Origin of the sequence: Polynucleobacter sp. UB-Piko-W3 (assembly GCF_018881635.1) — a bacterium.
GTDB lineage: Bacteria > Pseudomonadota > Gammaproteobacteria > Burkholderiales > Burkholderiaceae > Polynucleobacter.
On record NZ_JACVPY010000002.1, the window covers coordinates 1136525 to 1250404 of the forward strand.

A 113880-nucleotide genomic window follows, 5' to 3' on the forward strand; every position below is an offset into this window, starting at 1 on the left:
CTAAAGTTCTCATGGAGTTTACAAAACGCTTCCCAAAGGTACGCGTCAGTATTGCGCAAGGTAATCCTGGGCAAATTGCTGAACTCCTCACTCATGATCGGGCTGATATCGCGATTGCCACTGAAGGGATCGCCAATACACCTGGAGTCCTTGCTCTACCTGGGTATCAATGGCAACACGTGGTGATGGTGCCATTAAGTCACCCACTTCTAAATCAAGCCACGGTGACATTAGAAGAAATTGCAAAGTATCCGATCATTACATATGACAAAGCCTTTGCAGGCCGCAGCAAAATTGATGCCGCTTTTGCCCAAAGAAATATCACGCCAGATATTATTTTGGAAGCGATCGATGCCGACGTGATTAAAACTTATGTAGAAACTGGCATGGGTATTGGGATTGTTGCAGGTCATGCCTATGACCCTGATCGGGATCGCAACCTCAAGGTAATTTCAGCAAGTCATTTGTTTGGCAATAATGTTACCCATCTTGGCGTCAAACAAGGTGCTTATTTAAGGTCTTTTGTTTATACCTTTATTGAACTCTTCTCGCCGACATTAACCAAGAAAATCGTTGAGCAAGCAATGAATAACGAATCTGATTCGTATGAGATTTAGAATTTAGTGGAACTCAAAGACAAAATCGTCATTTGAGTGGTGCCTCGGGGCGGACTCGAACCGCCACGCCTTGCGGCACCGGATTTTGAGTCCGGCACGTCTACCAATTCCATCACCGAGGCAGGTGTTTGCAGTGGAAATTCTGCTAACTAGGATGCTTTATTACTGCTAAGACATGAGAGTGTAACAAAAAACGGCTCTCAATCGTCTATCTTTGGTCTAGAACCCTTTAAAATGAGGTCCTCTAGCCAAATTATTACAAGGAATTACCCGTATGGCCGGCCACTCGAAATGGGCCAATATTCAGCACCGCAAAGGTCGTCAAGACGAAAAGCGCGGCAAGATTTGGACAAAACTCATTAAAGAAATTACTGTTGCTGCCAAATTAGGTGGTGGCGATGTTGCCACTAATCCTCGCTTGCGCTTAGCGATTGATAAAGCCAAAGACTCCAATATGCCCAACGACAATGTGCAAAGAGCTATTGCCCGTGGTACCGGCTCACTGGAAGGTGTGAACTACGAAGAGATTCGTTATGAAGGCTATGGAATGAATGGTGCTGCCATCATTGTCGATTGCTTAACCGATAATCGCACTCGCACTGTTGCTGAAGTTCGCCATGCTTTCAATAAAAATGGTGGCAATATGGGCGCTGAAGGATCGGTTGCGTTTCTCTTCAAACATTGCGGCCAAATGTTATTTGCACCAGGCACTAGTGAAGACCATTTGATGGAAGTCGCCTTAGATGCTGGCGCAGAAGATGTGATTACGCATGAAGACGGCTCACTTGAAGTGCTCTCACCAGTTCCTGATTTCTCAAAAGTACAAGACGCTATGAGTAAAGCGGGTCTCAAGCCTGAATTAGCTACTGTAGCAATGCGTCCCGAAACCGAGATTACTCTCGAAGGTGATCAAGCAGAAAGTATGCAAAAACTATTAGACGCTCTTGAAAATCTGGATGATGTTCAAGAAGTATTTACAAACGCCGCTCTTTAAATAGAACTTTTACTCACTATGAAAATTCTTCTCATTGGATCTGGTGGACGCGAACATGCTCTAGCGTGGAAGCTTGCCCAATCGCCTCAAGTACAAACTGTCTATGTAGCGCCCGGAAATGGCGGCACTGCTACCGCTAAACAAACTGGCGCTGGTATTGAGAACTTACCAATTACAGACTTACAAGAACTGGCAGACTTTGCCAAGCGTGAGAAGATTCATCTCACTGTAGTTGGACCAGAAGCGCCCTTAGCCGCCGGTATTGTGGATGTCTTTCGCAGTAACGGTTTACGTATTTTTGGTCCAACGCAATTAGCAGCACAACTAGAATCCTCTAAGGATTTTTCTAAAGCATTTATGAAGCGTCACGGCATTCCGACGGCTGATTACCAAACATTTAGTAGCGCCCTTGAGGCACATGCCTATATTGATGCCAAAGGTGCACCGATTGTGATTAAGGCTGATGGGCTTGCCGCTGGTAAAGGTGTTGTTGTTGCCATGAACTTAGAGGAAGCACATGGAGCAGTAGATATGATGCTAGCTGATAACAAATTAGGTAATGCGGGTGCACGTGTTGTGATTGAAGAATTCCTGACTGGTGAAGAAGCCAGTTTTATTGTGCTCGTTGATGGCAAGAATGTTCTCGCACTAGCAACTAGCCAAGATCACAAACGCTTGCTTGATGCTGACCAGGGACCTAATACTGGCGGGATGGGTGCTTACTCCCCCGCTCCCGTTGTTACACCAGAAATCCATGCACGTGCTTTGCGTGAAGTCATCATGCCAACAGTCAAAGGCATGGAAGCAGATGGCATTCCCTATACGGGTTTCTTGTATGCTGGCTTAATGATTGCACCAAATGGCAAGATCAAAACCTTAGAGTTCAATTGCCGCATGGGCGACCCAGAAACACAGCCGATCATGGCTCGCCTGCGCAGTGATCTAGTAAATGCCTTAGATCATGCTGTTGATGGCAAGCTCAATGAGGTAGATCTAGAGTGGGATCGTCGGACGGCCTTAGGGGTGGTGCTAGCAGCTCATAACTATCCAGATACCCCACGCAATGGCGATGTCATTAGCGGCATTCCGGCTGATACTGAAGATCAGATTACTTTCCATGCAGGTACTAAATTGGAAGATGGCAAGATACTCACTTCAGGCGGTAGGGTAATGTGCGTAGTAGGCCTTGCGGATACTGTTCGTGGTGCGCAACAAAAAGCCTATGATGTCATTGATCAGATTCAGTTTGATGGCATGCAATATCGCAAAGATATTGGTTATCGCGCAATCAAGTAAATAGGTAGACTCACTTGACAACACAACACACCCAAATTGACATAACAGCGCTAAGAGATTATTTCTTAGGCTTGCAAGATCGCATTACGAGTGCAGTTAGTGCTCTTGATGGTAAAGCCTTTGTTGCTGATGAATGGCATAAACCTGAAGACAGCAAACTCAAGGGCTATGGTCGCACTTCCACTTTAGATGGCGGCAACATCTTAGAAAAAGGTGGCGTGGGTTTCTCGCATGTCCGTGGCGATCAAATGCCGCCTTCCGCTTCCCATCATCGCCCTGAAATGGCCGGCCGCAGCTTTGAAGCATTAGGCATGTCATTGGTATTTCATCCAAACAATCCTAAAGCCCCTACTACCCATATGAATGTACGTTGCTTTATTGCGCAAGCTGTGGATAAAGAACCGGTTTGGTGGTTTGGTGGCGGCTTTGATCTCACACCCTATTACGGTGTTGACGAAGACTGTAAACACTTTCATCAAACTGCTAAAGATGCTCTAGACCCATTTGGTGAAGAGCTCTACCCTCGCTTTAAAAAATGGTGTGACGAATATTTTTATTTAAAGCATCGTGATGAGCCCCGCGGTATTGGTGGAGTGTTCTTTGATGACTTTAATGAGCTAGGCTTTGAGCAGAGTTTTGCAATGACCCGCGCAGTGGGCGATGCTTTTATCAACGCCTATCTGCCGATCTTAAAACGCCGCTATCAAGATCCTTTCACACCAGAAGAAAAATCTTTCCAAGAATATCGTCGTGGTCGTTACGTGGAATACAACCTGATCTTTGACCGGGGCACTATCTTTGGACTGCACTCTGGCGGAAGAACAGAATCAATCCTCATGTCGATGCCCCCAGTGGTGCAGTGGTGGTACAACTGGCAGCCTAAGCTAGGCACGCCCGAGGCTAAGCTCTATGACTATTACCTCAAACCACGCGATTGGTTAGCTTGAGCAGCATTCAGAAAATTGGCATTCTGGGTGGAACTTTTGATCCGCCGCATATTGGCCACTTAAAGCTAGCAAGTCATTTTGCAAAGATATTGCAATTAGATCAATTACTTCTCATACCTAGCGGTGAGCCTTGGCAAAAAGGTGCCGATATCACTCCTGCAGAAATTCGGTTTCAGTTGACGGAAGGGGCAGGTATAGATTTAGCTAGAGCGTTCTTGTATCTAAAAATTCCAACCCAAATTGGAGTTGATCGAATTGAAATTGAACGAGCAGGTCCAAGCTATAGCATTGATACTGCCAAGTCCCTCAGAGAGCGCTTTGGCCCTAAGGCCAGTCTAACTTGGCTAACAGGTGCAGACTCCCTAATTCATCTTCCAAGCTGGAATTCTTGGCGTGATTTATTTAAATATATGAACTTTGCAGTTGCGAGTCGGCCGCACTACGATCTAGATACTGAGATGAGCCCTGAAATCAAGGAAATATTGAAAGTACGCCAAGTATTTGATCCAGCAGCGCTGATCAATGAGCCATCTGGACTCATCTATGTAGATGAAAGCTTGTCAGTCGATCTCTCCTCTACTGATCTGCGCAATCGCCTCAAAACACCTGCCCACGAACAGATTGCTTCAGAGCAAATCCCCACTCATACCTTAGAAATCATTACAAAGCTGGGCTTGTATCAGTAATCAAGCTAAGATCACCCTAAATACTAAAAAATATCATTGAGAAACCATGGACTTACGTAAATTACAACGCGTCATTATTGATGCCCTAGAAGATGTTAAAGCGCAAGATATACGCGTATACGACACCACTAAACTCAGTGAGCTATTTGATCGCGTGATCATTGCCACTGGTTCAAGCAACCGTCAAACACGATCACTAGCGATGTCAGTTAAAGAAGATGTCAATGCTAAGGGTGGTGAGGTGATCTCCATCGAAGGGCTAGAAACTGGTGAATGGGTATTGGTAGATTGCGGCGATATCGTTGTTCATATCCTACAACCGATGCTGCGTTCTTACTACCAACTAGAAGGCATGTGGGGTGCAAAACCTGTACGCGTTAAATTGGCTGGTAGTAAGGGACTTGTAAAAGCCAGTGATTTAGAAGACGACGAAGAATAAGTTCGTCTCGCTTTTTTCCCTGCCCCATTCTTTGCCTGATTATTCGTCTTACTCATGCGCTTAACCATCGTTTCTGTTGGTCACAAAATGCCCGATTGGGTTGCTACAGCAACCCAAGACTATGTCAAACGGATGCCAGCGGACTGCAGTATTGAAATTAAAGAAATCAAACCTGATCTTACGCCTGCCAAAGAAGCGATCAAGATTGCTGCTGCTATTCCAAAAGGCTCAAGAGTGATTGCCTTAGATGAACGCGGCAAAGATCAGACAACACAAAATCTAGCAACTCAACTGGCCTCATGGCGCCAAGAGGGCTTTGATATCACCTTTTTAATTGGTGGCGCTGATGGCCTAGACCCTAGTCTGAAATCCAATGCGCAAGCAATGTGGCGACTCTCTAGCTTAACCCTGCCACACGCTATGGCTAGAGTATTACTCGTTGAACAACTGTATCGCGCTTGGACTATCTTGCAGGGTCACCCCTACCATCGTGAGTAATCCTGTGTACTCTTTCATCTATCTCGCCTCACAAAGTCCACGACGCCAAGAGTTATTAAAACAAATGGGCATCCGCTATGAGATGTTAGCACCCAGCCCCGGTGAAGATAGTGAAAGCATTGAAACCCCCCTTCTTCATGAAAAAGCTCGCGCCTATGTTGAGCGTGTTACCTTAGCGAAAAGCACCACTGCCTTGGCACGCTGGCAAAAAAGTGGTCTTACGTGGGCGCCGATCTTATGCGCTGATACCACTGTGAGTCTGCCCGGTAATAGTGAAGGTGAGATTTTAGGAAAGCCTACGGATGAAACTGACGCTGCCCGCATCTTAAATATGCTCAGTGGTAACACTCACGAAGTTCTGACAGCTGTTGCCCTGACTATTGACCCAAGTCAGAGCCCGCTTTGCTTGGTGCAGACATCAAAGGTTCATTTTGCCAAGCTATCGCCAGAGCAGATAGCTGCTTATATTGCCGGCGGCGAGCCTTTCGGAAAAGCGGGTGCCTACGGTATTCAAGGGCTTGGGGGTGCTTTCATCCCTTCGATTGAGGGGAGTTATAGCGGTATCATGGGATTACCCATTTTTGAAACTGCACAACTTCTAGAGCGCGCTCAGGTGACATGCCTATGAACGAAGAAATCCTCATCAATATCACCCCGCAAGAAACGCGGGTGGCCTTGATTCAGCAAGGTGCCGTTCAAGAACTGCAAATTGAACGCACACGTCAACGCGGTATTGTTGGCAATATCTATCTTGCTAAAGTCGTTCGCGTACTGCCTGGTATGCAATCTGCTTTTATTGAAATTGGTCTTGAGCGCACGGCTTTTATGCACGTAGCTGACATTGTCCAAAATAATCCGCTAGCCCAAATTGAAAAGCTATTGTTCGAAGGTCAAACGATCTTGGTGCAAGTACTAAAAGATCCTCTTGGGACTAAGGGCGCTCGTTTGACAGCGCAACTGAGTATTGCTGGTCGCAACTTGGTATATCTGCCTCCAGCAGGCAGCGATCCTGCTACAGAAAAATATATCGGTGTATCTCAACGCATTGATCAAGCAGAAGAGCGTGAAGCAATTAAAGTCAGGCTAGCTGGCCTGATGGCTGCCGATGAAAAAGGCGGCATCATTGTACGCACTAGCGCTCAAGAGGCTTCCGATACCGAGCTTTTACATGACATGCATTACCTACGCACTACCTGGGAAAATATTCAGGAGGCAAAAAAACATCAAGCGGCACCAAGCCTGCTATATCAGGATCTGAGCCTAGCTGAACGCGTTTTGCGAGATATCGCCGGTGAAGAGACTACCCAGATTCGGGTGGACTCTGCTGAGAACTTTGAAAAGCTCAAAGTATTTTCGAATCTGTATATGCCCAATCTATTAGGTAAGCTAACGCTTCATCGTGGTGAGCGCGCCCTCTTCGACTTATTTGATGTCGATGCTGAAATCAATAAAGCTTTGGGTCGTAGAGTAGATCTGAAGTCTGGGGGCTACCTCATGATTGACCAGACAGAGTCCATGACAACAATTGACGTGAACACGGGCAGTTATGTCGGTGCCCGCAATCTAGATGACACTGTCTTTAAAACCAATTTAGAAGCAGCTCAAGCTATTGCTCGGCAATTACGTTTACGTAACCTCGGTGGCATCATCATTATTGACTTTATTGATATGCTCGGCAAAGATCATCAAGAATCTGTTCTCTATGAACTCAAGCGCAATCTTGAGCGCGATCATGCTCGCACATCAGTGAGTGAATTTTCTGCATTAGGCTTAGTAGAGATGACACGCAAACGAACTCGTGAGTCCTTAGCTCACATCACCTGCGAGCCATGCGCTACCTGCATGGGTAAGGGCGAAGTAAAAACCGCTCAAACCATTTGCTATGAAATCTTGCGTGAGATTGTGCGGGAGCATCGCCAGTTCAATCCACGCGAATTTAGAATCGTTGCAGCCCCTGATGTCATTGACTTATTTCTAGAAGAAGAAAATCAATTCCTGGCTCAACTGGGTGACTTTATTGCTAAGCCGATCACTCTTCAAGCTGAAGGCAGCTTTCGCCAAGAACAATACGATATTGTTCTGAGTTGATTTATTTAAGCGTTTGAAAACTGAATGCGGTGAAGGTTGGCATACAGGCCATCTTTTTTGATTAAGTCTTCGTGTGAGCCATTCTCAACAATTTGGCCATGTTCTAGAACCACAATACGGTCAGCATGCTCAATCGTCGATAAGCGATGGGCAATGACTAAGGTTGTTCTGCCAGCCATCAGGCGGTCTAGGGCATCTTGCACTTGTCGCTCCGACTCGGAATCTAAAGCAGAAGTAGCTTCGTCCAAAATTAAGATAGGGGCATCCTTATAGATTGCCCGAGCGATTGCCAGACGCTGACGTTGACCCCCAGATAGGCGATTGCCGTTATCACCAACCATTGAATCAATACCTTCTGGTAGTTCTTTAATGAGAGCGCCCAGGTTAGCCGCCTCTAAAGCCTCGATTACTCTTCCCCGATCTATCCCTTCTTGACCGCTAGCACCATAGGCTACGTTTGCAGCAATCGTATCGTTAAATAAGATGACATCTTGGCTCACAAAGGCAATTTGCTTTCTGATGTCAGCCAATACGATATCTTCTAAGCGAATATCATCCAAGAAAATATGTCCGCTTGTTGGTTTGAAGAAACGGGGCAGCAAATTAACTAGCGTAGATTTTCCGCCGCCAGATGGCCCAACAAAAGCGACTACCTCACCAGGCGCAATAGAAAGATTAATTCCGCGTAAGGCATCTTGTCGGCCCACCTCTTGTTCATACGAGAAACCAACATCCTCAAAGCGAATGCTACCTTTGGCTTTGTCCAAGGACTTCATATTGAGCCTGCGTTCCTCAGCCTCTTCCAAAGGTTGATCCATGAGCCCAAAAATCATCTCGGCTGCTGTAAGGCCTCGTTGCAAGGGTTGATTGATATCGGCTAGGTGCTTTAATGGAGAAATCACCAATAACATTGCCGTGATGAAGGCGGCAAAGCCGCCAACTGTCGTACCTTCTGTAGCAGACTGCAGTAAGGCGACTACTAGCACTACTGACAAGGCCATCGAGGCAATGAGCTGTGTTATTGGCTGGTTCAAGCCACCTGCTACAGCCGACTTCAATGCAAATTGGCGAAGGCGCTCAGCTTTTTCGAGAAAGCGATTCATCTCATATTGCTCAGCACCATGCACTTTAATAATCCGATAACCAGCAGCAGCCTCTTCAACGATATATGCAAGATCACTCGTCAGAGTTTGCTGCTCACGATTGAGAGATCGTAGGCGGCGGTTAATCTTACTCATGATGTAAGCAATGATTGGAAAAATAATTAGGACAATTAAAGTCAGTTTCCAGTTTAGATAAATTAAGTAGCCCATCAGACCAATCACCGTCAGGGAATCACGCACTAAACTAATTAACATCCCACCCATAATGGAAAGAACATTATTGACTTCAAATACAACCGCATTGATCACATGAGATGCTGAATTTTGTTGGAAAAAGATTGTTTTAGCGTGCAGCAGAGTTTGAAACATTTGCTCGCGTAACTTTAGAAGAACCGAATTAATCACACGCGACAACAAATAGTTGGATAAAAATTGAGCTAAGCTACGAACCATCGCTAAGCCAACCAAGAAAACAGGTACCTGCCAAAGCTGATTATTCATTTGACCTGTAAAGCCGCGATCAAGCAAAGGCTTCATCAAGGCAGGAATTGAAGTCTCTGAGGCGGCGACAAAGGCCATGGCCACCAAAGACCCAATAATCAAGCCAATATGGGGCTTAAGATAGGTAATTAAGCGATTTAGGGCAATTCGGTCTTGAGCATTCATATAATGAATTATGCCCACCTTATCAGTCATACTCATCACCCGCAATGAAGAGGCCAATTTGGACGATTGTCTAGCCTCTCTAGAGGGCATTGCCCAGCAGATCGTTGTGGTCGATACGGCCAGCACAGACCGTACCCTTGAAATAGCCCAAAAATATGGGGCGGTGATTGCCAGCCCACCCGATTGGCCCGGTTTTGGCCCCCAAAAGAATCGCGCTTTGGATCTGGCAACCGGGGATTGGGTGCTCTCTCTAGATGCAGATGAAAGACTAACCCCTGCCCTTAGAGCTGAAATTCAGGTAGCTATTCAACATAGCGCCCAGGTGAACTGTTTTGCTATCCCAAGACTATCTTGGTATTGCGGACGCTTTATTCGTCATTCTGGCTGGAGTCCGGACTATGTTGACCGCCTCTTTAAGCGGGGAACCGCCTGCTTCTCGAATGACCTAGTGCACGAGAGATTAATTCCAAATGGGCAAGTAGCTAAACTGGAAAATCCAATGTTGCATTACAGCTTCATGAACTACTCACAGGTTTTACAAAAGATCGATCGCTACTCCACCGCCTCTGCAGAGCAAGCCTTTGCCAAAGGTAAAACGAGTAGCCCTCTCAAAGCAGTACTTCATGGCTTCTGGGCGTTCTTTCGCACTTATATTATTCGCACAGGCTTCTTAGATGGTGCTCAAGGATTTGCTTTGGCAATCTCTAATGGCCAAGGCACTTACTATCGTTATATCAAGTTGTGGCATCTCAATCAGGATTCTAGAAAATGATTTCGATTTTGTTGGCCACCTACAACTGGCCACAAGCTCTCAAACTTTGCTTAGAGTCTCTTGAGACACAAACCGATCGCCATTTTGAAATCATCATTGCCGATGATGGCTCTACCGATAACACCAAGAAAGTCATTGAACAGTTCAAGACCTCTTCGTCCATTGCTATTAACCACTTATGGCAAGAGGACCAAGGCTTTCGGAAAACCATCATTCTGAATCGAGCCATCGCTGCTGCACACGGTGACTATTTAATATTTCTGGATGGGGATTGCATAGTTCAGCCTGATTTTGTTGCACGTCATCGCTCATTGGCACAAAAAGGATATTTAGTAACTGGTAGCCGAGTGCTCCTGAATGAAAAACTCACTCAAGAGCTACTGACTTGGTCTCATTGGAACTTTAAGCGCTTTAGCGCCAGTCTTTTGGGTGAAAGATTTAGTGGTGGCATTAATAAATATTGGCCTCTCAAGATGAAGTTTGGCAATGGCCCTTGGCGGGACTATCAAAAGTTTGTCTGGCGTCGTATTAAGGGTTGCAATATGGCTTGCTGGAAAGCAGATGCTGAGGCTATCAATGGCTTTGATGAAACCATGACTGGCTGGGGTCATGAGGATGCCGATTTTGTATTTCGCTTGCAACGGCACCAGATCATTCGTAAATCAGGATCATGGGCTACTGAAGTTTTACACCTCTTTCATAAAATCCATGATCAAAGTAATGCCGCTGAGAATGCCCGGCGCGTTCGAGAAAAAATTCTAGCGAAGGCCATGTAAGCAGATGAGTGCCTTCTCAGATCTAAAACCTAAAAAAGTATTATTCATCGCTACGCGACAAATTGGCGATGTGCTGGTGACGACTCCGCTCATTAGCAAGGCTAGAGAGTTGTGGCCAGATGCGCAGTTTCATTTTCTAGGCTATCGCGGCAAGCTCGATATGCTGTACGGCAACCCTGATATCGCGAAGATCATTGAGACCTCTGATCGCCCCGGCTTCGGCGAATACCTATCACTGTTCAGCACATTATTTCAGCGCTATGACTTAGCCATCGTTACTCAACCTAGCGATCGGGCCTATATTTATGGCTTAGTTGCTGCTTTTAGAAGGGTCGGAGTCCTAGGTGGTCATCCCCAAGGCAAAGAGGTGGAGGATAAATCTAAGAGAAGTAAAAGTGAAAAGCAAAACGCTTGGAAGAAATTCATCTGCATGCATACGGTAGATGTGGATTACTTTAATCAACACGTCATTGCAGAGAAACTGCGCTTACTCGAAGTCTTCTTCAGAAACCCAGCAGATCTGTTTAATAAACCGATTTCTGTAACACCACCCGTTGGTGAACCACTGACACCTGTGATTACAAATGCGCTCACCCAACCCTATGTCGTGATTCACCCAGGACCACTTACCGCATATAAGCGCTGGCCTCTAGCGCACTGGCAGCACCTGATTACTTGGATTGTTAGTAGAGGGTTTCAGGTGGTATTGAGCGCCTCGCCTGCGAAGCAAGATGTGCAACTCAATCACGACATCATCTCTCTTTTGGGTGATTCGACTGCTAGCAAAGTCATTAACACTGCAGGCAAACTCTCTATTCCACAAGCGGGCACGCTCTTACGAAGTGCCGTACTCTATATTGGTGTTGATACCTCCATTACTCATTTGGCAGCGGCTTGTAACACTCCGACGATCACCTTATTTGGGGCAACCCCCCCAACAAACTTTGGCCCATGGCCCAATGGTTTTATTGGTGAACAACCTTATCAACTTCGAGCTCGCTCACAAACTGTTGGTAATGTCACTATCTTGCAAGGTCCTGGCGAATGTGTGCCCTGCCGCAAAGCAGGCTGCCTTGATCGTGCTGATAGCAATAGTGAGTGCTTAGATTTATTAGAACCTGCTCAAGTCATCACAGCGATTGAGCAAGCGATCAAAAGTACTTAGTGGTACTGAACCTGAACTGGGTCTTTTTGTTTTGAGGCTAGCAATTGATTGAGGCTGTGTAGGCAAGCGTCATCGGGGTAAATGCGTAACTCTTCTGGGAATTGCATTAAGCAAGCCCCGCCACTCGTAGTCACAGCAGCGGTTAACATTAAACCCTTGACGCCATCATTAGAGCCGGGCATTACTGGTCGAGCAGGACTCAACTTGGGATCCCTGACACGATTGGTCATCAAATAAGGTCCGATTTGACTACGTAGCATCTTGAGATCAATTGCAGAATCAATGCAGACGTGTACATTGCGAGCAAAACGCATACGCGCGCCAGTAATATCCATCACTGCTTCTGAAACTACCCGCATACCACCCGAGAATTTATCTGGTGTGACGTTGACCTTAGCAACTAACATCTCATCTTCTTTGAGCCAGGAACGATTCGGTTCATACACTTCGCTATAAAGGGTCACCTCAATAGCGGCGCTACCATCATCAATCGTGGCAATCATCATGCGGCCGCGTTGACCTGTGAGCATCCGAGCTGAAGTAATAATGCCGGCAATCAATTGATCTTTACCTTCAGCTACCTTGGCTAAAGGTTGACGAATGAAGTGTGCAGTTTCATCACGATAGGCATCAAACATATGCCCTGTTAAACAAAGCCCTAAAGCAGTCTTTTCTTCTTGCAGGCGTTTTTTCTCAGACCAGACCGGCTCACGAACTAGTTCTGGAAGATGGCGATCTTCTTCTCCAGCAGCTTCAAACAAACTCACCTGATGAATCGAGGCTTCTGCTTGTTCTGCAGCTTCAATGGCTCTTGCTAGTGAAGCTAATAAGGTAGAGCGGATGTCATAGAGATTACCGCCCGCAGGAACTAAATCACGGTAGAGGCTATCGAATGCACCGGCACGCATGAGCGCTTCAATGGCACGGCGGTTCACTTGTCGGCGATCGACTCGGGCGCAGAAATCAAATAGGTCTTTAAATGGTCCGCCAGTCTCGCGCGCTTTGACAATCGCTTCAATCGCAGCTTCGCCTGTACCTCTGACAGCGCCTAAACCGTAGCGAATGTGGCTAACCGGTGAATCCATTGCTGCATCAGGTGCACGCAAGGGCGTGAACTCATAGACACCCGTATTGATATCGGGGGAGAACACACGAATCTGATTGGCCAAGCAATCGTCATACAAAATCTTCACCTTATCGGTGTCATCCATCGCGAGCGATAAGTTAGCCGCCATGAATTCAGCTGGGTAGTAGGCCTTGAGCCAAGCAGTTTGATAAGCTAAGAGTGCATAAGCAGCAGCATGGGATTTATTAAATCCATAGCCCGCAAAACGCTCCATCAAGTCATAGATCTCATTTGCTTTACCTTCACTAATGCCGCCTGCTTTTGCGCCATCACTGAAAATCTTGCGGTGCTGCGCCATCTCTTCTGGCTTTTTCTTGCCCATCGCACGACGCAACATATCAGCACCACCTAATGAGTAGCCGCCAATCATCTGCGCCATCTGCATCACCTGCTCTTGATAGACCATGATGCCGTAGGTCTCTCGGAGTACTGATTCAATACGCGGATCTGGATACTCTACTTTTTGACGACCATGCTTACGCTCAATAAAGTCTGGAATCAGGTCCATTGGGCCTGGTCGGTATAAAGCTACCAAGGCAATAATGTCCTCAAAGCGGTCAGGCTTGGCTTCACGTAGCATGCCTTGCATGCCACGGCTCTCTAACTGGAACACGGCAACGGTATTGGCTTTCTTGAGCACATCAAAGGCTTTTTCATCATCAAGCAACATATCGCTAATACTCCAACCCTTGCGATCAGCATGAAGTGCTTTAATCCAGCGCTCTGCGGCAGCTAAGATGGTCAGCGTGGTCAAGCCTAAGAAGTCAAACTTCACCAAGCCAATGGCTTCAACGTCATCTTTATCAAACTGACTGATCACCGAGCTGCTATCTTGATCCTTGCTCTCTTGCGTGTAGAGCGGACAGAAATCAGTCAGACGTCCGGGAGCGATCAATACACCCCCAGCATGCATACCGACGTTGCGAGTCATGCCCTCTAATTGCTGTGCAAGAGAAAGTAACTGCCGCACTTCATCTTCATTTTTCTCACGCTCGGCTAATTGCTTCTCTTCTTTCTTGGCCATTTCAATAGTCATATATTGACCTGGCTTATTGGGAACGAGTTTGGCAATACCATCTACGAAGTTATAGCCCTGCTCTAGTACGCGCCCTACATCCCGAATCGCTGCTCGCGCTGCCATCGTGCCAAAGGTAGCAATCTGACTAACTGCATCTTTACCGTATTTATCTTTAACGTACTGAATCACGCGGTCACGACCGTGTTGGCAAAAATCGATATCAAAGTCGGGCATCGAAACTCGCTCTGGATTTAAGAAACGCTCAAAGAGCAAGTTATAGCGAAGTGGGTCAAGGTCGGTAATACCCAGGGAGTAAGCCACTAAAGAGCCAGCGCCTGATCCACGGCCAGGGCCTACCGGCACGCCATTATTTTTTGCCCAGTTAATGAAATCCGCCACGATGAGGAAGTAGCCCGGAAATCCCATTTGAGAAATCGTCTTCACCTCAAACACTAAACGCTCGCGATAGCGTGGCATTTCCTTAGCGCGCTCTTCTGCATCCGGGAAATTACGCTCCATATGACGCTCAAGCCCAACTTCAGATTGGGCAAGTAAATATTCATCTAGCGTAATGCCGGGAGGTGTCGGGAAATCTGGCAAGCGTGGCTGACCCAGCACAAGTGATAAGTTACAGCGCTTGGCAATTTCCACGGAGTTTGCTATTGCAACAGGCAAATCTGCAAAACGCTGTTCCATTTCTGCTTGCGTTAAGAAGTATTGCTCATCATTAAATTTTTTCGAGCGTCGTGGATTACCTAACAACTCACCTTCAGAAATACAGACCCTTGCCTCATGGGCCGTGAAATCGCTCTTTTTCATGAACTGCACAGGGTGGGTTGCCACTACCGGTAACTTCAGCTCACTAGCAAGATGGCAGGCTAGCTGGAGCTGCTTCTCGTCTTGGTGATGGCCACCCCGTTGAACCTCAATATAAAAAGACTTGGGGAACAATTTTTCATAGCGTTTTGCAGCAATTTTGGCTTGATCTTCTTGACCCGCTAATAAAGCAGTACCAACCTCACCTTGGCGCGCTCCTGAGAGCGCAATCAATCCATAAGTCAGGGTTCTTTTAGCTTTCTTATCTTCAGCTTTTGCAGCGGGCTCACTAAACCAAGCGGAGTTCACTTCAGCGCGACCACGCGATTGGTTCTCTAAAGAAGCTCTACTGAGTAACTCACAAAGATTGAGATAGCCAGAATGGTTTTGCACTAAGAGTAATAAACGATATGGCTGATCTGGATCTTGGGGATTGCTCACCCAAACATCGGCACCCGTAATCGGTTTAATGCCAGCCGCACGGGCTGCCGTATAAAAACGCACTAATCCAAATAGATTACTGAGATCAGTCAGGGCTAAGGCACCCATTTCATCTTTGACAGCGGCGGCTACTGCATCGTCAATACGAACGACTCCATCCGTAATCGAAAACTCGGAATGAAGGCGAAGATGTACAAAACGGGGTGAAGCCATGAGATGATTTTAGCTGTGTCTACATTGAAAAACCTCTCATCCCCAGCCGACGCCTACCGCGGGCGATTTGCCCCCTCTCCCACTGGCCCACTCCATGCTGGATCCTTGCTTGCCGCCCTGGGAAGCTGGTTAGATGCCCGTAAAAATGGGGGTCAATGGCTGCTCAGAATCGAGGATTTAGATACCCCCAGGTGCATTCCTGGGGCAGACCAACAGATCCAAGCGCAACTTCTTGCCTGCGGCCTTGCTTGGGATGAAGAGCTCACCTACCAGTCTGAGCGCCAAGGACTCTACCAGGAGGCCTTAGAGCGATTTAATGAGCTCAAATTACTCTTTCCCTGCACCTGCTCGAGGCAAACCATTGCCAGTACTCTGGCTAACTTGGGAATTGAAACCCCCCGTCATCAGGAAATGGTTTACCCAGGAACATGCAGGCCAGATCAGTTACAAACCAATTCACCAGAACTATTAAAGACAAGCAAAGTCGCCTGGCGACTTGCCCTGCCCGAGAAATGTCATATTGAGTTTGAGGATGTAGCGCTGGGTCATCAAAGCCAAGACCTTAATACAGCAGTGGGCGACTTTGTTTTACGTAGAAGCGATGGTTTATTTACTTATCAACTGGCAGTAGTAGTCGATGATGCGCAGCAAGGCATCACTCATATTGTGCGTGGCGAAGATTTACTAAGCAATACCGCCCGGCAAATTCATCTGCAAAAGATATTGGGATATGAAACCCCCCAATACCTTCACCTACCTTTGGTGCTCGATGAGCATGGGGAGAAATTGAGCAAGCAAACCTTGGCAGCCCAGATTAATACCGAAGATGCAAAAGGCGCTCTTGCAGAATTACGCAAAGCAGCACAGCATTTGGGATTAAGAAATTTGCCTGATGGTGAGAACATCACCATTGCAGAGTGGCTTTTAGCAGCCACCCATGCTTGGCGCTGAACTACTTCTTTTTAAAGCCGCCCAATAAAGCGCCAACAGTTGGCTTAGCAGGCGTAATACCCACTTTCTTCTCTTCAGGCTTTGCGCCCTCTGTAGCATGTGGTGCGGCACTGGGTTCATAAGGCTTGTAGAAAAATGGGTCAGACATTTTTGCTGGTGCACTGCTAGGTGAAGATCTTGTAGATGAATGGCTACTTGAAGGGGTCCTACCTTGTGAAGGGGTGCCTTCTGGCAAAGGTTTGATATCAAGCTTACGCTTCATCAATTTTTCGATGTCATCAAGCAAACGCTTTTCGCTAGCATCTACCAGTGCAATTGCATCGCCTGTGCTACCGGCACGACCAGTGCGGCCAATACGATGAATAAAGTCTTCTGCGTTATATGGCAATTCATGGTTAATCACACAGGGCATATCCGGAATATCTAAACCACGGGCAGCAACATCAGTTGCAACCAGTGCTTCGATGGCGCCAGATTTAAATGCATCTAATGTAAGAGTACGTTCGCCCTGACTCTTATCACCATGAATCGCGCCCGCTTTAATGCCATCACGCTCCAGCGCACGAGACAATCTGGCGCAACCCAAACGACTATTCGTAAAGATGATGCATTGACGTGATAGACCCTTACGTGTGCGCTCTTCCAATACCCTTACAATGGCGCTCTGCTTATCAGCCGAGGCCACCATGTGCACTACCTGCTTGACGGTATCTGCAGCAGCATTCTGGCGTGCTACCTCTACCGTTACCGGAGTACGCAAATAACTCTGTGCCAGTTTTTTAATTTCTGGTGAAAAAGTTGCTGAGAACAGTAGGGTTTGTCTTTGCGCAGGAATCAAATTAATAATGCGCTGCAGATCGGGTAAGAAACCCATATCGAGCATACGGTCGGCTTCATCGAGCACGAGAATTTCTACTTGGGATAAGTTGGCTACTTTTGAACCAATGTGATCAAGTAAGCGGCCTGGTGTGGCAATCAAGATTTCAACGCCGTTGCGCAAAATCCCAACTTGCTCCTTCATATCTACACCGCCATAGACCACAGCAGCGCGCAAATCAGTATGTTTGGAATAGCTAGCGGCATTCTCAGCCACTTGCACTGCCAACTCTCTAGTTGGAGTCAGCACTAAAGCACGAATCGGATGACGCGCTGGTGAAGCGCTATTGCTAGCATGTCGCAAAATCTGTTGAATGATTGGCAATACAAAAGCGGCTGTCTTACCAGTTCCGGTTTGCGCTGCGCCCATCAAGTCTCTACCCGCTAAAACGTGTGGGATCGATTGCGCTTGAATCGGTGTAGGAATGGTGTAGCCCTGCTCGAGTACCGCCTTTTGAATCTTTGGATCTAAACCAAAATCAGCAAAAGTAATTGTTGCCGAAGGGGCGGTGTCAGTAACGCTAGTGGTACTAGGGGCGACTGTATCGTCAGCCCCTGTAATAGAAGTTATTTCAGTATCAGTATTTATCAAGGTAACTTACAGAATGGCGGCAATGCCGGCCTTAGCGGTCTCAGCATCCTCCGCTGATTTAACGCCGGAAACGCCGACTGCGCCGATGGTAAACCCGTTTACCTCGATATTGACGCCACCCTCCAACATACCCGATACGTGCGGGGCGGATAAGAAAGCATGACGTCCGTTATTAATAATTTCTTCGTAAACACGTGTCTCACGTTTGCCCATGGCAGCAGTGCGTGCTTTCTCTTGAGCAATGTAAGAAGATAAGGGAGCGCAACCGTCGCGACGAATTAAGCCCAACATATGGCCACCATCATCACAAACAGCAATCGTCACTGCCAAATTATGTTTAGCAGCATGTTGATCAGCTGCATTCAAAATCTTTTGAACATCAGCCTGAGTTAAATAAGGTTTAGTCGCTAACATGTTTAATCTTTCTGTCTCGAAAATGGCACATCTAATCTGTGCGCCTCTATATAAGTACTTGAATTATAAGGGGTGCAGCCCGATTGACCCTGAGGATCTAGCTCCACCCCGCTCCTAATGCTAAAAACGGATTATTTTAGGAATTCTTGAGCAGCAACTACCCCACTTGCCTTGGGTTTAAAGCCCATAGAACCCAAACTCATCTCTACGCCACTCAGAGCTGCCATGAGGTTGAGCTCATTACAGTCGCCCAAATGGCCAATACGGAATGCCTTACCTTTGATCTTGCCAAGGCCAGTACCTAAGGAGAGATTGAATTTCTCTAAAGCATGCTTACGCAGGACATCGGCATCCATGCCTTCAGGTGTTGCAATACAGGTGAGTACCGGTGAATAACAATCGGTGTCCTGACACTGAATCTCTAATCCCCAAGCTTTTACTGCTTCACGACAAGCTGCAGCTAAACGTTGGTGGCGTGCAAAAATGGTATCCAGACCTTCAGCCAACATCATGTCCATCGCTTCATGCAATCCATACATCAGATTAGTACTTGGTGTTGTAGGCCAGTAACCATTTTTATTGGATTCGAGAATTTCATCCCAGGCCCAATAGGCCTTGAGCATTTTATTGTTCTTGCTTACTTCAATTGCTCTTGGTGACAAAGCATTAAAGCCAATTCCAGGAGGCAACATCAAACCTTTTTGTGAACCAGAGATGGTCACGTCAGCGCCCCACTTATCGTGCTCATAGTCCGCAGAACCCAAGCCAGATACGCTATCCACGAGCAATAAGGCTGGATGCTTTAATGAATCAATAGCTTTACGAACTGCAGCAATGTTTGAAGTAACGCCAGTAGAAGTTTCGTTATGAACTACGCATACTGCTTTGATCTCATGTCCAGTATCTTTGCGTAAACGCTCTTCAATCACAGATGCATCTACACCCCAGCGCCAAGAGTCTTGTCCAGCTTTACCGACTACTTCAACATCAAGACCAAGACGTTTACCAAGTGCACGCCACAAGTTTGCAAATTGACCGGTCTCATAAAAGAGCACCTTATCACCAGGACTCAGGACATTCACCAATGCACCTTCCCACGCACCAGTGCCGGAGGCGGAATAAATAATGACGGGTTGATTGGTCTTAAAAATCTTTTTAATGCCTTCCAACACCTTCAAACCAAAAGCGCCAAACTCCGGACCACGATGGTCAATCGTTTGGTAGCTAATCGCACGCAACACGCGCGGAGGAACTGGACTTGGGCCAGGAATATGTAAGAAATGGCGTCCAGATGCGTGGTTATCGAGTTTGAGCATGTTTTGTCTCGCTGAGTTTTGGTTGAGTAATCTCGCTAGTGTAAGACAATTTTTGCCAATTTTCTATTTTGTATACAAATTATTTCCAAAAAACCTTAAAATAAAGCCACTATTTAGCGTTTAAAGCCTATATTTATGCTTTATGATGGCTTATTGATATTTTTGTATACAAATTTAGAGTCTAGGAAACGGATGCCATGACGGTAATAGAACAACCGAATTCGCAGAACTTGCATGAGGCCATCTTCCAAAAGCTCAGACTTCTTTTGGTGGAAGGCAAGATTGTTCCTGGCAGCAAACTCAATGAACGCGAATTGGCTGAGAGCTTAAATGTTTCTCGCACTCCAATCCGGGAAGCGATTCGTCGTTTGGCTGCAGATGGTTTAGTTGAGCTGATCGCTAACCGTGGTGCGATTGCCGTGCAACTCAGTCTTGAGGATGTGATTAACACCTTTAATGTCATTGCAGACCTAGAAGGTTTTTCTGGAGAGCTAGCTGCAAACAATATTAGCGATGCTACCCTCTCTGAACTAGAGGCCCTCCAATATGAAATGATGGCTTCGTATGCCCGCCGTGATTTATCCACTTATTACAAACTCAATCTGCGTATCCATCATCTAATCAATCAAGCGGCTAATAATCCAGTGCTGGCTCAGCTCTTCTCTCAAGTGAATGCCCGCATTGAAGCCCTGCGCTTTAGATCTAATCAAGATGGCGTCAAATGGGAAAAAGCAGTTGAAGAACATCAAGAGATGCTCGATGCTCTCAAGGCCAGAGACAGCGCCCGTATGCGCAAAATCATGATCCAGCACGTCCAAAACAAACGTGATGTTGTAGTGCAGTTACTTAAAGTTGAAGCCCAAGCCACAACTGCAGGAGAGGCACTCAAATGAATAAACCTCTCGATCTCAAAGAGCTGATGGTAGATCAAGCACAACTCGCTAAACGTTTGCGTCAGGAGACATCTGGGGAAGTGATGACTGATAGCGCAAGTCGTGGTCGTTATGCTACCGATGCTTCTATCTATCAAGCCATGCCAGTGGCAGTATTCGTGCCAAAGACTGCACAAGATATTGCAAGTAGCATTCAGATTGCATCTGAAATGGGTGTGCCTGTGCTCCCCCGTGGTGGTGGTACAAGTCAGTGCGGTCAAACCACTGGCGCAGCATTAGTTATTGATAACAGCAAATACTTCAGAAACGTTCTTGATCTCAATTTAGAAAAAGGCTATGTCGAAGTGGAGCCAGGTATAGTGCTCGATCACCTTAATGGCTCATTGAAGCAACATGGCCTTTGGTATCCAGTAGACGTTTCTACTGGTGGGCAGGCAACCATTGGCGGCATGGCAGGCAATAACTCCTGTGGAAGCCGCTCCATTGCCTACGGTAATATGGTGCATAACGTTTTAGGAATCAATGCTTGGCTTGCCAATGGCCAAGTTGGTGAATTTGCTAACTATGCAAATAGCTCCGGGGTTGCTAAAGAGCTGGGTAACTTTGTAAAAGGCTTGGCTAATACTCTGCAGCCGGAGATTGAGGCGCGTTTCCCCAAAGTTCTTAGACGTGTTGCAGGTTACAACCTCGATATCTTTCATCCCCAAAGCGAATTACCGTACACCCAAGATGGTAGCGTCAATCTGTCACATCTATTAGTGGGTAGCGAAGGTACGCTAGCCTATTTCAAATCCCTCAAACTCAAGTTAGCTCCACTGCCACAGCATAAGGTGCTGGGCATTGTGAACTTTGCGAGTTTCTACAAAGCAATGGATAGCGCTCAGCATATTGTCAAACTGGGTCCTACTGCTGTGGAGCTAGTGGATCGCACGATGATTGATTTGGCCCGCAGCAATCCGAGCTTTCAGAAAACGATTGAGACTGCACTGATCGATCACGCCGCACAAACACCAGAAGCTATTCTGTTAGTGGAGTTCTCCGGTGAGGCCCATGCCCCACTACTAGATAAACTCAAAGCCTTACAAGAACTGATGAGTGATTTAGGTTTGCCAGGCTCAGTAGTACCAATGCCTGACGCCGCTTTGCAAAAGAATCTCTGGGAAGTGCGCAAGGCAGGTTTGAACATCATGATGAGTCTTAAAGGCGATGGTAAGCCGGTGAGCTTTATTGAAGATTGCGCCGTGCCGCTTGAAAGTTTGGCTGATTACACCCAGGCATTAACCGAGGTGTTCTCTAAGCATGGATCAAGAGGTACTTGGTATGCCCACGCCTCTGTAGGAACTTTGCATGTACGCCCTATTCTGGATATGCGCAGAGATGGCGCCCAAAAGATGCGCGCTGTAGCAGAAGAAGCATCAGAGCTAGTGCGCAAGTACAAAGGTGCTTACAGCGGTGAGCATGGTGACGGCTTATGTCGTGGTGAGTGGGTCTCTTGGCAATTTGGCCCCAAGATTACCGAAGCCCTCTCTGAAATCAAGCACGCATTTGATCCTAAGGGATTATTTAATCCTGGCAAGATTGTCAATCCGCCGAAGATGGATGATGTCAGTAACTTTAGATTTCCGCCCAGCTATAAAGTCATTCCATTGCAACCCGCACTAGATTGGTCCGCTTGGAATGTCCAGAACAATCCTGTTACAGAGCAAACGACTGCGCCAGGCACTGGTGGCGATCCAGCAATGGGCTTGGCTAAAGCGGTGGAGATGTGCAATAACAATGGTCACTGCCGCAAGTTTGATGCTGAAGTGATGTGCCCTAGCTATCGGGTGACTCGCGATGAAAAGCATCTCACTAGAGGCAGAGCCAATACCTTACGCTTGGCACTATCGAATCAACTGGATATCAAGAGCAACTCCTCTCCAGAATCATCACCATTAGCAAGCGATGTGATTAAAGAAGTGATGGATCTTTGTGTCAGCTGCAAAGCTTGCCGTCGTGAGTGTCCTACTGGTGTAGATATGGCCAAGATGAAGATTGAGTTCTTATCAGCCTACAAGAAACGGGTTGGTCATTCCTTACGAGATTTAGCAGTAGCTTTTTTACCCAAATATGCAGCCACCATTAGTAATATTCCACTCCTGCCAGCACTACTGAACCTGCGCAATCACATTGAGCCAGTAGCAAAACTACAAGAATGGATCATGGGTATCTCTGCACAGAGAAGTTTGCCGATCTGGAAAAGCAAGACCTTCTGGAATCAGCAAGTAGCACTAAGTTATCAGTTCACACCCGAGCAATTGACACAAAGCACCAATGGCAAAGGCGTAGTGTTACTCGCCGATACTTTTAATGCCTATTTTGAAGATGAAAATCTCATTGCCGCACTGAGGGTTCTTAAAGCTGCGGGTTACCGTGTGCATATTCCGAATAAGAGTAATAGCAAGACAAAAGTAACAAACAATACTTGCTCAAAAGAGTTTTGCTGTGGCAGGACCTATCTTGCCGCAGGCATGGTAGATAAAGCCAAAGAAACGCTTGGTGAACTCGTTGATCATCTTGCACCCTATGCAGACAAGAACATTCCGATTATTGGTTTAGAGCCTTCGTGCCTCTTTACCCTCAAGGATGAAGCCTTAGTCATGGGCTTTGGTGATAAAGCCATCAGCGTTTCTAAGCAAGCACAACTCTTAGAAGAGTTCTTGGCATCTGAAGCTAAAGCAGGAACGCTTAAGCTGAATCTCAAAGAAGCCAGCAAACCAGTGCTCTTTCATGGTCACTGTCATCAGAAGGCTTTTGCAGCAGTAACTCCCGCTATGGAATTACTTAAACTGATTCCTAAAGCAGAGCCTAAATTGATTGAATCATCTTGCTGCGGTATGGCGGGCAGTTTTGGTTATGAAGCAGAGCATATTGAAGTGTCTAAACAAATGGCTGAACTTAGTCTCTTGCCTAGTATTCGAAAATCACCTGATAGCTGGGTAGTGGCTGATGGCACTAGCTGCCGTCATCAAATTGCGGATGGCGCACAAAGAGAAGCGGTACATATCGCCAGAATTCTGGCGGCGCATCTTTAAAGACAGTTAAAAGATTTTTAGCGTATTAATGTATTACGCCGTAACCCACCATCAGTAAGGTTCCAGTCAGTAAGCCTGCAACCAATCGCTTAGTGGGTTTTGAAATCATGACGCCAATTGCTAAGGCGCAAATCACAATGCGTATCCACAAAGGTACTGTTGCCATTAAGCCTAAGGGCATGACAATCAGACGCACTGTTAAGGCAGCAACCATTGCGTACGTAACTGCAGCTATCCAACGGAAGATTTCGCTCTCTTGATTAATGCTATTAGAGAGAAATACCCCAATCGCGCGGCAGAAGTAAGTACCTAGGCAAGCACCCGCAAGGGCGAACCACAAACCCCAGCCGGAGAGCGCATTAGCCATAGTGTTCATCATCCAATCACTCCAGCTTTTTTACGCAAGAACTGACGATCAATAAAGTAAGCCAGTGTTCCAGCCACAAGACCTGATGTGAGCAAACTAGTATCGCGATCAACGATGAAGAAAATCGGGCCAAAGATGCAACCTAACATCAGTGCGATGCGGTTAATCCAAGGCTTTACTTCAGTAAAGGTCAATAAGAAAAATAGTGGATTAATAAAAACAAGACCCAAGGTGACTGCTGGAGGCACCATACCTGCCAAGTAGAAACCCAAGATTGTTCCTGGAATGGAAATGAACCAACAGAGTAAGCCCAGACCGACAAAGTAAGCTAATCGGTGCTTAGTCTCAATCGCATGAAACTCCTTCATCGAGATTGCCCATGCAGTCATTGCTAATAAATGGACTGAAGCATACAAACTACGATTACGATCTTTTTGATGAAACTGTGGAAAGAGTGTTACGGTCATCGTAATAAAACGGGTCGAGGTTAGTGTCACCGCTAAAGCAATAGCAACAGCTGATGAACCGGTAATCGCCATCTCCAGTAAGACCACCTGCCCTGGTAGGGCGAACATGAAAAAGGAAGTAAAGGTAGTAAACCAAACATCAAAGCCATTGGTCTTACCCATGGCTCCGAAACCAACCATGCCTGCAAAGAGCACCATGGCTGGTGCACCAGCTCCATCCCGAAGGCCCGACCAGAATGCATCTTTTGGACTTTTGAAACGCTCGGCAGCCGAACCCTCTAGCGCGATTTCGCTAGGATCAATATAGGGTTGCTCGGATGATGACATGTGTCAATTGTAAGCCTTTAGGGCCCACTCAATATGCTCGGCAACTAAAGCATCAGCAGAAGACAAACTTTCGCTCAAGGCCTTCTGAATTAAATCTTTATCAGTAGCAGTAACTTTGGGACTAGCCAGCGCATTACCCATCGCCACCGCCAGATTACGGCGCCAGCGACTATAACCAATACGACGTATTGCACTCCCTTCATGGCGCTGCTCAAACTCGGCCTCGGTCCAAGACCAGAGATGCAGAAGACTAGCTTGTCCTAAGCCATGGCGTTGTGCAAAGTCTGGGAGCTGTGAACGCTTAGCAAATTTATTCCATGGGCAAATCAGTTGGCAATCATCACAGCCGTAAATACGATTACCCATCGCGCTTCTGAACTCTACTGGTATGGCCTCAGGATTTTCAATAGTGAGATAAGAAATGCAACGACGCGCATCTAATTGATAAGGTGCAGTGATGGCTTGGGTGGGGCAGATATGAATACAGGATTGGCAAGTACCACAATGCTCATCCTGCTCTTCATCAAGCGGTAGCGGAACATCTACTAAGATCTCACCCAAGAAAAAGGTTGAGCCAGATTCTCGATTGAGTAGGAGTGTATGTTTACCACGCCAACCTAAACCTGCTTTACGAGCAAGCTCTACTTCCATTAAGGGTGCTGAGTCTGTAAACACTCGATAGCCAAAGGCGCCAATCTTTTCTTCAATAGCTTTAGCAAAATCTTGCAAACGATTGCGGAGCACTTTGTGATAGTCGCGCCCGCGGGCATACATCGAGACCACCGCTTGCGAAGGATCTTCCAGTCTCTGCCACTCAGCATCAAAGTCACTTTCAGGCGGAAGGTAGTTCATCGACACGCAAATTACTCTGACTGTGCCTGGAACTAATAGCTGAGGATCAGAGCGTAAGTCTGCATGGCGCTGCATATATTCCATATGGCCATGACGCCCTTCTGCTAGCCATTCTTGGAGGCGCTCACTGGCAATACCTAAATGGGTATCGGTAATCCGTAAGTCATCAAAACCCAAGCTCTCAGCCTGCTCCCCCAGCCAAGCTCGCAGTTTTGGCTGATCTAGTGTGGAGGGGTTTGTAGATAAAGACATAGGCAATACAGAATGTAGCGCAATAATTGAATAAACTAGGGCAATGACCGCAAATCAGACGCCTCAGACATCTCCCAAAGCATCGCTCAAGCAATATTGTAGGCAGGAAGCAGAAACTGCATCCCTAGCCCAGCGTCTTGCCGCCTCTATTCAGGAGAATATGAAGCATTCTCCGAAATCCCACCTCAATATCTCTTTAGAGGGCGACCTAGGCGCAGGCAAAACGACCTTTGCCAGACATTTGATTCAGGGCTTGGGCTACGAAGGAAAAGTAAAGAGCCCTACTTATACCTTGTGTGAGCCCTACGAACTGCAAAGCAATCAACAAGCATTCACTGCCCACCACTTTGATCTGTACAGAATGCGTGATTCCTTGGAATGGCAAGAAGCAGGATTTGGAGAATACTTTGATGTGCCGGGATTTTGTTTAATTGAGTGGCCAGAAAAGGCTGAAGGCACCCTTCCTACATTTGATATTCAGATTACTCTGACAGCTGGCACAGATGACAATGAACGTGCCATTGAGCTTAATGCTTTTTCTGAGCAAGGCAAAAAAGTTGTTGAGCAGACTCAAAAAGCGCAAGCAACACAAATAAAGTCATGAGTAGTAAAAAAGTGAATTTCTCTAGAAGACAGCACCTCAAGACTTCAGCTAAGTTTTTGAGTTTTGCCTTACTCCTTACTGAAGTAGATATTGCCTGGGGTGCCAAGATATTGGGCGTGCGTATTTGGCCCTCAGAGGATTACACCCGCATTACTTTGGAGTCTGATAAACCACTACCCATTACGCAGCAGATCCTCACCAACCCAGATCGCTTGGTAGTTGATGTACAAGGTTTAGAGCTCAATCCGACGCTAAAAGATATTGTTGCTAAGGTCAAACCAAACGACCCCTATGTATCGCAAATTCGGGTGGGGCAATTTCAGCCAGGTATTGTGCGTTTAGTATTTGACTTGAAAGAACCCATCAAGCCACAACTCTTCACGCTCGATCCCGTTGGTGAATACAACTACCGCATGGTGTTTGATCTTTACCCAACAACACCATTAGATCCACTCATGGCCCTCGTGAAAAGTAGTGCCAAAAAAGAGAGTGCTCTTGAAAAAGCCAATGAAGAGATTGATCTGATTGCGCAGTTTGCAACCAAGAAAGATAAAGAGGCTGTTAAAGTACCGGCAGCCCCGGTAGCCCAAGCCATCCCAGAAACAAAGGATGTATCAGCACCTCCTAAATACAAACGATTAATTACGATTGCGATTGATCCTGGCCATGGCGGTGAAGATCCAGGCGCCATTGGTACCGCAGGATCCCGAGAAAAAAATGTCGTGCTCTCGATAGCCAAGCGACTCAAAGACAAAATTGAGAGTGAAGCCTATATGCGCTCTTACCTGACTAGAGATGGTGATTACTTTGTGCCTCTGCATGTGAGGGTACAAAAAGCCAGAAGAGTTGAAGCAGATCTATTTGTATCGATTCATGCAGATGCCTTTATTGAACCCCGAGCTAGGGGTGCTTCTGTATTTGCGCTTTCTCAAATGGGTGCTAGTAGCTCCATGGCACGTTGGATGGCGAATAAAGAAAATGCTTCAGATTTAATCGGGGGCATCAATATCAAGACGCAAGATCGTCAAGTAGCGAACTTACTTCTGGATATGTCGACAACTGCGCAAATTAAAGACTCTATGCAAGTCGGCCAATCCATTCTGAAGCAAATTGGAGGCTTTGCACCGCTTCATAAGGCCAAAGTTGAACAAGCTAGCTTTGCTGTTTTAAAGGCTCCAGACATCCCTTCTATCCTGGTAGAAACTGCTTTTATCAGCAATCCTCAAGAAGAGGCCAGATTGAATGATGAAGGCTATCAAGACCGAATTGCAGAGGCCATTTTGAGAGGAATTAAGGAGTATTTTTCCAAAAACCCGCCAGTGGCTAGGCGGGTCAACTCATAAGCTACTCGTAAGTACAAGGGCTTAGGGGCAGACTCCCCAGACCAAGGGGAAACTACAAACTTCTTGCTATAATTTCCGTTTTACCGGGTCGGTAGCTCAGTCGGTAGAGCAGCGGACTTTTAATCCGTTGGTCGCGAGTTCGAATCTCGCCCGACCCACCAATACATAAGGCGAAGCGCACGAAAGTGCGCTTTTTCTTTTGGTATATAGTAAATACACAACTTTTTTTATTACTTGTTCTAATGATGCAGACAAAAAAATGCCCTCCGAAGAGGGCAAAAGAGAGAACAGCGGGAGGTAAAATTAATCGATCACAACAGCCATCAGAGCAGTTGCTGCACCAGCACCTAATGCCGGAATGCCCCAACGCTCTAAGGTCGGCAATGACTTACCAGTGACTACTTCAACAGGAATATCGCTGATCTCTAATAACTTCGCGGTAGTCGAGTTCTCAAACAATCTACTCAATGTATTTTTCTTGGCTGATCCTATGACGATACGATTACATCCTAGGCGCATCGCCTCATCGCGCAAGGCTTCGCCTTTATCACCGCTGACATAAGTAAATGAAAAGCTCGCGCCTGACTTTTCTAGAAATTCAATAGCCGACTTTGCTACATTTTTTGCACGCTCTGCTTGCCATTCCTGAATATCGGTCTTACTAAAAAATTTACCAATGTGGCGATAAATTCTCGGCTGCACATTGCAAATGTGAAACTCATTAGCAGCATCTTTTCCATAAGTACTAACTGCATGTCTCAGGGCCAAAATAGCATTGCTTGAATCATCAACCGGAATGAGAACTTTATTCATTACTTCACCTCCTAAGGTATGAGACTGCTTTTCAGATACTGCTTCAGTTGTAGCTGGAACTACTTCAGCTGGGGCGATGATCTCTTCAAGCGCCCGCCTGCTTTTGATAAATCCTGCAAATAACACGCCAAGAATGACTATCAGTTGTATTGCATAGTCCAGAACCGGATTTTGGAATACTGCCAACTCTTTAACCATTGGCTCCGCAAGCATCATCTTTGCTGCCGTCCAAGCCAACACGCCTGCACCCAAGTAAATCACTGAGGGATAACGCTCTACTAACTTGAGAATTTGGGTTGAACCCCAGATCACAATCGGAATACTAATTAACAGGCCCAGTACGACTAAGAGGTAGCTACCATGAGAGGCGCCTGCTACGGCCAAGACGTTGTCTAGGCCCATGACAGCATCAGCAATCACGATTGTCTTCATTGCACCCCAAAAACTGGTTGATGCATGATCATGCTCTTCATCACCATCTTTACCTGGATGCAATAGCTTGTAAGCAATCCATACCAATAACAGACCACCAACTAACATCAAGCCTGGAATCTGTAATAGGTATACGACTGCAAGCGTCATCGCACTTCTGACTGCAATTGCGCCTACCGCACCCCAAATAATTGCCTTCTTTTGCAAATGGGGAGGTAAATTTCTGGCAGCCATAGCAATGACGATGGCGTTATCGCCAGCCAAAACGAGGTCAATGACGATAATGGCCAACAGGGCTGAAAAAAACTCAGGGCTAAACAGTTCCAATTTAATAACCTTTATGCGTTTACGGAGTCCATGAATGCCATGGCTCTTGATGGGGTTAATTTAGGAGCATTTGCACTTAGTTAAAAGCAGAGATATATTGATAATAATTTCGGAAAAAACTGACAATGAGCAATTCCTATAACTATCGCCACCTCTATTACTTTTGGGTAGTCGCCAAAGAAGGCAGTATGTCCAAGGCCGCAGAGCGCCTGGATATGGCCATCCAAACCATTAGCGCTCAAGTTCATGAGCTAGAAAAATCCCTTGGATACCTACTTTTTAAACCTGCTGGACGAGGCATTGCCCTGACAGAGTCTGGCTTTGCAGCTCTTGAAATTGCGGATCAAATTTTTTCTATTGGCGAGAAGCTACCTGAAGCAGTCAGAGATGCAGCTAAATCCCCAAAAACAAAAATTATTGTTGGTGTATCGGACGGCTTGCCCAAGCTCGTGACAAGGCAGTTGTTAGAGCCTATCCTCAAACACAAGGACGCACAACTCATTGCTCATGAAGGAAAGTTTGAAGACTTGTTGGCAGATTTGGCGCTGCATCGTTTGGATATTGTCTTGGCAGACCGCCCCGCCCCTAATAATAAGAATCTCAACGTTTACAGTGAAGAGCTCACTAGAACATCAATGGCTTGGTATAGCCCAAAGCAATTTGTGAAAAAAGCTAAAAAAGATTTTCCTCATTGCTTAAATGAACTGCCCATTCTGATACCAACACCTCACTCGACTGTTCGTCTTTTAATAGACCAATGGTTTAGCAAGCATGGCATCACACCTAATATTGTTGGAGAATTTGAGGATAGCGCCCTACTGAAAACCTTTGCAGCTAGCGGCCTAGGAGTCTTTCCTGCTGGGAAGCTGATAGAGAAAGATCTCAAAGAAACCTATGGGATGGAATTGCTCGGTGACTGTGATGATATCTATGAATACTTTTACGCCATCCGATCTGAGAAGAAAATTCAGAACCCACTAGTTCAGGCAATTATTAAGCAGTAGTTTTTTATAGACCCATTAAGAATGCGGATAATAATCAAAAGCTGATTACACATAGAATGTATCAATGACTAATTTCTTAGACCCTGCAATTTTATTTTTTTTATTCGGTGCATTTGCAGGTGCCGTTAAATCGAATTTAGAAATTCCCTCTCAAATCTCCAGATTTTTATCATTGTATTTATTGATGGCATTGGGATTAAAGGGTGGTTTTGCTCTCCACAAATCTGGTTTCACCAGTGAAATTGGATTCTCCCTTGGTCTAGCAATTTTCTTAGCCATCATCATTCCGATCTTTGGCTACTGGCTCTTAAGAAGAAGCTTGAATACTTTTGATGCAGCCGCTATTGCAGCTACCTATGGGTCAGTGAGTGCTGTTACCTTTATTACTGCTACTCAGTATTTAGACCAATTCAAGATTGAGTATGGTGGTCATATGGCAGCTGCAATGGCACTGATGGAATCACCAGCCATTATCTTAGCGATTATTTTGGCCAATAAAGCGAGGGCCTCTCACTCAAAAGATTTAAAAATCAAACAAGAAGCTACCAGTATCTCCAAAATACTACACGAATCTTTTACCGATGGAGCGCAACTGTTGTTGCTAGGCTCAATGCTTGTAGGTCTAGTCAGCGGCGATGCTGGTCAACAGCTAATGGCACCTTTTTCGATTGACCTTTTTAAAGGTATGCTGGCTTTCTTCTTGTTAGATATGGGTCTGATGGCAGCCAGAAATTTCGGGGGACTCAAGGGTAAGCCACCCATAACCGTTTTATACGCAATTGGCTCCCCTTTGTTTCATGCTCTATTAGCCTTACTACTTTGTAAGCTCATTGGTTTACCTCTTGGAAATACCATCTTACTCATGGTGCTCGCCTCCAGCGCTTCTTATATTGCTGTGCCAGCAGTATTGCGCCATGCCATGCCTGAAGTGAATCCAGCCTTATACATGGGGATGTCATTAGGCATCACCTTCCCCTTTAATATTATTTTAGGCATTCCCATCTATACCATCATTGCCAAGTATTTTATGTAAGGAAATAGTCAAGCAAGATGCCAATCTATTCAAAGTCCTACTCTGGACTCAAAGCAAGCTTATTGACTCAACATGGCAAAGAGTCAATCATTTGCCCGCAACTATTTGACTCCAATGACTTAGAAGTCATTCATGTATCAGACTATGACACCGACAAACTAGGATCATTTACTAGGGATATCCCAAGATACGGATCTCAACTGGATGCCGCAAGAAAGAAGGCTAGAGTTGGAATGGAGCTTTCGGGTTTAAAGCTTGGCATTGCTAGCGAAGGTGCTTTTGATAACGACCCTTACACAGGCATGTTTCCTTGGAATTATGAGTTAGTGCTTTTGATAGATGACATCCGAAATCTTGAGATTATTGGATTTTTTGGTGGCCAAGCTCAAAGCGCCAGCCAGCTAGTATCGAGCTGGGATGAATTGACTGCACTGCTTTCTGAAGCTCAATTCACTACGCATCAATTAGTAATTCGCCCTGACGATGAACATCATCCAGAATGTCGCAAAGGTATTAAAGATCTTGAATCCTTAAAAGAGGCATTTGAATGGGCAACCAAGCTTTCAAAAAAGGGGAATGTCTTTGTAGAGAATGACCTCAGAGCACATACCAACCCAACCCGCATGGCTAATATTCTGAAGGCTACGCAAGATCTCTCTAGAAAGATGAATTCTTTATGCCCAGAATGTGAGGCGCCTGGTTTTTGGGTAACAGAAAGGAAAAAGGGATTGCCATGCGCCTCTTGTGATGCACCAAGCAATTTACCCCTAGCAAATATTTGGTCATGCGTTAAATGCAATTACAAAAAAGAGGAAGTGATTGCCAATCAAGCGAAGGCAGATCCATCAAAGTGCAACTACTGTAATCCCTAAAACTGGATCAATTCCTATCCCCGACTTTGCCTTTAGAAATATCGATGATGAGGCGTGATAGTAAATACATTCTTGGGGTAATAGAACTCACCAAAATGTATTCATCGTCATTAGAGTGGGCGCCAAATCCTTGAACCCCCATACTTTCAATTACTGGATTTTGAGTATCCAGCGCAGCAAAGGCAGCATCCGTTCCGCCGCCGGCAGCTACTGTCCCCAAAATTAACTCACGGCCAAGTTCCGAATAGACTTTTTTAGCATATTCTGCCATTTGTAAAGACTGAGGGCTGGTCAATAGAGGTGGGCGACGGCGCTCAAAAGCAACATCAATTTTGGCATCAGGCATTTGCTGCGTTTTGACTCGCTCCCGCACCTTTTTCTCTACCACATCAAAATCATCTTTCTTCATCACACGAACATCAGCGGTAGCAAATGCAATAGAGGGTATGACATTGCGATTGGTACCAGCGGTTGCTAGAGTCCAATTCATTTTTATACCCTCTTTAGGATCTGATAAATCACGCATCTGTTGAATCTGAAACGAGAGCTCCTCTAGGGCATTTCTTCCCAGTTCGGGCGCAGAACCCGCATGAGATGCTTTACCAGTAATATTTAAATTAACAGCTGCAATTCCTGCTGTAGTGAGGGCAATACGATCAGATTTTGCTTGCGATGCCTCACATGAAAAGGTGGCATCATGCTCTGCACCTAGCTTTGAAAAATACGCTCGTGCTGCGGGGGAGCTAATTTCCTCATCACCATTAATGAGCACAGTAATTTTTCCATAGTCCTTAAATTTCAACTTTTTCAAGCTATCCATGGTGTGCAGAATTAATGCAATTCCTTGCTTATCATCCGAAATACCTAAGCCATAAGCACGATCGCCATCAATCCTGAACGGTTGCTTGGCAAGCATACCTTTGAGATATACCGTGTCCATGTGCGCAATTAAGAGTATTTTCTTTGTGCCTGAACCCTTAAATTCAGCCTTCACCATGCGGCCCGGCCTATCAGGCGTATCGTGCATTCGGTACATATTAGCACCAGGTTCGATAAACTCAACCTGCCCACCAAGCGCCTTAAGGCGATTAAAAATTACTTGCGATATCTTGTCTAACCCTTCGCGATCCCTACTTCCAGACTCAAGGGATACCAATTCTTTTAAGGTATTTAAAAACGGTTTTTGCTCTTTTTCTACCACCGAAAATATAGGCTCTTGAGGGGCAGCGATACTGACTGATGCAGCCCCCATTACAGCAAGAAAAAATAAAATGGATTTTTTCATTTGTCCCTCTAATGATTTTTCTATTCAGAATAAAAGAGAAGCATTAGTTATTTACTATTGGTAAGCCAAATTCGTTAGTATGGCCTGATGGGTTTAGATCAACTGATTGATCTGGTGGCAGCTCAATTTTGTAATGTCTTCTTAGAATATCTGATATCTGCTCATAACAAACACCCATACGGACAACTTGCATAGTTTCAAAGTTAATCAAAGTTGCAGACCGTCTATACATATGATACTTACGCAGGCCATAATCGATAATGACATCTGCGATGCTAGTTAATTCATCTTGAATATCTTCAACTCTGAACTTTGTTCCGGTTCCAGTTAAATTGGCAGATGATCCAAATAAGGGGTGCACCTCTTCGCGACTTAACTTAGTAATTTCAGCATGAAATGGTCCAGCATTTACCAGCATAGCCAATGTTCCACCAGCAGTACTGGCAGCAAGGGCATTTGGATCAATTTTTTTCATTAATGGATGATCGGTACGATAAGTGGCAATAGGGCCTAATGGCAAGTTGTAATCTTGCGTAATCACTTCAATCATTTCTTGGCCACGCTTATCAAGCACCTGAAGCTCTCGCTGTGTTTCCATATCGCAAATCAAAGCATTGCGTTTATGTCCACCCCTTTGCTTAGCATTAAATATTTTCTTTAGGCCTTCTCTTGAGCCGCTGATCATCGTGTAACCAACATCTACCGGGAAAATGGCTATCCCTCCAGATTTACAAATTTCAAATGTTCTACGTGCATCTGCTTTGATATCTAATCTAGACATAAAAATCTCTCTTTTAGTTTATAAATTTATTGTGGTTTGAAGTTAGCAGCTTTAAGAATCGGTGCGAATTTGTCATATTCTTTTTGTAAGATAGCAACGGTATCTTCAGAAGTGCTAAATCTAACTTCAAATCCCAAGCTCTCCATTTCACTTCGATACTGCTTATCGTTGAAGAGCTCGGAGAAAGCTCCCTCCAGTCTCTTAACAACGGCTTTAGGAGTTTTGGCTGGAACCATGATGAGATAGCGCGAGCTCACCTCCATGTTTAATATTCCACTTTCTGCAAGGGATGGAATGTCCGGAGCTAATGTTGATCTTTGAGGGCTGATTACTGCCAAGATCTTCACTTTGCCCGCTTGGGCATATGGCTGAACTTGGGATAAAGTAAACATTCCAATATCGACGTGACCAGCAATCGTATCTGTTAAAGCGGGTCCGTTACCCTTATAAGGAATCTCATTGACATCGATATTGGTTCGGTTAGTAAATAACATTGCCGCTAAGTCATGAGGACTGCCTGGTCCAGAAGTAGCTAAAGCAACCTTACCTGGATTCTTTTTTGCATAGGCAATGAGTTCCTTCACATCCTTTGCTGGAAAATTCGGATTTGCCACTAAAACAATTGGTGCACTTGCGTAAAAAGAGATTGGGGTCAAATCCTTGCGAATATCAAAATTAATCTTTGAAAAAAGTAATGGCGCTAAAACAATCGTGTCAGTGTTCGCCAAGAGCGTATAGCCATCAGGTTCAGACCGAACCACTATTTCAGTGCCAATCGTGCTACCTGCCCCACCCTTGTTCTCAATAATAATCGCCTGGTTTAAACGAGAATCAAGGTGCTTACTCATGACCCTAGTCGAGATATCTGTGCCACCACCTACTGCATAAGGTATGACTAACTTAATCGGTTTATTTGGATAAGACTGTGCATGAGCAAAACTGGCAATCCCAATAAGAACTATAGCGCTCTTTAAAAAGACTGACGTCATGAATGAAAAGAATGAGTTCATTACTGCAAGCTCCTATTGAGTACCAATTAAACCCCCAATTAAAAAAGCAATCTTCACCACACTTCTTAACACTAGGGGGATAACTCAATCTAACATGCGAACCTGTAAAGGACCCTCAGGGATAACCCGAAAATAGCATATCCATACAAGTGGTGAAGTGTAAGCACCCTAAGTAGACTTTGATTAACTTCTAGGGACTTTTTTATAGATAACTTAAGCCGCTACAGATAAACCATCGACCTGATGCTTTTGAATAAAAGATGCAATGAGGCCGGATTGCTTTGCCTCTTTTACAAATTGAGTTAAAAATTCAACCCCTTGGATATTCTCCTTGGCTGTTGCCACTCCCTGCTGCACAGCCATGAATTGCCCATCCAAGACTTTAGATCCGGGTAATCTTTTGGACTCTTTTATTAAACCCGTCTTAAGTCCTGCAAGCGCATGAAGATTTTTACTAAAGAATAGCTCGACACTTGCTTCCAAGGTATCAGCATGGACCAAGGAGGCATGCTGAATATTACGAGCTAGCCATAAATCATAGGCGCTCTTCTGAAATGAGGCAATCTGGATACCAGGAGCATCAACAGATTCAATCGTTTTGAGTGTTGAATTTGGTGGGACTAAATAAGAAGCCTCAATTTCGACATAGGCTGGTGCAAAAGTAATTTTTTGCGCGCGATCTGGGTCAGATCCAACCAAACCAATCCCGCAGATACCGCTTGCTACTGCCTCTACCAACTCACCTTGAGTATCAAAAGGCAGTAATTGAACTTTCACATTCAATGCTGCTGCAATAGCCTTGGCCAAGTCAGGTGAGACACCATCTGGATTGCCTTGATTATCTTTTCCGGTAACTAATAAAAAATTACCGAGATAAATGCCGGCTGTTAAAACCCCGTTGGGTGCAAGCTGATTCGCTATTTGATTACTCATGGGATCTGTAGATTAAATAATTCGTTCACTAAATTTTTTCATTGCCGCCTCAGATAAGGTTAAGCCCAATCCAGGCTGCTCTTTTAATGTCATCATGCCATTTTTAATAATCGGCGGATCTTCAAATAACTCTGCCTGCAAGGGATCTCTCTCTGGGTCAGTAAATGCTTCCACAATACAGCCCGCAGGACTGCCTGCCACAATATGCGCATGTATGAAGCAATCATGATGAGGCGCAACTTGAACATGGTTAAGCTCACAGAGTCCCGCCATTTTTCGGCCTTCAGTAAAGCCGCCAAACATCGTGCAATCAAATTGCAGTATCTGAATTGCCTGTTCTTCAATCATGGCACGACAACCATAACTGGTCAGCTCACTCTCGCCTCCAGATAGTGGGATGCGAGTTTTATTGGAGAGCAATTTCAAGGCTCTACGATCATCTTCCCATCTCACTGGCTCTTCAAGCCATCTTGGATTGAGAGGCTCCAATAATTGCGCGCCCTTGATAGCAGTTTCTAAATCCCATGCACGATTCACATCAATCATGAGATCCCTTTTATCGCCAATGACTTCTCTGATAAGGGCCATGCGCTCGATATCTCTTTCCAGCGGTAAGCCACCAACCTTTGACTTGAAGCCAGTATGTCCTTGGTCTACTAATTTCTGCACCTCATCGCGCAGTTCAGCATCGTCCTTACCATCGCGATAGTATCCACAGGTGACATAGGCAGGTACTTCACTACGAAAGCCGCCAAAAATTCTATACAAAGGCAAACCAGCAGTCTTGCCAACAATATCCCAAAGCGCAATATCAATTGCTGAGGATATTCTGATGACTGCCTCTCTTGACCAACCTTTTTCACTTGCTAGTCTGCTAGTAGTAAGCGCAAATAACTTCTTATAGACACGTTCAGGGGCCAAAGGATCTTCACCAATAATTAAATCACCAATGCCAGACTTAAATGCCTTAACAGCAAAATCAATTGGCGTATAGCTAGTAGCTAGACCGAAGCCGTCAATACCCTCATCGGTATAAATGCGAACTAGGATCTCATTAGCGGTAGGAACAATAAAGTGGCTAACCCAATGTGGCCTACCTGATTGTGGTGCTTTAAGAGTGAAGACTTCAAGACGTGTAATTTTCATAAATGGATTTTTAATTCAATAAAACATTATTCATCAATGGAAGCGCCAGATTCAGCGATAATTTTTTTCCAGCGCACAGATTCAACCTGAATCATTTTGGTGAAGTCCGCAGGCGATGCAGTTGGCGCAATATCCAAACCCTTTTCGCTCATGCTGTCACGAAAATCTTTGCTGTTAAGCGCCTTCTGAATATCGCTATGTAATTTGGCAACAATATCTTTGGGTGTTCCAGCAGGAGCCAAAATACCAACCCACATATCAGGATTAAAGCCTGGCACTGTATCTGCAATAGGGGGAATTTCTGGGGCTAGTGGAGATCTTGTTACTGAAGTAATTCCAAGAGCACGCAATCTTCCATCTTTTATAAGAGGTAAAGCTAAAGGCAGGCTTGAAAAGTTCATAGGAACTTGACCTGATACTGTATCCATTGCAGAGGCAGCTGCACCTTTATAGGGAACATGAACAATATTTGTTTTGGTAAGGTACTTAAACAAATCAAACAGTAGATGGTTCGGGGTGCCATTTCCAGCTGACCCATAAAACAACTCACCAGGCCTTGCCTGAGCATAAGTAATCAACTCTTTAACTGTTTTTGGTGGGAACGAAGGATTAGTAACGAGTACATACGGAGCCCTTACGATCGGCGCTACTGGCTCGAAATCTTTTTGCGCATCAAAACCTGTATTTTTATATAAATAAGGATTGATTACTATCGTATTACCCAAAGCAAGCAACAATGTATAGCCGTCCTTAGGCGACTTCGCTACATATTGGGCTGCTATATTTCCGCCGGCACCAGGGCGGTTGTCAACAATGAAGGGCACCTTCAACATATCCGTCAATTTTTGTGCGATTGCCCTACCCGTAATATCGTTAGCGCCTCCGGGAGCCTGTGTCAAAACAAAAGTAACTTGCTTGTTCGGATAGCTTGCCGATGTCTGCGCATAGGCGTTTGGACTCAATATTAAACAGCCAGATAAGCACAAGAGCACATACTTCATCATGATACGCAGCATACTGCCTCCTCATTAATCAATGTTTTACTAACTATAAGTTAGAAGTGATATTACTATTTAATACTTAATCGACTATCTCACTGCATCCTTGAGCATCAACAGATCTCTATTGACCTCCTCATAAGGCATCAAGAGATTTGGAAGCTCTAGCGAGAGGATGACATAAATCGAGATACCAATAAGCAGCGTATATAAAGAGGCTAATAACCAGTCAGTCTCATTTTTTAAGACCATCGTGTAGCCAATCAAAAAGGCGCCAATACAGAGAAGGGCGAACAAAAACTTTAATAAGAGAGATGGAGGATGGGATTTTGTATCGATGACTCCAGCTGCAAAGGCCGTAGCCAAATTGCTGACTTGAGACGTAAGTAACCCCGTTGCAAAGGCCTTATTTTCGGAGGATGTATTCAAAGTTGCCTGTGTGACGTCCTCCTGAATCTTTCTAGTTGCTGCCATAATTTTTGCTCCCCCAGCATCTATATCAGACATGGCTATGAGATTTTTATATGCCGTGAGTCGTGCATCCAACAAATCATCGAGAGATTTTTTAACGACTACTTGATCATTTTTGTTTAGATACTTTAGCGAGCCATAAACCTGTTGAAGTGTTTGCGCTTGAACTCGAATAGCATCCATACGATCCACATATCTCGATGCAGATCCAGAGAATGTAAAACCTAGAACCAAAGCAGAGAGGCCAAAAATGGCCGCCGCTAAAGAGTCTCTAATGACAGCTCCACTCTCGCCATACTTTTTTAGTCGATAGAGCCCAACAGACCAGCCAATGGCAGTGAAAATAATAATCGCAATGATTAAACCAAAAGGAACATACTGAGCTATGTGCAAATTTGATTCAAAAAATGAGTGCATAGAAATCTGCCTTTTAAAAGATACTTACATTCTAAGCATTTAGTGGGCTAAAGATGGAAAAATCTGAAGCACTGAATCAATCTCTCCAGGCGGGATGTTTATCCATGACCGAAAGAAATAGCTTGGACTCAATCTGTCGGCGTAACCATTTTTGAATATGGGGGATGGGTAATAGCTCAAACTTTTGCTGGTCAACCATGGAAAATTGTCGAATAAATGGAAAAATAGCCACATCAACCCAAGTCATTCTGCCGCCCAGTAAATATTCGCTAGATCCTAGCGCGCGCTCCATGGGCTCCAACATCAACTCCATTACATCAGCTAGAACTGCTACTTGATTTAATTGGGGGTATCGATTGGGATATTTGTATTGGTCTAATAAACCCTTAAATACTTCGTCATTTTTCTCAATCCATGTCTTGGCGATATTCTCATCAAGCATGTTCCAACCATCTGGATCGGAAACCTTTAATGCCCAGCACATGATATCTAAGCTTTGGTCTAGAACAAGTCCATCCACATATAAAACAGGAACAGTGCCTTTGGGCGATAGATCTAACATCGATTGCGGCTTATTTCGGAGTTCAATCTCTCGATACTCAAACTGAATGCCTGCATATTGCAGCGCCATCCTAGCCCTCATGGCATAGGGGCACCTCCGGTAGGTATACAAAATTGGCGTCATCGTTTGATTACTGAAAGCTAGCATTAGACGATTTCAATACAAGTATCGATTTTTTTAATCTACCCAACCGACCCTCCTCTATACTGAGATTTCTAAATAAAATGACTAGCTAAGACGGAACTAAGCGAGAATTTTCCTCGATTTAGGTGCTCACAAAGACTGATAGTGCACCAAGACTTAATTGAAGTAAATTCTGCGGAGAATTCCTAACAGCATCATAATATTCCCTATATGACACTGACAGAATTACGCTATATCGTCGCAGTTGCTCGTGAACGCCACTTTGGTAGAGCAGCGGATGCTTGCTTTGTTTCTCAGCCAACTCTATCGGTGGCAGTTAGAAAGCTAGAGGAAGAGCTTAATACACAAATTTTTGAGAGAACCAACACTGAAGTTTCGATGACCAGCCTAGGCGCGCTCATTGTTGATCAAGCTCAACGGGTGCTGGAAGAGGCAAATTCTTTAAAACATCTGGCTATGCATGGACAAGACCCTCTATCTGGTCCATTGCGACTCGGCGCAATTTATACCATTGCGCCCTACTTACTTCCAAGCTTGGTGATAATTGCAAGAAAGCGATTGCCCAATGTACCTTTATTTTTAGAGGAAAACTTTACGGTTCGTTTGCTGGAGATACTGCGCCAAGGAGCACTAGATTGCCTAGTTCTAGCAGAGCCCTTTGCAAGCGCTGGTTTAAACCAAATTGATTTATATGACGAACCATTTTTGGTTGCCGTACCTAAGGGTCATCCTTGGGAGTTCCGCACTTCGATACCGCACCGCGAGCTCAAGGAGCAAAATACTTTATTGCTGGGAACCGGTAATTGCTTTCGAGATCATGTCTTGGGAGTTTGTCCTGAATTAAACCGCTTTGGCTCAGGCGCTACTCTTGGCGAACAACGCAGCTTTGAGGGATCTTCCCTAGAAACCATTCGGCAAATGGTAGCGAGCGGCATTGGTATTTCAGTTATGCCTCGCACTTCCGTTGCAGATCCAGAAGCTGCAGATCAGCTTATTCGGTATATCCCTTTTGAGGACCCCATACCAACTAGAAGAATCTGTCTTGTCTGGCGCAAGAACTTTCCCCGTGCTGCTGCAATGGAGGAATTAGCCAAAGTCATCCGTGAATCCGCTCTACCGGGGGTTACCTACCTTTAGAGCGGACTGTACTAGCTTAAGTCAGAAACTAAAGATGCCAAGGTTTCTAGTGGCAAGGTTTCAACATGCATTGGGTATCCCTTGTGATCGCAACCTACCATTAATTGAGCGCCGGCTTTCAGAGCTCTCTTCATATCACTAGTCAGATCAAAACGCATAAAGTGCACTGCTGATGTTTTCTCAGCAGTAGAACGCTCTAAATCTTCATCGGCAATGGCATAGAGGCGCGGCTGACCTTCTACTTCAATAAAGATCTGATGCTCAATACCTACTAATTTGGCAAGTGCGACTTTACGATCAGCTTCATTAGGATATTCAATCATCATCGTTGCCTTGAAGTCAGAGCCTCCTGGAACTAAGGGGTTATAAGCATTCAACTCATCCTCAATGCCCTCTTCCTCAAAGGTCTTTTCGACGCGCAACATTTCTTGTATCTGATAACGCATTAAAAATTCATTCTCAAAAATCATCGTTACATGATCACCAAGGTGGACAGTGCGTAAACGACGCTCTTGAATTGCCTTCTCACGAAAAGCAGGACGCTCTTTGTGATAAGCCTCAAGACTCAGAAGGCTATCGCGTGTAATAGTTGCCATACTTTAATAATTCCTTTTTATATTGATAGTGTTACTTACAGACCGTATGCCTTAGCAAGCAAAGTGAGTGGATGCGCCATTTCTGATTTTGGCAATCCCAACTCTTCCATGCCTTGCTCAATATGATGACCGGCAAGCTGACAATCCGAGCTAATGTAATTGGGCTCTTCCTCAGCCATTCTTTTGAAAACAGGTTTACCAATCTTCATCGCTGTTTCATGAAATTCTTTTTTGACACCCCAAGTACCAGAGTGGCCAGAACAACGTTCGACCACATTAACTTCCGTACCAGGAATGAGCTTTAGAGTTTCAGCGGTCTTCTGTCCGACGTTTTGCACACGGGAGTGACAAGCCATGTGATAGCTAACGTGACCAAGCTCTTTACTGAAATCTTTTTTAAGCAGCCCATCAGAGTTGCGTGCCATAAAGTATTCAAATGGATCCCACATCGCATCTTTAACTAATTGTGTATCAGCGCATTCAGGGAACATCAGTGGTAGCTCTTGCTTGAACATCAAGGTACAGGAAGGAATTGGCGTCACAATCGCATATCCTTCACGCGCTAATTTAGCTAATTTAGGAATATTCTTTTCCTTATTCTCTGCCACCGACTCTAAGTCGCCGAGCTCTAGCTTTGGCATGCCGCAACATGCTTCCTTATCTACCAATTCATATGGAATTTGATTGTGATTCAGAACCTTAATGAGATCTTGACCAATTCCTGGCTCGTTGTAATTAATGTAACAAGTGGCGTAGATAGCTACCTTGCCTGGCGTCTTTGTGCCATCAACCACAGGCCATGCGTCTGACTTCTTAGCCAACTGCGGGAAAGTCTTAGGAGCATATTCAGGAATCCAAGCATTCTTATCAACTCCCAAAGCGCCTTCCATCACCAAGCGCGCAAGTCCAGTGCTATTAACTGCATTCACTGCCTGCGTAACAATCGGAATTCCAGCGAAGTGCCCAAGCTTGTCTGTAGAGGAAAGCAACTTATCGCGGAATGTTGCTTTGTCATCTTTAAAATTAACCGCCTTTGCACGCAGCATCAAATGCGGGAAATCGATATTCCAAGGATGTGGTGGTACGTAAGGGCACTTCGTCATATAGCAAACATCGCAGAGGTAGCACTGATCGACTACCTTCTGATAGTCAGCTTTATCAACCTGCTCCATCTCCAGATCTTCAGTAGCATCAACTAAGTCAAAAAGAGTCGGAAATGATCCACAAAGACTCACGCAACGACGACAGCCATGGCACAGGTCAAAGACCCGCTCCATTTCGGCCTCTAAATTGGCCTTGTCATAAAACTGGGGATTTTTCCAATCCAAGGGGTGTCTTGTTGGAGCCTCTAGACTGCCTTCACGTGTTGTCATATTCGTTCTCTAATGTTTTTTTGCATGGGCTATGCAACTCAATGGCGCTAGTGTATGACCCAAAGATTCGATAGTAAAATTGTATTAATTAACAATTTCAATAGGAAATAACTAAATACACGGAAATCTGGGGGTAAATTCGGTCTAAACCCCAAGAAAACCTCAAATGGAAGCTTCATTTGAGGATATACCCTCCAAAATCGCCTGTTTCATGTAGTTAAGGTGTTTTATTTTATTAATTGAAATATCTATATCAGTTGTTTTTAACTATCAAGACAATACAAAAATACGATTATTCAGGCCGGCAATTTTGTCCATAATGAGTCCGTGGTGATGTTTTCACCCCTATTTCAACAACCCATTCTTAGGAGTCATAAATGGCTAAAACCGTAAAAGGTACAAAGACAGAACAGTCTTTGAAAGAAGCATTTGCTGGTGAATCACAGGCAAACCGTCGCTATCTCTATTTCGCGAACCAGGCTGACATTGCTGGTGCAAACGATGTAGCAGCAGTATTTCGTTCAACAGCGGAAGGCGAAACAGGCCACGCTCACGGTCACATGGAGTATTTGATCGAAGGCGGTGCAGGCGAGCCAGGTACTGGTATGCCAGCTAAGACAGTTGCCGAAGCATTGCAAGCAGCTATCGCCGGCGAAACTCATGAGTACACAGACATGTACCCAGGCATGGCTAAGACAGCACGCGATGAAGGCTTTGACGAAATCGCTGATTGGTTTGAAACATTAGCAAAGGCTGAACGTAGCCACGCTAATAAGTTCACCAAGACTTTAGAAGCGCATTTAGCAAACGTTTAATAATTGTTTGTTGTACCAAATAAAAAAGACTGCCTAGGCAGTCTTTTTTATTTATTGAGGTCACTGAGTGAAGCAACTGAACAACTCAGCTATCTTTTAAAAGCCCCTGCAATACTTCACGTACCTTCTGCGGAATCGGTGTGGATTGATTGCTCAATCGATCTACATACACGTGCACAAAGTAACCTACTGCACAAGCAACATCCTCATGATTTTTAAAGATAGCAACCTCATATCTAGCGCTGCTATTACCTAAGTGAGTGACTTTCAATCCCACATGAATTAAATCAGGATAAACAATTGGGGCAAAGTATTGGCATTGGGTTTCAACAACCAAGCCTATTTCTTTGCTATTTTGGAGATCTAAAACATCATGCTCAATCAAATAACGATTGACTGCTGTATCGAAGAATGAGTAGTACACCGCATTATTAATATGACCATACACATCGTTGTCATTCCACCTCGAATGAACTTCTTCAAACGCTACAAAATCTGCGCGAGTTGGCGGTGGGGATTTTTGATGACTCATAAGGCCTCTCTGTAAAGAGCATTAGCATCAGTTAAGGCGATCTCACGGGGACTATTTTGCAGCAGGCGAGTCTGGAGCATGGCATCACTTGCCAATTGGTCAATATCATTCGAGGTAATCCCCACTTCTAATAATCGCTTGGGCAGCCCCAAACTACCGACGAGCCCACCTAAATAATCTGCTAGTTGAGATGCTTGCTCTGTGGTGGATCCTTGCAAGCCTGGCTTGATGATTTGTCCAAGCTGAGCGTACATAACATGCGCCTGCGCGATATTAAAGCGCATCACAGGGCCTAACATCAAAGCATTGGATAGGCCATGAGATACATGAAATCTGGCACCAATGGGGTAGGCCAAAGCATGCACTCCAGCTACTGGCGCATTCGTAAATGCCATGCCCGCAAGACAAGCACCTAAGAGCATATTTTCACGAACGACGATGTCATCACCCACATTGACCGCAGCATGAAGATTGCCAGCCAATAATCTGAGTGCTTCTTTGGCCAAACAATCAGAAACCGGATTTTTTAAACGCTTTGTTGTAAATGCCTCAATGGCATGCACCATGGCATCAATACCAGTTGCTGCTGTGATGTGTGGGGGTAAGCCTAAAGTCAGTTCAGCATCTAACAGTGCCACATCAGGCAAGAGTTTAGGGGAGACAACGCCTTTTTTCTCACTCTCGCTCACTGTGACAATAGAGATAGTGGTGACTTCAGAGCCCGTTCCTGCAGTAGTAGGAACTAAGATCAGAGGTAGTCGCGGACCTTTAGCCATGCCGATGCCATATACATCGGCTAACTTTTCTTTTCCTGGCGCCAAGAGTGCCACCAATTTAGCAACATCCATTGAACTGCCACCGCCGAATCCAACAATGAAATCTGCTTTACATTCTTGAGCAAGCTTTACAGCGCTATCAATCACAGAAACCGGTGGATCAGCCTGAACATCTGAAAATACTTTTAGAGAAAGTGCCAATTCTTTGAATTGAGACAGCGCCTTATTTAACAATCCCGCTGATAAGACGCCAGGATCAGTAACAATGAGTACTGATTTACCACCACGCTCAATAATCCGCTTGGCTAAATGAGCAGACCCACCCCGTTCTACGATGATGGACTGTGTTGAGTGGAAGTCAAATTGCATTTCTGTACCTTATAAAAATCCTGCCCAACTAATACAGAAATCATAACTCACGCAATCAAGAGTTTTAGGCCAATTTATCCTGAAAACCTAGGGCTTTTACTAATTCATTTGCCCTGTATCAGAATAGTTGTCAATATTGCCACCCCTATAATGGTCTGATAAATTACTGTGAATTATTAAGGGGACTAAAGTGAACTATCAAACTCATTTCAAAAGATTTGCAGGCATTCTACTGAGCATGACTGCCTTGACATCTTTAAGCCATGCAGCTGATGTCTTCCCATCCAAGCCCCTCAAAATTATTGTCACTGCCGCTCCTGGAGGAACGACTGATATCGCATCTAGGGCACTTGCAGATCAGCTCGGAAGAGAATTAGGGCAATCAGTGTTAGTTGAAAATAAAGCGGGGGCAGCAGGAATTATTGCTCTGCAAGCATTAATCGCTAGTCCAGCAGATGGCTACACCATGGCGATGGGCAACATTGGTACAAATGCTATTAACTACGCCCTATATAAAAGCCTGCCGTACAAATCAGAAGACATGAGGGCTATCAGCGTTGTTTTAGCAACCCCTAATGTCATGGTGGTGAACTCTGCCCTACCAGTCAAGACCGTGGCTGACTTCGTAGCATTGGCTAAAGCAAACCCAGGTAAGTATTCATTCGCATCTTCTGGCAGAGGACAGTCCATTCACATGTCAGGTGAATTATTTAAAAATATGTCTGGTATTGATATCGTCCACGTACCTTACAAAGGTGCAGGCCCTGCTCTCATTGACTTGCTAGCTGGGCAAGTGACGATGATGGTTGATAATTTGCCGAGCTCTATAGAACATATTCGCAACGGCAAACTACGCGCCTTAGCAGTCACTAGTAAAACCCGTAACCCTGATTTACCAGATGTACCCACCATGCAAGAAGCAGGCTATCCAAACTTTGAAGTGATTGCTTGGTTTGGATTATTCGTGCCAGCTAAAACGCCACAGCCAGCAGTAGATAAAATTTATGCTGCGCTGAAAAAGGTTTTAAATTCGCCTGAAACCAAAGCGAAGTGGAAAGATTTGGGTGGCTGGGGAATTGGTGATACCCCCGCGAACACTGATCTATTTGTGGCTGCTGAAAAGAAAAAATGGGAAGACGTTGCCGTTCAGGCAAAGATCCCACGCGAGTAAATCACAGAGTCATTTACTGCGCAGGTCTTAAGCCCAGCATCGCACGTGCTTCACTAGAAGAAGCTAACTCGCCGCCCATGCTTTCGATGAGCGCTTTAGCTTTGAGGACTAACTCAGCATTGGTTTTGCAAAGTACGCCTTTGCTGAGATAAATATTGTCTTCCATGCCAACGCGCACATGGCCGCCATATAACCAAGCTTGAGCAACGATTGGATACTCTGCCCGACTAATACCAAAGGCGGCCCAATTGGCGCCCTGAGGTAGTTGATCACGCATATATAACAAAGTAGCTGGATCGGTATTTAGGCCATACTTCACGCCCATCACGAAAGTGAAAAGTCCTGGGCCATCAATCGTACCGTCCTGCAATAGATCTTTTGCTAGATTAAGATCGCCAGTATCAAAGATCTCTAATTCAGGCATGACTCCTGAATCACGAATCACCTTAGCCATCTTACGAACGTTAGAGGGCGTATTCATTACAACATCAGCACCTGAATTCATAGTATTTAAATCTAAGGAGCAAATATCTGGTTTTAACTGGGCAACATGCTCTACCCTTTTCAGCGGATGGCACAAAGTAGTCCCTGGTGCAAATACCTTAGGATCATCTTCACTCGGAATATATCTACCGCCAGGCCCGGTAGTTAAGTTAATGATCAGCTCTTTATTTTTCGCCTTAATTAAACGCATCACCTCAGCGTAATGACCTATATCCATTGATGGCTTGCCCGTATCAGGATCGCGCACATGAATATGTACTACGGCGGCCCCGGCATCAGCTGCACCTAAGCAAGATTCCGCAATTTGAGCAGGAGTAATTGGCAAATAAGGCGTCATCTCAGGTTTGGTGAGATTACCTGTTACTGCACAAGTTAAGATTGTTTTATTCATGATTTACCAAAAGAAAATAAACGATAGCGGACTCTATCTTACAGTGATAGCACCCGACTCTTCTGAAGCCGGGCATTAGCTCATCTTTCTGAGAGAAGATCGCATATGCCGCCTAGTAAACCATCCTAAGGGATAACCCGAAACTTCTATTTCTAAGTAAATATTTAAGAGTAAGCTCCCAAGGAGCGAGACATTGGTTTGCTGAAATTACAGATCACATCAACTATCTGATGATCCGATTTGATCCAGACAAGGTCACGCCATTAAAGAGTGAAGCACAGTCGCTAAATTCAAAACCAGCAAGCCGTTAGGGAGCATATTGTGATAAAAATGATTCAACATGGATTCTTCATCGTATTGCTAACGCTTAGTTGCAGCGCATTTTCACAGAACCAATCGACCACCAAGGCGCCACAATATAAAGTTGATGCTTCTTGGCCAAAAGCATTACCCAATAATTGGATATTAGGTCAAGTGGCAGGGGTAGCCACCGATAAAAATGATCATATTTGGATCATTCATCGACCACTTACTATTACAGACGATGAAAAAGGTGCCACGCTAAATCCCAAAAGATCAAAATGCTGCATCCCTGCTCCACCTGTTCTTGAGTTTGATAAAAACGGGAATTTATTACAAGCATGGGGCGGTGCTGGCAATGGTTATAACTGGCCTAAAAATGAACATGGAATTTATATCGACCCTAACGGTAATGTTTGGGTTGGTGGGAACGATCAAACTGACCATATGATTCTAAAATTTACTAAACAAGGAAAATTTCTTCTGCAAATTGGGTCTCCTGGCGCAAGTCTTGGTAGCAACGATACGACTCAGCTTGGCCGTCCTGCTCACATGAATGTCGACCCTATTGCAAACGAAGTTTATATTGCCGATGGCTACTTAAATAAACGTGTCATTGTTTTTGATTCCAACACCGGAGTCTATAAGCGTCATTGGGGTGCATACGGAAATGCTCCTAGCGATGAAAAGATGCCGAATTTTAATCCGACGTCAATGCAATTTGCTAATCCAGTTCATTGTGTTCGTCTCATGAAGGACAACACCTTATTTGTTTGCGATAGAGCAAATAACCGTATTCAAGTGTTTGAAAAAAATGGAAAATTTATACGTGAAATGGCTTTTGAAACTGAAACTCGTGGTTCGGGATCGGTTTGGGATCTCATCCCTTCGGATGCAAGTGAAAAGTATATTTTGATTGCGGATGGCACTAATAATGAGGTCACCGTGCTAGTACGTGACACCGGCCAAAAAGTAGGATCTTTTGGTAGAAGCGGTAGAAATGCAGGAGACTTTCACTGGGTTCACAATATCGCAGTTGATTCTGAAGGCAGTGTATACACTACAGAAGTTGACACCGGAAAGCGGGCTCAAAAATTTATGAAATCAAAATAAATTGGTTCATCTCTTGAAATATCTTTTTGCCTACGCGCTCTTTTTAACGCTGAGTACTCCTGCAATAGCCCAACTCGAAGTCATGATCTCGGGTGGTTTTCAGGGGCCCTACACACAAATGCTACCTTCCTTTGAAAGGACGACTGGCATTAAGGTGATTACAAAATCTGGGGCATCTCAAGGCTCTGGTCCTAAGACCATCAAAGCCCAACTACTCACTGGTACAACAGCAGACGTAGTAATTCTTTCACGTGAAGGACTTACTGAGCTCATTGCAATGAATAAAATTCTTCCAAATTCAGATGTTGATTTAGCACAGGTCCCTATAGGTTTAGCCGTCCCAGCAGGAAATGCAAAACCCGATATCTTGTCTACCAAAGCTTTTGTGGATGCACTTGTCAAGGCAAAAAAAATAGTTGTTCCAGGCAGTACTAGTGGCATTTACTTAACTAAAGAAATTTTTCCTAAACTTGGTATCAGTGATCAAATTTCAGTACAAATAACTGAGCGAGGTGCACAAGCTACAACATTGCTGGCTAATCGCGAAGCGAATATTGCCCTCCAACCCAGCAGCGAACTCATCAATGTAGCGGGTATTGATTATGTGGGCCCAATACCTGATAGCCTTCAACTCATTCAAACTTTTGCTGCCGCAATCACTACAAATGCATCGAACTTAGAAGGGGCTAAAAAGTTAATTGAATATTTAAGCTCGCCCATTGCAGTAGGGCCCATCAAAAATAGTGGCATGAATGTCATACAATCAAAATAAAGGCTAGAGCTATCTATGCATAATCGCCGCTCATTTTTAAAAGAAACTGGCAAAGCGCTGGGTGGATTATTTTTCTGCGGTTGTGGATTAGCCCACTCGGCCGACCTAAAAGATGGGACGCCAAAAAGAATCACTCCGGTATTTATTAACGGGAAGCGCATTAAGACAATTGATGTACATGCCCACTGCCTTTTCCAAGACGCTATTGATTTAATGGGAGATGAGGCTAAATCGGTTCCTCCCCCAACCAAGGGACTTCCTGAGCATTTCATCAAAATCAATGAGCGCATTAAGGCCATGGAAGCCCAGGGCATTGATATGCAAGTGCTGAGTATTAATCCGTACTGGTATCGCCAAGATAAAGATACCGCTGCTGAAATATGTCGTCTCAACAATTTTCATTTGGCTGAGCTATGCGCAATGAGGCCGGATAAGTTTGCCGCCTTTGCTTCGCTAACAATGCAGCATCCAGATTTAGCTGTTGAGCAATTAGTATATGCGGTAAAAAATCAGGGGCTGCGGGGCGCTGCCATCGGTGGGAGCGTTCTAGGACAGGATTTCTCAGACCCCAAATTTCATCCGATATTGGCAAAGGCTCAAGAGCTTAATGTGCCCCTATTTATTCACCCTCAAAGTACGCCGCAACTTGCTCAGCGCTTTAAAGGTAATGGTTGGATGTCTAACGTCATTGGCAACCCCCTTGATACCACCATCGCACTACAACATCTTATTTACGAGGGTGTACTCGATAAATATCCCCGATTAAAAGTATTGGCTGCTCATGGCGGAGGCTTTCTAGGATCTTATGCTCCTCGTATGGATCACAGCTGCTTTGTCTCGCCACAAAATTGTGACCCTAAGATAGTTCTTCAGAAGAAGCCATCTGAATACCTTAAGCAACTATATTTTGACTCACTGGTTTTCACTCCAGAGGCGCTAGCTTATTTAGTCTCACAGGTTGGCGCAAGTCAAGTTGTTATAGGAACAGATCACCCCATACCTTGGGAGGAATTTCCTGTAGAGCGTGTTATGGCCACCAAAGGCTTAAGTAATGCTGATCGCATAGGTATTCTTGGAGGCAATGCTTCCAGACTGCTCAATATATGAATAATCAACTAGATAGCATCGCACCCCTGCGTGAATTTGTCATTGGAATGACGAACTTGGTCTCTCATGAGTCAGTAGAGCAAGAACTCATTACCAAGGGCTCTGAATTACTCAAAACACTGATTCAATCAGATTCATGGCTTCCAGAATTTTGTACTATTCCACACCCTGAGTTTTATCAGCAGTTTTTGCTTCACGCAGATCCCTTGGGTAGATTTTCAGTAGTGAGCTTTGTATGGGGCCCCGGTCAAAAAACGCCAATCCATGATCACTGCATCTGGGGCTTAATTGGCATGCTCAGAGGAATGGAACAAGGTCAGCACTATAAGAGACTGCCATCAGGCGAGTTAGAGATGGATGGCCCCCAAACAGTTCTTCGCCAGGGCGATATTGAGGTGGTTGGCCCTGCTGTCGGTGATATTCATGTGGTGAGCAATGCTATCCCTGATAAAACATCAATCAGTATTCATGTGTATGGCGCCAATATTGGCGCAGTCAAACGGCATACCTATGATCCCATTACTGGCAAGCCAAAGAAATTTGTTTCTGGTTACTCTTCTCAGCAAGTTCCCAATCTTTGGGATCGCTCTGCTGAGATAAGGGCGAGTCTTAACTAAGCCAAGTAGTAAATTCTTCTGAGCTGACTCTGGGCGTATGAAAGGTGTTCACAATATCCGCCTTATCGACATAGCCTAGCGCCATGCCACAGACCAACATCTCATTATCTTGCGCTCCAATCATAGGCAGAATAATTTTGGAGTAATCATTCCAGGCTGCTTGCGGACAGGTATCTAAGCCCTCACCTCTTGCTGCCACCATCAAGTTTTGCAAGAACATGCCGTAGTCGAGCATAGAGCCTTTACCCAATTCCTTATCAATGGTGAAGAACAGACATACGGGTGCCCCAAAAGCCTGAAAGTTCTTGCGATGCTGCACATGCATTTTGTCTTTATCACCCTTGGTGATACCCAGAAGACCATACAAGCTCCAGCCATTTTCGCGACGTCGATCAATGTATGGACTAAACCATTTAGTGGGATAGTAGGTGTAGCCAGCCTGATATTCTTTGGCTAATTCAGGATTAGCAGCAATGCTGTCATAAGCGTCGCATACCTTGGTACAAAGATCTTCAAGCACTTTACCCTCTAATACGTAGACTTTCCAGGGTTGGGTATTCGTGCCAGATGGTGCCCTAGAGGCAATATTTAAGAGCTTTGCAATGGTGTCTTTTGGAACCATCTCTTTGGTAAATGCTCGCACGGACTTTCGTGAGGTGATTGCTTCTTCTACAGTTAAAGACTGCATTTTTAAACTCTTCTATTCATTTGGTTTTTTTATTCCGTTACCTAAATGCCGCCCATGCAAAGGTATTTCATCTCCAGATAATCTTCAATGCCGTGCTGCGATCCTTCGCGACCTAGACCGCTTTCCTTCACGCCTCCAAAAGGAGCAGTCTCATTCGAAATAATCCCCTCATTAATACCAACCATGCCGTACTCCAGAGCTTCTGCTACGCGCCAGATACGACCGATATTTTGACTATAGAAATAAGAAGCTAAACCGAACGGAGTATCGTTAGCCATTGCAATTGCCTCAGCCTCAGTGGAGAACTTAAATATCGGCGCAAATGGACCAAAGGTTTCTTCTCTGAAAGCCAGCATATCTTTAGTAGCACCAGAAACCACCGTAGGCTCATAGAAAGAGCCGCCTAAGGCATGGCGCTTGCCGCCAATGAGTACTTTGCCACCTTTTGTCACCGCATCATTAACTTGCTCTTCCACCTTGGCAAGGGCTTTGTCATCAATCAATGGGCCGATCACAGTGTTAGCGTCAGCACCACTGCCAACCTTCAAACCGCCCACTGCTTTAGTAAATTTTTCAACAAATGTGTCATAGATAGAGTCTTGCACCATGATGCGATTGGCACAGACACAAGTTTGACCTGCATTTCTGTATTTAGAAATAATTGCGCCTTTCACAGCTGCGTCAATATCAGCATCATCAAAGACAATAAATGGCGCATTACCACCCAACTCCATCGAAACCTTCTTCACTGTTGTTGCGCATTGCGCTAATAACAACTTGCCGATTTCAGTTGAGCCAGTAAAGCTGAGTTTTTTGACAATGGGATTTGATGAAAGCTCACCGCCAATGGCTGTTGCGGAACCTGTTACACAAGAAAAGACACCCGGCGGAATGCCCGCCTCTTCTGCTAATTGGCATAACGCTAAGGCACTAAACGGCGTCTGACTTGCAGGCTTTAAAACAATTGTGCAGCCAGCTGCTAAAGCTGGCCCCGCTTTACGAGTGATCATCGCCGATGGAAAATTCCAAGGAGTAATCGCAGCACAAACACCAATCGCCTGCTTAATCACAATCAATCTTTTATCAGTAGCATGGCCAGGAATCGTTTCGCCGTACAAGCGCTTTGCTTCCTCACCAAACCATTCAATAAAAGAGCCGCCATAAGCAATCTCGCCCCTACTCTCCGCCAAGGGCTTTCCTTGCTCGGCCGTCATCAATTGAGCGAGTGCCTCTTGGTTCTTCATAATGAGCTCAAACCAATTGCGCAAGATTTTGGCACGCTCTTTCGCAGTTTTAGCCCGCCAAGCAGGTAAAGCCTTTTGCGCGGCTTCAATTGCTCTGCGGGTTTCAGCTACTCCCATATTGGGGACCGTACCAATTAATGCACCAGTAGCGGGATTGTTCACAGAAATGGTGGACTGATTATCAGCCTCAACCCATTGGCCATTAATGTAGGCTTTTTCAAACTGCAGAGCTAAATTACTCATATCTTTGTACTCAACTGTCAATTGGATTGCTGGACTCGTAATTTCGAGGGAATATGTAATCTTAACCCCTTCTAATCACCTCTTCTGGCATTGATATTAAAACCCAGAAATGGTGCATCTGATCGCCGAAATTGTGCAGCCCCGTAATTAACGCTAATTTTTGTAACTTAATATGGGGCATGCGTATCAAAATTACTAAAAACCTCGTACTCCATACTCAAATTCCGGAGACAGCAAGCGTTCCTGAAGCCCTCTTTCCGGAAGGGGAGTATCTTGCCAACCTCACCCCTGAGGGAAAGATTGAGCTAATGAATACGAAGAAGATCAAGGCACGATTTTCTTTTTCTCAATTCAGGGAAAAAGTCTCTCTCGGCGAATTTGTAGTTGTAGAAAGCTAAACGGGTTAGTGATCTAAATCTAAACTCTGAATCAAGCTGGCAAGCTTAAGCACAGACTCAAAAACGCTTGAACTACTAGCCTCTACATCCAGATTTTCCCAATTAAATTCTAATGAGAAATGGGCAGACTCAATAATCAGCTCATAGCTTGAGGTAGCTTTGTTAATAGACTTGGACTGCAGATCCTCAGTGATGGGCACTTTAATTGCTTCAATTGCATTAACCAGCATCGCCACCTCAGTCTCGGTGAGCTCCCTGCTGTGCAAGACATCGTCTGTTCTCTTAATGGAAATCTTAGAGTCGCTATCAATCACGACCTCATATTGATTTAAGCCAAGATCAAACCAAACCGTTAACTCAAGGGCAATCGGATAGTGTTTCATTGAATCGACCTTGTCGGCTTGTAATCAATATAGAAGGATTTCATCTGTAGCCTCCAGGGCGCTTACAACTGATGAAATCATCTTACACCTCAATAGCCTGAATTGACTACCCAAGGGCTGTTTTGAGGAACCCCATTAAAATGAATGATCAGAAACTCCCATGCTAACTGGAGCCCCCATGGAATTACTACCTTGTATTGAACTGGAAACTACCCCAAATCCAACGGCTGCCGTCATTTGGCTGCATGGCCTTGGGGCTGACGGCAATGATTTCGTTCCCATCATTCCTGATCTCAATCTTGCTGGTTGCCGTGGTATTCGCTTTGTCTTTCCGAGTGCACCAAGCATGCCAGTCACTTTAAATGGTGGTTATGTCATGCCTGCTTGGTATGACATCATTGGGCGCAGCTTGATGGATCAAGAAGATGCTGTTGGTATTCAAAAATCAGCTGCATCTATTGTTCAATTAATCGAGCGTGAGGCAAACCGTGGCATTGCTTATAACAATATTGTTTTGGCTGGCTTCTCACAAGGCTGTGCAATGGTCTTACAAACTGGCTTACGCTTTCCACATAAATTGGCTGGCATCATTGCACTCTCAGGATATTTACCATTAGCAGCAAGCTTGCCGATTGAAAAACACTTAGCAAACCAAAACACGCCTATCTTTATGGCTCATGGAGAATATGATCCAGTGGTTGCGCTAGACCGCGCCCAAGCCTCACATGCTTTGCTTGAAAATATGGGGTATTCAGTAGATTGGAATGAGTATCCAATGGAACACTCCGTTAACCGTGAAGAGCTTATTGATATCTCACACTTCTTGCAACGGGTTCTAAGTTCTCAATAAATACTTATATCAGGCCATCGGTGATCAACTTAATACTGGCTGCTAGCAGGAAGAACTGGACAATACGGTAATACCATTTCGTTGATATTTTTTCGGCTAGATAAAATCCGAGATAAACGCCAACCGGTACGCAAGGCAGAAGAATCACTGAGGTAGCCAGTTGTTTGAAATTGAGTAGATCCAAATAAGCATAGGGTCCCAGCTTGCCAAAATTAATAAAAGTGAAGAATATTCCCAGGGTAGAGGCATATGCCATTGGTAATAACTTCTCTCTCAACATAAAGATGGTGATCGGTGGACCGCCATTGTGGGCCAAGAAACCAGTGAATCCAGACATCAGTCCCATGAGACGGCCCAACCAAGGGTAAGGCTTAGCCTCTCTCAAATCGAAATGAGAAGTCACCAGCATCTGAATTAAAAACAGCATAATAAAGATACCTACAAACAGCGTTAAAGCTTTGGGTGTGATGATGGTAAAAAAAATCATACCTAAGAGCAAACCAAGGAATCCAGCTGGCAGAATGAGTTTTAGAATTCGCCAATTGGCATTCTTCAAGAATCGCCGTATCCCCACCAAATCAATCGCAATCAATAGTGGCAACAATATCGCTAAAGCTTCATTCAAGCCTGCCTGACTAGCCATAAGTGGCAGCGATAGTACGCCTAAGCCAGCACCAAAGCCACTTTTTGAAATCCCCACCAAAACTACACTAGCAATTGCGCAGATGAAAAATGCTAGCGAATGGGCATGAAAAGATTCAATAACTGGATTAATCAGGGTATCTAGCATGACGCAATACTTACAAGTCAAAAAAGATTAACAAAAAAGAAAGAGGGCTTTGCAGTCCTCTTCCAGTAAAGATCGACTATTCAAAGCTTCTTATTAAAACTATATTGCGCAAAAGCTTGCTCTGCCACATTGAACCATTGCGCTTCCATGTTTCTGAATACACGATAGTCATCAAAAATCTTCTTGAACTGAGGATTCTTGGCAGACTCTTCTGCATACGTTTCTTGACTGGCCTTAAAACAAGCATCCATTACTGAGGTGTTGAACTTGCGTAAGACTGCACCACTCTCCAGTAAGCGCTGTAATGCTGGCGGGTTCAAAGCGTCGTACTTAGCGCACATGTCCACATGCGTCTCAAAGCAGGCAGCCTCCCAAGCAGCTTGATATGCAGACGGCAAAGAATCCCACTGCTTCTTATTAACCAAGAAAGATAGGCCTGCAGCGCCCTCCCAAAATGCGGGGTAGTAATAGTTCTTGGCAACTTTTGCTAAGCCTAATTTTTCATCATCGTAAGGCCCGACAAATTCAGCGGCATCAATCGTGCCTTTTTCAAGGGCTGAATAAATTTCGCCCGCAGGTAATTGCTGTGGAACTACTCCCAACTTTGAAAGAACCTGACCTGCAAATCCAGCGATACGGAACTTTAAGCCTTTGAGATCTTCAGGAGATTTGATTTCTTTACGAAACCAACCACCCATCTGAGTGCCTGTTTGTCCACCCAGGAAATTCACAATGTTGTAACTGGCATATAGCTCACGCATTAGCTTCATACCATTGCCATGTAGCATCCATGCTGATTGCTGGCGAGCAGTCATGCCAAACGGCGCCGCAGTATCAAATATAAATGCGCTGTTCTTACCAAGGTAGTAATAGCTAGCCGTATGACCGCATTCAACCGTGCCATTCTGAACTGCATCTAATACTTGTAATGCAGGAACAACTTCGCCAGCTGCAAATATTTTGACATTAAATTTTCCGTCGGTAGCCTTGCGTAATGAATTGGCAAAAACCTCAGGTGCGCCATACAAAGTATCCAAGGATTTAGGAAAGCTAGATACCAAACGCCAATTGAGGGTTGGCAAGCTTTGTGCAATCGCTGGAGCGCCAATGGCGGCGACTCCAGCACCAATAGTCGCTTTCTTTAAAAATGAACGTCTTTGCATTTCTTTTTCCCTTCAGTATTTATTTACCACCAACGGTCATCGAGCCAATCAAAATTGAACCAGTTTCTTTAGTTCCCCGGATCAACGTATCGCTCCCAATCATGGCAATATCTAAAAGCATATCGCGTAAATTACCTGCGATCGTTACCTCTTCGACTGGGTACTGGATTTCACCATTCTCAACCCAATAGCCAAAAGCACCGCGTGAATAGTCACCCGTGACATAGTTCACGCCCTGCCCCATTAATTCGGTCACCAAGAGGCCTGTTCCCATTTCTTTTAATAAAGCAGGTAATCCGCCTTTGGGAGTTTTCTTGCTTTGTAGTTTTAAATGATGTGCGCCACCGGCATTGCCTGTAGTCTTCATTCCCAATTTACGCGCTGAGTATGTAGATAAAAAATATCCCTCTAAGATCCCCTTGTCCACAACGGTGCGGGGAGATGTCTTCACACCCTCCTCATCGAATGGTGCGCTACCCGTCACCGACTTCAGATGGGGATTTTCAAAGAGGCTGATATGTTTTGGAAGGACTTGTTTACCTAAACTGTCTAACAAAAAGCTCGTGCGGCGATAGAGTGCGCCGCCTGATACCGCCTGCACCAATCCGCCCAAGAGCCCTGCAGCTAATGGTGCCTCAAAAATGACAGGACAACGGCGCGTCGTCAATGATCGCGCTTTCAAACGGGATAGCGCACGCTGCGCCGCATATTGACCAATCCACGCAGGGTCGGCTAACTCTTCTGGTATGCGCGAACTGGAATACCAGTCATCACGTTGCATATTTGACTGTTTACCACCTTCACTTGCAATGGGTGCGCAAGAAATATAGTGGCGAGAAAATGGGTAGCCCCCCATAAATCCGTGACTTGTGCCCATCATGAAATGTGCATGGTGTGCAGATACAGATGCACCATCGCTATTCTGAATTTGCTTACTCATTGCAAATGCAGCGCCTTCTGCAATGCGGGCAATTTCTACTGCATGTGCGGTATCAATATTCCAGGGATGAAATAAATCTAGGTCGCGTGGATTTTTTTCTAAGAGTTCACGTTCAGCTGGTCCAGCACAAGTATCTTCAGCAGTGTGCTGAGCAATGTGATAAGCAGCATCTACTGTTGCCTTCAAAGATGCTTTAGAAAAATCACTCGTACTAGCATTACCGCGGTGATGTCCTAAAAATACCGTGACTCCGACTTGCTTATCCAAGCTTTGCTCAATCGTTTCGACCTCGCCTTTACGGACCGTTACGGAGAGGCCTTGCCCCTCAGAGACCTCGGCAACCGCATCCGAAGCCCCCCTTCTTTTGGCTTCTTTGAGCAAGAAATCGACGATTTCTTGAAACTGACTAGATGTATATGTAAACATGCCCTAATAATAGCTAGAATAGAAACATGAAGCATACCGAAGACCAAAAGCGTAGCTCCCCAAATGAAGTCAAAATCGGCCTGATTTCGATCTCCGATAGAGCCAGCAATGGGGTATATCAAGATGAGGGCATCCCTGCCCTACAGTCTTGGTTAATGAAAGCCATTAGCAACCCCTGCGACTTTCATGAGCGTCTTATTGCAGACGAATCTGAAATCATCACAGAAACCATTGTTGAATTGGTAGACGATATGGGGTGCGATCTGGTACTCACCACAGGAGGCACAGGCCCATCTCGTAGAGATGTCACCCCTGAAGCTACCCTTGAAGCCGGAACCCGTGAAATGCCGGGCTTTGGCGAGCAAATGCGGCAAATCAGCCTGAAATTTGTTCCGACGGCGATTTTGTCTAGGCAGGTAGCTGTTTTGAGAGAAATAGAGGGGCATGCTGCGCTCGTCATCAATTTACCCGGTCAACCCAAAGCGATTGCTGAAACACTAGAAGGTCTTAAGGATGAGAATGGGAAAGCGATTGTGCCCGGCATCTTTGCAGCAGTTCCTTACTGCATTGATTTAATCGGCGGGCCTTATATCGAGACCCATGAAGAGGTTATCAAAGTCTTTAGGCCAAAGAGCGCGCTCAAGAAATAAATGCTTTTTGAGTTTTCCACTTCCCCTTACTTCGGTAGTGGAATGATAAATTTATCGCGGTAGTACTTGAGCTCTTCAATCGATTCTTCAATATCTGCCAATGCAGTATGTGCCTGGTTTTTGGTAAAGCCCTTCACTAACTCTGGATGCCAGCGCTTGCACAACTCCTTGAGAGTCGAGACATCAATACTTCGATAATGAAAATAAGCTTCCAACTTTGGCATGTACTTGGCCATAAAGCGACGATCTTGGCCAATCGTATTGCCACACATCGGAGCAATACCTGCCTTGATGTATTTCTTTAAAAAGGCAATGCACTCGGCCTCAACAGTTACCTCATCCAATGAGGATGCTTTGACCTTATCGATCAGACCAGAACGCCCATGAGTGCCTTTATTCCAAGCATCCATTGCATCTAAAACGGCATCCTCTTGATGAACGACCCAGACAGGGGCGGTTGCAATGGTATTCAGGTGGGCATCAGTAACAATGATGGCGATTTCTAAAATCCGCTCAGTTTCGGGATTAAGGCCCGACATTTCCATATCCACCCAAATCAGGTGCTCATCGGCGGGGGGTGCCTTTTTCTCGGCCGTGTTCGTTTGTTCACTCATATCTATAATGATCTCATGACATTCACAATTGTTTTTCTAATCGCCTTTATTGCCAGTTTTGGCCTACGCCACTGGTTATCCCAACGCCAAATTCGCTATGTCGCCCAGCACCGCGAACAGGTTCCCGCAGAATTTACTGAAAAAGTGAGTTTGGCTGAACATCAAAAAGCGGCTGACTACACTATCGCCAAATTACGCCTTGGAATATTAGAAAATGGAGTCAGCGCCATTATTTTAATTGCCTTCACTTTATTGGGTGGATTGCAAATTCTGAATATGGCTCTACTGCAATTTCTAGGCGAAGGCATTGCCCAGCAAATTGCTCTACTAGTCTCGATTGTGCTTATCTCCGGAATCATTGATCTGCCCTTCTCCTGGTACAAGCAATTTTATCTGGAGGAGCGTTTCGGCTTTAATCGCATGGGTAAGAAATTATTCTTTAGCGACATGATGAAGGGTATAGGGGTAGGTGGCGCAATCGGCGTGCCACTACTTTGGGTGATTCTCACGCTCATGGCTCAAGCTGGCGATCTTTGGTGGCTTTGGGCATGGGGGGTATTGACCGCATTTAGTGTATTAATGCAGTGGATCTTCCCTACATTTATTGCCCCGCTCTTTAATAAGTTCCAAGCTTTAGAAGATGGTCCCTTAAAAACCCAAATTGAAGCACTACTGAAACGCTGTGATTTTGCTAGCCAAGGGTTGTTTGTAATGGACGGCAGCAAGCGTAGCGCTCATGGCAATGCATTCTTTGCTGGCATGGGCAAGGCAAAACGTATTGTCTTCTTTGATACTTTGATTGAAAAACTCAACCCTGGTGAAGTAGAGGCTGTACTTGCTCATGAGTTGGGCCACTTTAAACGTCAGCATATTCGTAAGCGCCTCTTAGTTTCTTTTGCTTTGAGCTTTGGTATGTTTGCTCTACTAGGATGGATTAGCACCAAGGTCTGGTTCTACACCGATCTGGGGGTTATGCCCAACCTCAATGGTTATAACGGCGGCCTAGCCCTGGCGCTCTTTATGCTGGTATCTCCAGTGTTCAGCTTCTTCTTCACACCACTGGGCAGCCTTGCTTCTCGTAAACATGAATATGAAGCTGACGGTTTTGCAGCTGAAAAATCTTCTGCTCAAGATTTGATCTCTGCTTTAGTCAAGCTTTACCAAGACAATGCTTCAACGCTCACCCCAGATCCGATTTACACCGCCTTCTATAGCTCACATCCACCAGCACCACTGAGAATTGCCAATCTCCAGCGTCTGAGCTAATACGAATCATCGATGGAACAATTTCACGCGCTACTGACTGCCTCTTATGGAAGGCACTATCTAGCGCAGCGTTTAGTAGCGGATGCACAAGGAAATCATTCACCTCAGGGACCATTAATTCAGGTAAGCACGCCTGCTAAGCAGCACATTGGCGCAGTGGGTGATCGCATGCTGCTCGAGATGACATCGGCAGATCAAGCGCGCATTATTCAAATTGAACCCCGCGAAAATATTCTGTATCGATCAGATGCATTTAAGAGCAAGATCATTGCTTCTAATGTCGATCAAATTTTAGTGGTACTAGCAACGCAACCTGCATTCTCACCAGATCTTTTAGGTAGAGCAGTGGTAGCTGCAGAAGCTAACCAAATTGGTTTACATATTCTCTTAAATAAATGTGACCTCAAAGATAATTTAGAGCACGCACGCAAAATCATTGCACCGTATGCACGCATGGGCTACTCAGTGAGTGAGGTATCCGCCAAGTTTGACTCTGAATCGATTAATGCACTCCAGATGGCACTCTGCGGCAAGATCTCTGTCTTTGTAGGTCAGTCAGGCATGGGTAAGTCTAGCCTCTTAAATGCCTGGGTTCCCAATGCTGCTGCACTCACACAAGAATACTCAGTGCGCTTAGATACTGGTAAGCACACCACTACCGCTTGTCGTTATTTTGAATTACCACAAGCTTGGGGTAGAGATGCTTCTGGCAAGCTTGGAGCATTAATTGATTCACCAGGTTTTCAGGAGTTTGGTTTGGCTCACATGTCAGTCAGCGAACTGCAACATGCCTTTAGAGAATTCAAAGATTTACTGGGTAAATGTCGCTTTCATAATTGCGCACATGAATCAGAGCCAGATTGCGCTGTAAGAGATGCGGTCGATAGAAACGAAATAGCGCCAGAAAGACTAGCGCTATTTAGGCAACTGCACTCTGATTCAAAAACAGCAGATACGCAAATTCAGGGGATTAGCCAAGCCAAAGAGCGATGGTCAGCATTAGCAATAAAGCCATCCAAGCGATAACTAGGCGCCATACCAAGCCTACTGCGGAGCGCATCGTCCGCTCGGTAGGCTCAAGACCTACTTCATAGATCAGCGGCTCACCAGCCTCTGCCATCCGCAATGCTTCATCACTACCAGGCTCACTCAAGGGCTCACCTAAACGCACACCTAAAGCACCACCACCGGCAGCCAAAATCACTGCTGATAAAGAGTCGGCCCATTTTTGAGTAAGGTAGCGCCACGCATAAACTGCGCCTTCAAAGTTACCAACAATTGCAAAGCCCATTGCAGTAATCCGAGATGGAATCCAATCGAGCACGTAAAAGAAATGTCGTGCCGCTTCACTCAGATTAAAGTCACCCCGCATAGACCAACGTTGCGCAGCCATATCAGCTAAACGATAGAGTACAACTCCTGCAGGGCCCATTGGCATCATGAACCAGAACAAGACACCAAATACGTGACGATGGGAACCAATGATGGCGCGTTCAAGAGCCAAAGAGATCACTTGGGTTTCTGTCAGATGAGTGGTATCTAAATCTGGGCCATACCATTGGCCAAGTGCGGTGCGGGCTGCTGGTAGATCATGGGCCTCAATCGCTTCATGCACTAGAGTGAAAGAATGGCTAAATTGACGAAAGCCAAAAAACAAATAGGCAATCACAATATTCCATACAAAACCTAAGATTGGGTAAGTCACCATACAAATGACGTAAACCAAGAATACTAAAAAGGTTGGCAAAATAAATGCAACCAAGCAGGCCATGCGAGCACCAATTGGGCTTGCCCCTTCTTCAGTCTTACCGCCGAATTCTCCGGCGACCCAATCCAACCAACGGGTGCTAGTGCGCACAATCCAATGGCTAGCAGTTACTGGGCGATATTGCTCAGCAATGAGGGCGAAGAGAATAGAAAAGAAAGTCATACTTTTAATAAATGATATAGGTTTCGTAACATTCCCGCAGTAGCACCCCAAATAAAGCGGTTCTCATAAGGCATTGAATAAAAACGACGGCCACCCTGCTCACTTTGCCACACTCTAATCTGATGATTTGCTGGGTCCAACAAAAAACTTAAAGGCACTTCAAAAATATCAGCCACCTCAAATTCATCTAAAACGTATTCTGCCTGAGCCTGTACCAATCCCACTACCGGGGTAACGCTATAGCCAGAAACAGTGAGATATTGCGGTAAATGCCCAATAATCTCTACCCGCTTGCGATCCAAACCAATTTCTTCTTCACTCTCCCGCAGTGCAGTGTCATTAGGACTTTGATCTTCAGGATCCATGCGACCCCCAGGAAAACTAATTTGTCCGGCATGGTCGCGTAAGTGATTGGTTCGTTGAGTTAGAAGTACTGATAAGCCTTCTGCCTTTAATACCAACGGTATCAACACTGCTGCCTTAGTAACCTTACCCGCTGCCTGACGCTTAGCAATAATGTCTGAAGCGATCACATGGCGGTTCTCATCAGTAATTTCTGGATGCCAATCAGGAGGCGCCTGAAAACGGGCTCTTAAGCTTGCTAGCTCGAGGCGCTCTTTGGGCACCTTGATCTGATCGCCACAAATCTCGTAGATCGGAATGGCTTGTGCATCAAACCCAGGGGGCGCAGCCACATTGATTGCGTCTTCTTCAGTCTGAGGGGTCTTGGGCATATTCATATTCTAAGGCAACAAAAAAGGCGACCTAGGCCGCCTTTTTAATTTGCATCAAAGCAGCAATTATTCAGCAGCTGGAGCAGCTACTGCCTTAGTGCGAGCTTGAAGCTTTTCTTTAATACGTGCTGACTTACCAGAACGATCGCGCAAGTAGTACAACTTTGCACGACGGACATCACCGCGACGCTTCACTTCAACGCTAGCAATCAATGGTGAGTATGTTTGGAAAGTACGCTCAACGCCTTCCCCAGAAGAGATCTTACGCACGATGAAGCTGGAATTGAGTCCGCGATTACGCTTAGCAATCACAACGCCTTCAAAAGCCTGGGCACGCTTACGTGTACCTTCAACAACGTTTACGCTAACAATCACTGTGTCGCCAGGAGCAAAGCTTGGCAATACTTTGTTAGCACTTAAGCGAGCAATTTCTTCTTGCTCAATTTTTTCGATCAAATTCATTTTTTTAATCCTTAAACATCTTGTTAACGTTTAATCCCGAGATTTAAATCAACGGACTTAACAGAGGATGCAGTTAAAACAATTTCACTAAACCAAAAATCAAACCGCTTATTCACAACTCAATTTATAGAGAGCGAAGAAATTGTTCATCTTCTCGGGTTAGCAACCCATTAGCTCTGGCCGATTCAATTAAATCTGGCCGGAGCCTGAACGTCAGCTCTAAAGACTTCTGCCGACGCCAATCCGCTATTTTAGCGTGATGTCCGCCCAAAAGCACGTCTGGCACCGATAAATTTTCATAAATCTCGGGTCTGGTGTAGTGGGGATAGTCCAAAAGACCGTTCATAAAGCTATCCTGAGTGGCAGATTCGCCATCCCCAAGAGCACCTGGAATGAGCCTAATCACCGCATCCATCATCGCCATTGCAGGAATTTCACCTCCAGAAAGCACAAAATCACCGATAGAGAGCTGCAAATCGACGTTTCGATCAATAAAACGTTGGTCGACTGCCTCATAGCGACCACAAATAAAGCTCAAATTGCCCAAATTCAGGATATCGGCTGCCATTTTCTGAGAAAACCGCTCGCCTTGGGGTGCCAATAAACAAATTGGGCCTGTTTTGATATTGGCGGCCTGATGGGCCGCTTTAATACCGGCGACGGTATCTTCCAGGGGCTTGGCCATCATGACCATTCCTGGACCGCCGCCATAGGCGCGATCGTCTACCGTCTTACGGGGATCAGTACAAAAATCTCTGGGATTCCACAGATGAACGCTAGCTAGTGATTGCTCACATGCGCGACCAGTTACACCCCACTGCGTCAGAGCAGAGAACATTTCTGGAAATAAAGTCACAACATCAAAGCGCATATCTATATTCGTCGGTTTATTTTTTATTCGTTCATCACCAATCTCTCTGCCAATCGAGAGTAATTTTTTTATTATCTAAGTCTACGTTTTGCACTACTTCTTTTACGAATGGAACTAATTGTTTAATGGCCTTGCTTGACGCATCACCAATGGCGATCACACCATGAGCACCGTTCTCAGTAACATCGATGACCTCACCAAGTACCTCGTTTTGCAAATTAACTGCACTGCAACCAATCAGGTCAACCCAATAATAAGAATCACTATCTGCTTTTGGAAATGCATCGCGTGCTACCAATATTCTGGCGCCTTTCAATGCAAGCGCTTGATCGCGATCACTGATACCCTCTAGTGCCATGACGACATTACCGCTGTGCATCTTAGCGCTCTTGACTTTGTATTGCGTGAGGGAGGCTTGCTCTACAGACACAGAAACACCTGCATCTCGTCGAGGGATTAGAGATAACCAAACAGCTTTAGAAGATAGAAGCGCTACAGGCTCTGATGAGTGAGGTCTAACCTTCACTTGACCCTGCAATCCTTGGGCCTCAGAAACGGCACCAAGCTCAATCAAATCATTTAAGGAAGGTGTACTCATTTGAAAGACACCTTATTTTCCCAAAATAAAACTACTCAAATCCTGCCGCCAAAAACTCCACCGCAAAGATGAAGTCTTTAGCAAAGTGATTTAAACAGCAGGATTGTTTTTGATCAGACGAACAACGGTTGGAGAGATTTGCGCGCCAACACCAGTCCAGTAGGTCAAGCGATCCTGGGCAATACGCATTGCTTGCTCAGTTGCAACTGCTTGTGGATTGAAATAACCAATGCGCTCGATAAAGTTCGAGTCACGACGGTTGCGCTTATCAGTAGCAACGATGCTGTAAAAAGGGCGCTTCTTAGAACCGCCGCGTGCCAGTCGAATGACGACCATACTTATTCCTTAAAAAATCTAAAATGAAAAAATCTGGGACTCCGGCCCACCAAAGCAACGTAAGGTAGAGCGGAAAACCTCATATTCTAGACGAAAACCCCTACTCCTTCCACCTATTTCAGCGTCTAAGCCAGTAGAATAGAATCATCCAGAGAATAAAAAATACATATAAAACAATAACTTAGATAAATATGCCCACAAAAATCGCATCCCAAGCCTCAAGAAAGGGCCTCTTTAGAGGCTTCTCAAATAGCCTAATTGTGGTGTTTTCATCTTTGGGCATTGTTCTTTTGACTGGGTGCGCCAATGTCATTCCGACCTGCAATGCGAAAACTAGCCCTCCTAGCAGCGAACTACGTAATACCAAGTGGGAGCTCACTCGCTGGAATTTAGCCCCCAATAGTAGTGGTGAGGTGCGCACCCGCCAAATTCCACAAGGTGAAGCCAGTAATCCTATTCACATCATTTTTGACGCCAATGGCCAGCGCATCAGCGGCTCAACTGGCTGCAATCGCTTTACTGCACAGTTAGATGAAGATGCTCGTGGCTTTACCATCACTAAAATTGTGAGCACCAAAATGGCCTGTACGCCACAACGTAATGAATTAGAAAATGACTTTCTGTATGAGCTCAACGACTATCGCAGTATCGTTCGTAATGGCGATCAATTGCTGATGATTGGAGCCGATCGAGAAGTCTTAAGCTTTACTCAGCGCCCCACAACAAATAAGTAAGTCAATCAAAAGATAAAAGATTAATGAAAAACTCCAAACTGATTTTTTGCGCTCTCGGATTTTTTTTCCCAGGCAGTGGACTCAACTGCTTTTACTTGCAAGGCATCAAATCTTTTTGGGCTTGGGCGCAATTATTTGCTCTGATTGGCGGTATTGCTGGCTGGACTATCCTAAAGAACGCCAACTTTCATTCTGCACCTGGATGGATGCTGATCACCTTTGGATTTATTGCTATAGAAGCCAGCTGGTTAACAACGATTGCCTTTGGTCTTCGCCCTGATGAGAAATGGGATGCGCAATTTAATCCCGGCATCGAAGAGCACCGTCGTACTCGCTCTGGCTGGCCAGTGATTCTGACGGTGATCTTCTCACTCGTATTGGGTGCTGCTGTCATGATGACTTTTTTGGCCATCTCTTTTGAGCAATTCTTCATCTCCCAACTTCACGAAGCCAAAAAGCTATCGCAATAACTTCAGAACTGCTCTACCTCTAATGCATTTGTTGAGTGACCGCTTTCAATAATTGAAGTTGCTAGGGCGCTAGCTTGCGGCAATAAATTCTCAGCAAAGAAACGTGCCGTAGCAATCTTAGCACCATAAAAAGTAGGGTCACTCTCACGCAAACGCTCAGCAGCTAAGAGGCTGCGAGCCATTTGCCAAGCACCGAACACTAAACCGGATAGCCTCAAATACGCAAAGCTACCGGCATAGACTGCTTTAGTTTCGCTCTTTGCATTTGCCAAAATATAAGCAAGCGCCTCTTCAAATGCAGCACGTCCTTTCGTCAACTGCTTGAGCACTGCTTGAGCATCTACTGAACTACTCGCTAGTAACTGTTTTTCTGTTTCAGTCATTTTTTGTAAAAGTACTCTCGCAGTGGCGCCACCATCACGTACTGTTTTTCTCCCAAGCAAATCATTTGCCTGAATGGCGGTAGTACCTTCATAGATGGTCAAGATACGAGCATCACGATAGTGTTGGGCCGCACCCGTCTCCTCGATAAAGCCCATACCGCCATGCACCTGGATGCCTAAGCTGGCGACCTCGATTGACATCTCTGTTGAGAAACCTTTCACAATTGGTACTAAGAATTCATAAACGGCTTGACTTGATTTGCGCTCAGTCTCATCAGGTGATGCATGTTGGGCATCATTAGCAGCAGCAGCGTAATAAGCTAATGCGCGAGAAGCTTCAGTGTAGGCGCGCATGGTCATGAGCATACGCTTGACATCTGGTTGATGAATAATCGCCACAGGCCCAGCAGAGCCATCTAAATCTCGACTTTGCACACGATCTTTAGCGTATTGCACCGCCTTTTGATAAGCACGCTCAGCCACTGCAATGCCCTGCATACCCACTGCAAAGCGAGCAGCATTCATCATCACGAACATGTATTCAAGGCCGCGATTTTCTTCGCCAACTAGATAGCCGATTGCACCACCATGATCGCCGAACTGCAACACTGCAGTTGGGCTGGCTTTGATGCCAAGCTTATGCTCAATCGATACGCAGTGAACATCGTTACGATCACCTAAAGAGCCGTCAGTTTTCGCTAAGAATTTAGGAACTACAAATAATGAAATTCCTTTAACTCCCTCTGGGGCATCTGGTGTTCTTGCCAGCACCAAATGGATAATATTCTTGGCCATATCGTGCTCACCATAGGTGATATAAATCTTGGTACCAAATATTTTGTAGGTGCCATCACCTTCAGGTACAGCTTTAGAGCGGACCATCGATAAATCAGAACCTGCTTGTGGTTCAGTTAAGCACATCGAGCCAGTCCACTCACCGGAGATCATATGCGGGACATATTGCGCTTGAATCTCTGGGCTAGCCGCCGTTAATAAAGCCTCAATCGCACCATCGGTCAGCATGGGACATAAAGCAAATGACAAGCTGGCTGAGTGAACCATTTCAAAACATGCAGCAGCAATTAACTTTGGCAAGGCTTGGCCACCAAACTCAGCTGGATGCACTACGCCCTGCCAACCAGCAGCAGCGAATTGTTCAAAGGCTTCTTTAAATCCAGGGGTAGTAGTAACTACACCATCTTTCCAGGAGCTTGGGTTTTGATCACCAGGCCAATTGAGTGGTGCAACAACATCTTGATTGAACTTGGCAGACTCTTCCAAAATCGCTGGCGCCAAATCGACATCAACCCCTGCTTGTGCATAAGAGGGATAAGCAACCACATCGGCTAGCCCAGCTAACTCATTCATGACAAACAACATGTCTTTTACTGGGGCTACGTATGGCATTGCTGCTCCTATTGAATTAAATCAAATAATGCAATCACACTTAGCTCAGTGCTTTAGTTAATTCTGGCACTGCCGTATTGAGATCGGCAACTAAACCGTAATCAGCAACACCAAAGATAGGAGCTTCTGGATCTTTATTAATCGCAACAATCACCTTGGAGTCCTTCATACCTGCTAAGTGCTGAATAGCCCCAGAAATACCAATCGCGATATAGAGCTCTGGAGCAACAATCTTGCCGGTTTGGCCAACTTGATAATCATTAGGAACATAACCCGCATCCACTGCAGCACGCGAAGCGCCTAAAGCAGCGCCTAGCTTGTCAGCTAATGGGGCGATGAGCTCCTGGTACTTATCACCAGAACCTAAACCGCGACCACCAGAAACAATGATCTTGGCAGCAGTCAGCTCTGGACGATCAGACTTCGTTAGCTGACGGCCCACAAAGGATGATGAGGATTTACTTTCTATAGCAGCTTGTTTTTCAATCGCTGCCGAGCCACCAGTAGCAGCCACAGGATCAAAACCGGTAGTGCGAACTGTGATGACTTTGATTGAATCGCTAGTTTGTACAGTAGCAATCGCATTACCCGCATAAATTGGGCGCTCAAAAGTATCGCTACTCACAACCTTGGTGATATCAGATAGCTGGGCAACATCCAACTTAGCAGCGACACGTGGCAACACATTCTTACCGTTAGCAGTTGCGGGAGCCAAAATATGACTGTACTGATTTGCAATTGACAGAATCTGTGCGGCTAAAGGCTCAGCCAATTGATCAGCTAGACTAGCAGCGTCGACCTGAATCACTTTACGGACACCTACTATTTGAGCAGCAGACTGTGCAACCACATCAGACTGGTTACCAGCAACCAATACATCTACTTCAGGAGAGCATTGCAATGCAGCTGCTACAGTATTTAAGGTAGCTGCTTTTAAAGATTGATTATCGTGTTCAGCGATCACTAGAGTAGCCATTTAAATCACCTTCGCTTCATTTTTGAGTTTGTCTACCAAGGCTGCTACATCAGCTACCATGACACCAGCACTACGTTTAGGCGGATCCTCAACCTTCAGGGTTTTAAGGCGCGGGACAATATCCACACCCAAATGCTCAGGCTTCACAATATCAATGGTCTTTTTCTTGGCCTTCATGATATTAGGCAGAGTGACATAACGTGGCTCATTCAAACGCAAGTCAGTAGTAATCACTGCCGGCAAACTCAAGGCAATAGTTTCTAGACCACCATCGACTTCGCGCGTCACAGTTACCTTACCGTCGGCTACTACCACCTTGGATGCAAAAGTTGCTTGTGGGATATCCAATAGACTGGCCAGCATTTGACCTGTTTGATTACTGTCATCATCAATCGCTTGCTTGCCAAGGATGATGATTTGAGCAGATTCTTTTTCAGAGAGCGCTTTCAGAATCTTAGCAACTGCGAGTGGCTGCAAGTCAGCATCAGACTCCACTAAGATGGCACGATCAGCGCCAATCGCCAAAGCAGTTCGCAATGTTTCCTGGCACTGCGTCACACCTGCACTAACCACGACAACTTCAGTTGCAATGCCTGCTTCTTTTAAACGTACCGCCTCTTCAACAGCAATTTCATCAAAGGGGTTCATGCTCATCTTGACGTTGGCCAGATCTACACCAGAACCATCAGATTTCACTCGAATTTTGACGTTGTAATCAACGACTCGTTTTACTGCCACTAAGATCTTCATTTGGAATTCTCAATATTGATAAAAATTTGCAAATATCTGCATAACTACTTATTTTATCCGCCCCAAGCCCGAAGAACTAGACATCAATAGCGGTGGCAGAGCCAGCTTGCTTGCGCAGTTCAAATTTCTGGATTTTTCCGGTTGAGGTCTTGGGTAGCTCCCCAAATACAATCGCCTTAGGTACCTTAAATCCAGCTAAATGTTGCTTACAGTGGGCAATGATCTCCGCTGGACTTACCTGAACTCCAGACTTAATTTCTAGGAAAGCGCAGGGGGTCTCGCCCCACTTTGGATCAGGTTTAGCAACCACTGCCGCGGCCATCACCGCAGGGTGACGGTACAAAACATCCTCCACCTCAATAGAAGAAATATTTTCCCCGCCAGAGATGATGATGTCCTTGCTGCGGTCTTTAATCTTGACGTAGCCATCTGGGTTCATCACCGCTAAGTCACCCGAATGAAACCAGCCGCCCTCAAAAGCTTCTTGAGTGGCTTTCTGATTCTTCAGATAACCCTTCATGGTGATATTCCCTTTGAACATAATTTCCCCCATCGTTTCACCATCAGCGGGAACTGGTTGCATCGTTTCTGGATTGAGCACATCAATTGCTTGTTGCAGGTGATAGCGCATGCCTTGTCGCGCATTCAAGCGAGCGCGCTCGCCGATATCCAAATCATCCCACTCATCTTGTCTCACGCAAATTGCGGCCGGGCCATAAGTCTCAGTCAAACCATATACATGGGTTAAATCAAAGCCCAGCTTTTCCATCCCTTCAATGATCGAAGCTGGCGGTGCAGCCCCGGCGATGAGTCCCTTGACACCTGAAGGCACGCCTACCTTGAGGTCGTCTGGAGCATTAACCAACAGGTTATGAACAATCGGTGCAGCGCAGTAATGGGTGACTCCATGCTCCTTAATCGCAGCAAAAATATGGGGTGCATCCACACGCCGCATACAAATATTAACGCCCGCACGCGCTGCAATAGTCCAAGGAAAGCACCAACCATTGCAATGGAACATTGGCAGGGTCCACAAATACACCGGATGCCGATTGATATCCCAGTCCAAAATATTCGATACTGCATTCATTGCTGCGCCACGATGGTGGTAGACAACACCTTTAGGATTACCGGTGGTACCCGAGGTATAGTTCAAGCAAATAGCTTGCCACTCATCTGCAGGAACCTGCCAAGCGAACTTTGGGTCCCCTTGCGCTAATAATTGTTCGTAAGTGAGTTTTCCTAAACTCTCACCCGTGATATCAAATTCTTTTTCTTCGACATCGATGACCAAAATATCCCGGCCACTTTCTTTTTGCGCGATCTCCAGTGCTTTTTTCATCACTGCTGAAAATTCTGGATCAACGATCACGACTTTGGCTTCGCCGTGATTGAGCATGAAAGCAATTGATTCTGGATCTAAGCGAGTATTCAAAGCATTCAGCACAGCCCCCGCCATCGGAATACCAAAATGCGCTTCCACCATCGGTGGTGTATTAGGCAGCATCACTGCAACCGTATCCCCTAGGCCAATGCCATGCTTTTGCAAAGCACTGGCCAGACGACGGCAACGCTCATCCGTTTGCTGCCAAGTTTGCCGTAACTTTCCATGAATGATGGCAGTCTTATTAGGATAAATAGCTGCTGAACGCTCTAAAAATAGCAGTGGGGTAATCGGGGTAAAGTTCGCTGAATTACGATCCAAACCTTGTTCATAAATATTTGCCATCATGTACTTTCAATAACGGTTTTTACTCGATTAGAGCAACTTAAATATCTGCTAAGGCCTTGACGTGAGCTACAACACTGCGTCCTAAAGCAGAGAGGTTGTAACCCCCCTCTAAGCAGCTGACTATGCGACCCTGTGCATAATCTTTCGCAATTTCCTTGAGGCGCTGAGTGATCCAAACATAATCATCCTCCACCAAACCCATTTGACCTAAGTCATCCTCACGATGCGCATCAAATCCTGCAGAAATAATAATCAGCTCTGGCTCAAAGTTACGTAAAGCCGGCAGCCAGCGCTCTTGCACAATCGAGCGCACCACATCACCTCGAGTGGATGCAGGCAAAGGCACATTGACCATATTATCCGAGGCATCTAGTCCACTATATGGGTAGAAAGGATGCTGGAAAAAGCTACACATCATCACGCTGGGATCATTAAAGAATGCTGCCTCAGTACCATTGCCATGATGTACATCAAAATCAATAATAGCGACACGCTTAATGCCATACGCTTCCTGAGCATAGCGGGCTGCAACTGCAACGTTATCGAATAGACAAAAACCCATAGAACGGGTTGGCTCGGCATGATGGCCAGGTGGCCTGACAGCACAAAATACGTTATCAACCTCACCCTTCATCACCGCATCAACACCCGCTATTGCAGCGCCTGCTGCACGCAATGATGCCCTATAGGTATGAGGGTTCATAATAGTGTCACCATCTAGCATGAAGTAACCGCTCTCTGGAGCGCGGTCTCTGACAAATGCAACGTGGTCAGGGCTGTGCACTAATTCCAATTGATCTTCAGTTGCTAGGGGGGCGTCTAAATGATGAAGGAAGCGATCTACGCCACTGCGGATCAATTGATCATTGATCGCCTGAATTCGTTCAGGGCACTCTGGATGATGACTTCCCATCTCATGTTTCAGAAAGTCTGGATGAGTTATGTATCCTGTTGTCATTACTCTAAATCCTTCATAGCAAAACTCTTATTTTTATAATCTTGGCAAACGTGTTTATTTCTCAACAATCCGTCCCATCGCGCATGTATCTTCGCATCTCCTACTTAGTTCTAGTCTTACTTCTAGCTGCCTGCGCCAGCGCGCCAACGCCACCCACAAAGCCAGACCAACCCATCGTAAACCAAGCTGAAGATATCGCTATAGAAGCGCGAGTCAGTCAAAACCTCAATGAATTACTCAGCCAAGTTTCCCAAACCCAAGAAATCCCCCTGCAAAGCCTAGAATCTGGCTTTTTAGATGCTAAAACGATTCCTTCAATACGCAAATTGGTATTACCCCCATCGGGCACTTTCAAGAAAAATTGGCTTGCCTACCGCAAGCGTTTTATTGAACCCGTCCGACTAAAGGCTGGAAAAGCCTTTTGGGAAGAAAATCAAGCATTTTTGAGCCAAGTTGAGCAGGATTCTGGGGTTCCCGTTGAGATCATTGTTGCCATTATTGGTATTGAGACCATCTATGGACGCCAGACGGGTAATTTCCGAGTAAAAGATGTCTTATCTACCCTAGCCTTTAGCTACCCCGAGACGCCCAATAAAGTTGCCCGTGAGCAACTATTTAAAGATCAGCTCAAAGAACTCATCCTCTTATGCTGGACTGAAGCTGGCGGCAAGTTGCCAGCCAAGAACAGCATGCAAGATGTCAATAGCCCTCGCTTTAATGCTTGCTTAAACCAGAATAGCTCTTATGCAGGCGCAATTGGTTTACCGCAATTCATGCCTAGTAGCATTCGCAGCTTTGCAATGGATGGTGATGGCGATGGAAGAATCGATTTAAAGCAAAGTCCAAAAGATGCCATAGCTAGTGTTGGTAACTTCATGAAAAACCATGGCTGGCAGCCTGGCATGCCCATTTCATTTCCTGTGCAAATTGATGGCATAACAGCCGCTAAAGAATTAGCCGATGGACAGCCACAGCTAAAACACACAGTTCAAGAACTCATTGATAAAGGGATCTTGACCAAACAACAAGGTGACCTGCAAAGTGGTGGCGTTGAGTCCAGCAGCAAAGCATTTATTGTGGATCTGCCCTACCCAGATAAAGATGGCTCAGACCAAGTCCAATACTTTGTAGGCTTGAATAACTTTTTGACGATCGTGCAATACAACCGAAGCTACTTTTATGCACAAAGTGTTGCCGAGTTTGCAGAAGCTTTAGGATATAAGAATCAAAGCGTAGTGCCGGTAGAAAATACTGGTAAAGCAGGGGGCAGTAAGAGTGTCAGTGAAAAATCTAAGCAAAAGAAATCTAGCGCTAAGAAGAAGTCTAAAACGAATTAAGCTGGTGAGTTAGGCCGGAAACACCCCAGTAGATAAATAGCGGTCGCCGCGGTCACAAACGATAAAGACGATCGTGGCATTTTCAACCTGACGTGCAATACGCAAGGCAACAACTAAGGCACCGCCAGCAGATATGCCGCAGAAGATACCTTCCTCTGCTGCCATGCGGCGCGCCATCTCCTCAGCATCTGCTTGTGTAATGTATTCAATACGATCGACTTTATCGCCTTGATAAATCTTCGGCAAATACTCTGGAGCCCATTTACGGATTCCCGGAATTTGTGAGCCCTGCTCAGGCTGCGCTCCAATAATCTGAATCTCAGGATTCATGGACTTGAGATAGGTTGAGACACCAGTAATCGTTCCGGTAGTGCCCATTGCTGAAATAAAGTGGGTAATTTGCCCATCGGTATCTCGCCAAATCTCTGGCCCAGTAGTTTCAATATGTGCTCGTGGATTATCCGGATTTGCAAACTGATCCAGTAATCTACCGCGACCTTCTCGCTGTAGTTGGAGCGCATAGTCCCGTGCAAACTCCATGCCACCAGAAGCAGCAGTCAAAATGAGTTGAGCTCCATAGGCAGCCATACTTTGGCGGCGCTCAATACTTTGATTTTCTGGCATTACCAATACCATCTTGTAGCCCAACATAGCAGCCGTCATAGCCAATGCAATGCCAGTATTACCACTTGTTGCTTCAATGAGGGTATCACCAGGTTTAATTTCTCCGCGCTCTTGTGCGCGCATGATCATCGACAGCGCAGGTCGGTCTTTCACCGACCCGGCTGGATTATTGCCTTCTAGCTTACCTAAAATCACATTATTGCGGGTCGAGTTCTCGAGACCCGGAATCCGTTGCAATTGAACTATAGGTGTGTTGCCTACGGTTTGTGAAATTGTCAGGTAAGAAGGTTTACTCATAAAGCCATTTTAGCCGCAAGCAAACCTACACGCGAAAGGGCTTAATTTCTGCGACCTGCTCCCGAACGCTCCGGCTGATGGCGAATACCAGTTTGAGTACGAGAATTGCGTCTACTAGAGGCGCCGCCCTCTTTTTTAGTCCTGCCATTAGGTTCCCGAAAGGAACTGGGTGCCTCAATGGTGAGGCCGTTATCTACCATCTTTTCTACGGATTTCATGCCAATGCCTCGGACCCGTTTCTGTAAATCATTGGCATCTTGAAAATGACCGCCATCCAAGCGCTCGGCAATAATGGTTTTTGCCTTAGAAGGCCCAATCCCTTTAATACTCTCTAACTCAGATTGAGTAGCGGTATTGACATTGATGGGGGATGCTATAGCAACGCCAAGTGCAGAAACTGCCAGTGTTACAGCAAGCGCAGCAGATCTTACAAAACCAGTTACAACACCAATATTTAAGTTTCGACTCATACATTCTCCAGTATTAAATAAAAAATCCACGGACACAAAGTGCGCGTGGATCGTTTACAACGAATGGAAGTGGATACTGTTGACGAAATTACGTGGGATACAAACTAATCAGCAAGCTCTGATAGGGCGCTCTATTTCTGATTCAAAATGAATTGCGCAGCACGCTTTATAAATTCTGGCTCAGTTTGATTAAAGCCGTGATAGGCAAAGGACGCACAAACATCACCTTCGCTGATGCCGCCTTCAATAATTTCTAATTTAGAAATGTAGTTTTTAGGCCGATCTTCAATAATTCTTGAACTTGCTACTACTGGGGTGCCAGCACAATCATCATGCTGATGATGTATGCCTAAAACTGGAATAGTCACGTCATTACTGAGACTTGCTGAATTGATAGTTCCAGCAACAATGATCCCAGCAACTTGCTTCCCTGATGGGTCTAATTCATTTGCATAATAAGTGGCAGTTGAGGACCCCATACTATGCCCAAAGATCCAAATGGGAAGATTCAATTTGACCTTATAAAAGTTGACAACCTCATTTACCCTGCTGAGATGCTCTTTACGACCTCGCAAATTACCTCTTCTCAGATCTCCTAGGTCATAAGGACTATCAACCAAGACAGCACCTATTCCATATTGCGCCCATAGATCAAGTGAACGCACGAAGGTATGTCTACTTTTAATAGTGCCATTATCAAAAATGACAGGCATGCCGCCGCCCCCAGGAAATAATAAAACTAGGGCTTTGGGATTTTGTACTCCAACAAAAAGGGTGCGTGTAGGGGTATCCTGTTGATGTGGAACATCAAATACCTGCCCCTGAACGCTAAGGGTTACTTGACATAGACATAATGCCAATAAAAATCTAGTTACCAATGATTCCCTTAAGGCCTGTGTAGATTGATACAGCAGTGGTTCCTAATGCAACTACTGTGCCACCATAGTCTTGAAGGCTCTTCATAAGCCCATGCATCCCTTGAATAGAGACACCACCTGCAGATTGAGTTGATGTTACTTTAATCAGCATATTCATAATGCCGGCGTGACGACGTCTTTGTTTGCTTGCATAAGCAACTCCACCAAGTAGCATTCCCGTTAAGAAACTAAAGGCGATGCTAGCGGAGTACTCTAAAACTTCTCTCCATTCAAATAGGTTCTGGGGCCAAACAGGTGAATGATCAACCAAGCTCGTAATCCAACTCATACCAATTACTGAACTAATAGCCAAAAAGACTACGCCAACAAACCAAGGGAAAAGCTTGTACGCATGACCCTCAAATAAGAAATAAGCAAATGGTAGTGGAAGAGCCATGGAGATGATTCTTAGATAAATCATCTTGGTGTCATAAACAATCGCAATTAACCAATGTGCTAATAGAAGCAACAGTAATGGCAAGATCAAATAAAGGGCAATATCTTTTACCCAGGCGAACATAGATCTACTAGCAAGCTGCTGATTTTGTTCTTCCAACAAGCACTCAAGCTCAGCAATCCTAAGCTCATTCACTTCTTGACTGGGGATTGCAGCCAACTGGTCTTCTAGGCTAGCAATCTTGGCGATCATCGGTTTAAAAAGATAAAGATCACGACTGCAAGTCTTACAGACGTGAGCCTCTTCTGAAACCTCAGATAGGCAATATGGACAATTCATTATTTATTCACTACCAAATTCAATACTGAGTTCGTTTCACGACCCTCAGAATCTTTCACCGTTACACGGATCGTATGGGTTCCTGGAGGAACATCCGCCTTTGCAAAATCAATGCCATTGGCAGAGATAGCACTCTTTAAACGAGGGGTTAAATCTACAAAAGGTGATTTCATATAAACCACTTTGACAGAGCTTGGATCAATCTTGGCATCGCCGCGTGGCTCAAAGTTCACCTTGAAATCAAATGGAGAAGCTACCGGCGTATCGGCTTCTGGTGAGGCTAACTTAATCCCTGGCCCACGAGAAATGCCGCGGGTTGCAAGAGCGCCAGCTGCCGGTGGCAAAGCTGCTTCTTTTGCACTAATCAAAGCAGCAGCAATAGACCACTGGGAAGAGGCAAGCAGTGATGCGGCAAGCAATATATGACTCAATTTCATAGAAACCTCAAATAATTAAAAATGTTAAACAAGTAGATCTTAAATCAATCCCCCACCACTACAAAGGGGGCCCAGAACAAGGGGTGGGCATAGGCGTATTTCATATTCGCGCCTTCTTTCATGCCACCTTGATCAATTTGGGTAAGCATTGCTTGTCTCAGAAGCTCAGCCTTGCTAGTGCCTTGGGCCTTTTGCTGATTCTTAAAGAGATCAGTCATCAAGGTTCTAGAGGCCACTGAGTCTACTGGCCAGTTAGAGACCAAGAGTGCTTTAGCACCAGCAAAGAAGAAGGCTCTACCAAGACCTGAGACTGCTTCAGAGCCAGCACCCTCACCTGCCGCTGTATTACAAGCAGAGAGTACGACCCAGTCAGCATCGAGCTTTAAAGTGAGGACCTTATCCATTGTCAGAAGGCCATCATCTTTGTCGCCTGTGACATCAGGAGACGATAGCGCTAGCGCTGGTTGCGTTAAGCCATTGAGTTCGCCTGGCACTAAACCATGGGTAGCAAACATTACTACCTTGCGATTAGATAAGTCTGTCGCCATCACTTGCTTTACGGAAGCTTGTTTATGCAAGAAGATATCGCCATCACCTGCTCCAATCGCTTTACCAATCTCTTCTAACTCAAGACTGGTATCTGGTAGGCGTGGCAAGAGTGCCAACTCAGCAGAGCTCACACCGGAAGTTTTAGGGGCGCTGCGTAAAGACAATGGGATGCCGCGTGTTGCCAACTGCGTTGACTTCGCTTGCTTATCAGCTTGCTGCTCTTGTTGGGCACTAAAGTAAGGATCGCCAAAGCCAATGAAGTTCTTGCGATTAGGATTGCCCGCTGGCAAGGAGCGCAGTGCAGTCAAAGCTGTAACTGAAGGTACTTGAGCAACAGCAATATCTCTTGTTAACCAAGGAACGGTCTTGTATCCAATAAACGGTGTTGCACCACCTTTGGCAGGCTGCGCTGTTGGCTTGGTCACCAACAGGGATAAGGGCAACTGACCCAACTCAGCATGGGGCACCGTCAGCATCACTTTTTTACCAGCAAACGCACTTTGCACGGGAGCGAGCACTTGTTGATAGAGTTGATTGGCAAGCACTACATCAAAGGCTGGTATCTCATCAATGGTAGCTACGCCAGGATCGAGCGCTTTGCGTAACTGCGCAACATCTTTAGCCATTTTTGCCCGACCAATTGAGAGCTGTGCAAATTGTGCAGGCTTATCTTTAGTAATGGCCCAAACATAACCCACGTTATCGCCAAAATACCAAGAGATCAACACTTCATCAGGTTTAAGCGCTTTTTGAGTACGCTCTACTGAAGCAGGCTTAGGTTCAACCAACTCAGCATAGTCTGGGAACTTTTTCTCAATCTCTTTTTTAAGATCATCACGTTGTGATTTAAAGGCGGTGATGTCAGTGCGGATTTTGGCTTGCGCAGCAGGAAGCTGCTGTGCGGGTGGAGCCGATAACAATCCAGTTAATAACTCTGTCAAAGTATTGATACGCTGCTGTAAATCTTGCTCACGACGCGCTAATCCGGCAAGCTGAGGATCAGAAATGTTAGCCCGTGCTGCACTAGATGTTAAAGCGCGTTGCACTCCACTTCCGCGGGCAAGATCTGCAACTTGGAAAGCTTCAGCTGCTGCCGCTCCTGAAGAATCTGTTTTAGCTTGTTGCGCAAGAGAAGCGAGATACTCTTCCAAGACAAAGGTCATGCGCTGAGTTTGACGGATACTTTGAGTGTTGTTTTCAGCATCGTTACGGGATTGATCAATCAGGATAGGTACGGATATTTTGAACTCAGACAAGGCTTGAGAAGACCGACCAGAAGCTTGAAGAGCCGATGCATTAAATGCTGTCAACATAGCTAAGCGAGTAGATCCCTTCTCCATCCGAGGACCATTCTTAGCCAGCATCTCTCCAGTCATGGTTGCCGCTTGAGCTGCCTTACCTGTTTTAACGAGCGCAAGAGCCCAATCTAAGTCTTGGGCAGGAAAACGTGCAGCAATATCTGGGTCAGCTTTAACGTTCTCTACCATCTCAGCGAATACTTTCTCCGCCTGAGTGTATTTGCCATCGGCAACCAAGGAAGTAGCCAAGGTCTTGCGTGCATAAGCAATAGAGGTAGACGCAGGATAGCTAGTGGATTGTTGTGCGACCTTCAATGCTGCATTGCCTAGTAATACTGCCTCCGCATTACGCCCTTGCTCAGCAACTACCCTAGTTAGAGTGAGCAACATCTGTGCAGTCTTTCCAGAGTTAGGCCCAAACTGGTTTATAGCCAACATAGTAGCTTCTCGAGACCAATACTCAGCATCAACCAATCTTCTTTGCCCCAAATAAGCCTTAGCCATATCTGCCATCAAATAAGCACGTTGAGCATAAAAATTTCGTGCAGCTGTAGTAGAGTCCTGGGAAATTCGCACTTCATTATCTAAAGCGTCTCTCCCTCGATCCTTAATTCCATCTAAGATCTGTAGATTGAGATATAAGGATCTACGAATACTACGTTCAGCCTCTATAAACTTACCTTCAGCCAAAAAATAACGGCCACGAGTTGACTCAAGAGTGTTCTCCCAATTCATTCGATGGAGGTAATTGGGATTACGAGCGATACTAATGATGGCGCTGTAATCATTTTCTAATGCAGCAAGGCCCGATTTAGCGCACTCAAAATCTCCAAGGCCAAGGCAATAACTGACTATCTGCCTGTTAAATGAAAGAGCCCAGCCACGTAAGTTTTGAGGAACAGTCGATAAACCCTGTTCAGAAATTTTCTTTGCAGCAATTAAATGGCCTTGCGCAGACTCATATCCTGCATATTGAAACATCTCGTCAATACGAAGATCTACTTTAACACTAGGAAAATCAACTGCAGCCTTCTTGATATTTTCTAATGCCCCTCTAGTATTCTCAAGAGCGTCCTCTGCTGCTGCTCTTCTATAGTAATAATGATTCAAAACCTCTGTATCACTAGTAGTCGGCACTGGTAAAGCTAAAATCTTAGTCGCTTTTTCTATAATTGATTTGTCGGCGCGTGCCTGACTAAGGACCAACAAAATATCCTTCACGTCTCTTGGTGGCGCTTTAATATTTTCTACATCAGCTTCTTCTTTAGTCGGCGCTGCAAATGATTGGGCTGAAAAGAGTGCCACGCTGCAGCACAGCATGAATGTGGCAATAATTGAGTACTTACGCATAGGATTCCCCTAGAATTTATAAGGATATATTAGCTCAAAACTCGCTTGGGGGAGCTTGATAAAAGCCCTCGCTAACCCTGCAAATTAGCACCTAAAAACGATGCTTTTATAGCCTAAAGGGGATTAGCCAAGAATCCTGAATTAGCCTCTAACCACTCAATATAGCGGCCTACACCCTGCTCAACATCGAGGAAAGGCTCTGTATAGCCTGCAGCACGAAGTTTGGTGAGGTCTGCTTGAGTGAAGCACTGGTATTTACCTCTGAGTGCATCTGGAAATGGAATGTACTCAATCGCTTTTTCTTTTACTAATTCTTGTAGAGTTGCTGGCTTTGCTTTATCCAACTTGCGCATAGCATTGGCTACGGCATGCGCAACATCATTAAATGGTTGTGCGCGTCCGCTACCTAAATTAAAGATGCCGTTGATTTCTGGGTGATCTAAGAAGAATAGATTTACTTTTACAACGTCTTCAACGGATACAAAGTCACGACTTTGCTCACCTGGGCCATAGCCACCATACTCACCAAACAGTTTGACATGGCCATTAGCCTTGTACTGGTGATATTGATGAAATGCTACCGATGCCATACGGCCTTTATGTGATTCACGTGGGCCATACACATTGAAGTAGCGGAAACCAACTACCTGTGCAGTATTTGCTTTTTCTGCAAAGCGCTTACGCATGACTTGGTCAAATAAGAACTTAGAGTAGCCATAAATATTGAGCGGCTTCTCATGCTCACGACTCTCCACGAATGTATCTGAGCCACCGTAAGTGGCTGCAGAAGATGCATAGAGCAGTTGCACTTTTTGGGCTGTGCAGATATCAAGCAAGTCCATGGTGTAGCGATAGTTATTCGCCATCATGAAAATACCATCCGTCTCCATGGTGTCAGAGCACGCACCCTCATGAAAGACTGCTTTGACCTTACCAAAACGACCACTTCTAAAGGCCTCTAGAAATTCCTCTTTATCAAGATAGTCAATGATTTCTAGATCAGCGAGGTTGCGATATTTGTCTGCAGGGCGAAGATCATCAACAGCGATGATATTTTTCTCGCCACGCGCATTGAGTGCTTGCACAATATTTGCGCCGATAAAACCAGCAGCGCCAGTTACGATAATAGTCACTGTAGTTCCTCTGAAGTAACAGTTGCGGTTCCAAGCTTGCCGACCACAATGCCGCCAGCACGATTTGCCAAGGCCATCGCTTTTTCTAAGGGCCACTTAGCAGCTAAGGCAACCGCTAAAGTTGCAATCACAGTATCGCCAGCGCCAGAAACATCAAACACCTCACGTGCCTGCGCCTTGACATGACTGACACCCGCTTCGGTATACAAACTCATACCCTCTTCTGATCGGGTGAGAAGTAGCGCCTGTAAATCTAATGACTTTCTGAGGGCTTGTGCTTTATTGGTGAGATCCTCTTCATTGGTCCACTTGCCAACGACCTGACGCAATTCACTTCGATTTGGCGTTAAAACAGTAGCACCGCGATACTTTTCATAATCTTCGCCCTTAGGATCGACCAAGATGACCTTGTTTTGCGCTCTAGCCTGTTCAATCATATGAGCCACCTGACCTAAGGCGCCTTTGCCGTAATCAGACAAAATCACGACATCAGCACTGCCTACCAATTTTTCAAAACGCTCTAACTTATGGGCGAGTGCTTTTTCACTTGGGTTCTCTTCAAAGTCGAGACGAATTAACTGTTGCTGACGGGCAATAACCCGCAACTTCACAATCGTTGGTGCATTTGCGTCAATTTCTAGTTGGCTATCAACGCCACCTGACTTGAGTAACTCCACTACACGCTTGCCAGGCTCATCATTACCAACTATACCCAGAATGGTTGTTTGAGCACCCAGCGCTGCTACGTTACGAGCAACGTTGGCTGCGCCTCCCAAGCGCTCATCAATCTTACCAACTTGCACTACTGGCACAGGCGCTTCAGGAGAAATCCGATTGGTATCGCCAAACCAGTAGCGATCGAGCATGACATCACCAACCACTAGTAGGCGAGTTTTAGAAAATTGGTCTCGGTTGGCTTTTTCCATAGGATAATTTCTGCAATGACTTAATTATGTCGTCCAATACCATAGTACTCAATACCTAATTCCTTCATGGCACTTGGCTCATAGAGATTACGGCCATCAAAAATGATGGGGTGAGTCAATTTTTGCATGACCTGTTCAAAGTCTGGGCTGTGGAAGGCCTTCCACTCAGTGACAATGACTAGCGCGTCGCAAGCATCTAGGGCTGCCATTGGGCTGTCGACCATAGAGACTCTCTTGAGGCCATCTGGATTACCCTTGAAGTCGGACTCTAGACAATGTTTTGCTTCTGGCATCGCCACTGGATCATGGGCAACAACCGAAGCACCGCGTTTTACTAATTCTTGAATGATCACGCGACTTGGAGCCTCACGCATATCATCGGTATTGGGCTTAAAAGCCAGACCCCAAAGCGCAAACTTCATACCTTTAAGATCATTACCGAAGCGTTTTTCGATCTTTTCAACCAAGATATATTTCTGGAGTTCGTTCACCGCCTCTACAGCATCCAGAATCTTTAAATCTCTACCATGCTCCCTAGCAGTTTTAGAAAGGGCTGATACATCCTTTGGAAAACAAGAACCGCCGTAACCGGTTCCTGAATATAAAAATCCAAAGCCAATGCGTGAGTCAGAACCAATTCCTTGGCGTACCGATTCAATGTCAGCACCTACTAAATCTGCCAAGTTTGATAACTCATTCATAAAAGAGATACGGGTAGCTAACATGGCGTTCGCAGCATACTTCGTCAGCTCTGCGCTCTTCACATCCATGTAATAAGTACGTTCATGGTGGCGGTTAAATGGGGCATAGAGCTTACGCATTTGCTCCTTAGCACGCAGGCCTGCTGGAGTATTTTCAGTACCAATCACAATCCGGTCTGGGCGCATAAAGTCTTCTACTGCTGCGCCTTCCTTTAAAAACTCTGGGTTAGAAACTACTGAACACAAGTCAGCTGGCTGACCTCTTTTTTCTAATTCTTCTTTGATGGCGGCAGATACTTTATCTGCAGTACCTACTGGCACAGTAGATTTATCAACAATTACCTTAGGGGAAGTTGCATGACGACCAATATTACGTGCTGCAGCAACTACATATTGCAGATCAGCAGAACCATCTTCATCGGGAGGCGTACCTACGGCAATAAATTGAATATCGCCATGAGCAACTGATGCAGCAATATCAGTGGAAAACTGCAATCTTCCAGCCGCACGATTGCGCTCAATCATCTCTTTTAGGCCGGGCTCATAAATCGGAACGCCGCCAGAATTGAGAATCTCAATTTTTTTGGGGTCCAAGTCCAGGCAAAAAATATTATTACCTTGCTCAGCAAGGCAAGCGCCAGTAACCAAGCCTACGTAACCGCTACCGATGATGGTGACTTTCAACTGATCTCCGTTCTTCTTTACATTGAAGGGCCGCTAGGCGCAACGCCCTCGGCCCGTCTTGGGGAGTATGCCTCCCAATGATTACAACCAGGACACTGCCAATAGAATCGACGTGCCCTAAAACCACAATTGCCACAAGTATATCTAGCCAAGCTGGTAGTACGCTGACGCAAAATATTTAAAATTGACTGTAGCTCAATCATCCTGTCCGGATGTGCGCCATTCGCCTCAATCGCTAAACGTGTTTCAGCCAGTTTTGACAAAGCACTTAAACTGGGGGAGTGCTGAATAACATCAGACAACATCACATTCGCCGCTTGAGGTCCCCGAATGTTCATCAGGTGCTTGTGGGTGATATCCAAAAGCTCACCTGATGCTTGCGTTTTTAATAGCCCACACAAACGATCTAGACCCTCGTCAGTTTTTCCTAGTTCAGTATGCGCTAACATCCAGCGATCAGCCAATAAATGCATATAAGCTGGATGCGAGTTAACAATAATGCTCCATGCCTCAATAGCTTGGGCTGGACGCTCTGTCGCCATAAAATAATCGCCTTGCAAAATCACCGCACGCGCATGATTCGGAACAGCGTTTAAGGCCCGTTGAATCGACTCTTCAGCATCAACCAGATCTTTGCGACGCAAAGCCTCTTGACCTAACTCACAATGAAATTGAGCGATTTCAGTTTGATGAGATTTGCCTTGTAATGTAGCGAGCTCATGCGCGGAGATAATGGCTTTTTGCCAATCTCGCTCAACCTGATACATCTCTAGCAAACTCTCTTTTGCTGGAACTGCAAACTTACCCTCGCCTACACGATTTAGTGAGGCTTCAGCGCGATCCAATAGGCCGGCACGCAGAAAGTCACGACCTAACTCATAAGCAGCACGATCGCGATCGCGTGGTTTTAAATCATCACGATTGGCTAGGTGTTGGTGAACCTTAATGGCGCGCTCAGTTTCACCACGACGACGGAACAAATTACCCAATGAAAAATGTAACTCAATCGTCTCTGGATCTAATTGCGCAATTTTGACGAGCGTCTCAATTGCCTGATCAGGCTGCTCATTTAATAAAAGACTCAAGCCTTTAAAGGTTGAGCGCTGCTGACGTATGAGATCCAGCTCATCCATTCGATTTTCAAGACGAAGATCCCAGCGCGATGCCAGCCAGCCAATCCCAAACATGACCGGAAGAAGCAATAGCCAAGATGTCGCAAGCTGAATCATGGCGTACAGAAATTAAATAAAAAAATGGTCCTGATGGACCACTGAGGATTAGCCTGAATATTAGGCACCGGAACCCTCTTTAGGGCCCGCCTGTTTCAATGGCTTGTAATCTACTCGTTCACGCAACTCTTTACCAGGTTTGAAATGTGGAACGCGTTTTTCTGGAATTAAGACCTTATCACCAGACTTGGGATTGCGACCGGTACGTGCCGGACGATGATGCAGCACAAAACTGCCAACGCCGCGCAACTCAATACGCTTACCCTCAGCCAAAGCATGAGTCATCGTATCTAACAAAGTTTTTACTGCAAGCTCCACATCCCTAGGCAAAAGCTGCGGAAATTGTTCCGCGAGGCTCTCCACGAGTTCGGAGCGAGTAATGGCTTGTTGCTCTTGATCTGTCATGATCTATCAAAAAAATCGCCACTCCCCCTAAGGAAAGCGGCGATATTGCTTTAACCCTGATTGTCCATTTTTGCTTTTAACAACGCGCCCAAATTGGTTGTGCCAGACTGCGCATCACCTTGGAGCTTGCTCATAGCATCTTGTTGATCAGAACTGTCTTTTGCCTTAATTGAAAGGTTGATGACACGTGACTTACGATCAATATTAATGATCATGGCAGTAACGCTATCGCCTTCTTTCAATACGTTGCGTGCATCTTCAACTCGATCAGTTGAAATCTCAGAAGCACGTAAGTAAGCTTCAACTTCATCAGCCAAGTGAATAGTTGCACCCTTAGCATCAACTGCCTTCACAGTGCCAGTAACAAGGCTACCCTTGTCGCTTACGGATGTGTAGTTATTGAATGGGTCACCAGACAATTGCTTGATACCAAGAGAGATACGCTCTTTCTCAACATCAATTGCCAATACCGTGGCTTCAACTTCATCACCTTTTTTGTATTTCTTAACAGCTTCTTCACCTGGCTCATTCCAAGAGATATCAGAAAGATGAACTAAGCCATCGATACCGCCAGGCAAACCAATGAACACACCAAAGTCAGTAATCGACTTGATTGCGCCAGTCAGTTTGTCGCCTTTTTGCTGAGCACGTGAGAACTCTTCCCATGGATTTGCTTTGCACTGCTTGATGCCCAAGCTAATACGACGCTTATCTTCATCAATATCCAGAACCATCACTTCAACTTCGGTTCCTAATGCAGTAGCTTTACTTGGAGCAACGTTCTTGTTGGTCCAATCCATTTCAGAAACGTGTACCAAACCTTCGATACCAGATTCAATTTCTACGAACGCGCCGTAGTCAGTCAAGTTGGTGACTTTGCCGAATAAACGGGTGTTTGGTGGGTAACGACGTGCGATACCAACCCATGGATCATCACCAAGCTGTTTCACGCCGAGTGAAACACGGTTCTTCTCTTGATCGAACTTCAAAATTTTCGCGGTCACTTCTTGACCAACAGTCAACATCTCGCTTGGGTGACGCACGCGACGCCATGCCAAATCGGTAATGTGCAAGAGGCCATCGATACCGCCGAGGTCAACGAATGCGCCGTAATCGGTAATGTTCTTAACCAGGCCAGTAACTACCGCACCTTCTTTAAGGTTAGACATCAACTCAGCGCGCTCTTTACCTTGGCTAGCCTCAACCACTGCACGACGTGACAACACGACGTTGTTACGCTTACGGTCAAGCTTGATCACCTTAAACTCCATCGTCTTACCTTCGTAAGGGCTGGTGTCTTTGATTGGACGTGTATCAACGAGTGATCCAGGCAAGAATGCGCGGATACCGTTGACCATAACAGTCAAGCCACCTTTAACCTTACCAGTAACAGTACCGGTAACGATCTCAGCTTGCTCGAGTGCTTTTTCCAAATTCATCCATGATGCCAAGCGTTTCGCTTTGTCACGGGAAAGGATGGTGTCGCCATAGCCGTTTTCAAGGGCATCGATAGCAACAGAAACGAAATCGCCAGGAGCTACTTCAATCTCGCCAGCGTCGTTATGGAATTCTTCAACAGGAATAAACGCTTCAGACTTTAAGCCAGCGTTAACAACGACGAAGTTATGGTCGATGCGAAGGACTTCAGCCGAAATAACTTGGCCGGTCTTCATATTCGAGCGGGTTAATGATTCTTCAAATAATTCTGCAAATGATTCAGACATGTGTATTCACTTTGTGCCGTCAGAAGGTCCGACGGGTTAGGTTAAAAAAGCCTTAAAGAAACACGCTAATGAACGCGTTGTAGAGTTTCTTAAGACGCCAAAACTACTTCTACAGCTCACTACCAAACAACTGACAAACTAAACAATCGCAGATTGATACCAATCCAAAACTGTCTTAACTGCCTGATCTATCGATAAATCTGATGTTTCAAGCACTTTTGCACCATCTGCAACTAACAGGGGTGCGGTACCTCGACTACTATCTCTGGCATCGCGCTCCTGCAAATCTTGCAGTAAGTCGGAAAGTTTAGCAGAAATTCCCTTAGCTATCAATTGCTTATAGCGACGTTCTGCTCTGGCAGCCGCTGTTGCCGTCAAGAAAACCTTCAAAACTGCATCTGGGAATATCACGCTAGCCATATCCCGGCCATCCGCCACTAAGCCCGGAGGCTGCCGAAAACTGCGCTGCAGACCCACTAAAGCGAACCGAACCTCAGAATGGACCGCTACAGTAGAGGCCCTCAGGCCAATGTTTTCAGTGCGAATAGCATCGGTAACATCCAGGCCATCCAAGGAAATTTGACCATTTTTGAATGAAATCAATAACTTAGGAACTAAAAGACCTAATTCTGGCCCATTTTTAGCATCAATGCCGCGTTTTTCACTAGCAAGGGCAACTAAGCGATAGAGCGCCCCACTATCCAAATAATGAAAGCCTAGCTTTTCTGCCACCAAAGATGCAACTGTTCCCTTGCCAGAGGCAGTGGGTCCATCAATTGCGATAACTGGGTGAGCACTCATGAGATTAGCTAACGACTTTTGCAAATTGGGCAAAGTAAGTCGGGAAAGTTTTGGCAACACAATTGGGATCGTTAATTGTCAAAGCATGAGGACCAAAAGCGGCGAGCGAGAAACACATTGCCATGCGATGGTCATCATAAGTATCAATGCCCTCACCTGGTGACTTCCACTCACCTTGAGATGGGGCATTCACCACAATATAGTCGGCACCTTCTTGCACAGTAGCGCCAACTTTTCTAAGCTCTGCTGCCATGGCGGCAATACGATCCGTTTCTTTAACGCGCCAACTCGCAATATTGGTTAAGCGCGTAGGACCTTCGGCGAAGAGTGCAGCAACAGCTAGAGTCATTGCTGCATCTGGAATCTCGGTGCAATCTATCGTGATGCCATTAAGTTTACCGCTTGCGTTTTTGACGCCCGTAATCTCAATCCAATCTTCACCAGCGCTAATGTTGGCACCCATCAATGCAAGTGCATCGGCAAAAGCGACATCACCCTGAATACTGTCTTTACCAACACCAAGAACTCGCACAGGGCCGCCGCCGATAGCGCCTAGCGCCAAGAAGTATGAAGCAGACGAGGCATCGCCCTCAACAGATAACTGACCAGGGCTCTTATAAACAGCATCAGATGTTTTAGCGGGAATCACAAATGACTGTGCATCAGGACAAGCAACATTCACACCAAAGCGTGCCATCAACTTTAGAGTGATATCAATATATGGTCGAGAAATCAATTCACCAATGACTTCAATACGAACCGGCTTTACCGCAACAAGTGGTAATGCCATCAATAATGCCGTCAAGAATTGACTTGATACATCGCCACGTACTTTAACCACATCCTGAATCTTGATATCAGCAGCAGAAATCTGAATCGGGGGATAACCTTCTTGTAATTCGTATTCAATTCGGGCTCCTACTTGTCGTAGGCCATCAACCAAATCCCGAATCGGTCTCTCATGCATGCGAGCAACCCCAGATAAGCGATAGTCACCGCCTTGCATTGCAAGCGCTGCGGTCAAGGGACGTATCGCAGTTCCTGCATTACCCATGAACAAATCTGCTTTGCGCACCGGAAAGCGGCCACCACAGCCCTCAACTACACAAATATTGTTGGCCTGATCAGCGACAGATAAACCAAGTTGACGAAGTGCATTGCGCATCACCTGTGTGTCATCAGCATCCAGTAAGTTCTTTAAAGTAGTGGTGCCCGTGGAAAGTGCTGCCAGCAATAAAGCGCGATTCGAAATACTTTTAGAGCCAGGCAAAATAATCGAGCCTTGAGCTCGTTTGAATGGTCCAATCTGAATGCTAGGCGAATGAGCCATTAAGCCTCATCCAAATCTTGACGAGCTTTACTTGCTTTATTGAATAATTTTTCTAGACCCTCACCGTCGCCCTCAGCAACTAATTTACGCATGTGGTTCACGATCAATAAATATCGATCCAACTCTTGCAGAATCGCAGCACGGTTACCTATACAAATATCACGCCACATTTCTGGGCTAGAAGCAGCAATACGGGTGAAATCCTTAAACCCTGCGCCCACATGATCCAACTTTTGATCAGCATCTTCTGAGTTCACGACACTGGCCATCAATGCATAAGAAAGAAGATGTGGCAGATGGGATACTGCGGCATAAATCGCATCGTGCTGCACAACACCAATCTTTTTTACTATCGAACCAACGGACTCCCAGAAGCCCGTCATCAAGGCGATATCTTCAGGGGAGTTTTCTTGCAATGGGCAAACAATCGTTTGTTTACCTTGAAATAAATCTGCTTTAGCAGAACTAGCGCCATGCTGCGCACCACCAGCAATTGGATGGGCTGGCACAAACTGACATGCTTTCTTACCCAATACTTCTTTTGCGGCCAGAATCACATCACCTTTAGTGCTGCCCGCATCAGTAATCATGGTTCTAGATTCAAGATGCGGTTCAAGCGCTTCAAAAGCAGCGCGCATTTGCGCCACTGGCATACAAAGTACAATCACATCTGATTGCTTGGCAGCCTCTACCAAATCGACCACACCATCAATTGCACCCATCTTTTGTGCTTGATCTAAATTTGCTTTGCTACGACCAACGCCTAAGACTTTCGTCACCACGCCGGCCTTTTTAAGAGCCAAACCTAAAGAAGCGCCAATTAAGCCAACGCCAACAATGGTGACGGTGCCGTAATTACTAGCAGGGTTAATCATGGTCATAGATGAATATCTTTATTGAGCCAAGATGGCTTTAAGTGCATCAATAAAAGCAGCATTCTCTTGAGGTAAACCAATCGAGATACGCAACCATTGTGGTAGACCGTAATTACCAACGGGACGAACAATAATGCCGCGTTTAAGTAATTCTAAATTAATGCGCGCGCCCGCTTGATCATCATCGCCCACCTTTACCAATACGAAGTTTCCAGCAGATGGTAAATACTTTAGGCCTAATTGATCAAACGCTTGGGTTAACTGTTTATAGCCAGCGCAATTAAGCTCAAACCCTTGCTGTAAGAATGCTGCGTCTTGAAACGCTGCAATCGCTGCAGCCTGCGCAAGACTATTCACATTAAACGGCTGGCGAATACGATTGAGTAGATCCGTTAAGTGAGGCTGAGCAACACCATAACCAATTCGTAAGCCAGCAAGGCCGTAGGCCTTTGAGAAGCTACGAGACAAAATCATATTGGGGAAGCGCTTAACCCAAGCAATCGCGTCATAGCGTTGCTCTGGAGTCAGATACTCGTTATAGGCCTCATCCAATACAACCACAACATGTGATGGCACTGCTGTCAAAAAATCTTCAATCGCTTTTGCGCTGAGATAGCTACCGGTTGGATTATTTGGATTAGCCACAAATACCAATTTGGCTTTATCACCAGCAGATTTAACTGCGGCTAACATTGCCGGCAGGTCATGGCCAAAACTTGCGGTAGCTGATACCTCAATCGCTTTTGCGCCCACGGCTTGAGTTGCTAGAGGATAAACAGCAAAGGCATGTTTAGAGAAAAAGATTTCATCACCTGCTTGCGCAACAGCACGCGCAGCCAACTCTAAGATGTCATTACTGCCGTTGCCTAGCGTAATCCAATCGCTTGGCACCCCTAAGCGCTCGGACAATACTTTCTTTAATTCAAAGCCATTGGAGTCTGGATAACGACCTAGATCACTAGCAGCTTTGAGCATGGCATCTTGGGCAGACTTTGGCATTCCCAAGGGATTTTCATTGGAAGCCAGTTTCACAATCTTGTTTTCATCTAAGCCGTACTCGCGCGCCACTTCACTGATGGGGCGACCACCAACATAGGGTGCTATAGCGTGAATATGTTTAAGACCAATCTTAGAAGTCATTCTTAGGCTTACTGATTTATTTACTAATGTATCGACAAATTTATTTTCTATAGCTCAGGCTGAGTGAGGATAGGAACCCAGGTTCTTGTAGAACGCTGCAGTTGCTTTTAATTCCTCTAAAGCCTTCACGACTTTGGCATCCTGTGCATGACCGGCAATATCAATATAGAAGTGATATTCCCAGGTGCCTTTGCGGGCAGGTCTTGACTCAAAACGGTTCATTGACACCCCATGCTTTGCTAAAGGTGCCAGTAAGCGATGCACAGCGCCTGGCTGGTTATCGATCGATAAGACTAAAGACGTTTGATCTTTACCGGTTGGCTGACATTCATAGGCGCCTACTACAACAAAGCGAGTACGGTTATGGGGATCATCCTGAATCTGTGCAGCGACAGCTTGTAAACCATAAGCCTCTTGCGCAGGATCACCAGCGATTGCAGCTAAGGATGGATCATTAGCTGCCAAACGTGCAGCCTCAGCATTGCTACTCACTGCTTGGCGTTTTAAGTTTGGAGCATGCAGGCTTAACCATTGCTGACACTGTGCCAACGCTTGTGCATGAGCGCACACTGTTGTGACACCGTCAAGATTTCCACTCTTAGTTAAGAGGTGATGATGGATCGGCAACACTACTTCACCGCTAATGCGCATTGAAGAATCTAAGAGCAAATCTAAAGTACGTGAGATCGCGCCTTCACTAGAGTTCTCAACCGGCACCACACCAAATTGCGCGGCGCCCTTCTCTACTGATTTGAAAACTTCGTCCAAACTTGCACAAGGCAATCCCGCAATCGAGTGGCCAAAATACGTTTGAGCAGCTTGTTCAGAGAAGGTGCCTGTTGGCCCGAGATAAGCAATTGTTTGACGGGCCTCTAAGGCTCTGCAGGCAGACATGACTTCGCGCCAAATGGCTGCAATACCATCAGGTAATAAGGGACCAGCATTGATTTCTTGAAGACGAGCAACCACCTGGCGCTCACGCTCAGGACGAAACACTGGGGATGAGAAGCCACCTTTAACATGTCCCACTTCTTGCGCTGCTTTAGCACGCTGCGTCAGTAAATCTAAAATCTCTGCATCTAATGCATCGATTTTTTCTCGCAGGGGAGCTAAGCGCTGTTCTTCAGTACTCATTAAGCCCGCCTTTCAAAATCACGCATAAATTCAATTAAAGCTTTGACACCCTCTATCGGCATTGCGTTGTAAATACTTGCGCGCATACCGCCCGCAGCTTTATGACCACGCAAAGCAACTAAACCTGCAGTATTTGATTGCGCTAAAAACTGTGCGTTCAAAGACTCATCCTTTAAGAAGAAAGTGACGTTCATACGAGAACGGTATTGTTTTGCAACCCGATTCTTATACAAACTACTTTGATCCAAGAACTGATAGAGCAAGTCGGCTTTTTCTTGGTTACGCTTTTCAATAACCTTAACACCGCCCTGCTTAAGAAGCCACTTAAATCCTAGGCCAGCCATATAAATTGAAAAGGTGGGGGGCGTATTGATCATCGATTGGGTGCTGGCCTGAACAGACCAATCCCAAATTAAGGGTGTGATCCCCATGTGGTGACCTATCAGGTCTTTGCGGACAAGCACAATCGTCACACCCGATGGGCCAATGTTTTTCTGTATACCGCCGAACCAAACGCCACACTGCGTGACATCCATTTCTTTAGAAAGAAAATTACTAGAAATATCGGCAACTAAAGGAGTATTGCCAACATCTGGCACATCCGGAAACTCAACACCGCCAATCGTCTCATTGGCGCAGTAGAGAACATAAGCAGCATCATTCGATAGCTTCCAAGTATTTCTTGGTGGGATGGTGTTGAACTTTTCTGCAGCAGAAGATGCAACTAAGTTTGCAGTGCCATACTTCTGCGCTTCTTTATAAGATTTTTCTGACCAGATGCCAGTAACAATGTAATCCGCCTTGGGTTCATTCTTAGCTAAAGGCATGAGATTCATTGGGATAGCTGCATTTTGTCCAAGGCCGCCACCTTGTAATAGCAAGACTTCATAGTTACTCGGAATATTCATCAAGGTGCGCAGATCCTGCACCACCTCTTCATACACTTCCATGAATTCTTTGCTGCGATGGCTAATCTCCATCACGCTTGTGCCAAGTCCACGCCAATTGAGCATTTCATCAGCAGCCTGCTTCAACACCTCTTCAGGCAAAGTGGCCGGCCCCGCAGCGAAATTGAAGATGCGGCGGTCAAAGCTCATCGTGTTAGCTAATTTAGTGGTGACGCCTTACGCGTCACCTGCCGCATCAGGGGTGGAATCGGTTGCTGGATCAGCAGATGCATCGCCCTCTTCTACTTCATCACCCTCGTCATCCGAATCGCTTTCAGCAATACGTTGTAAACCAGAAAGACGTGTACCTTCATCAACGTTGATCAAAGTGACGCCTTGAGTTGCACGGCCCATCTCACGAATTTCAGAAACGCGGGTACGCACTAAAACACCGCCAGTGGTGATCAACATGATTTGATCTTCTGGCGATACCAATGCAGCGGCAACAACCTTGCCATTACGCTCGCTTGTCTGAATCGCAATCATGCCCTTAGTGCCACGACCATGACGCGTGTACTCTGCAATTGGAGTGCGCTTGCCATAACCATTCTCTGTAGCAGTTAATACGCTACTCGGAACTGCAACGCCATTTGCATCCACTACTGCAGCTTGCACACCTTCAGCTTCTGCTGGAGCAACGAGCATTGCAATCACTTGATGACCATCACCTAAGTTCATGCCACGAACACCACGTGCGGTACGGCCCATTGGACGAACGTCATTCTCATCAAAGCGCACTGCTTTACCTGCATCAGAGAACAACATCACATCGTGTTGACCATCAGTAATTGCTGCGCCAACTAAGAAGTCACCCTCATTCAAGTCGACAGCAATAATGCCGGCTTTACGAGGATTGGAGAAATCAGATAAACGGGTTTTCTTCACAGTACCTAAGCTAGTTGCCATAAAGACATACTGATCATCCTGATAGCCCTTGATTGGAAGAATCACGGTAATCTTTTCACCCTCAATCAAGGGGAACATATTGACAATTGGCTTACCACGTGAAGTACGGCTACCTTGCGGTACTTCCCATACCTTCAACCAATACATACGGCCACGATCAGAGAAGCAAAGGATGGCGTCATGCGTATTGGCTACGAATGAAGTATCAATCCAATCCTCATCCTTAGTGGCAGCAGCTTGCTTGCCGCGACCACCGCGTTTTTGTGCGCGGTACTCGCTCAGTGGCTGACTCTTCATATAACCTGTATGTGAAAGTGTCACCACCATATCTTGTGGAGTGATCAAATCTTCCGTAAAGAGTTCGGTAGCATTCATTTCAATAAATGAACGTCGACCACTATCACCACCTGCTTTACCAAACTCCGCTTGAACTTCTTTCAGCTCGCTTTCAATCACAGAAGTAACGCGCTCTGGCTTAGCTAATAAATCTAACAAGTCAGAGATCTCTGACATAACTTCTTTGTACTCATTAACAATCTTGTCTTGCTCAAGACCAGTCAGGCGTTGTAAGCGCATCTGCAAAATTTCTTGCGCTTGACTATCAGAGAGGCGATACAGGCCCGTGGTCTGCATGCCGTACTCAGGCAATAAGCCTTCAGGACGATAAGCATTGCGGCCACCCGGGGTATCTGTTTCAGCACGCGCCAACATCTCGCGCACCATCGATGAATCCCAAGCTTTGCCCATTAACTCCTGCTTCGCAATTACTGGATTTGCAGCCGCTTTAATAATGGCAATGAACTCGTCAATGTTTGCCAATGCAACAGCTAAACCTTCTAGGACATGGCCACGCTCGCGCGCTTTACGCAATTCAAAAATGGTGCGACGTGTCACCACTTCACGACGATGCTGCAAGAAGTACTCCAGCATTTGCTTTAAGTTGAGTAAGCGTGGCTGGTTGTCTACTAAGGCAACCATGTTCATACCGAAGTTATCTTGTAGCTGTGTACTCTTATACAAATTATTGAGAACAACTTCCGGCACTTCACCGCGTTTGAGTTCAATCACAACGCGCATACCGGATTTATCTGACTCATCACGCAAATCAGAAATGCCTTCAACCTTTTTCTCATTCACCAACTCAGCGATACGCTCGAGTAAGTTCTTTTTATTGACCTGATATGGCAACTCATCAACGATGATGGCTTGACGTGCACCTTTATCGATATCCTCAAAGTGAGTCTTAGCGCGCATGACCACTCGGCCGCGACCAGTGCGATATCCCTCGCGAACTCCTTGAACACCGTAAATAATGCCGGCAGTGGGGAAATCTGGGGCTGGAATAATCTCAATGAGCTCATCAATCGTGCATTCTGGGTTATGCAAGACGTGTAAACAGGCCGTCACGACCTCATCGAGGTTATGAGGGGGGATGTTCGTCGCCATACCTACGGCAATGCCAGAACTGCCATTAATCAGCAAATTAGGCACTTTGGCAGGCAGAATCAGGGGTTCTTTCTCGCTACCGTCGTAATTTGGCCCAAAATCGACGGTTTCCTTGTCCAAATCAGCTAAAAGCTCATGGGCGATCTTGCGCAGCCGGATCTCGGTATATCGCATTGCAGCAGCGTTATCACCGTCTACAGAGCCAAAGTTGCCCTGCCCGTCAACCAGCATATAGCGCAGGGAGAAATCCTGGGCCATTCGCACAATGGTGTCATACACCGCAGAATCACCGTGCGGGTGGTATTTACCGATGACATCGCCAACTATACGGGCAGATTTTTTGTAAGCTCGGTTCCAATCGTTGTTTAATTCATACATCGCAAATAAGACCCGGCGATGAACCGGTTTGAGACCGTCACGCACGTCTGGCAGGGCTCTGCCGACTATGACGCTCATAGCGTAGTCCAAATAGGACCGTCGCATTTCGTCTTCGAGGGATATTGGTAGTGTTTCTTTAGCGGCTTGTTCCATCTATAAATAATATCATTTTGATGGCAGGTGGCCCCTATGATAAGATTCTGTCAGTTTGTATGAATTTAAGAAGTATCGCTTTGCGGTTTTTTGCTTCAAAGTAGGGCGAATTCGATATACGTTTGACTTTAATTTAAAAGAGATTTGAGGACTAAAAATGAACAAAACCCTAAAACTGATGCTTGCTGGCGTAATTACTGTTGCTGCTACAGCTGCTTCTGCTCAAAACGTTGACAACTGGGTCAACTCAACCGGTACATCCTGGAAAAACGGCGACGGCACATTGTGCTGGCGTGATAACAGCTGGACTCCTGCTACAGCTGCTAAAGGTTGTGATGGCGCAATTGCCGCTAAGCCTGCTGCTGCTGCTGCTTCTGGTGTTAGCCAAAGCAAGATCACTTTGCAAGCTGACACACTTTATGACTTTGACAAAGCTTCATTGAAGCCAGAAGGAATGGCAACTTTGGACAAGATTGCTCGTGATTTGAGCAAGATCAAGTTAGAAGTCATCATTGCTGTTGGTAATACTGACAGCGTTGGTACAGATGCATACAACATGGCCCTCGGTCAGCGTCGTGCTCAGTCAGTTAAAGCTTATCTGACAAGCAAAGGTGTTGACGGTAGCCGTATCTACACAGAATCAAAAGGCAAGAGCAATCCAGTTGCAAGCAATGCAACTGCTGAAGGCCGCGCTAAGAACCGCCGTACTGACATCGAAGTTGTTGGTACAGCAGCTGCTAAGTAATTCACCTTACTTGTAAAAAAGCCCGCTTCTTGCGGGCTTTTTTATTTCCGCTATATTCGTAGACTTACCCATCAATTCACCCAATAGCTTCTGCCCATGAACGTCGACCAATCTGAAATCGCCAAATTTAGCGCCCTAGCCCATCGTTGGTGGGACCCGAACAGCGAATTCAAGCCTTTACATGCCATTAATCCCCTACGCTTAAATTGGATGAAAACCTTCGTTAACTTCGAGGGCAAAAAAGTAGTGGATATTGGTTGTGGTGGTGGCATCCTCGCAGAATCAATTTCTCAATCAGGTGCCGACACTACTGGTATCGATCTTTCTGAAAAAGCACTTAAGGTAGCTGAGCTGCATGCATTGGAAGTAGGCGCAAAACTCACTTACCGCTCCATCTCAGCAGAAGCACTAGCAGATGAACAACCAGGGCAATACGATGTAGTGACTTGCATGGAAATGCTTGAGCACGTTCCTGACCCTTCTTCCGTAGTGCGTGCTTGTGCCAAACTGTGCAAGCCTGGTGGCACCCTCTTTTTTAGCACTTTAAATCGCAACCCTAAGTCCTACTTATTTGCCATTATTGGCGCAGAGTACATCCTCAAACTACTCCCTAAAGGCACTCACGAATACGCTAAATTTATTAAGCCTTCAGAACTCGTTGCCTTTACGCGTAATACCGGCTTAGAAATGATTGGCATCAAAGGCTTAAGCTACAACCCACTCACTCAGGTGTATAGCCTCAATGATGATGTGGATGTGAACTACATGATTGCCGTACAGAAACAATGAATAGCGTGAATCCTGAAATAAGCCCTTATCACGGGATATTTTTTGATCTAGACGGTACCTTAGCGGATACAGCCCCAGATTTAGTCGCCGCAACTAATCAATTACTAATAGATCGCAATCTAGCTCCTAAGCCCTATCCATTTCTGCGTCCTTATGCATCTGCTGGTGCACGTGGACTTCTTGAAGGCGCATTTGGAATTGCCCCAGATCATGCTGATTACATTACCTTGCGTGATGAGTTCATGAGCAATTATGAAAAGGCGCTCTTAGTCAATAGCGTCTTATTTGACGGAATCAATCATTTACTGGATCAAATAGAGGAAGCAAAAATTCCTTGGGGCATTGTCACTAATAAAAGTGAGCGCTTCACTCATCCACTCACTGAACTCATGGGCTTACGCCAGAGAGCAGCCTCGACCGTGTCCGGTGACACAACATCACATCCAAAGCCTCATCCAGCACCCATTCTGCATGCAGCCAAAATTGCCAATGTTGATCCTAGAAAATCAATTTATGTGGGTGATGACATTCGGGATGTCATTGCGGGCAAAGCTGCAGGCATGCATACCGTTGCTGCCACATATGGCTACTGTGGTTGTAAAGAGCCTCCTGAGGCCTGGGGCGCGGATTACCTCATTCATAACCCTCTCGATTTACTAAAAATCATCTTCCCCAATAGGGGATAACAACACTTCCAAAAGATATTGGGCAATTTAAAGCTAGCGGCTTTAAAATAGGACTTCCTATGCATGAACTCTGGGGTCGACATGGTTTCGACGTGGATTACAAAGCATCAAGGGCATACCGAGGACCCGTTATCTCGTAAATCAATGGGAATGTAATAACTGCTAACGACGAACGTTACGCACTAGCCGCTTAATTGCGGTTGCCCCTGAACTGATTCTCTCTTGGGTCAGGTAGCGCAAGCTACATCAGGGTCATATACAAGAGATAAGGTCATTTCATGTCACGGGGAATGATTCGAAAACTTAGTGAATCGTCAGTCAGGAACGTGTCAATCTGTGCCTAGCTGATTAAATTAAATGATATGACTAAGTATGTAGAACTTGTTGTGGAGGATTTGCGGACGCGGGTTCGATTCCCGCCGACTCCACCATTTTGTCAAATAGATTAAGGGCCTTCGGGCCCTTTTCTATCTCTTCCGCACATCTTTCCATACGCAAGCCACTCGTAAATAGGTCCTGTGTTCAACGAACCCATATCTGAGTTCTGCCCAGCAATGGAATGCCAATATAACCTCTTACCTCTAAAGTTTTATCGTTGACCATCGCGATCTTTACCTTATAAATTTCACCTTCTTCAGGATCCAAGATTTCACCACCAGACCAGTTTCCTGGGGCACCTCTTTTAAGCCCCTTCATGATGATCATTCCAACAATGGGTTTACCTTTTCGCTCATCCTTGCATAAATTGCAATGGGTAACCAAGGCCTCCCCTGGAGTCGGTATTAGCTCAGTAACCACTCCAATCAGCTCACCATTTTTTTCCTCTAATCGAATCAATGAACTAGGTTGATTTGTTTTTTCATCGATTGTTTTCCAAACACCTAATACTGGGTCATTTGATTGTGCATTGCCATAGCTGGAAAAAATAGAAATACTCATAACCATATAGGTAGTCAGTTTTGCTATGTTTCGAATTAAATTGAGCATAAAATTTTCAAAAGTGGTAGATTAAGTCATGAATTCTGCGCTAAAAAAATTTACAAGCTTAATAGTGCTTTCATTGTTATCAAGCCTACAACTAGTCTACGCCTCTAATAGCCCAGATGTAGATACTCCAAACGGATTACCAGATCACATTGTGGGTGATGTTGGAGTCGCTGTATACAGCACTAATTTGAATATTGGCAGCTATGGCCCTCAATCATCAGTCTTGCCCTATGGTTTTTTTGACTACCAGCGCTTTGCCATGCGTATTGATCAGCTAGCTTTAAAACCGCACCCGTTGGATTTGGGTTTCTTGAAATTGTAGGTAAGGTTGATCCTGACTCTTATCAGGTTAAATCAACAATCAACTCCCAAACGATCAATAAGGGTTATCAAGCACCGATCGGCCTAGGAACCTTTCAAGATACTCCAATTGGAGCATTTTTTATCAATGCTTATCATGATTTTGGTAAGTCTAAAGGCAATCTCCTTGAGCTAAATTACTTTGGAGAGGTTGAGTTGATGAAAAAGGTCGTCCTCTATCCTCAAGTAGGCATAGAGCGGCAATCTAGCTCTTATGCTAATTATTACTATAGCGTCACTCCTGAGCAGGCTCAGACTACTGGATACCGAACGTATTCAGCTTCTAGCTCAAACAACCCATTAGCAGGATTTTTACTTGAAATACCAGTAGTAGAAAATTGGTATCTTAATGTGTATGCCAAACGAAAATGGCTAGGTTCTGGAGTCAACAACAGCCCGGTCCTTACTCGCACATTTCAAGATACGATGTTTATGGCACTTGCTTATCGCTTCAAGTAATTTACTCAACAACACGATTGCGAATTATTAATTCCTTGGCTTCTTTACTATATTTCTGAAGCCCTTCTTTCTTACTAAAAACCCCTTGTAGGAATTCCACAGTTTCATTTATCACTATTTCACGCTCGTTATCCAAGGTAATGATGTGATAAGAGCCTCCAAGCCAGACTAGTTTACAAGTTCCCGAGCTAATCGTTTTAGTAAGCCAGTCAATAGTTTGTGGCGCAACTACATCATCATCAATAGCACTAATAATTTGTATGTCAGCTTTAAATTCAGGCAGTATTTTTTTTGTAAACCTAATGAGTCTTAAGGCTTGATATAAATGCTTTGCTGAAAGAGACGCTGATCCTACTTCAGTAGTCTCTTGCTCTAAGACTTGTTTAGCAACGCGTCGCCGAATCTCAGGATTACGTAAACCATAGGGTTCAGATTCTTTGTAGTGCCAATTTACAAATCCCAACTTGAAAACTAAATATAGCAATGGGTGGAACCAAGGCACGCTCCAACCGTCGAAAGCAAGCACAGGCGAGAGAGCGACAACTGGGATATTTTTTTGGTAATCTGCCTCATAAGCTATAGCTAGTGTTGCGCCCATGCTTAAACCAACAATGGCAACTTGCTCATGCTCTTCAAGCAATAAACTCACAACATGATCTAATTGGGAAAGCCAAATATCGAATGAATCAAAGCCGCTCTTCGCGGAGTACCCTTCAATTCTAGGGATGCAAGATGAATGCCCTAAATTTTTGATCATTTTGGGAATAGACCCTAGCTCTAACATAGAGCCTTGTAACCCAGGCAGAAAAATTACTGCTGTACCAGTATTTCCTGGGGTAAACTCTTCGCAAAGCTGCGTTAATCTATCAGACATATAAATGATTAGTGGAAAGCATCAAAAGAGTGTAATCCAAATGCAAATAAAAAACTCACGGGCATGGGCCCCTAACAGCCTCACTGGCTATGGATATGCAATACTTGCTACTCTAACTGCATTTTATGTTCGATATGAGCTACATCCTTTAATGCAAGCCCAACTTCCAGTACTGTTTTTTATATTCAGCACCACTTTAATTGCATACAGGCTCGGCTGGAAGCCTGCAGCAATTTCTAGCGGTTTAGGCCTAGCTTTGGCTTACTTTTTCTTTATACCCCCTTTTAATAGTTTTGATTTACCCTCTACCAGTGACTTAGTCAATCTCATTGTTTACGTGATCCTATTTGTAACAATTATTTTTTTAATTGAAAGATTACAACGCGAGCGTTATCAAGCAATCTTAATTGCTCGTGTATCAGATTCACGGATGCAAATAATGTCTAAGCTAAGCTTAAAAAAAAGAAATCTCTAGTTACCGTATTACTAGTTTGCAGCTAAACGCCATAGTGATGTGACCTCTTTAGACCTTGCACCATGCAGCGCATTTGTTTTATCAAACACCTTTTGATGCTGTGGTTTGGTATCTAAACGAGCAATCACTTTCAAGCCAGCATCCTTAATCCAAGACAGCAATTCTGCTCTAGTTCGTAACCCTAGATGCTCGGCTAAATCAGAAAGAATGAGCCAGCCTTCACCGCCGGGTAATAAATGATCTTTTAATTTACTGAGAAAGCCCTTGAGCATCTGGCTCTCTGGGTCGTAGACAGCATGCTCAAGTGATGAGCTAGGTCTTGCTGGTAACCATGGTGGATTACAAACAATCAGCGCTGCTTTTTCTGCTGGGAATAAATTTGTCTTGAGGATTTCTATTTGTGAGGATAGACCTAAGCGCGCGATATTTTCCTTAGCGCACGCTATAGCACGATCATCTTGATCTGTTGCAATAATCTTTTGAATATCTCGTATTGCCAATACTACGGATAGCACGGCTGTACCAACGCCAATATCAAAGGCGATAGAGCTCTTCTCAATAGCAGCAGGTAATGGCGCCTTCAGAACGAGCTCAATATATTCCCCTCGGATTGGGGAGAACACTCCATAGTGTGGATGAATGCGAATCTCTTCATCATCTCTCACCAAAACGGGTACACCCTTTTTGCGCCACTCATGAGCACTAATGACTCCCAGTAACTCCCTGAGAGATATGACATAGGGCTCGGCTTGGTCTCCATAGGCCTCAAAACAAGCTATAGCAACATCTGGCGCACGTCTTAATGAAATACTATGATCAGCGTTAATGGGAATCAACACCATTCCCAAAATACGCGCCCTTTGAGATTGGGCTAGACGATGAAGATTAAAGATATCTAAAGGACTTTTTGTTTTTTCCTTTGCCACCCTGTCAACTCTAGTAGATTTCTTAGAGGGTTTATCGACCCTTCTCACTAGGGCCTGTAAGAGCTGCCTAGCATTCTGAAAGTCACCCTGATAAAGTATCGCCGTACCTTCGCAAGCTAAGCGATATGCAATATCAGCCGTTAAAGTGTCATCAGCAATCTGAATTTTTTTATGCGGCGCAATCCCATTTTCTGAATGCCACCTAGCGGAGCAAATTTGTCCGCCCTCGCTCCATTGGATCATCGCTGAAGTGATCACCTAAGTGACTACAAAACGATTATTTTGATAATCATCAATAGCTTGCTCAATCTCGGCCTGTGTATTCATCACGAAAGGACCATGTTGCACGATGGGCTCATGCAAAGGCAAGGCTGCCAACACGATGAACTGAGCGCCTGCTCCATCTGATTTCACCCTGAGTCGGTCGCCAGCACCCAGAACGATGGCGGCTTGTTTTGGCGCTACTTTCATAGGATCCCCTACTGCAAGATCGCCCCCATATACATAAATAAATGCATTGAGCTCTTGCGGGATACCATGCTCAAATTCCATAAGAGGCGGTAAATGCACATCCAAGAATAAGGGTTCTGTGGTGACTCCCTGAATGGGGCCCTGAACTTCATGGCCATCATGCTCATAAGAGCCAGCAATCACTTTCACTGAACCTCCATTAGCAAGAGCTAGGCTGGGAATATCTTCCACCTGAATATCTTGATAACCCGCAGGCTTCATCTTTTCTAAGGCAGGCAAATTAATCCATAACTGAAAGCCGCGCATAGCACCGCTTACTTGCTGTGGCATTTCTGAATGGATAATTCCGCGCCCAGCCGTCATCCACTGTACGCCGCCTGTCTTTAGATGACCTTTGTTGCCTAAATGATCTTCATGCAACATGTGACCCTCGAGCATATAGGTCACCGTCTCAAAACCCCGGTGTGGATGTGCCGGAAATCCAGCAACATAGTCATTAGGATCATTGGATGAAAACTCATCCAGCATTAAAAAGGGATCTAGCCTCGCTCGCTGCTGACCGCCAAAGCTTCGACGTAGTTTGACGCCAGCACCATCAGAGGTGGCAATACCAGGAATGATGGTTTGGATATTGCGGATCATATTTTCAGTTTGACTAAATTAGGCCGGGGGATGATCTTCTGGATTGACATCCAAGGCGATCAAGAAACGAGACACCATATTGTATGCAGCAATCACTGTTACCAATTCCACGGTATCGGTGCTACCAAGCTCTTTTTGCAAACGCTTCATTAACTCACTATCCACCTGAATATTGCGGGTCATCTGAAAGGTTAAATCAGCCGCATCATTCTCTACTTGGGTAAATAGATTTCTGGGGAAGCTGGCTTGACCAATCAATCGGAGTCCTTGCACTTGCTCCTCAGTACCACCCGCCTTTTTAAAAGGAGGAGCATGATGAAAGAACTCATACTCAGCACCATTGAGCACCGCTACACCACACATTGCTAACTCACGTAACTTAGGATCTAAAGAGAGGTTATTGCGGATTTCACCAATAAAATGATTCCAGCCCTCAGCGATTGGTACGCTGTGTAAGAGCATACGATCTAAGTTAATAAATTGGCCGCCACGCCTTTTTCGAATAGCAGCAACCAGCTCAGCTGGCTCTGCTAAATCCATTGCTTGATAAGGAATTAAACGTTCAGACATAAGCGCTTTCTATTGGCTAGTTTCTTTAATATTGTTCTCAATCACAAACTTACCCCAAATACCAATTTGCTTACCAATGAAGTCACGGGCAGTTTCTGAAGATCCGCCAATAATTTCAATTCCCTGAGATTTAAATTTTTCAGCAACTGCTGGGGTCTTCAAAGACTTGTTCAGGGCTTTATTCATGGCGTCCACAATTGCTGGCGGAGTTTTACCTGGTGCTAAGACTGCCCACCAAGCTGGAGCACTAAATCCAGGAAAGCCACTTTCAGCAACTGTTGGCACATTAGGTAAGCCTGAGACTCTTTTGGTAGTTGTAATGACCAAAGGATTTAAGCTACCACTCTCAATATGAGGCTTCACCAAAAACTCTGAACCAATCGCTAACTGCACCTGTCCACCAAGCGCATCTTGCATTAAGGGGCCACCGCCACGGTATGGAATATGGTTCCAATCAAATCCTGCCTGCTTAGCAAGGCGCGCCATTGCTAGGTGCCCCAAGCTGCCAATACCAATGGAGCCATAACTAAATGGCTTGCCCGCCTTAGACATTTCTGCAAGTTGTTTGAAACTGGTAATACCTGAATTCTTACTTGCCACCAACACCATCGGCGAGGTACCCACCAGAATGACAGGTGCAATATCTTTAATCGTGTCATAGGGAAGCTTGTCTTTAAGAGATGGATTCACGCCGTGGGTATCAAAGACTACTGCAAAGGTATATCCATCAGCATCGGCCCTAGTCATTGCGGAAGTGCCAATCACACCAGATGCGCCCCCAATATTTTCAACAATGACGTTTTGCTTTAATTCTGATTGCAAAGCAGGGGCCAAAACACGAGCTACTTGATCTACCGATCCACCAGGCGGAAATACCGCGATCAAACGAATTGGCTTTTGGGTAGGCCAAGTCCCCACCCCAGCAGTTTGAGCAATTGCAGAACTAGCAGCCCCCAAAGCAAATAGAGCTATAAATAAGATGCTTTTGGCCATTTTGGCTAGATGCAGCATGGGTTGTCTCCTTTAAATAAGACCTCAAGATTACCACCCCCAAGGTGTATTTGCTCGATAATGATGGGGTAGCCCAAAGAGAGAAAAAATGAAGTCGATTTTAAATATTGCTGCCTATTTATTTGTTAGCCTGGACGGCCTAACAGACTTGCGCGCCAAAATGCTGAACGAATGCAATAGCCGAGCACTTAAAGGCACCATTTTGCTCACTGGTGAGGGTATCAACCTTTTTTTAGCTGGCAAAGAGATAGATCTGCGTGGCTTTTTAGATTGGCTGCGCTCAGACCCGCGCTTTACACCTCTTGAAGCAAAAGAAAGCTGGTCAGAAGATCAACCGTTTAAGAAGATGTTGATCAAACTCAAAAATGAAATCATTCGCATGAATCATCCTGCGATTCGCCCTGAAGAAGGTCGCGCAAATTTTATTAAACCGAAGAAGCTACAAGAATGGCTTGATCGCGGTACCGATGACTTGGGCCGCCCAGTAGTCATGATAGATACACGCAATGCGTTTGAAGTTGACTACGGTACTTTTGAAAATGCCCTGCACTTCAATATTGAAAAGTTCACCCAATTTCCGAAAGCCATTACTGCGCATAAAGAAGCGCTTGCAGATAAAACACTGGTGAGCTTTTGTACTGGCGGTATTCGTTGTGAAAAATCAGGTCTCTATATGCGGGAGATTGGTATGCAGCATAGCTACCAACTCGAGGGGGGCATTCTCAAGTATTTTGAGGAAGTAGGCTCTGCACATTACAAGGGTACTTGCTTTGTCTTTGATGAGCGCGAAGCTCTTGAGCCCACTCTCGATTCCATCCCAGTTGAGCACTCCATTCGGAAAAAGCTCAAGACGGGATAAATGATTTAAGTTGACTTGCCCACTAAAGTCATATGCTCCACATAGGGCGGCTTTGCAAAGAAGGGGCCCACAATGGCGCGCCAATCCGCAAAGGCGGTAGACCCCCGAAAATCGACTGTATGGTTCTCGAGAGTGTCCCAATAAATGAGTAATAAATAGCGGGATGGTCTTTCTATACTGTGATTTACCTTATAGCCCTTAAAGCCCTTTGCCTTGGAGATCACGGTATCCACTCCCCGCAAAATAGCCTCTTCGAACTCTTTCTGCTTGGCTGGGTCAATTTCTATGTCGCAATGTTCCAAAATCATGGTATTTCCTTAATCGAATTAGATTGGTTATCAATAGTAAACTTACTCCATAAGATTACCTTAATACATCACAATAATCTGGACTTAAGACATGTCTAAAACTCGCAATCGGCCAATGCCGATTTTTTTATCTTTGATTGCCGTAATGGCGACCCTCGTTATTAGCTTGGGAGCCCAAGCTCAAAGTGCTACTAACTACCCCGTCAAACCCATCAAGTTAATAGCGCCAGTTGCTGCTGGTGGAGGTCTCGATAATATTGCTAGAGCGGTTGCAGAAAAACTCTCGCGCTCCCTAGGTCAAACAGTCGTCGTTGAAAATATGGGTGGTGGGGGTGGATCGATTGCATCCCAAGCAATTGCTAAAGCTCCAGCCGATGGTTACACCTTGATGATCGCCTACGTAGGCACCCATGGCACTAACCCTGCAGTACGTAAACTCCCTTACGACGCCATTAAGGACTTCACTCCTATTGGCATGATTGGCGCTACGCCGAATGTTTTAATCATCAATCCAGAATTACCAATTAAAAACTTCAAAGAATTTTTAGATTACGCCAAAAAGAATCCCGCCAAACTCAGTTATGGCTCAGCAGGTCCCGGCACCCTTACTCATCTGGGTATGGAGCAGTTGAAATTAGCTGCGGGGATATTCATGGTGCATGTGCCTTATCGCGGTGTTGGCCCCGCTTATACAGACTTGTTGGCAGGGCAAACTCAAGCAATGTTCCCAACCCTGTTTGCAGCTCTGCCTTATATCAACTCAAATCGAGTCCGCGGCCTTGCTGTTACTGGAGCAAAGCGAAGTTCAGCAGCGCCCACTATCCCCACCTTTAAAGAGCTAGGTTATAGCGGTTTTGATGGTCAGCAATGGTATGGCTTAGTTGGCCCGGCTAATCTACCGCCTGCAATCGTTGCAAAATTAAACACAGAACTCAATCAAGTACTTGCCTTGCCTGACTTCTCCGAAAAAATGACGAGTGAGGCTATGACATTGATGCCAATGACTCCTCCACAATTTAGCAATTACATCAAAGACGATATTGCACGCTGGGCCAAAGTGGCCAAAGATCGCCATATTGAAATTGATTAACTCAATACACTTCATCTACCTCACTATTTTTTATATTCACAGGAAATCATATGTCTCACGCTATCGCTGCAGCAGCCGATCTAAACGCCCCACCAGTAACAAAAATTTTGGCGGAGTTTGTTAGCTCTCATCCAAGTCAAGGATGGGCTCCGGAAGTGGATCACGAGGCGCATCGTACCTTCTTAAACTGGTTAGGCTGCGCCATTGGCGCCGCCAACCATGAGAGCGTAGAGTCTTCTTTGGCAGCCATCCGAGAATTTCAGCCAGCTCCACAAGCCAGTATCTTGGGTCGTAAGGACAAGGTGGATATGGGTGGCGCAGCTCTCATTAACGGCATCAGCTCACATACTTTTGATTTTGATGACACTCACCTCAAGACTGTGATCCATCCGGCAGGCCCAGTAGCCTCAGCTATCTTGGCATTAGGTGAACACACCAATGTCAACGGTCGTCAGATCATTGACTCACTTGTCTTGGGTATTGATGTTGCATGCCGCGTTGGCAATGCTATGTATCCAGATCACTATCATCGTGGCTGGCATATCACCGGCTCTACTGGCATGTTAGGTTCTGCAGCGGCATGTTCACGCCTCATGGGTCTTGATCTTCAGAAAACTACTATGGCTCTGGGTATTGCAGCCTCACAGCCAGTTGGTATGCGCGAACAGTTTGGCACGATGACTAAGCCTTTTCATCCTGGTGGCGCTGCACGTGCAGGCCAACTCTCAGCACTCTTAGCCAAGCATGGCTTTACCTCGAGCCCAAAAGCATTGGAAGCTGGCCGCGGCTATATGCAGACGGTTTCTACCAAATGTGACTGGTCAGAAATTGATCGTGCATTAGGTAAATCCTTTGAGATTTCATTAAATACTTACAAGCCTTTTGCTTGTGGCATTGTGATTCATCCTGCAATTGATGCTTGCGCGCAATTACGCGCCCAAGGTGTGAAAGCAGAAGATGTTGAGCGTATTGAATTACGTGCCCATCCGCTTGTCTTGGAACTCACTGGTAAGAAGACTCCTAAAGATGGCTTGGAAGGTAAGTTCAGCGTGTATCACGGTTGCGCTGTTGGTTTGATCTTTGGTCAAGCTGGTGAGGGGGAATATGCCGACGACATCGTGAATCGGCCTGATGTCGTCGCCTTGCGTGCCAAGGTGAATGCGACCACTGATACATCGATTAGCGAGGCATCTGTAGATGTCAAAGCCTTCCTCAAGAATGGCAAAGAAGTTCACATCTTTGTGAAGAATGCAATTGGCTCTGTAGAAAACCCAATGACCGATACTCATTTAGAGCAGAAGTTCACAAGTCTTACTGAGCCCGTGATTGGTAAAGAAAAGACTATCCAACTGATTTCTGCACTCTGGAAATTAGGACAAGCATCTGATCTCAAGCAAATTCTGAGTCTTTGCACTCCAGACTAATTCACTAGAAAGTATTTGATATGGCTGCATTACCAAACATTGTCATTCTCGGAGATTACGAACAGGCTTTACGTCGTTTTTCGAACTGGGATAAGTTAGAGCAAAGTTCCAATCTCACTTTCCATCACAAGCCTTTACGTGACGAGGCTTTGTATGAAGCGGTGAAAGATGCCGATGCGATTGCGATCGTACGCGATCGCTCTCCTTTTAATGAGGCCATGATTACGCGCTTACCAAAGCTCAAGTTTTTAATGTTTACTGGTGAGCGCAATGGCACACTCGAAGCCTCCGCCCTAGTAGCGCGCAATATCCCAATGGCACACTCTCCTGGCGGCCCCTCTAAGGAAACTACTGCAGAACTCACCTGGGCTTTAATTCTAGGGGCATCTAAACGCCTGATTGAAGAACATAAGCTGATCGCTTCTGGTGGCTGGCGTGATCAACTCTCCGTTCTGCCAATGCTCTCTGGAGAGCGCTTGGGTGTTATGGGGCTTGGTGCCATTGGCAGTCGCGTGGCTCGCGTAGGCGCAGCCTTTGGTATGGAAGTGGTGACCTGGAGTCCACGTATGACTCCAGAACGAGCTGCTGCTGAGAATGCCAAATCAGTCAGCATGGAAGAGTTACTCAAAACTTCTAAGATCGTCACCATGCATCTTGTTGCGGGCCCTGGCACTAAAGGACTGATTAGTGCAGATCAATTAGCCTTAATGCGTCCAGACTCTATCTTGGTGAATACTTCACGCTCTGCCTTGATCAATATGAATGATCTACAAAAGGCGCTTGTTGCAGGCAGACCTGGACAGGCTGCTGTTGACGTGTTTGATATTGAGCCACTGCCTGAAAATGACGTTCTTCGCAACACACCCAATCTTTTAGTCACGCCCCATCTAGGTTTTATTGCCGAGCCCATTTTTGCAGTCTTCTCTAAGGGCATTACAGAGACTTTAGAAGCTTGGTTGGATAACAAACCAGTACCCCATCCATTCAAACCACAATAAGTCTTAGTTAGCCACACTCATTTTGAAAACACTGACACCCAAACAATTATTCATCACCTTTAGCAAGATTGGAATGTCTGGTTTTGGGGGTGTCCTACCTTGGGCTAGGCGGACTTTAGTTGAGCGTGACAAAATTTTGACCTCGGAAGAATTCAGCGCCATTTTAGGAATCTGCCAAATTGTTCCAGGTCCAAACATCATGAACTTAGCTGTTTGTATTGGCTCTCGGTTTGGTGGTGCAAGAGGTGCATTGGCTGCAACTCTTGGCTTATGTTTAGGGCCTATTTCAATCGTATTATGTTTAGCCCTTTTATATGAACACTATAGTTATCTTGAATCTGTTAAGGGGCTACTTCGTGGTATTTCTGCGGTGGGTGTTGGCTTAATCGCATCAACAGGCTTTAAGATGATGCGCGATGAGTTCCGCTACCCCGCGATGTTTCTAGTTGTAGCACTCACTATTATTGCCGCTACAGTATTTCATCTTGGCTTAGGCTACGTTGTTCTGTTAGTTGCCCCAATCGCAATATTCTTAGCAAGAAAAAAGGCGCAGGCTCTATGAGTATTTTGCTTAGCCTTTTCTTAAAACTATCGGCCTTTTCACTCATTGCCTTTGGCGGAGTCAATGCTCTATTGCCGGTCTTATTTGATCTCGCCGTTAATCAAGAGCATTGGATTGATGTCCAGACATTTTCTGATTACTTTGCAATAGCTCAGGCTGCACCGGGACCCAACTTTATGACAGTCACCCTCATCGGCTGGCATATTTATGGCGTTCTTGGAGCGCTACTAGCAACATTTGCCGTATCGTGGCCATCATCCATCATGATTTTCTTTTTACAGCGCTTCATCATGAGAATGAAGAACCCATTAAGCAAAAAAACGATTCAATATTCTGCTGCCGCTCTTGCAATTGGCTTAGTCCTCTCTTCTGCATTTGAAATTGCCCTACAAATCAATCACAGTATGGCTGCCTACGTCCTGACGATAGGTACAATCGCAATTACTCTTTTGACGCGTTGGCATCCGCTGTATCTCATTGCAATTGGTGGGGCTTTAGGCGTCTTAGGATTTATTTAATTTAGATTGGGGAATAAGCATGCGATTTATTCAACCACTTTTGATTTGCGCACTCAGTCTTGGGGCGATCATCTCTTCTCCCTCTTTTGCACAAAGTAACTACCCCAACAAACCGATTAACTTTATCGTGCCCTATGGCGCAGGTGGAGGCGCAGACTCCCGTAGTCGCCAGATCGCCCAGAAGATGAGTGTGATCCTAAAGCAGTCCATCATCGTCGATAACAAACCTGGTGCTGGAGGCAATATCGGCACAGAGTTTATCTCTCGGGCTGCACCTGATGGCTATACCATTGGCATGGGCAACTTTGCGCCAATGGCCGTCAACAAAACGCTGTTCGGTAATTTACGTTACGACCCAGAAACAGACATCATTCCAATTGTATTAATTGAAAAGGGTCCATTAGTTTTAGTGGTGAATCCAAGCTCGCCCTATAAAACTGTACAAGATATTGTGGCGGCGGCTAAAGCAAAACCGGGCGCTCTCACTTTCTCATCTGGAGGAATTGGTGGCAGCCATCATCTCTCTGCTGAGCTCTTTGAGCAAAATGCAGGCATTGAGATGATTCATGTTCCTTACAAGAGTGGCTCTGCAGGTTTAACTGATCTGATGGCGGGTAATGTCACTATGATGTTTGACCAAATGTACTCGGCCATGCCCAGCATCAAAGCTGACAAAATCCGAGCCATTGCCATTACTAGCAAAAAACGCTCCCCCCTTCTCCCAAATATTCCCAGTTTTTCTGAAATTGGTTATCCAAAAGTGGAGGTATTAAATTGGCAGGGACTGATCGCACCCAAAGGAACTCCTAAAGCAATCATCGATCAATTAAATGCTGCGGCGAATGAGGCTTTAAAGGATCCGGCATTGCGGGAGCTCATGCTCTCACAAGGAAATGAAATTGGTGGTGGTAGTCCAGCAGATTTTGCTGCACTAGTTAAATCAGAATCTGCAAAGTGGAGTGCCGTTGTTAAAACAGCCAACATCAAGCCAGAGTAAATGGATTGCGCTTACTTTAAAGCTTGATAAGTCAGAATACCCAAAAAGGTTAGAGCTAGCGATCCGATCAAGTGAAGCAAAGCTGTGCCTAGCGCCCAAGTAGGCTCTCCGCGCTGCATCAGCGCAACGACTTCTGCAGAAAAACTAGAGAAGGTGGTTAAACCACCCAGAAAACCGGTAATCACAAACAACTTCCATTCAGGAGAGAGATTGGGATTATTGCCAAAAAAGGCTATGGCAATCCCAACTAGATAACCGCCAACCAAATTGGCAAACAAGGTGCCCAGGGGGATCATCGATGCCGTACCTGCAGCTAGAAAATTAAACCCTGCTCTGAGTAAAGCTCCGAAGCCTGCACCGAAGAAAATTGCAAAAATAGATGGCCACATAGTTCGTATTTATTGAATTGAAAAACC

General features: G+C 45.4%; 114 protein-coding genes, 2 tRNA genes, 1 other RNA gene and 3 pseudogenes (1 of these 120 running past the window's edge). 50 read left to right on the forward strand and 70 right to left on the reverse strand.

What is annotated here, in order from left to right; translation table 11 throughout:
• Positions 1–617: LysR substrate-binding domain-containing protein (locus tag ICN31_RS06130; protein WP_255530925.1), on the forward strand; the 617-nt coding region annotated here is incomplete at its 5' end.
• Positions 618–654: 37 nt separating this feature from the next.
• Here the strand turns inward: ICN31_RS06130 and ICN31_RS06135 are convergent.
• Positions 655–739, reverse strand: a tRNA-Leu gene (locus tag ICN31_RS06135).
• 152 nt (positions 740–891) lie between these two features.
• Between ICN31_RS06135 and ICN31_RS06140 the strand changes: the two genes are divergently transcribed.
• From ICN31_RS06140 to rng, 8 genes and pseudogenes are all read left to right on the forward strand, one after another.
• A complete protein-coding gene (locus ICN31_RS06140) occupies positions 892–1611 on the forward strand; it encodes a YebC/PmpR family DNA-binding transcriptional regulator (protein ID WP_088524796.1) in 720 nt (239 codons plus the stop codon).
• An 18-nt stretch (positions 1612–1629) separates the two neighbouring features.
• A complete protein-coding gene (gene purD / locus ICN31_RS06145; protein WP_216259611.1) occupies positions 1630–2907 on the forward strand; it encodes a phosphoribosylamine--glycine ligase in 1278 nt (425 codons plus the stop codon).
• A 35-nt stretch (positions 2908–2942) separates the two neighbouring features.
• On the forward strand, positions 2943–3854 hold the full coding sequence (gene hemF / locus ICN31_RS06150) for an oxygen-dependent coproporphyrinogen oxidase (RefSeq protein WP_216260803.1): 912 nt from the start codon (positions 2943–2945) through the stop codon (positions 3852–3854).
• A complete protein-coding gene (locus tag ICN31_RS06155) occupies positions 3851–4540 on the forward strand; it encodes a nicotinate-nucleotide adenylyltransferase (protein ID WP_216259612.1) in 690 nt (229 codons plus the stop codon). The genes hemF and ICN31_RS06155 overlap by 4 nt, the downstream gene beginning before the upstream one ends.
• A 46-nt stretch (positions 4541–4586) precedes the next feature.
• Positions 4587–4976: pseudogene (gene rsfS, locus ICN31_RS06160) on the forward strand (ribosome silencing factor); the annotation flags it as partial.
• A 57-nt stretch (positions 4977–5033) separates the two neighbouring features.
• Positions 5034–5477 (forward strand): 23S rRNA (pseudouridine(1915)-N(3))-methyltransferase RlmH, encoded by a 444-nt coding sequence (gene rlmH / locus ICN31_RS06165; RefSeq protein ID WP_216259613.1) that lies wholly within the window; start codon positions 5034–5036, stop codon positions 5475–5477.
• 4 nt (positions 5478–5481) lie between these two features.
• Positions 5482–6105 carry a Maf family nucleotide pyrophosphatase gene (locus ICN31_RS06170; protein WP_216259615.1) on the forward strand — a complete coding sequence of 208 codons (624 nt, stop codon included), beginning with the start codon at positions 5482–5484 and terminating at the stop codon, positions 6103–6105.
• On the forward strand, positions 6102–7565 hold the full coding sequence (gene rng, locus ICN31_RS06175) for a ribonuclease G (protein ID WP_216259617.1): 1464 nt from the start codon (positions 6102–6104) through the stop codon (positions 7563–7565). The genes ICN31_RS06170 and rng overlap by 4 nt, the downstream gene beginning before the upstream one ends.
• A gap of 5 nt (positions 7566–7570) precedes the next feature.
• Here the strand turns inward: rng and msbA are convergent, their stop codons facing one another.
• Complete coding sequence (msbA, locus tag ICN31_RS06180) at positions 7571–9334, reverse strand: lipid A export permease/ATP-binding protein MsbA (protein WP_216259619.1); 1764 nt, start codon at positions 9332–9334, stop codon at positions 7571–7573.
• A gap of 10 nt (positions 9335–9344) precedes the next feature.
• On the opposite strand from msbA, the gene ICN31_RS06185 reads away from it, so the two are divergent.
• From ICN31_RS06185 to ICN31_RS06195, 3 genes are read left to right on the forward strand one after another with little or no spacing between them, the layout of a single operon-like run.
• Positions 9345–10106, forward strand: a complete 762-nt coding sequence (locus tag ICN31_RS06185; RefSeq protein ID WP_216259621.1) for a glycosyltransferase family 2 protein — start codon at positions 9345–9347, stop codon at positions 10104–10106.
• A complete protein-coding gene (locus tag ICN31_RS06190) occupies positions 10103–10882 on the forward strand; it encodes a glycosyltransferase family 2 protein (RefSeq protein ID WP_216259623.1) in 780 nt (259 codons plus the stop codon). Before ICN31_RS06185 ends, ICN31_RS06190 begins: the two co-directional genes overlap by 4 nt.
• Before the next feature lie 4 nt (positions 10883–10886).
• On the forward strand, positions 10887–12047 hold the full coding sequence (locus tag ICN31_RS06195; protein ID WP_216259625.1) for a glycosyltransferase family 9 protein: 1161 nt from the start codon (positions 10887–10889) through the stop codon (positions 12045–12047).
• On the opposite strand, the gene dnaE is transcribed toward ICN31_RS06195, so the two are convergent.
• Positions 12044–15661, reverse strand: coding sequence for a DNA polymerase III subunit alpha (gene dnaE / locus ICN31_RS06200; protein WP_216259628.1), 3618 nt, complete (start codon positions 15659–15661; stop codon positions 12044–12046). The genes ICN31_RS06195 and dnaE overlap by 4 nt on opposite strands.
• Before the next feature lie 3 nt (positions 15662–15664).
• Here dnaE and gluQRS point away from each other — a divergent pair, with 3 nt between their 5' ends.
• Positions 15665–16612: a tRNA glutamyl-Q(34) synthetase GluQRS gene (gene gluQRS / locus ICN31_RS06205; protein ID WP_216259631.1), complete on the forward strand. Its 948-nt coding sequence runs from the start codon at positions 15665–15667 to the stop codon at positions 16610–16612.
• A gap of 1 nt (position 16613) precedes the next feature.
• Here gluQRS and ICN31_RS06210 read toward each other — a convergent pair whose 3' ends face one another.
• The 3 genes from ICN31_RS06210 to ICN31_RS06220 all read right to left on the reverse strand — a co-directional run bounded on the left by ICN31_RS06210 (position 16614) and on the right by ICN31_RS06220 (position 19810).
• Positions 16614–18080: a DEAD/DEAH box helicase gene (locus tag ICN31_RS06210; protein ID WP_216259633.1), complete on the reverse strand. Its 1467-nt coding sequence runs from the start codon at positions 18078–18080 to the stop codon at positions 16614–16616.
• A 6-nt stretch (positions 18081–18086) separates the two neighbouring features.
• Complete coding sequence (locus tag ICN31_RS06215; protein ID WP_216259635.1) at positions 18087–18494, reverse strand: heme-binding protein; 408 nt, start codon at positions 18492–18494, stop codon at positions 18087–18089.
• 131 nt (positions 18495–18625) lie between these two features.
• Positions 18626–19810 (reverse strand): alanine--glyoxylate aminotransferase family protein, encoded by a 1185-nt coding sequence (locus ICN31_RS06220; protein WP_216259637.1) that lies wholly within the window; start codon positions 19808–19810, stop codon positions 18626–18628.
• A 197-nt stretch (positions 19811–20007) separates the two neighbouring features.
• Here ICN31_RS06220 and ICN31_RS06225 point away from each other — a divergent pair, with 197 nt between their 5' ends.
• A complete protein-coding gene (locus ICN31_RS06225) occupies positions 20008–20703 on the forward strand; it encodes a GntR family transcriptional regulator (protein ID WP_216259639.1) in 696 nt (231 codons plus the stop codon).
• On the forward strand, positions 20700–23777 hold the full coding sequence (locus ICN31_RS06230; protein ID WP_216259648.1) for an FAD-binding and (Fe-S)-binding domain-containing protein: 3078 nt from the start codon (positions 20700–20702) through the stop codon (positions 23775–23777). Before ICN31_RS06225 ends, ICN31_RS06230 begins: the two co-directional genes overlap by 4 nt.
• Positions 23778–23802: 25 nt before the next feature.
• Here the strand turns inward: ICN31_RS06230 and ICN31_RS06235 are convergent, their stop codons facing one another.
• Genes ICN31_RS06235 through queG form a run of 3 tightly spaced genes read right to left on the reverse strand, consistent with a single transcriptional unit; the run spans position 23803 to position 26042 of the window.
• Positions 23803–24156 (reverse strand): AzlD domain-containing protein, encoded by a 354-nt coding sequence (locus tag ICN31_RS06235; RefSeq protein WP_255530926.1) that lies wholly within the window; start codon positions 24154–24156, stop codon positions 23803–23805.
• Entirely contained in the window at positions 24153–24938 is a 786-nt protein-coding gene (locus ICN31_RS06240; protein ID WP_216259650.1) for an AzlC family ABC transporter permease, read from the reverse strand. The genes ICN31_RS06235 and ICN31_RS06240 overlap by 4 nt, the downstream gene beginning before the upstream one ends.
• A gap of 3 nt (positions 24939–24941) precedes the next feature.
• The gene (gene queG, locus ICN31_RS06245) at positions 24942–26042 is read right to left on the reverse strand and encodes a tRNA epoxyqueuosine(34) reductase QueG (protein WP_216259653.1); all 1101 of its coding nucleotides are present in this window, start codon (positions 26040–26042) and stop codon (positions 24942–24944) included.
• Between the two features lie 43 nt (positions 26043–26085).
• On the opposite strand from queG, the gene tsaE reads away from it, so the two are divergent.
• The 3 genes from tsaE to ICN31_RS06260 all read left to right on the forward strand — a co-directional run bounded on the left by tsaE (position 26086) and on the right by ICN31_RS06260 (position 28150).
• The gene (tsaE, locus tag ICN31_RS06250; protein WP_088524815.1) at positions 26086–26646 is read left to right on the forward strand and encodes a tRNA (adenosine(37)-N6)-threonylcarbamoyltransferase complex ATPase subunit type 1 TsaE; all 561 of its coding nucleotides are present in this window, start codon (positions 26086–26088) and stop codon (positions 26644–26646) included.
• Positions 26643–27989, forward strand: a complete 1347-nt coding sequence (locus tag ICN31_RS06255; protein ID WP_216259655.1) for an N-acetylmuramoyl-L-alanine amidase — start codon at positions 26643–26645, stop codon at positions 27987–27989. The genes tsaE and ICN31_RS06255 overlap by 4 nt, the downstream gene beginning before the upstream one ends.
• Positions 27990–28074: 85 nt before the next feature.
• Positions 28075–28150, forward strand: a tRNA-Lys gene (locus ICN31_RS06260).
• A 142-nt stretch (positions 28151–28292) separates the two neighbouring features.
• Here ICN31_RS06260 and ICN31_RS10620 read toward each other — a convergent pair.
• The gene (locus ICN31_RS10620; RefSeq protein WP_255530980.1) at positions 28293–28802 is read right to left on the reverse strand and encodes a universal stress protein; all 510 of its coding nucleotides are present in this window, start codon (positions 28800–28802) and stop codon (positions 28293–28295) included.
• Positions 28803–28895: 93 nt separating this feature from the next.
• A pseudogene (locus ICN31_RS10625) lies at positions 28896–29567 on the reverse strand (TerC family protein); the annotation flags it as partial.
• A gap of 119 nt (positions 29568–29686) precedes the next feature.
• On the opposite strand from ICN31_RS10625, the gene ICN31_RS06270 reads away from it, so the two are divergent.
• The 3 genes from ICN31_RS06270 (at position 29687) to ICN31_RS06280 (ending at position 32470) form a co-directional block, all read left to right on the forward strand.
• Positions 29687–30565: a LysR family transcriptional regulator gene (locus ICN31_RS06270; RefSeq protein WP_216259657.1), complete on the forward strand. Its 879-nt coding sequence runs from the start codon at positions 29687–29689 to the stop codon at positions 30563–30565.
• 64 nt (positions 30566–30629) lie between these two features.
• On the forward strand, positions 30630–31598 hold the full coding sequence (locus tag ICN31_RS06275; RefSeq protein ID WP_216259659.1) for a sodium-dependent bicarbonate transport family permease: 969 nt from the start codon (positions 30630–30632) through the stop codon (positions 31596–31598).
• A 17-nt stretch (positions 31599–31615) separates the two neighbouring features.
• Positions 31616–32470 (forward strand): DUF6671 family protein, encoded by an 855-nt coding sequence (locus tag ICN31_RS06280; protein ID WP_216259661.1) that lies wholly within the window; start codon positions 31616–31618, stop codon positions 32468–32470.
• A 7-nt stretch (positions 32471–32477) separates the two neighbouring features.
• Here the strand turns inward: ICN31_RS06280 and ICN31_RS06285 are convergent, their stop codons facing one another.
• The 8 genes from ICN31_RS06285 to ICN31_RS06320 form a co-directional block, all read right to left on the reverse strand.
• A complete protein-coding gene (locus tag ICN31_RS06285; protein ID WP_216259663.1) occupies positions 32478–33755 on the reverse strand; it encodes a glutamate carboxypeptidase in 1278 nt (425 codons plus the stop codon).
• A 43-nt stretch (positions 33756–33798) separates the two neighbouring features.
• Positions 33799–34536, reverse strand: coding sequence for a Sua5/YciO/YrdC/YwlC family protein (locus ICN31_RS06290; RefSeq protein ID WP_088524834.1), 738 nt, complete (start codon positions 34534–34536; stop codon positions 33799–33801).
• Between the two features lie 26 nt (positions 34537–34562).
• Complete coding sequence (locus ICN31_RS06295; protein ID WP_216259667.1) at positions 34563–35546, reverse strand: tripartite tricarboxylate transporter substrate binding protein; 984 nt, start codon at positions 35544–35546, stop codon at positions 34563–34565.
• Between the two features lie 213 nt (positions 35547–35759).
• A complete protein-coding gene (locus tag ICN31_RS06300; protein ID WP_216259674.1) occupies positions 35760–36479 on the reverse strand; it encodes a transporter substrate-binding domain-containing protein in 720 nt (239 codons plus the stop codon).
• 12 nt (positions 36480–36491) lie between these two features.
• Positions 36492–37625, reverse strand: coding sequence for a mandelate racemase/muconate lactonizing enzyme family protein (locus ICN31_RS06305; RefSeq protein ID WP_216259676.1), 1134 nt, complete (start codon positions 37623–37625; stop codon positions 36492–36494).
• A gap of 26 nt (positions 37626–37651) precedes the next feature.
• Positions 37652–38641 (reverse strand): tripartite tricarboxylate transporter substrate binding protein, encoded by a 990-nt coding sequence (locus ICN31_RS06310; RefSeq protein WP_216861400.1) that lies wholly within the window; start codon positions 38639–38641, stop codon positions 37652–37654.
• A gap of 72 nt (positions 38642–38713) precedes the next feature.
• Positions 38714–39511 (reverse strand): hypothetical protein, encoded by a 798-nt coding sequence (locus tag ICN31_RS06315; RefSeq protein ID WP_216259678.1) that lies wholly within the window; start codon positions 39509–39511, stop codon positions 38714–38716.
• A 76-nt stretch (positions 39512–39587) separates the two neighbouring features.
• The gene (locus ICN31_RS06320; protein ID WP_240553666.1) at positions 39588–40220 is read right to left on the reverse strand and encodes a glutathione S-transferase; all 633 of its coding nucleotides are present in this window, start codon (positions 40218–40220) and stop codon (positions 39588–39590) included.
• Positions 40221–40427: 207 nt separating this feature from the next.
• Between ICN31_RS06320 and ICN31_RS06325 the strand changes: the two genes are divergently transcribed.
• A complete protein-coding gene (locus ICN31_RS06325; protein ID WP_216259681.1) occupies positions 40428–41354 on the forward strand; it encodes a LysR substrate-binding domain-containing protein in 927 nt (308 codons plus the stop codon).
• Between the two features lie 11 nt (positions 41355–41365).
• Here the strand turns inward: ICN31_RS06325 and ICN31_RS06330 are convergent, their stop codons facing one another.
• Together ICN31_RS06330 and ICN31_RS06335 are read right to left on the reverse strand one after the other, a co-directional pair.
• On the reverse strand, positions 41366–41950 hold the full coding sequence (locus ICN31_RS06330; protein ID WP_216259683.1) for a DUF3501 family protein: 585 nt from the start codon (positions 41948–41950) through the stop codon (positions 41366–41368).
• A gap of 35 nt (positions 41951–41985) precedes the next feature.
• Positions 41986–43323: a heterodisulfide reductase-related iron-sulfur binding cluster gene (locus ICN31_RS06335; RefSeq protein WP_088524841.1), complete on the reverse strand. Its 1338-nt coding sequence runs from the start codon at positions 43321–43323 to the stop codon at positions 41986–41988.
• A 377-nt stretch (positions 43324–43700) separates the two neighbouring features.
• On the opposite strand from ICN31_RS06335, the gene ICN31_RS06340 reads away from it, so the two are divergent.
• Entirely contained in the window at positions 43701–44138 is a 438-nt protein-coding gene (locus ICN31_RS06340; protein ID WP_088524842.1) for a rubrerythrin family protein, read from the forward strand.
• Between the two features lie 85 nt (positions 44139–44223).
• Here the strand turns inward: ICN31_RS06340 and ICN31_RS06345 are convergent, their stop codons facing one another.
• Together ICN31_RS06345 and ICN31_RS06350 are read right to left on the reverse strand one after the other, a co-directional pair.
• Positions 44224–44670: a thioesterase family protein gene (locus ICN31_RS06345; RefSeq protein ID WP_216259685.1), complete on the reverse strand. Its 447-nt coding sequence runs from the start codon at positions 44668–44670 to the stop codon at positions 44224–44226.
• Complete coding sequence (locus tag ICN31_RS06350; RefSeq protein WP_216259688.1) at positions 44667–45815, reverse strand: iron-containing alcohol dehydrogenase; 1149 nt, start codon at positions 45813–45815, stop codon at positions 44667–44669. Before ICN31_RS06350 ends, ICN31_RS06345 begins: the two co-directional genes overlap by 4 nt.
• A 238-nt stretch (positions 45816–46053) precedes the next feature.
• On the opposite strand from ICN31_RS06350, the gene ICN31_RS06355 reads away from it, so the two are divergent.
• Complete coding sequence (locus tag ICN31_RS06355) at positions 46054–46986, forward strand: tripartite tricarboxylate transporter substrate binding protein (protein WP_216260807.1); 933 nt, start codon at positions 46054–46056, stop codon at positions 46984–46986.
• A 13-nt stretch (positions 46987–46999) separates the two neighbouring features.
• Here the strand turns inward: ICN31_RS06355 and ICN31_RS06360 are convergent, their stop codons facing one another.
• Positions 47000–47881, reverse strand: a complete 882-nt coding sequence (locus ICN31_RS06360; protein ID WP_088524846.1) for a 3-keto-5-aminohexanoate cleavage protein — start codon at positions 47879–47881, stop codon at positions 47000–47002.
• 330 nt (positions 47882–48211) lie between these two features.
• Here ICN31_RS06360 and ICN31_RS06365 point away from each other — a divergent pair, with 330 nt between their 5' ends.
• The 4 genes from ICN31_RS06365 to ICN31_RS06380 are packed head-to-tail and all read left to right on the forward strand — an operon-like array spanning position 48212 to position 51790.
• Positions 48212–49294: a two-component regulator propeller domain-containing protein gene (locus ICN31_RS06365; RefSeq protein WP_255530981.1), complete on the forward strand. Its 1083-nt coding sequence runs from the start codon at positions 48212–48214 to the stop codon at positions 49292–49294.
• Between the two features lie 13 nt (positions 49295–49307).
• A complete protein-coding gene (locus ICN31_RS06370; RefSeq protein ID WP_133062478.1) occupies positions 49308–50066 on the forward strand; it encodes a substrate-binding domain-containing protein in 759 nt (252 codons plus the stop codon).
• A 15-nt stretch (positions 50067–50081) separates the two neighbouring features.
• On the forward strand, positions 50082–51173 hold the full coding sequence (locus ICN31_RS06375) for an amidohydrolase family protein (protein ID WP_216259692.1): 1092 nt from the start codon (positions 50082–50084) through the stop codon (positions 51171–51173).
• Positions 51170–51790: a cysteine dioxygenase gene (locus ICN31_RS06380; protein WP_088524849.1), complete on the forward strand. Its 621-nt coding sequence runs from the start codon at positions 51170–51172 to the stop codon at positions 51788–51790. Before ICN31_RS06375 ends, ICN31_RS06380 begins: the two co-directional genes overlap by 4 nt.
• On the opposite strand, the gene ICN31_RS06385 is transcribed toward ICN31_RS06380, so the two are convergent.
• Both ICN31_RS06385 and ICN31_RS06390 read right to left on the reverse strand, forming a co-directional pair.
• Positions 51783–52478, reverse strand: a complete 696-nt coding sequence (locus ICN31_RS06385) for a nitroreductase (protein ID WP_216259700.1) — start codon at positions 52476–52478, stop codon at positions 51783–51785. The genes ICN31_RS06380 and ICN31_RS06385 overlap by 8 nt on opposite strands.
• A 41-nt stretch (positions 52479–52519) precedes the next feature.
• Positions 52520–53965: an NAD-dependent succinate-semialdehyde dehydrogenase gene (locus tag ICN31_RS06390; RefSeq protein ID WP_216259702.1), complete on the reverse strand. Its 1446-nt coding sequence runs from the start codon at positions 53963–53965 to the stop codon at positions 52520–52522.
• Positions 53966–54144: 179 nt separating this feature from the next.
• On the opposite strand from ICN31_RS06390, the gene ICN31_RS06395 reads away from it, so the two are divergent.
• Positions 54145–54363 carry a hypothetical protein gene (locus ICN31_RS06395; RefSeq protein WP_216259704.1) on the forward strand — a complete coding sequence of 73 codons (219 nt, stop codon included), beginning with the start codon at positions 54145–54147 and terminating at the stop codon, positions 54361–54363.
• Between the two features lie 5 nt (positions 54364–54368).
• Here the strand turns inward: ICN31_RS06395 and ICN31_RS06400 are convergent, their stop codons facing one another.
• Entirely contained in the window at positions 54369–54746 is a 378-nt protein-coding gene (locus ICN31_RS06400; protein ID WP_216259706.1) for a hypothetical protein, read from the reverse strand.
• Between the two features lie 178 nt (positions 54747–54924).
• Here ICN31_RS06400 and ICN31_RS06405 point away from each other — a divergent pair, with 178 nt between their 5' ends.
• Entirely contained in the window at positions 54925–55596 is a 672-nt protein-coding gene (locus ICN31_RS06405; protein ID WP_216259708.1) for an alpha/beta hydrolase, read from the forward strand.
• A gap of 4 nt (positions 55597–55600) precedes the next feature.
• Here the strand turns inward: ICN31_RS06405 and ICN31_RS06410 are convergent, their stop codons facing one another.
• From ICN31_RS06410 to pmbA, 3 genes are all read right to left on the reverse strand, one after another.
• On the reverse strand, positions 55601–56386 hold the full coding sequence (locus tag ICN31_RS06410; RefSeq protein WP_216259710.1) for a sulfite exporter TauE/SafE family protein: 786 nt from the start codon (positions 56384–56386) through the stop codon (positions 55601–55603).
• A gap of 80 nt (positions 56387–56466) precedes the next feature.
• Positions 56467–57549: a TRAP transporter substrate-binding protein gene (locus tag ICN31_RS06415; protein WP_216259712.1), complete on the reverse strand. Its 1083-nt coding sequence runs from the start codon at positions 57547–57549 to the stop codon at positions 56467–56469.
• 19 nt (positions 57550–57568) lie between these two features.
• On the reverse strand, positions 57569–58915 hold the full coding sequence (gene pmbA, locus ICN31_RS06420; RefSeq protein ID WP_216259714.1) for a metalloprotease PmbA: 1347 nt from the start codon (positions 58913–58915) through the stop codon (positions 57569–57571).
• 26 nt (positions 58916–58941) lie between these two features.
• Here pmbA and mog point away from each other — a divergent pair, with 26 nt between their 5' ends.
• Positions 58942–59565: a molybdopterin adenylyltransferase gene (gene mog / locus ICN31_RS06425; protein ID WP_216259716.1), complete on the forward strand. Its 624-nt coding sequence runs from the start codon at positions 58942–58944 to the stop codon at positions 59563–59565.
• Between the two features lie 26 nt (positions 59566–59591).
• On the opposite strand, the gene orn is transcribed toward mog, so the two are convergent.
• Positions 59592–60179, reverse strand: a complete 588-nt coding sequence (gene orn / locus ICN31_RS06430; protein WP_216259718.1) for an oligoribonuclease — start codon at positions 60177–60179, stop codon at positions 59592–59594.
• A gap of 15 nt (positions 60180–60194) precedes the next feature.
• On the opposite strand from orn, the gene ICN31_RS06435 reads away from it, so the two are divergent.
• Positions 60195–61445 carry a M48 family metallopeptidase gene (locus tag ICN31_RS06435; protein WP_216259720.1) on the forward strand — a complete coding sequence of 417 codons (1251 nt, stop codon included), beginning with the start codon at positions 60195–60197 and terminating at the stop codon, positions 61443–61445.
• Positions 61446–61457: 12 nt separating this feature from the next.
• Positions 61458–62471, forward strand: a complete 1014-nt coding sequence (rsgA, locus tag ICN31_RS06440) for a ribosome small subunit-dependent GTPase A (RefSeq protein WP_216259722.1) — start codon at positions 61458–61460, stop codon at positions 62469–62471.
• Here the strand turns inward: rsgA and ICN31_RS06445 are convergent.
• From ICN31_RS06445 to rpsP, 6 genes are all read right to left on the reverse strand, one after another.
• Positions 62416–63375, reverse strand: a complete 960-nt coding sequence (locus ICN31_RS06445; protein ID WP_216259724.1) for a CobD/CbiB family protein — start codon at positions 63373–63375, stop codon at positions 62416–62418. The two genes, rsgA and ICN31_RS06445, sit on opposite strands and share 56 nt — an antisense overlap.
• Positions 63372–64109, reverse strand: coding sequence for a CoA pyrophosphatase (locus ICN31_RS06450; protein WP_216259726.1), 738 nt, complete (start codon positions 64107–64109; stop codon positions 63372–63374). Before ICN31_RS06450 ends, ICN31_RS06445 begins: the two co-directional genes overlap by 4 nt.
• Before the next feature lie 66 nt (positions 64110–64175).
• The gene (gene rplS, locus ICN31_RS06455) at positions 64176–64571 is read right to left on the reverse strand and encodes a 50S ribosomal protein L19 (RefSeq protein ID WP_216259728.1); all 396 of its coding nucleotides are present in this window, start codon (positions 64569–64571) and stop codon (positions 64176–64178) included.
• Positions 64572–64695: 124 nt separating this feature from the next.
• Positions 64696–65442 (reverse strand): tRNA (guanosine(37)-N1)-methyltransferase TrmD, encoded by a 747-nt coding sequence (trmD, locus tag ICN31_RS06460; protein ID WP_216259730.1) that lies wholly within the window; start codon positions 65440–65442, stop codon positions 64696–64698.
• 34 nt (positions 65443–65476) lie between these two features.
• On the reverse strand, positions 65477–66040 hold the full coding sequence (gene rimM / locus ICN31_RS06465; RefSeq protein ID WP_216259732.1) for a ribosome maturation factor RimM: 564 nt from the start codon (positions 66038–66040) through the stop codon (positions 65477–65479).
• Positions 66041–66130: 90 nt separating this feature from the next.
• On the reverse strand, positions 66131–66376 hold the full coding sequence (gene rpsP, locus ICN31_RS06470) for a 30S ribosomal protein S16 (protein WP_088524866.1): 246 nt from the start codon (positions 66374–66376) through the stop codon (positions 66131–66133).
• 191 nt (positions 66377–66567) lie between these two features.
• Here rpsP and ICN31_RS06475 point away from each other — a divergent pair, with 191 nt between their 5' ends.
• Both ICN31_RS06475 and ICN31_RS06480 read left to right on the forward strand, forming a co-directional pair.
• Positions 66568–67110 (forward strand): META domain-containing protein, encoded by a 543-nt coding sequence (locus tag ICN31_RS06475; RefSeq protein WP_216861401.1) that lies wholly within the window; start codon positions 66568–66570, stop codon positions 67108–67110.
• Between the two features lie 23 nt (positions 67111–67133).
• Positions 67134–67580 (forward strand): hypothetical protein, encoded by a 447-nt coding sequence (locus ICN31_RS06480; protein ID WP_216259734.1) that lies wholly within the window; start codon positions 67134–67136, stop codon positions 67578–67580.
• Between the two features lie 2 nt (positions 67581–67582).
• Here ICN31_RS06480 and ICN31_RS06485 read toward each other — a convergent pair whose 3' ends face one another.
• From ICN31_RS06485 to ICN31_RS06505, 5 genes are all read right to left on the reverse strand, one after another.
• Positions 67583–69370, reverse strand: coding sequence for an acyl-CoA dehydrogenase (locus tag ICN31_RS06485; RefSeq protein WP_216259736.1), 1788 nt, complete (start codon positions 69368–69370; stop codon positions 67583–67585).
• 40 nt (positions 69371–69410) lie between these two features.
• Complete coding sequence (locus ICN31_RS06490) at positions 69411–70346, reverse strand: electron transfer flavoprotein subunit alpha/FixB family protein (RefSeq protein ID WP_216259738.1); 936 nt, start codon at positions 70344–70346, stop codon at positions 69411–69413.
• Complete coding sequence (locus ICN31_RS06495) at positions 70347–71096, reverse strand: electron transfer flavoprotein subunit beta/FixA family protein (protein ID WP_216259740.1); 750 nt, start codon at positions 71094–71096, stop codon at positions 70347–70349.
• Positions 71097–71172: 76 nt separating this feature from the next.
• On the reverse strand, positions 71173–72825 hold the full coding sequence (locus tag ICN31_RS06500) for an acyl-CoA synthetase (protein WP_216260810.1): 1653 nt from the start codon (positions 72823–72825) through the stop codon (positions 71173–71175).
• A 40-nt stretch (positions 72826–72865) separates the two neighbouring features.
• Positions 72866–73786 (reverse strand): histone deacetylase family protein, encoded by a 921-nt coding sequence (locus ICN31_RS06505; RefSeq protein ID WP_088524871.1) that lies wholly within the window; start codon positions 73784–73786, stop codon positions 72866–72868.
• 50 nt (positions 73787–73836) lie between these two features.
• Between ICN31_RS06505 and ICN31_RS06510 the strand changes: the two genes are divergently transcribed.
• Positions 73837–75123: a lytic transglycosylase domain-containing protein gene (locus tag ICN31_RS06510; RefSeq protein WP_370624274.1), complete on the forward strand. Its 1287-nt coding sequence runs from the start codon at positions 73837–73839 to the stop codon at positions 75121–75123.
• Between the two features lie 9 nt (positions 75124–75132).
• Here ICN31_RS06510 and cysM read toward each other — a convergent pair whose 3' ends face one another.
• The 19 genes and pseudogenes from cysM to gyrA form a co-directional block, all read right to left on the reverse strand.
• On the reverse strand, positions 75133–76044 hold the full coding sequence (gene cysM / locus ICN31_RS06515; protein ID WP_216259742.1) for a cysteine synthase CysM: 912 nt from the start codon (positions 76042–76044) through the stop codon (positions 75133–75135).
• Positions 76045–76085: 41 nt separating this feature from the next.
• Positions 76086–76514: a helix-hairpin-helix domain-containing protein gene (locus tag ICN31_RS06520; protein ID WP_088524873.1), complete on the reverse strand. Its 429-nt coding sequence runs from the start codon at positions 76512–76514 to the stop codon at positions 76086–76088.
• 131 nt (positions 76515–76645) lie between these two features.
• Complete coding sequence (locus ICN31_RS06525) at positions 76646–77374, reverse strand: alpha/beta hydrolase (RefSeq protein ID WP_216259744.1); 729 nt, start codon at positions 77372–77374, stop codon at positions 76646–76648.
• A 7-nt stretch (positions 77375–77381) separates the two neighbouring features.
• Positions 77382–78167, reverse strand: a complete 786-nt coding sequence (locus ICN31_RS06530) for a hypothetical protein (protein WP_216259745.1) — start codon at positions 78165–78167, stop codon at positions 77382–77384.
• A complete protein-coding gene (locus ICN31_RS06535; RefSeq protein ID WP_216259747.1) occupies positions 78167–78604 on the reverse strand; it encodes a hypothetical protein in 438 nt (145 codons plus the stop codon). The genes ICN31_RS06530 and ICN31_RS06535 overlap by 1 nt, the downstream gene beginning before the upstream one ends.
• A 44-nt stretch (positions 78605–78648) precedes the next feature.
• A complete protein-coding gene (locus ICN31_RS06540; protein ID WP_216259749.1) occupies positions 78649–81801 on the reverse strand; it encodes a CHAT domain-containing tetratricopeptide repeat protein in 3153 nt (1050 codons plus the stop codon).
• A gap of 113 nt (positions 81802–81914) precedes the next feature.
• Positions 81915–82934: an ADP-glyceromanno-heptose 6-epimerase gene (gene rfaD / locus ICN31_RS06545; RefSeq protein ID WP_216259751.1), complete on the reverse strand. Its 1020-nt coding sequence runs from the start codon at positions 82932–82934 to the stop codon at positions 81915–81917.
• Positions 82931–83860, reverse strand: coding sequence for a D-glycero-beta-D-manno-heptose-7-phosphate kinase (gene rfaE1, locus ICN31_RS06550; RefSeq protein WP_216259754.1), 930 nt, complete (start codon positions 83858–83860; stop codon positions 82931–82933). The genes rfaD and rfaE1 overlap by 4 nt, the downstream gene beginning before the upstream one ends.
• A gap of 20 nt (positions 83861–83880) precedes the next feature.
• Positions 83881–85245 (reverse strand): UDP-glucose/GDP-mannose dehydrogenase family protein, encoded by a 1365-nt coding sequence (locus ICN31_RS06555; RefSeq protein WP_216259756.1) that lies wholly within the window; start codon positions 85243–85245, stop codon positions 83881–83883.
• A 17-nt stretch (positions 85246–85262) separates the two neighbouring features.
• On the reverse strand, positions 85263–86474 hold the full coding sequence (lapB, locus tag ICN31_RS06560; protein ID WP_216259758.1) for a lipopolysaccharide assembly protein LapB: 1212 nt from the start codon (positions 86472–86474) through the stop codon (positions 85263–85265).
• Positions 86475–86540: 66 nt separating this feature from the next.
• Positions 86541–86879 (reverse strand): annotated as a pseudogene (locus tag ICN31_RS06565) (integration host factor subunit beta); the annotation flags it as partial.
• 50 nt (positions 86880–86929) lie between these two features.
• Positions 86930–88603, reverse strand: coding sequence for a 30S ribosomal protein S1 (gene rpsA, locus ICN31_RS06570; RefSeq protein ID WP_028819128.1), 1674 nt, complete (start codon positions 88601–88603; stop codon positions 86930–86932).
• A gap of 138 nt (positions 88604–88741) precedes the next feature.
• On the reverse strand, positions 88742–89404 hold the full coding sequence (gene cmk, locus ICN31_RS06575; protein WP_216259760.1) for a (d)CMP kinase: 663 nt from the start codon (positions 89402–89404) through the stop codon (positions 88742–88744).
• 4 nt (positions 89405–89408) lie between these two features.
• Positions 89409–90734 (reverse strand): 3-phosphoshikimate 1-carboxyvinyltransferase, encoded by a 1326-nt coding sequence (gene aroA / locus ICN31_RS06580; protein WP_216259762.1) that lies wholly within the window; start codon positions 90732–90734, stop codon positions 89409–89411.
• The gene (locus tag ICN31_RS06585; RefSeq protein ID WP_088524884.1) at positions 90734–91615 is read right to left on the reverse strand and encodes a prephenate dehydrogenase/arogenate dehydrogenase family protein; all 882 of its coding nucleotides are present in this window, start codon (positions 91613–91615) and stop codon (positions 90734–90736) included. The genes aroA and ICN31_RS06585 overlap by 1 nt, the downstream gene beginning before the upstream one ends.
• Positions 91616–91627: 12 nt before the next feature.
• Entirely contained in the window at positions 91628–92749 is a 1122-nt protein-coding gene (gene hisC, locus ICN31_RS06590; RefSeq protein ID WP_216259764.1) for a histidinol-phosphate transaminase, read from the reverse strand.
• Positions 92750–92803: 54 nt separating this feature from the next.
• Complete coding sequence (gene pheA / locus ICN31_RS06595; RefSeq protein WP_088524886.1) at positions 92804–93883, reverse strand: prephenate dehydratase; 1080 nt, start codon at positions 93881–93883, stop codon at positions 92804–92806.
• Entirely contained in the window at positions 93883–94980 is a 1098-nt protein-coding gene (serC, locus tag ICN31_RS06600; protein WP_216259766.1) for a 3-phosphoserine/phosphohydroxythreonine transaminase, read from the reverse strand. Before serC ends, pheA begins: the two co-directional genes overlap by 1 nt.
• Before the next feature lie 27 nt (positions 94981–95007).
• Positions 95008–97713 (reverse strand): DNA gyrase subunit A, encoded by a 2706-nt coding sequence (gene gyrA, locus ICN31_RS06605; protein ID WP_216259768.1) that lies wholly within the window; start codon positions 97711–97713, stop codon positions 95008–95010.
• A 157-nt stretch (positions 97714–97870) separates the two neighbouring features.
• Here gyrA and ompA point away from each other — a divergent pair, with 157 nt between their 5' ends.
• The 4 genes from ompA to ssrA all read left to right on the forward strand — a co-directional run bounded on the left by ompA (position 97871) and on the right by ssrA (position 100364).
• Positions 97871–98458: an outer membrane protein OmpA gene (gene ompA, locus ICN31_RS06610; protein ID WP_216259770.1), complete on the forward strand. Its 588-nt coding sequence runs from the start codon at positions 97871–97873 to the stop codon at positions 98456–98458.
• A 96-nt stretch (positions 98459–98554) separates the two neighbouring features.
• A complete protein-coding gene (ubiG, locus tag ICN31_RS06615; protein WP_216259772.1) occupies positions 98555–99247 on the forward strand; it encodes a bifunctional 2-polyprenyl-6-hydroxyphenol methylase/3-demethylubiquinol 3-O-methyltransferase UbiG in 693 nt (230 codons plus the stop codon).
• A complete protein-coding gene (locus ICN31_RS06620) occupies positions 99244–99933 on the forward strand; it encodes an HAD family hydrolase (protein ID WP_216259775.1) in 690 nt (229 codons plus the stop codon). Before ubiG ends, ICN31_RS06620 begins: the two co-directional genes overlap by 4 nt.
• Positions 99934–100005: 72 nt before the next feature.
• Positions 100006–100364: a transfer-messenger RNA gene (gene ssrA / locus ICN31_RS06625) on the forward strand.
• 91 nt (positions 100365–100455) lie between these two features.
• On the opposite strand, the gene ICN31_RS06630 is transcribed toward ssrA, so the two are convergent.
• Positions 100456–100872, reverse strand: coding sequence for a DUF2147 domain-containing protein (locus ICN31_RS06630; RefSeq protein ID WP_255530927.1), 417 nt, complete (start codon positions 100870–100872; stop codon positions 100456–100458).
• A 76-nt stretch (positions 100873–100948) separates the two neighbouring features.
• On the opposite strand from ICN31_RS06630, the gene ICN31_RS06635 reads away from it, so the two are divergent.
• Positions 100949–101242, forward strand: coding sequence for a hypothetical protein (locus ICN31_RS06635; RefSeq protein ID WP_216259777.1), 294 nt, complete (start codon positions 100949–100951; stop codon positions 101240–101242).
• A gap of 77 nt (positions 101243–101319) precedes the next feature.
• Complete coding sequence (locus tag ICN31_RS06640) at positions 101320–101739, forward strand: MipA/OmpV family protein (protein WP_370624327.1); 420 nt, start codon at positions 101320–101322, stop codon at positions 101737–101739.
• A gap of 1 nt (position 101740) precedes the next feature.
• Here ICN31_RS06640 and ICN31_RS06645 read toward each other — a convergent pair whose 3' ends face one another.
• Positions 101741–102496 (reverse strand): carboxylesterase, encoded by a 756-nt coding sequence (locus ICN31_RS06645; RefSeq protein WP_216259779.1) that lies wholly within the window; start codon positions 102494–102496, stop codon positions 101741–101743.
• A gap of 157 nt (positions 102497–102653) precedes the next feature.
• Here ICN31_RS06645 and ICN31_RS06650 point away from each other — a divergent pair, with 157 nt between their 5' ends.
• Positions 102654–103088, forward strand: a complete 435-nt coding sequence (locus ICN31_RS06650) for a DUF4118 domain-containing protein (RefSeq protein WP_216259781.1) — start codon at positions 102654–102656, stop codon at positions 103086–103088.
• Positions 103089–103099: 11 nt separating this feature from the next.
• On the opposite strand, the gene ICN31_RS06655 is transcribed toward ICN31_RS06650, so the two are convergent.
• The 4 genes from ICN31_RS06655 to ICN31_RS06670 are packed head-to-tail and all read right to left on the reverse strand — an operon-like array spanning position 103100 to position 106708.
• Positions 103100–104257: a class I SAM-dependent methyltransferase gene (locus ICN31_RS06655; protein WP_216259783.1), complete on the reverse strand. Its 1158-nt coding sequence runs from the start codon at positions 104255–104257 to the stop codon at positions 103100–103102.
• A 15-nt stretch (positions 104258–104272) separates the two neighbouring features.
• A complete protein-coding gene (locus ICN31_RS06660; protein WP_216259785.1) occupies positions 104273–105127 on the reverse strand; it encodes a pirin family protein in 855 nt (284 codons plus the stop codon).
• Between the two features lie 18 nt (positions 105128–105145).
• Entirely contained in the window at positions 105146–105697 is a 552-nt protein-coding gene (locus ICN31_RS06665) for a carboxymuconolactone decarboxylase family protein (protein ID WP_216259787.1), read from the reverse strand.
• A 9-nt stretch (positions 105698–105706) separates the two neighbouring features.
• Positions 105707–106708, reverse strand: a complete 1002-nt coding sequence (locus ICN31_RS06670; RefSeq protein WP_216259789.1) for a tripartite tricarboxylate transporter substrate binding protein — start codon at positions 106706–106708, stop codon at positions 105707–105709.
• An 88-nt stretch (positions 106709–106796) separates the two neighbouring features.
• Here ICN31_RS06670 and ICN31_RS06675 point away from each other — a divergent pair, with 88 nt between their 5' ends.
• On the forward strand, positions 106797–107567 hold the full coding sequence (locus ICN31_RS06675) for a sulfurtransferase (protein WP_216259791.1): 771 nt from the start codon (positions 106797–106799) through the stop codon (positions 107565–107567).
• A gap of 5 nt (positions 107568–107572) precedes the next feature.
• Here ICN31_RS06675 and ICN31_RS06680 read toward each other — a convergent pair whose 3' ends face one another.
• On the reverse strand, positions 107573–107875 hold the full coding sequence (locus ICN31_RS06680) for an antibiotic biosynthesis monooxygenase (RefSeq protein ID WP_216259793.1): 303 nt from the start codon (positions 107873–107875) through the stop codon (positions 107573–107575).
• Positions 107876–107966: 91 nt separating this feature from the next.
• On the opposite strand from ICN31_RS06680, the gene ICN31_RS06685 reads away from it, so the two are divergent.
• The 6 genes from ICN31_RS06685 to ICN31_RS06710 are packed head-to-tail and all read left to right on the forward strand — an operon-like array spanning position 107967 to position 113464.
• Positions 107967–108965: a tripartite tricarboxylate transporter substrate binding protein gene (locus ICN31_RS06685; RefSeq protein ID WP_255530928.1), complete on the forward strand. Its 999-nt coding sequence runs from the start codon at positions 107967–107969 to the stop codon at positions 108963–108965.
• Positions 108966–109015: 50 nt separating this feature from the next.
• Complete coding sequence (locus tag ICN31_RS06690; RefSeq protein ID WP_216259795.1) at positions 109016–110389, forward strand: MmgE/PrpD family protein; 1374 nt, start codon at positions 109016–109018, stop codon at positions 110387–110389.
• 20 nt (positions 110390–110409) lie between these two features.
• Positions 110410–111387 carry a D-2-hydroxyacid dehydrogenase family protein gene (locus tag ICN31_RS06695; RefSeq protein ID WP_216259798.1) on the forward strand — a complete coding sequence of 326 codons (978 nt, stop codon included), beginning with the start codon at positions 110410–110412 and terminating at the stop codon, positions 111385–111387.
• Positions 111388–111409: 22 nt separating this feature from the next.
• Entirely contained in the window at positions 111410–111949 is a 540-nt protein-coding gene (locus ICN31_RS06700) for a chromate transporter (protein ID WP_216259807.1), read from the forward strand.
• On the forward strand, positions 111946–112467 hold the full coding sequence (locus ICN31_RS06705; RefSeq protein WP_216259810.1) for a chromate transporter: 522 nt from the start codon (positions 111946–111948) through the stop codon (positions 112465–112467). The genes ICN31_RS06700 and ICN31_RS06705 overlap by 4 nt, the downstream gene beginning before the upstream one ends.
• A 19-nt stretch (positions 112468–112486) precedes the next feature.
• Positions 112487–113464: a tripartite tricarboxylate transporter substrate binding protein gene (locus ICN31_RS06710; protein WP_216259819.1), complete on the forward strand. Its 978-nt coding sequence runs from the start codon at positions 112487–112489 to the stop codon at positions 113462–113464.
• A gap of 11 nt (positions 113465–113475) precedes the next feature.
• On the opposite strand, the gene crcB is transcribed toward ICN31_RS06710, so the two are convergent.
• Both crcB and ygiD read right to left on the reverse strand, forming a co-directional pair.
• The gene (gene crcB / locus ICN31_RS06715) at positions 113476–113853 is read right to left on the reverse strand and encodes a fluoride efflux transporter CrcB (protein WP_088524906.1); all 378 of its coding nucleotides are present in this window, start codon (positions 113851–113853) and stop codon (positions 113476–113478) included.
• 9 nt (positions 113854–113862) lie between these two features.
• On the reverse strand, positions 113863–113880 hold the final stretch of the coding sequence (gene ygiD, locus ICN31_RS06720) for a 4,5-DOPA dioxygenase extradiol (RefSeq protein WP_216259821.1). Its footprint extends 762 nt past the window's final position; only the last 18 of its 780 coding nucleotides appear in the window; its start codon lies off the right edge, out of view — the gene reads right to left on this strand; the stop codon is at positions 113863–113865.

Coding starts and splice junctions, on each gene's coding strand:
- ICN31_RS06505 (WP_088524871.1), bottom strand. CDS start 73,786: ATGACAACAGGATACATAACTCATCCAGACTTTCTGAAACATGAGATG.
- hisC (WP_216259764.1), bottom strand. CDS start 92,749: ATGACTTCTAAGATTGGTCTTAAACATATTCACGCTATAGCACCCTAT.
- trmD (WP_216259730.1), bottom strand. CDS start 65,442: ATGCGCTTTGATGTTGTGACTTTATTTCCAGAAATGTTCTCTGCTCTG.
- gyrA (WP_216259768.1), bottom strand. CDS start 97,713: ATGGAACAAGCCGCTAAAGAAACACTACCAATATCCCTCGAAGACGAA.
- ICN31_RS06445 (WP_216259724.1), bottom strand. CDS start 63,375: ATGACTTTCTTTTCTATTCTCTTCGCCCTCATTGCTGAGCAATATCGC.
- rpsP (WP_088524866.1), bottom strand. CDS start 66,376: ATGGTCGTCATTCGACTGGCACGCGGCGGTTCTAAGAAGCGCCCTTTT.
- ICN31_RS06330 (WP_216259683.1), bottom strand. CDS start 41,950: ATGGCAACTATTACACGCGATAGCCTTCTGAGTCTTGAGGCTTATCAC.
- ICN31_RS06285 (WP_216259663.1), bottom strand. CDS start 33,755: ATGAAAAAATCCATTTTATTTTTTCTTGCTGTAATGGGGGCTGCATCA.
- ICN31_RS06300 (WP_216259674.1), bottom strand. CDS start 36,479: ATGAGTAATCAAATAGCGAATCAGCTTGCACCCAACGGGGTTTTAACA.
- queG (WP_216259653.1), bottom strand. CDS start 26,042: ATGTCTTTATCTACAAACCCCTCCACACTAGATCAGCCAAAACTGCGA.
- ICN31_RS06710 (WP_216259819.1), top strand. CDS start 112,487: ATGCGATTTATTCAACCACTTTTGATTTGCGCACTCAGTCTTGGGGCG.
- ICN31_RS06195 (WP_216259625.1), top strand. CDS start 10,887: ATGAGTGCCTTCTCAGATCTAAAACCTAAAAAAGTATTATTCATCGCT.
- ICN31_RS06400 (WP_216259706.1), bottom strand. CDS start 54,746: ATGAAACACTATCCGATTGCCCTTGAGTTAACGGTTTGGTTTGATCTT.
- ICN31_RS06410 (WP_216259710.1), bottom strand. CDS start 56,386: ATGCTAGATACCCTGATTAATCCAGTTATTGAATCTTTTCATGCCCAT.
- ICN31_RS06535 (WP_216259747.1), bottom strand. CDS start 78,604: ATGAAATTGAGTCATATATTGCTTGCCGCATCACTGCTTGCCTCTTCC.
- orn (WP_216259718.1), bottom strand. CDS start 60,179: ATGAGTGAACAAACGAACACGGCCGAGAAAAAGGCACCCCCCGCCGAT.
- ICN31_RS06495 (WP_216259740.1), bottom strand. CDS start 71,096: ATGAAGATCTTAGTGGCAGTAAAACGAGTCGTTGATTACAACGTCAAA.
- ICN31_RS06645 (WP_216259779.1), bottom strand. CDS start 102,496: ATGATCAAAAATTTAGGGCATTCATCTTGCATCCCTAGAATTGAAGGG.
- ICN31_RS06530 (WP_216259745.1), bottom strand. CDS start 78,167: ATGAATTGTCCATATTGCCTATCTGAGGTTTCAGAAGAGGCTCACGTC.
- ICN31_RS06365 (WP_255530981.1), top strand. CDS start 48,212: ATGATTCAACATGGATTCTTCATCGTATTGCTAACGCTTAGTTGCAGC.
- ICN31_RS06695 (WP_216259798.1), top strand. CDS start 110,410: ATGGCTGCATTACCAAACATTGTCATTCTCGGAGATTACGAACAGGCT.
- pheA (WP_088524886.1), bottom strand. CDS start 93,883: ATGAGTACTGAAGAACAGCGCTTAGCTCCCCTGCGAGAAAAAATCGAT.
- rng (WP_216259617.1), top strand. CDS start 6,102: ATGAACGAAGAAATCCTCATCAATATCACCCCGCAAGAAACGCGGGTG.
- ICN31_RS06290 (WP_088524834.1), bottom strand. CDS start 34,536: ATGTCTAGATTAGATATCAAAGCAGATGCACGTAGAACATTTGAAATT.
- ICN31_RS06140 (WP_088524796.1), top strand. CDS start 892: ATGGCCGGCCACTCGAAATGGGCCAATATTCAGCACCGCAAAGGTCGT.
- ICN31_RS06690 (WP_216259795.1), top strand. CDS start 109,016: ATGTCTCACGCTATCGCTGCAGCAGCCGATCTAAACGCCCCACCAGTA.
- ICN31_RS06235 (WP_255530926.1), bottom strand. CDS start 24,156: ATGATGAACACTATGGCTAATGCGCTCTCCGGCTGGGGTTTGTGGTTC.
- ICN31_RS06620 (WP_216259775.1), top strand. CDS start 99,244: ATGAATAGCGTGAATCCTGAAATAAGCCCTTATCACGGGATATTTTTT.
- ICN31_RS06500 (WP_216260810.1), bottom strand. CDS start 72,825: ATGGCAAATATTTATGAACAAGGTTTGGATCGTAATTCAGCGAACTTT.
- ICN31_RS06415 (WP_216259712.1), bottom strand. CDS start 57,549: ATGCAAAGACGTTCATTTTTAAAGAAAGCGACTATTGGTGCTGGAGTC.
- ICN31_RS06280 (WP_216259661.1), top strand. CDS start 31,616: ATGCCAATCTATTCAAAGTCCTACTCTGGACTCAAAGCAAGCTTATTG.
- rplS (WP_216259728.1), bottom strand. CDS start 64,571: ATGAATTTGATCGAAAAAATTGAGCAAGAAGAAATTGCTCGCTTAAGT.
- ICN31_RS06185 (WP_216259621.1), top strand. CDS start 9,345: ATGCCCACCTTATCAGTCATACTCATCACCCGCAATGAAGAGGCCAAT.
- ICN31_RS06375 (WP_216259692.1), top strand. CDS start 50,082: ATGCATAATCGCCGCTCATTTTTAAAAGAAACTGGCAAAGCGCTGGGT.
- ICN31_RS06240 (WP_216259650.1), bottom strand. CDS start 24,938: ATGTCATCATCCGAGCAACCCTATATTGATCCTAGCGAAATCGCGCTA.
- rpsA (WP_028819128.1), bottom strand. CDS start 88,603: ATGTCTGAATCATTTGCAGAATTATTTGAAGAATCATTAACCCGCTCG.
- ICN31_RS06305 (WP_216259676.1), bottom strand. CDS start 37,625: ATGAAAATTACACGTCTTGAAGTCTTCACTCTTAAAGCACCACAATCA.
- ICN31_RS06275 (WP_216259659.1), top strand. CDS start 30,630: ATGACTAATTTCTTAGACCCTGCAATTTTATTTTTTTTATTCGGTGCA.
- ICN31_RS06480 (WP_216259734.1), top strand. CDS start 67,134: ATGAAAAACTCCAAACTGATTTTTTGCGCTCTCGGATTTTTTTTCCCA.
- ICN31_RS06385 (WP_216259700.1), bottom strand. CDS start 52,478: ATGCAGTCTTTAACTGTAGAAGAAGCAATCACCTCACGAAAGTCCGTG.
- rfaE1 (WP_216259754.1), bottom strand. CDS start 83,860: ATGGAAAAAGCCAACCGAGACCAATTTTCTAAAACTCGCCTACTAGTG.
- ICN31_RS06635 (WP_216259777.1), top strand. CDS start 100,949: ATGAATTCTGCGCTAAAAAAATTTACAAGCTTAATAGTGCTTTCATTG.
- ICN31_RS06655 (WP_216259783.1), bottom strand. CDS start 104,257: ATGATCCAATGGAGCGAGGGCGGACAAATTTGCTCCGCTAGGTGGCAT.
- cysM (WP_216259742.1), bottom strand. CDS start 76,044: ATGAGTAAACCTTCTTACCTGACAATTTCACAAACCGTAGGCAACACA.
- lapB (WP_216259758.1), bottom strand. CDS start 86,474: ATGATTCAGCTTGCGACATCTTGGCTATTGCTTCTTCCGGTCATGTTT.
- ICN31_RS06680 (WP_216259793.1), bottom strand. CDS start 107,875: ATGATTTTGGAACATTGCGACATAGAAATTGACCCAGCCAAGCAGAAA.
- ubiG (WP_216259772.1), top strand. CDS start 98,555: ATGAACGTCGACCAATCTGAAATCGCCAAATTTAGCGCCCTAGCCCAT.
- gluQRS (WP_216259631.1), top strand. CDS start 15,665: ATGATTTTAGCTGTGTCTACATTGAAAAACCTCTCATCCCCAGCCGAC.
- ICN31_RS06475 (WP_216861401.1), top strand. CDS start 66,568: ATGCCCACAAAAATCGCATCCCAAGCCTCAAGAAAGGGCCTCTTTAGA.
- ICN31_RS06225 (WP_216259639.1), top strand. CDS start 20,008: ATGACGGTAATAGAACAACCGAATTCGCAGAACTTGCATGAGGCCATC.
- ICN31_RS06190 (WP_216259623.1), top strand. CDS start 10,103: ATGATTTCGATTTTGTTGGCCACCTACAACTGGCCACAAGCTCTCAAA.
- ICN31_RS06585 (WP_088524884.1), bottom strand. CDS start 91,615: ATGACCATGATTAACCCTGCTAGTAATTACGGCACCGTCACCATTGTT.
- ICN31_RS06315 (WP_216259678.1), bottom strand. CDS start 39,511: ATGCACTCATTTTTTGAATCAAATTTGCACATAGCTCAGTATGTTCCT.
- ICN31_RS06435 (WP_216259720.1), top strand. CDS start 60,195: ATGACATTCACAATTGTTTTTCTAATCGCCTTTATTGCCAGTTTTGGC.
- ICN31_RS06675 (WP_216259791.1), top strand. CDS start 106,797: ATGAAGTCGATTTTAAATATTGCTGCCTATTTATTTGTTAGCCTGGAC.
- rlmH (WP_216259613.1), top strand. CDS start 5,034: ATGCGCTTAACCATCGTTTCTGTTGGTCACAAAATGCCCGATTGGGTT.
- ICN31_RS06360 (WP_088524846.1), bottom strand. CDS start 47,881: ATGAATAAAACAATCTTAACTTGTGCAGTAACAGGTAATCTCACCAAA.
- msbA (WP_216259619.1), bottom strand. CDS start 9,334: ATGAATGCTCAAGACCGAATTGCCCTAAATCGCTTAATTACCTATCTT.
- ICN31_RS06270 (WP_216259657.1), top strand. CDS start 29,687: ATGAGCAATTCCTATAACTATCGCCACCTCTATTACTTTTGGGTAGTC.
- ICN31_RS06485 (WP_216259736.1), bottom strand. CDS start 69,370: ATGCCATACGTAGCCCCAGTAAAAGACATGTTGTTTGTCATGAATGAG.
- mog (WP_216259716.1), top strand. CDS start 58,942: ATGAAGCATACCGAAGACCAAAAGCGTAGCTCCCCAAATGAAGTCAAA.
- dnaE (WP_216259628.1), bottom strand. CDS start 15,661: ATGGCTTCACCCCGTTTTGTACATCTTCGCCTTCATTCCGAGTTTTCG.
- ICN31_RS06685 (WP_255530928.1), top strand. CDS start 107,967: ATGTCTAAAACTCGCAATCGGCCAATGCCGATTTTTTTATCTTTGATT.
- ICN31_RS10620 (WP_255530980.1), bottom strand. CDS start 28,802: ATGAATAAAGTTCTCATTCCGGTTGATGATTCAAGCAATGCTATTTTG.
- ICN31_RS06665 (WP_216259787.1), bottom strand. CDS start 105,697: ATGTCTGAACGTTTAATTCCTTATCAAGCAATGGATTTAGCAGAGCCA.
- ICN31_RS06520 (WP_088524873.1), bottom strand. CDS start 76,514: ATGAGTCGAAACTTAAATATTGGTGTTGTAACTGGTTTTGTAAGATCT.
- ICN31_RS06380 (WP_088524849.1), top strand. CDS start 51,170: ATGAATAATCAACTAGATAGCATCGCACCCCTGCGTGAATTTGTCATT.
- ICN31_RS06345 (WP_216259685.1), bottom strand. CDS start 44,670: ATGAGTCATCAAAAATCCCCACCGCCAACTCGCGCAGATTTTGTAGCG.
- ICN31_RS06660 (WP_216259785.1), bottom strand. CDS start 105,127: ATGATCCGCAATATCCAAACCATCATTCCTGGTATTGCCACCTCTGAT.
- ICN31_RS06705 (WP_216259810.1), top strand. CDS start 111,946: ATGAGTATTTTGCTTAGCCTTTTCTTAAAACTATCGGCCTTTTCACTC.
- ICN31_RS06405 (WP_216259708.1), top strand. CDS start 54,925: ATGGAATTACTACCTTGTATTGAACTGGAAACTACCCCAAATCCAACG.
- ICN31_RS06355 (WP_216260807.1), top strand. CDS start 46,054: ATGACTGCCTTGACATCTTTAAGCCATGCAGCTGATGTCTTCCCATCC.
- cmk (WP_216259760.1), bottom strand. CDS start 89,404: ATGAGTGCTCACCCAGTTATCGCAATTGATGGACCCACTGCCTCTGGC.
- crcB (WP_088524906.1), bottom strand. CDS start 113,853: ATGTGGCCATCTATTTTTGCAATTTTCTTCGGTGCAGGCTTCGGAGCT.
- ICN31_RS06220 (WP_216259637.1), bottom strand. CDS start 19,810: ATGCTCAAACTCGATAACCACGCATCTGGACGCCATTTCTTACATATT.
- aroA (WP_216259762.1), bottom strand. CDS start 90,734: ATGGCTCATTCGCCTAGCATTCAGATTGGACCATTCAAACGAGCTCAA.
- ompA (WP_216259770.1), top strand. CDS start 97,871: ATGAACAAAACCCTAAAACTGATGCTTGCTGGCGTAATTACTGTTGCT.
- ICN31_RS06490 (WP_216259738.1), bottom strand. CDS start 70,346: ATGGCTACTCTAGTGATCGCTGAACACGATAATCAATCTTTAAAAGCA.
- ICN31_RS06670 (WP_216259789.1), bottom strand. CDS start 106,708: ATGCTGCATCTAGCCAAAATGGCCAAAAGCATCTTATTTATAGCTCTA.
- ICN31_RS06335 (WP_088524841.1), bottom strand. CDS start 43,323: ATGACAACACGTGAAGGCAGTCTAGAGGCTCCAACAAGACACCCCTTG.
- ICN31_RS06295 (WP_216259667.1), bottom strand. CDS start 35,546: ATGAACTCATTCTTTTCATTCATGACGTCAGTCTTTTTAAAGAGCGCT.
- tsaE (WP_088524815.1), top strand. CDS start 26,086: ATGACCGCAAATCAGACGCCTCAGACATCTCCCAAAGCATCGCTCAAG.
- ICN31_RS06320 (WP_240553666.1), bottom strand. CDS start 40,220: ATGCTAGCTTTCAGTAATCAAACGATGACGCCAATTTTGTATACCTAC.
- pmbA (WP_216259714.1), bottom strand. CDS start 58,915: ATGTTTACATATACATCTAGTCAGTTTCAAGAAATCGTCGATTTCTTG.
- ICN31_RS06310 (WP_216861400.1), bottom strand. CDS start 38,641: ATGCTGCGTATCATGATGAAGTATGTGCTCTTGTGCTTATCTGGCTGT.
- ICN31_RS06350 (WP_216259688.1), bottom strand. CDS start 45,815: ATGCAATTTGACTTCCACTCAACACAGTCCATCATCGTAGAACGGGGT.
- rsgA (WP_216259722.1), top strand. CDS start 61,458: ATGGAACAATTTCACGCGCTACTGACTGCCTCTTATGGAAGGCACTAT.
- ICN31_RS06255 (WP_216259655.1), top strand. CDS start 26,643: ATGAGTAGTAAAAAAGTGAATTTCTCTAGAAGACAGCACCTCAAGACT.
- purD (WP_216259611.1), top strand. CDS start 1,630: ATGAAAATTCTTCTCATTGGATCTGGTGGACGCGAACATGCTCTAGCG.
- ICN31_RS06325 (WP_216259681.1), top strand. CDS start 40,428: ATGACACTGACAGAATTACGCTATATCGTCGCAGTTGCTCGTGAACGC.
- ICN31_RS06340 (WP_088524842.1), top strand. CDS start 43,701: ATGGCTAAAACCGTAAAAGGTACAAAGACAGAACAGTCTTTGAAAGAA.
- ICN31_RS06215 (WP_216259635.1), bottom strand. CDS start 18,494: ATGTTAGCGACTAAACCTTATTTAACTCAGGCTGATGTTCAAAAGATT.
- ICN31_RS06450 (WP_216259726.1), bottom strand. CDS start 64,109: ATGCCCAAGACCCCTCAGACTGAAGAAGACGCAATCAATGTGGCTGCG.
- ICN31_RS06230 (WP_216259648.1), top strand. CDS start 20,700: ATGAATAAACCTCTCGATCTCAAAGAGCTGATGGTAGATCAAGCACAA.
- ICN31_RS06630 (WP_255530927.1), bottom strand. CDS start 100,872: ATGAGTATTTCTATTTTTTCCAGCTATGGCAATGCACAATCAAATGAC.
- rimM (WP_216259732.1), bottom strand. CDS start 66,040: ATGAGTACACCTTCCTTAAATGATTTGATTGAGCTTGGTGCCGTTTCT.
- ICN31_RS06540 (WP_216259749.1), bottom strand. CDS start 81,801: ATGCGTAAGTACTCAATTATTGCCACATTCATGCTGTGCTGCAGCGTG.
- serC (WP_216259766.1), bottom strand. CDS start 94,980: ATGAGCTTTGACCGCCGCATCTTCAATTTCGCTGCGGGGCCGGCCACT.
- ICN31_RS06390 (WP_216259702.1), bottom strand. CDS start 53,965: ATGAGTAATTTAGCTCTGCAGTTTGAAAAAGCCTACATTAATGGCCAA.
- ICN31_RS06395 (WP_216259704.1), top strand. CDS start 54,145: ATGCGTATCAAAATTACTAAAAACCTCGTACTCCATACTCAAATTCCG.
- ICN31_RS06650 (WP_216259781.1), top strand. CDS start 102,654: ATGCAAATAAAAAACTCACGGGCATGGGCCCCTAACAGCCTCACTGGC.